The 115,343-nt window shown below is 38.6% G+C and carries 103 protein-coding genes and 1 rRNA gene (1 of these 104 running past the window's edge); 54 read left to right on the top strand and 50 right to left on the bottom strand.

Annotated elements, in window-relative coordinates:
* From yhdP to mreB, 6 genes are all read right to left on the bottom strand, one after another.
* A protein-coding gene (yhdP, locus tag ABN099_RS03610; RefSeq protein WP_349462333.1) for an AsmA2 domain-containing protein YhdP crosses the window boundary here: on the bottom strand, nucleotides 1–1,199 show its start. Its footprint begins 2,602 nt before the window's first position; the window shows 1,199 of its 3,801 coding nt (coding positions 1–1,199); the start codon lies at nucleotides 1,197–1,199; its stop codon lies beyond the left edge, outside the window.
* A 45-nt stretch (nucleotides 1,200–1,244) separates the two neighbouring features.
* The gene (rng, locus tag ABN099_RS03605; RefSeq protein WP_349462332.1) at nucleotides 1,245–2,714 is read right to left on the bottom strand and encodes a ribonuclease G; all 1,470 of its coding nucleotides are present in this window, start codon (nucleotides 2,712–2,714) and stop codon (nucleotides 1,245–1,247) included.
* The gene (locus ABN099_RS03600; protein ID WP_349462331.1) at nucleotides 2,711–3,298 is read right to left on the bottom strand and encodes a Maf family protein; all 588 of its coding nucleotides are present in this window, start codon (nucleotides 3,296–3,298) and stop codon (nucleotides 2,711–2,713) included. Before ABN099_RS03600 ends, rng begins: the two co-directional genes overlap by 4 nt.
* A 53-nt stretch (nucleotides 3,299–3,351) precedes the next feature.
* Nucleotides 3,352–3,840, bottom strand: a complete 489-nt coding sequence (mreD, locus tag ABN099_RS03595; RefSeq protein ID WP_349462330.1) for a rod shape-determining protein MreD — start codon at nucleotides 3,838–3,840, stop codon at nucleotides 3,352–3,354.
* A gap of 5 nt (nucleotides 3,841–3,845) precedes the next feature.
* Complete coding sequence (gene mreC / locus ABN099_RS03590) at nucleotides 3,846–4,892, bottom strand: rod shape-determining protein MreC (protein ID WP_349462329.1); 1,047 nt, start codon at nucleotides 4,890–4,892, stop codon at nucleotides 3,846–3,848.
* A 91-nt stretch (nucleotides 4,893–4,983) separates the two neighbouring features.
* A complete protein-coding gene (mreB, locus tag ABN099_RS03585) occupies nucleotides 4,984–6,027 on the bottom strand; it encodes a rod shape-determining protein MreB (protein ID WP_023582893.1) in 1,044 nt (347 codons plus the stop codon).
* 709 nt (nucleotides 6,028–6,736) lie between these two features.
* Here mreB and acuI point away from each other — a divergent pair.
* The 4 genes from acuI to accC all read left to right on the top strand — a co-directional run bounded on the left by acuI (nucleotide 6,737) and on the right by accC (nucleotide 10,454).
* Nucleotides 6,737–7,714: an acrylyl-CoA reductase (NADPH) gene (gene acuI / locus ABN099_RS03580; protein WP_349462328.1), complete on the top strand. Its 978-nt coding sequence runs from the start codon at nucleotides 6,737–6,739 to the stop codon at nucleotides 7,712–7,714.
* 430 nt (nucleotides 7,715–8,144) lie between these two features.
* Complete coding sequence (aroQ, locus tag ABN099_RS03575; RefSeq protein ID WP_349462327.1) at nucleotides 8,145–8,588, top strand: type II 3-dehydroquinate dehydratase; 444 nt, start codon at nucleotides 8,145–8,147, stop codon at nucleotides 8,586–8,588.
* 33 nt (nucleotides 8,589–8,621) lie between these two features.
* The gene (accB, locus tag ABN099_RS03570) at nucleotides 8,622–9,092 is read left to right on the top strand and encodes an acetyl-CoA carboxylase biotin carboxyl carrier protein (protein WP_349462326.1); all 471 of its coding nucleotides are present in this window, start codon (nucleotides 8,622–8,624) and stop codon (nucleotides 9,090–9,092) included.
* Nucleotides 9,093–9,104: 12 nt separating this feature from the next.
* A complete protein-coding gene (gene accC / locus ABN099_RS03565) occupies nucleotides 9,105–10,454 on the top strand; it encodes an acetyl-CoA carboxylase biotin carboxylase subunit (protein ID WP_349462325.1) in 1,350 nt (449 codons plus the stop codon).
* Between the two features lie 54 nt (nucleotides 10,455–10,508).
* Here accC and ABN099_RS03560 read toward each other — a convergent pair whose 3' ends face one another.
* The gene (locus ABN099_RS03560; protein WP_349462324.1) at nucleotides 10,509–10,970 is read right to left on the bottom strand and encodes an Lrp/AsnC family transcriptional regulator; all 462 of its coding nucleotides are present in this window, start codon (nucleotides 10,968–10,970) and stop codon (nucleotides 10,509–10,511) included.
* A gap of 253 nt (nucleotides 10,971–11,223) precedes the next feature.
* Here ABN099_RS03560 and ABN099_RS03555 point away from each other — a divergent pair, with 253 nt between their 5' ends.
* The 11 genes from ABN099_RS03555 to ABN099_RS03505 all read left to right on the top strand — a co-directional run bounded on the left by ABN099_RS03555 (nucleotide 11,224) and on the right by ABN099_RS03505 (nucleotide 23,708).
* On the top strand, nucleotides 11,224–12,531 hold the full coding sequence (locus tag ABN099_RS03555; protein WP_349462323.1) for a hypothetical protein: 1,308 nt from the start codon (nucleotides 11,224–11,226) through the stop codon (nucleotides 12,529–12,531).
* Between the two features lie 28 nt (nucleotides 12,532–12,559).
* A complete protein-coding gene (locus tag ABN099_RS03550; RefSeq protein ID WP_349462322.1) occupies nucleotides 12,560–13,762 on the top strand; it encodes a MalY/PatB family protein in 1,203 nt (400 codons plus the stop codon).
* A gap of 371 nt (nucleotides 13,763–14,133) precedes the next feature.
* The gene (locus ABN099_RS03545; protein WP_349462321.1) at nucleotides 14,134–14,382 is read left to right on the top strand and encodes a YhdT family protein; all 249 of its coding nucleotides are present in this window, start codon (nucleotides 14,134–14,136) and stop codon (nucleotides 14,380–14,382) included.
* A complete protein-coding gene (panF, locus tag ABN099_RS03540; protein WP_349462716.1) occupies nucleotides 14,372–15,817 on the top strand; it encodes a sodium/pantothenate symporter in 1,446 nt (481 codons plus the stop codon). The genes ABN099_RS03545 and panF overlap by 11 nt, the downstream gene beginning before the upstream one ends.
* 27 nt (nucleotides 15,818–15,844) lie before the next feature.
* Nucleotides 15,845–16,726: a 50S ribosomal protein L11 methyltransferase gene (gene prmA, locus ABN099_RS03535; RefSeq protein ID WP_349462320.1), complete on the top strand. Its 882-nt coding sequence runs from the start codon at nucleotides 15,845–15,847 to the stop codon at nucleotides 16,724–16,726.
* 321 nt (nucleotides 16,727–17,047) lie between these two features.
* Nucleotides 17,048–18,019 carry a tRNA dihydrouridine synthase DusB gene (gene dusB, locus ABN099_RS03530; protein ID WP_349462319.1) on the top strand — a complete coding sequence of 324 codons (972 nt, stop codon included), beginning with the start codon at nucleotides 17,048–17,050 and terminating at the stop codon, nucleotides 18,017–18,019.
* 20 nt (nucleotides 18,020–18,039) lie between these two features.
* Nucleotides 18,040–18,336 carry a DNA-binding transcriptional regulator Fis gene (gene fis / locus ABN099_RS03525; RefSeq protein WP_004245342.1) on the top strand — a complete coding sequence of 99 codons (297 nt, stop codon included), beginning with the start codon at nucleotides 18,040–18,042 and terminating at the stop codon, nucleotides 18,334–18,336.
* Nucleotides 18,337–18,919: 583 nt separating this feature from the next.
* Complete coding sequence (locus ABN099_RS03520; RefSeq protein ID WP_349462318.1) at nucleotides 18,920–20,065, top strand: trans-sulfuration enzyme family protein; 1,146 nt, start codon at nucleotides 18,920–18,922, stop codon at nucleotides 20,063–20,065.
* A gap of 38 nt (nucleotides 20,066–20,103) precedes the next feature.
* The gene (locus ABN099_RS03515) at nucleotides 20,104–21,528 is read left to right on the top strand and encodes a Na+/H+ antiporter NhaC family protein (RefSeq protein ID WP_349462317.1); all 1,425 of its coding nucleotides are present in this window, start codon (nucleotides 20,104–20,106) and stop codon (nucleotides 21,526–21,528) included.
* An 18-nt stretch (nucleotides 21,529–21,546) separates the two neighbouring features.
* Nucleotides 21,547–22,545, top strand: a complete 999-nt coding sequence (locus tag ABN099_RS03510; RefSeq protein WP_349462316.1) for a D-cysteine desulfhydrase — start codon at nucleotides 21,547–21,549, stop codon at nucleotides 22,543–22,545.
* A 20-nt stretch (nucleotides 22,546–22,565) separates the two neighbouring features.
* Nucleotides 22,566–23,708 (top strand): trans-sulfuration enzyme family protein, encoded by a 1,143-nt coding sequence (locus tag ABN099_RS03505; RefSeq protein WP_349462315.1) that lies wholly within the window; start codon nucleotides 22,566–22,568, stop codon nucleotides 23,706–23,708.
* A 79-nt stretch (nucleotides 23,709–23,787) separates the two neighbouring features.
* Here ABN099_RS03505 and ABN099_RS03500 read toward each other — a convergent pair whose 3' ends face one another.
* Genes ABN099_RS03500 through ABN099_RS03490 form a run of 3 tightly spaced genes read right to left on the bottom strand, consistent with a single transcriptional unit; the run spans nucleotide 23,788 to nucleotide 27,710 of the window.
* Nucleotides 23,788–24,645: a DmsC/YnfH family molybdoenzyme membrane anchor subunit gene (locus ABN099_RS03500; protein ID WP_349462314.1), complete on the bottom strand. Its 858-nt coding sequence runs from the start codon at nucleotides 24,643–24,645 to the stop codon at nucleotides 23,788–23,790.
* Between the two features lies 1 nt (nucleotide 24,646).
* Nucleotides 24,647–25,264 carry a DMSO/selenate family reductase complex B subunit gene (locus ABN099_RS03495; RefSeq protein ID WP_349462313.1) on the bottom strand — a complete coding sequence of 206 codons (618 nt, stop codon included), beginning with the start codon at nucleotides 25,262–25,264 and terminating at the stop codon, nucleotides 24,647–24,649.
* Nucleotides 25,265–25,274: 10 nt separating this feature from the next.
* Nucleotides 25,275–27,710 (bottom strand): DmsA/YnfE/YnfF family dimethyl sulfoxide reductase, encoded by a 2,436-nt coding sequence (locus ABN099_RS03490; protein ID WP_349462312.1) that lies wholly within the window; start codon nucleotides 27,708–27,710, stop codon nucleotides 25,275–25,277.
* Nucleotides 27,711–28,840: 1,130 nt separating this feature from the next.
* On the opposite strand from ABN099_RS03490, the gene ABN099_RS03480 reads away from it, so the two are divergent.
* Nucleotides 28,841–29,473, top strand: coding sequence for a hypothetical protein (locus tag ABN099_RS03480; RefSeq protein WP_349462311.1), 633 nt, complete (start codon nucleotides 28,841–28,843; stop codon nucleotides 29,471–29,473).
* Between the two features lies 1 nt (nucleotide 29,474).
* Nucleotides 29,475–30,227, top strand: a complete 753-nt coding sequence (locus ABN099_RS03475; RefSeq protein WP_349462310.1) for a DUF3307 domain-containing protein — start codon at nucleotides 29,475–29,477, stop codon at nucleotides 30,225–30,227.
* A gap of 4 nt (nucleotides 30,228–30,231) precedes the next feature.
* On the opposite strand, the gene ABN099_RS03470 is transcribed toward ABN099_RS03475, so the two are convergent.
* The gene (locus ABN099_RS03470) at nucleotides 30,232–30,759 is read right to left on the bottom strand and encodes an SMI1/KNR4 family protein (protein ID WP_349462309.1); all 528 of its coding nucleotides are present in this window, start codon (nucleotides 30,757–30,759) and stop codon (nucleotides 30,232–30,234) included.
* Between the two features lie 140 nt (nucleotides 30,760–30,899).
* On the opposite strand from ABN099_RS03470, the gene ABN099_RS03465 reads away from it, so the two are divergent.
* Together ABN099_RS03465 and ABN099_RS03460 are read left to right on the top strand one after the other, a co-directional pair.
* Nucleotides 30,900–31,646: a hypothetical protein gene (locus tag ABN099_RS03465; protein WP_349462308.1), complete on the top strand. Its 747-nt coding sequence runs from the start codon at nucleotides 30,900–30,902 to the stop codon at nucleotides 31,644–31,646.
* Nucleotides 31,647–31,786: 140 nt separating this feature from the next.
* Complete coding sequence (locus ABN099_RS03460) at nucleotides 31,787–32,986, top strand: cyanate transporter (protein ID WP_349462307.1); 1,200 nt, start codon at nucleotides 31,787–31,789, stop codon at nucleotides 32,984–32,986.
* Between the two features lie 85 nt (nucleotides 32,987–33,071).
* On the opposite strand, the gene ABN099_RS03455 is transcribed toward ABN099_RS03460, so the two are convergent.
* Together ABN099_RS03455 and ABN099_RS03450 are read right to left on the bottom strand one after the other, a co-directional pair.
* Complete coding sequence (locus ABN099_RS03455) at nucleotides 33,072–34,019, bottom strand: carbamate kinase family protein (RefSeq protein ID WP_349462306.1); 948 nt, start codon at nucleotides 34,017–34,019, stop codon at nucleotides 33,072–33,074.
* A gap of 323 nt (nucleotides 34,020–34,342) precedes the next feature.
* Nucleotides 34,343–35,083 carry a glycerophosphodiester phosphodiesterase family protein gene (locus tag ABN099_RS03450; protein ID WP_349462305.1) on the bottom strand — a complete coding sequence of 247 codons (741 nt, stop codon included), beginning with the start codon at nucleotides 35,081–35,083 and terminating at the stop codon, nucleotides 34,343–34,345.
* A gap of 177 nt (nucleotides 35,084–35,260) precedes the next feature.
* Here ABN099_RS03450 and ugpB point away from each other — a divergent pair, with 177 nt between their 5' ends.
* The 5 genes from ugpB to ABN099_RS03425 all read left to right on the top strand — a co-directional run bounded on the left by ugpB (nucleotide 35,261) and on the right by ABN099_RS03425 (nucleotide 40,705).
* The gene (ugpB, locus tag ABN099_RS03445) at nucleotides 35,261–36,565 is read left to right on the top strand and encodes a sn-glycerol-3-phosphate ABC transporter substrate-binding protein UgpB (RefSeq protein ID WP_349462304.1); all 1,305 of its coding nucleotides are present in this window, start codon (nucleotides 35,261–35,263) and stop codon (nucleotides 36,563–36,565) included.
* A gap of 61 nt (nucleotides 36,566–36,626) precedes the next feature.
* Nucleotides 36,627–37,511: a sn-glycerol-3-phosphate ABC transporter permease UgpA gene (gene ugpA, locus ABN099_RS03440; RefSeq protein ID WP_349462303.1), complete on the top strand. Its 885-nt coding sequence runs from the start codon at nucleotides 36,627–36,629 to the stop codon at nucleotides 37,509–37,511.
* Nucleotides 37,511–38,359, top strand: a complete 849-nt coding sequence (gene ugpE, locus ABN099_RS03435; RefSeq protein WP_349462302.1) for a sn-glycerol-3-phosphate ABC transporter permease UgpE — start codon at nucleotides 37,511–37,513, stop codon at nucleotides 38,357–38,359. Before ugpA ends, ugpE begins: the two co-directional genes overlap by 1 nt.
* A gap of 1 nt (nucleotide 38,360) precedes the next feature.
* Nucleotides 38,361–39,458, top strand: coding sequence for a sn-glycerol-3-phosphate ABC transporter ATP-binding protein UgpC (gene ugpC / locus ABN099_RS03430; protein ID WP_349462301.1), 1,098 nt, complete (start codon nucleotides 38,361–38,363; stop codon nucleotides 39,456–39,458).
* A 494-nt stretch (nucleotides 39,459–39,952) separates the two neighbouring features.
* Nucleotides 39,953–40,705 (top strand): M48 family metallopeptidase, encoded by a 753-nt coding sequence (locus ABN099_RS03425; protein ID WP_349462715.1) that lies wholly within the window; start codon nucleotides 39,953–39,955, stop codon nucleotides 40,703–40,705.
* Nucleotides 40,706–40,755: 50 nt separating this feature from the next.
* Here the strand turns inward: ABN099_RS03425 and ABN099_RS03420 are convergent, their stop codons facing one another.
* Nucleotides 40,756–41,220, bottom strand: coding sequence for a MarR family transcriptional regulator (locus ABN099_RS03420; RefSeq protein WP_349462300.1), 465 nt, complete (start codon nucleotides 41,218–41,220; stop codon nucleotides 40,756–40,758).
* 116 nt (nucleotides 41,221–41,336) lie between these two features.
* Between ABN099_RS03420 and ABN099_RS03415 the strand changes: the two genes are divergently transcribed.
* Both ABN099_RS03415 and panM read left to right on the top strand, forming a co-directional pair.
* Entirely contained in the window at nucleotides 41,337–42,524 is a 1,188-nt protein-coding gene (locus tag ABN099_RS03415) for an MFS transporter (protein WP_349462299.1), read from the top strand.
* 11 nt (nucleotides 42,525–42,535) lie between these two features.
* On the top strand, nucleotides 42,536–42,958 hold the full coding sequence (panM, locus tag ABN099_RS03410; protein ID WP_349462298.1) for an aspartate 1-decarboxylase autocleavage activator PanM: 423 nt from the start codon (nucleotides 42,536–42,538) through the stop codon (nucleotides 42,956–42,958).
* On the opposite strand, the gene ABN099_RS03405 is transcribed toward panM, so the two are convergent.
* The 6 genes from ABN099_RS03405 to ftsY all read right to left on the bottom strand — a co-directional run bounded on the left by ABN099_RS03405 (nucleotide 42,934) and on the right by ftsY (nucleotide 49,367).
* Nucleotides 42,934–44,073 (bottom strand): glycerate kinase, encoded by a 1,140-nt coding sequence (locus tag ABN099_RS03405; protein WP_349462297.1) that lies wholly within the window; start codon nucleotides 44,071–44,073, stop codon nucleotides 42,934–42,936. The genes panM and ABN099_RS03405 overlap by 25 nt on opposite strands.
* Before the next feature lie 120 nt (nucleotides 44,074–44,193).
* Nucleotides 44,194–44,349 carry a hypothetical protein gene (locus tag ABN099_RS03400; RefSeq protein ID WP_349462296.1) on the bottom strand — a complete coding sequence of 52 codons (156 nt, stop codon included), beginning with the start codon at nucleotides 44,347–44,349 and terminating at the stop codon, nucleotides 44,194–44,196.
* Between the two features lie 121 nt (nucleotides 44,350–44,470).
* Complete coding sequence (gene rpoH / locus ABN099_RS03395; RefSeq protein ID WP_349462295.1) at nucleotides 44,471–45,325, bottom strand: RNA polymerase sigma factor RpoH; 855 nt, start codon at nucleotides 45,323–45,325, stop codon at nucleotides 44,471–44,473.
* A gap of 337 nt (nucleotides 45,326–45,662) precedes the next feature.
* On the bottom strand, nucleotides 45,663–46,640 hold the full coding sequence (ftsX, locus tag ABN099_RS03390) for a permease-like cell division protein FtsX (protein ID WP_349462294.1): 978 nt from the start codon (nucleotides 46,638–46,640) through the stop codon (nucleotides 45,663–45,665).
* Complete coding sequence (ftsE, locus tag ABN099_RS03385; RefSeq protein WP_064718816.1) at nucleotides 46,633–47,298, bottom strand: cell division ATP-binding protein FtsE; 666 nt, start codon at nucleotides 47,296–47,298, stop codon at nucleotides 46,633–46,635. The genes ftsX and ftsE overlap by 8 nt, the downstream gene beginning before the upstream one ends.
* 5 nt (nucleotides 47,299–47,303) lie before the next feature.
* A complete protein-coding gene (ftsY, locus tag ABN099_RS03380) occupies nucleotides 47,304–49,367 on the bottom strand; it encodes a signal recognition particle-docking protein FtsY (RefSeq protein ID WP_349462293.1) in 2,064 nt (687 codons plus the stop codon).
* A gap of 227 nt (nucleotides 49,368–49,594) precedes the next feature.
* On the opposite strand from ftsY, the gene rsmD reads away from it, so the two are divergent.
* Entirely contained in the window at nucleotides 49,595–50,179 is a 585-nt protein-coding gene (gene rsmD, locus ABN099_RS03375; protein WP_349462292.1) for a 16S rRNA (guanine(966)-N(2))-methyltransferase, read from the top strand.
* A 17-nt stretch (nucleotides 50,180–50,196) separates the two neighbouring features.
* Entirely contained in the window at nucleotides 50,197–50,496 is a 300-nt protein-coding gene (locus tag ABN099_RS03370) for a DUF1145 family protein (protein WP_349462291.1), read from the top strand.
* Between the two features lie 79 nt (nucleotides 50,497–50,575).
* Here ABN099_RS03370 and ABN099_RS03365 read toward each other — a convergent pair whose 3' ends face one another.
* On the bottom strand, nucleotides 50,576–50,959 hold the full coding sequence (locus ABN099_RS03365; RefSeq protein WP_349462290.1) for a DUF2500 family protein: 384 nt from the start codon (nucleotides 50,957–50,959) through the stop codon (nucleotides 50,576–50,578).
* A gap of 148 nt (nucleotides 50,960–51,107) precedes the next feature.
* Between ABN099_RS03365 and ABN099_RS03360 the strand changes: the two genes are divergently transcribed.
* The 3 genes from ABN099_RS03360 to ABN099_RS03350 all read left to right on the top strand — a co-directional run bounded on the left by ABN099_RS03360 (nucleotide 51,108) and on the right by ABN099_RS03350 (nucleotide 55,520).
* Nucleotides 51,108–51,734 (top strand): lysoplasmalogenase, encoded by a 627-nt coding sequence (locus tag ABN099_RS03360; protein ID WP_349462289.1) that lies wholly within the window; start codon nucleotides 51,108–51,110, stop codon nucleotides 51,732–51,734.
* A gap of 182 nt (nucleotides 51,735–51,916) precedes the next feature.
* Nucleotides 51,917–54,289 carry a zinc/cadmium/mercury/lead-transporting ATPase gene (locus ABN099_RS03355; RefSeq protein WP_349462288.1) on the top strand — a complete coding sequence of 791 codons (2,373 nt, stop codon included), beginning with the start codon at nucleotides 51,917–51,919 and terminating at the stop codon, nucleotides 54,287–54,289.
* A gap of 226 nt (nucleotides 54,290–54,515) precedes the next feature.
* Nucleotides 54,516–55,520 (top strand): hypothetical protein, encoded by a 1,005-nt coding sequence (locus ABN099_RS03350; RefSeq protein ID WP_349462287.1) that lies wholly within the window; start codon nucleotides 54,516–54,518, stop codon nucleotides 55,518–55,520.
* 482 nt (nucleotides 55,521–56,002) lie between these two features.
* Here the strand turns inward: ABN099_RS03350 and tusA are convergent, their stop codons facing one another.
* On the bottom strand, nucleotides 56,003–56,257 hold the full coding sequence (tusA, locus tag ABN099_RS03345; protein WP_349462286.1) for a sulfurtransferase TusA: 255 nt from the start codon (nucleotides 56,255–56,257) through the stop codon (nucleotides 56,003–56,005).
* Between the two features lie 209 nt (nucleotides 56,258–56,466).
* Between tusA and ABN099_RS03340 the strand changes: the two genes are divergently transcribed.
* From ABN099_RS03340 to ABN099_RS03330, 3 genes are all read left to right on the top strand, one after another.
* Complete coding sequence (locus ABN099_RS03340; RefSeq protein ID WP_349462285.1) at nucleotides 56,467–57,141, top strand: 7-cyano-7-deazaguanine/7-aminomethyl-7-deazaguanine transporter; 675 nt, start codon at nucleotides 56,467–56,469, stop codon at nucleotides 57,139–57,141.
* Nucleotides 57,142–57,481: 340 nt separating this feature from the next.
* Nucleotides 57,482–58,585 (top strand): glycerol dehydrogenase, encoded by a 1,104-nt coding sequence (locus ABN099_RS03335; RefSeq protein WP_349462284.1) that lies wholly within the window; start codon nucleotides 57,482–57,484, stop codon nucleotides 58,583–58,585.
* 62 nt (nucleotides 58,586–58,647) lie between these two features.
* Entirely contained in the window at nucleotides 58,648–59,793 is a 1,146-nt protein-coding gene (locus tag ABN099_RS03330; RefSeq protein ID WP_349462283.1) for a phosphoenolpyruvate-utilizing N-terminal domain-containing protein, read from the top strand.
* A 214-nt stretch (nucleotides 59,794–60,007) separates the two neighbouring features.
* Here ABN099_RS03330 and glpC read toward each other — a convergent pair whose 3' ends face one another.
* The 3 genes from glpC to glpA are packed head-to-tail and all read right to left on the bottom strand — an operon-like array spanning nucleotide 60,008 to nucleotide 64,153.
* Nucleotides 60,008–61,201, bottom strand: coding sequence for an anaerobic glycerol-3-phosphate dehydrogenase subunit GlpC (gene glpC / locus ABN099_RS03325; RefSeq protein WP_349462282.1), 1,194 nt, complete (start codon nucleotides 61,199–61,201; stop codon nucleotides 60,008–60,010).
* Complete coding sequence (gene glpB, locus ABN099_RS03320; RefSeq protein ID WP_349462714.1) at nucleotides 61,198–62,505, bottom strand: glycerol-3-phosphate dehydrogenase subunit GlpB; 1,308 nt, start codon at nucleotides 62,503–62,505, stop codon at nucleotides 61,198–61,200. The genes glpC and glpB overlap by 4 nt, the downstream gene beginning before the upstream one ends.
* On the bottom strand, nucleotides 62,495–64,153 hold the full coding sequence (gene glpA, locus ABN099_RS03315; protein WP_349462281.1) for an anaerobic glycerol-3-phosphate dehydrogenase subunit A: 1,659 nt from the start codon (nucleotides 64,151–64,153) through the stop codon (nucleotides 62,495–62,497). The genes glpB and glpA overlap by 11 nt, the downstream gene beginning before the upstream one ends.
* Nucleotides 64,154–64,532: 379 nt before the next feature.
* Here glpA and glpT point away from each other — a divergent pair, with 379 nt between their 5' ends.
* The 6 genes from glpT to ABN099_RS03285 all read left to right on the top strand — a co-directional run bounded on the left by glpT (nucleotide 64,533) and on the right by ABN099_RS03285 (nucleotide 70,002).
* Entirely contained in the window at nucleotides 64,533–65,885 is a 1,353-nt protein-coding gene (gene glpT / locus ABN099_RS03310) for a glycerol-3-phosphate transporter (protein ID WP_349462280.1), read from the top strand.
* A 134-nt stretch (nucleotides 65,886–66,019) separates the two neighbouring features.
* A complete protein-coding gene (glpQ, locus tag ABN099_RS03305) occupies nucleotides 66,020–67,093 on the top strand; it encodes a glycerophosphodiester phosphodiesterase (protein ID WP_349462279.1) in 1,074 nt (357 codons plus the stop codon).
* A 266-nt stretch (nucleotides 67,094–67,359) separates the two neighbouring features.
* The gene (locus tag ABN099_RS03300; RefSeq protein WP_349462278.1) at nucleotides 67,360–67,917 is read left to right on the top strand and encodes a LemA family protein; all 558 of its coding nucleotides are present in this window, start codon (nucleotides 67,360–67,362) and stop codon (nucleotides 67,915–67,917) included.
* Nucleotides 67,918–67,966: 49 nt separating this feature from the next.
* Complete coding sequence (locus ABN099_RS03295) at nucleotides 67,967–69,040, top strand: hypothetical protein (protein WP_349462277.1); 1,074 nt, start codon at nucleotides 67,967–67,969, stop codon at nucleotides 69,038–69,040.
* Nucleotides 69,041–69,130: 90 nt separating this feature from the next.
* Complete coding sequence (locus ABN099_RS03290) at nucleotides 69,131–69,592, top strand: LemA family protein (protein WP_349462276.1); 462 nt, start codon at nucleotides 69,131–69,133, stop codon at nucleotides 69,590–69,592.
* Nucleotides 69,589–70,002 carry a hypothetical protein gene (locus tag ABN099_RS03285; RefSeq protein WP_349462275.1) on the top strand — a complete coding sequence of 138 codons (414 nt, stop codon included), beginning with the start codon at nucleotides 69,589–69,591 and terminating at the stop codon, nucleotides 70,000–70,002. Before ABN099_RS03290 ends, ABN099_RS03285 begins: the two co-directional genes overlap by 4 nt.
* 44 nt (nucleotides 70,003–70,046) lie before the next feature.
* Here the strand turns inward: ABN099_RS03285 and epmA are convergent, their stop codons facing one another.
* Nucleotides 70,047–71,024: an elongation factor P--(R)-beta-lysine ligase gene (gene epmA / locus ABN099_RS03280; RefSeq protein ID WP_349462274.1), complete on the bottom strand. Its 978-nt coding sequence runs from the start codon at nucleotides 71,022–71,024 to the stop codon at nucleotides 70,047–70,049.
* 954 nt (nucleotides 71,025–71,978) lie between these two features.
* Between epmA and frdA the strand changes: the two genes are divergently transcribed.
* From frdA to ABN099_RS03250, 6 genes are all read left to right on the top strand, one after another.
* Nucleotides 71,979–73,775 (top strand): fumarate reductase (quinol) flavoprotein subunit, encoded by a 1,797-nt coding sequence (gene frdA / locus ABN099_RS03275; protein ID WP_349462273.1) that lies wholly within the window; start codon nucleotides 71,979–71,981, stop codon nucleotides 73,773–73,775.
* The gene (locus ABN099_RS03270; protein ID WP_349462272.1) at nucleotides 73,768–74,505 is read left to right on the top strand and encodes a succinate dehydrogenase/fumarate reductase iron-sulfur subunit; all 738 of its coding nucleotides are present in this window, start codon (nucleotides 73,768–73,770) and stop codon (nucleotides 74,503–74,505) included. The genes frdA and ABN099_RS03270 overlap by 8 nt, the downstream gene beginning before the upstream one ends.
* 14 nt (nucleotides 74,506–74,519) lie before the next feature.
* Nucleotides 74,520–74,912, top strand: a complete 393-nt coding sequence (gene frdC / locus ABN099_RS03265; protein WP_349462271.1) for a fumarate reductase subunit FrdC — start codon at nucleotides 74,520–74,522, stop codon at nucleotides 74,910–74,912.
* A gap of 14 nt (nucleotides 74,913–74,926) precedes the next feature.
* Nucleotides 74,927–75,286: a fumarate reductase subunit FrdD gene (gene frdD, locus ABN099_RS03260; protein WP_349462270.1), complete on the top strand. Its 360-nt coding sequence runs from the start codon at nucleotides 74,927–74,929 to the stop codon at nucleotides 75,284–75,286.
* Between the two features lie 340 nt (nucleotides 75,287–75,626).
* Nucleotides 75,627–76,037 carry a DUF6088 family protein gene (locus ABN099_RS03255; protein ID WP_023583698.1) on the top strand — a complete coding sequence of 137 codons (411 nt, stop codon included), beginning with the start codon at nucleotides 75,627–75,629 and terminating at the stop codon, nucleotides 76,035–76,037.
* On the top strand, nucleotides 76,034–76,978 hold the full coding sequence (locus ABN099_RS03250) for a nucleotidyl transferase AbiEii/AbiGii toxin family protein (protein ID WP_349462269.1): 945 nt from the start codon (nucleotides 76,034–76,036) through the stop codon (nucleotides 76,976–76,978). Before ABN099_RS03255 ends, ABN099_RS03250 begins: the two co-directional genes overlap by 4 nt.
* A 74-nt stretch (nucleotides 76,979–77,052) precedes the next feature.
* Here the strand turns inward: ABN099_RS03250 and sugE are convergent, their stop codons facing one another.
* From sugE to hydN, 4 genes are all read right to left on the bottom strand, one after another.
* Entirely contained in the window at nucleotides 77,053–77,367 is a 315-nt protein-coding gene (gene sugE / locus ABN099_RS03245; RefSeq protein WP_349462268.1) for a quaternary ammonium compound efflux SMR transporter SugE, read from the bottom strand.
* Nucleotides 77,368–77,499: 132 nt separating this feature from the next.
* Nucleotides 77,500–77,790, bottom strand: a complete 291-nt coding sequence (gene hybG, locus ABN099_RS03240) for a hydrogenase maturation factor HybG (protein ID WP_349462267.1) — start codon at nucleotides 77,788–77,790, stop codon at nucleotides 77,500–77,502.
* 8 nt (nucleotides 77,791–77,798) lie between these two features.
* Nucleotides 77,799–78,140, bottom strand: a complete 342-nt coding sequence (gene hypA, locus ABN099_RS03235; RefSeq protein ID WP_349462266.1) for a hydrogenase maturation nickel metallochaperone HypA — start codon at nucleotides 78,138–78,140, stop codon at nucleotides 77,799–77,801.
* A gap of 72 nt (nucleotides 78,141–78,212) precedes the next feature.
* Nucleotides 78,213–78,770, bottom strand: coding sequence for an electron transport protein HydN (gene hydN, locus ABN099_RS03230; protein WP_349462265.1), 558 nt, complete (start codon nucleotides 78,768–78,770; stop codon nucleotides 78,213–78,215).
* Nucleotides 78,771–79,170: 400 nt separating this feature from the next.
* Here hydN and ABN099_RS03225 point away from each other — a divergent pair, with 400 nt between their 5' ends.
* Both ABN099_RS03225 and ABN099_RS03220 read left to right on the top strand, forming a co-directional pair.
* Nucleotides 79,171–80,784, top strand: a complete 1,614-nt coding sequence (locus ABN099_RS03225) for a sigma 54-interacting transcriptional regulator (protein ID WP_349462264.1) — start codon at nucleotides 79,171–79,173, stop codon at nucleotides 80,782–80,784.
* 177 nt (nucleotides 80,785–80,961) lie between these two features.
* Nucleotides 80,962–81,843: a 2OG-Fe dioxygenase family protein gene (locus tag ABN099_RS03220; RefSeq protein WP_349462263.1), complete on the top strand. Its 882-nt coding sequence runs from the start codon at nucleotides 80,962–80,964 to the stop codon at nucleotides 81,841–81,843.
* Nucleotides 81,844–81,884: 41 nt separating this feature from the next.
* Here ABN099_RS03220 and ABN099_RS03215 read toward each other — a convergent pair whose 3' ends face one another.
* The 4 genes from ABN099_RS03215 to fdhF form a co-directional block, all read right to left on the bottom strand.
* Nucleotides 81,885–82,661, bottom strand: a complete 777-nt coding sequence (locus ABN099_RS03215) for a MurR/RpiR family transcriptional regulator (RefSeq protein WP_349462262.1) — start codon at nucleotides 82,659–82,661, stop codon at nucleotides 81,885–81,887.
* Between the two features lie 101 nt (nucleotides 82,662–82,762).
* Nucleotides 82,763–84,124: a 6-phospho-alpha-glucosidase gene (locus ABN099_RS03210; RefSeq protein WP_349462261.1), complete on the bottom strand. Its 1,362-nt coding sequence runs from the start codon at nucleotides 84,122–84,124 to the stop codon at nucleotides 82,763–82,765.
* 14 nt (nucleotides 84,125–84,138) lie between these two features.
* The gene (locus ABN099_RS03205; RefSeq protein ID WP_349462260.1) at nucleotides 84,139–85,704 is read right to left on the bottom strand and encodes a PTS transporter subunit EIIC; all 1,566 of its coding nucleotides are present in this window, start codon (nucleotides 85,702–85,704) and stop codon (nucleotides 84,139–84,141) included.
* Nucleotides 85,705–86,025: 321 nt separating this feature from the next.
* On the bottom strand, nucleotides 86,026–88,170 hold the full coding sequence (gene fdhF / locus ABN099_RS03200; protein ID WP_349462259.1) for a formate dehydrogenase subunit alpha: 2,145 nt from the start codon (nucleotides 88,168–88,170) through the stop codon (nucleotides 86,026–86,028).
* A 543-nt stretch (nucleotides 88,171–88,713) separates the two neighbouring features.
* On the opposite strand from fdhF, the gene eptB reads away from it, so the two are divergent.
* Nucleotides 88,714–90,402, top strand: coding sequence for a kdo(2)-lipid A phosphoethanolamine 7''-transferase (eptB, locus tag ABN099_RS03195; RefSeq protein ID WP_349462258.1), 1,689 nt, complete (start codon nucleotides 88,714–88,716; stop codon nucleotides 90,400–90,402).
* A gap of 89 nt (nucleotides 90,403–90,491) precedes the next feature.
* On the opposite strand, the gene ABN099_RS03190 is transcribed toward eptB, so the two are convergent.
* The 7 genes from ABN099_RS03190 to ABN099_RS03160 form a co-directional block, all read right to left on the bottom strand.
* The gene (locus tag ABN099_RS03190) at nucleotides 90,492–91,688 is read right to left on the bottom strand and encodes a lactate oxidase (protein ID WP_349462257.1); all 1,197 of its coding nucleotides are present in this window, start codon (nucleotides 91,686–91,688) and stop codon (nucleotides 90,492–90,494) included.
* Between the two features lie 115 nt (nucleotides 91,689–91,803).
* Entirely contained in the window at nucleotides 91,804–92,427 is a 624-nt protein-coding gene (gene ycaC / locus ABN099_RS03185) for an isochorismate family cysteine hydrolase YcaC (RefSeq protein WP_349462256.1), read from the bottom strand.
* A gap of 387 nt (nucleotides 92,428–92,814) precedes the next feature.
* Nucleotides 92,815–93,492, bottom strand: a complete 678-nt coding sequence (gene narI / locus ABN099_RS03180; RefSeq protein ID WP_349462255.1) for a respiratory nitrate reductase subunit gamma — start codon at nucleotides 93,490–93,492, stop codon at nucleotides 92,815–92,817.
* Nucleotides 93,489–94,214, bottom strand: a complete 726-nt coding sequence (gene narJ / locus ABN099_RS03175) for a nitrate reductase molybdenum cofactor assembly chaperone (RefSeq protein WP_349462254.1) — start codon at nucleotides 94,212–94,214, stop codon at nucleotides 93,489–93,491. The genes narI and narJ overlap by 4 nt, the downstream gene beginning before the upstream one ends.
* On the bottom strand, nucleotides 94,214–95,767 hold the full coding sequence (gene narH, locus ABN099_RS03170; protein ID WP_349462253.1) for a nitrate reductase subunit beta: 1,554 nt from the start codon (nucleotides 95,765–95,767) through the stop codon (nucleotides 94,214–94,216). Before narH ends, narJ begins: the two co-directional genes overlap by 1 nt.
* Nucleotides 95,767–99,528, bottom strand: a complete 3,762-nt coding sequence (locus ABN099_RS03165) for a nitrate reductase subunit alpha (protein ID WP_349462252.1) — start codon at nucleotides 99,526–99,528, stop codon at nucleotides 95,767–95,769. The genes narH and ABN099_RS03165 overlap by 1 nt, the downstream gene beginning before the upstream one ends.
* A gap of 52 nt (nucleotides 99,529–99,580) precedes the next feature.
* Nucleotides 99,581–100,975 carry a NarK family nitrate/nitrite MFS transporter gene (locus tag ABN099_RS03160; protein WP_349462251.1) on the bottom strand — a complete coding sequence of 465 codons (1,395 nt, stop codon included), beginning with the start codon at nucleotides 100,973–100,975 and terminating at the stop codon, nucleotides 99,581–99,583.
* A 297-nt stretch (nucleotides 100,976–101,272) separates the two neighbouring features.
* On the opposite strand from ABN099_RS03160, the gene narX reads away from it, so the two are divergent.
* Nucleotides 101,273–103,102, top strand: a complete 1,830-nt coding sequence (narX, locus tag ABN099_RS03155; RefSeq protein ID WP_349462250.1) for a nitrate/nitrite two-component system sensor histidine kinase NarX — start codon at nucleotides 101,273–101,275, stop codon at nucleotides 103,100–103,102.
* A 1-nt stretch (nucleotide 103,103) separates the two neighbouring features.
* The gene (gene narL, locus ABN099_RS03150; RefSeq protein ID WP_349462713.1) at nucleotides 103,104–103,757 is read left to right on the top strand and encodes a two-component system response regulator NarL; all 654 of its coding nucleotides are present in this window, start codon (nucleotides 103,104–103,106) and stop codon (nucleotides 103,755–103,757) included.
* Here narL and ABN099_RS03145 read toward each other — a convergent pair.
* A complete protein-coding gene (locus ABN099_RS03145; RefSeq protein WP_349462249.1) occupies nucleotides 103,754–104,656 on the bottom strand; it encodes a LysR family transcriptional regulator in 903 nt (300 codons plus the stop codon). The genes narL and ABN099_RS03145 overlap by 4 nt on opposite strands.
* Before the next feature lie 110 nt (nucleotides 104,657–104,766).
* On the opposite strand from ABN099_RS03145, the gene ABN099_RS03140 reads away from it, so the two are divergent.
* Nucleotides 104,767–105,207 (top strand): PACE efflux transporter, encoded by a 441-nt coding sequence (locus ABN099_RS03140; protein WP_349462248.1) that lies wholly within the window; start codon nucleotides 104,767–104,769, stop codon nucleotides 105,205–105,207.
* A gap of 49 nt (nucleotides 105,208–105,256) precedes the next feature.
* Here ABN099_RS03140 and ABN099_RS03135 read toward each other — a convergent pair whose 3' ends face one another.
* Nucleotides 105,257–105,487, bottom strand: a complete 231-nt coding sequence (locus ABN099_RS03135; RefSeq protein ID WP_349462247.1) for a hypothetical protein — start codon at nucleotides 105,485–105,487, stop codon at nucleotides 105,257–105,259.
* Between the two features lie 280 nt (nucleotides 105,488–105,767).
* Here ABN099_RS03135 and ABN099_RS03130 point away from each other — a divergent pair, with 280 nt between their 5' ends.
* Nucleotides 105,768–106,067, top strand: coding sequence for a hypothetical protein (locus ABN099_RS03130; RefSeq protein ID WP_349462246.1), 300 nt, complete (start codon nucleotides 105,768–105,770; stop codon nucleotides 106,065–106,067).
* Nucleotides 106,068–106,565: 498 nt separating this feature from the next.
* Here ABN099_RS03130 and ABN099_RS03125 read toward each other — a convergent pair whose 3' ends face one another.
* The 6 genes from ABN099_RS03125 to ABN099_RS03100 all read right to left on the bottom strand — a co-directional run bounded on the left by ABN099_RS03125 (nucleotide 106,566) and on the right by ABN099_RS03100 (nucleotide 113,772).
* The gene (locus tag ABN099_RS03125) at nucleotides 106,566–107,360 is read right to left on the bottom strand and encodes a sulfite exporter TauE/SafE family protein (RefSeq protein WP_349462245.1); all 795 of its coding nucleotides are present in this window, start codon (nucleotides 107,358–107,360) and stop codon (nucleotides 106,566–106,568) included.
* A gap of 198 nt (nucleotides 107,361–107,558) precedes the next feature.
* Nucleotides 107,559–109,304: an acetyl/propionyl/methylcrotonyl-CoA carboxylase subunit alpha gene (locus tag ABN099_RS03120; protein ID WP_349462244.1), complete on the bottom strand. Its 1,746-nt coding sequence runs from the start codon at nucleotides 109,302–109,304 to the stop codon at nucleotides 107,559–107,561.
* Nucleotides 109,305–109,320: 16 nt separating this feature from the next.
* A complete protein-coding gene (locus ABN099_RS03115; protein WP_349462243.1) occupies nucleotides 109,321–110,898 on the bottom strand; it encodes a 5-oxoprolinase/urea amidolyase family protein in 1,578 nt (525 codons plus the stop codon).
* A gap of 14 nt (nucleotides 110,899–110,912) precedes the next feature.
* Nucleotides 110,913–111,719, bottom strand: a complete 807-nt coding sequence (locus tag ABN099_RS03110) for a putative hydro-lyase (RefSeq protein ID WP_349462242.1) — start codon at nucleotides 111,717–111,719, stop codon at nucleotides 110,913–110,915.
* A 3-nt stretch (nucleotides 111,720–111,722) separates the two neighbouring features.
* Nucleotides 111,723–112,508: a LamB/YcsF family protein gene (locus ABN099_RS03105; RefSeq protein WP_349462241.1), complete on the bottom strand. Its 786-nt coding sequence runs from the start codon at nucleotides 112,506–112,508 to the stop codon at nucleotides 111,723–111,725.
* Between the two features lie 13 nt (nucleotides 112,509–112,521).
* The gene (locus tag ABN099_RS03100; protein ID WP_349462240.1) at nucleotides 112,522–113,772 is read right to left on the bottom strand and encodes an NRAMP family divalent metal transporter; all 1,251 of its coding nucleotides are present in this window, start codon (nucleotides 113,770–113,772) and stop codon (nucleotides 112,522–112,524) included.
* Between the two features lie 469 nt (nucleotides 113,773–114,241).
* Here ABN099_RS03100 and ABN099_RS03095 point away from each other — a divergent pair, with 469 nt between their 5' ends.
* Nucleotides 114,242–114,901 carry a GntR family transcriptional regulator gene (locus ABN099_RS03095; RefSeq protein WP_349462239.1) on the top strand — a complete coding sequence of 220 codons (660 nt, stop codon included), beginning with the start codon at nucleotides 114,242–114,244 and terminating at the stop codon, nucleotides 114,899–114,901.
* Nucleotides 114,902–115,046: 145 nt separating this feature from the next.
* On the opposite strand, the gene rrf is transcribed toward ABN099_RS03095, so the two are convergent.
* Nucleotides 115,047–115,162 (bottom strand): 5S ribosomal RNA (gene rrf / locus ABN099_RS03090).
* Nucleotides 115,163–115,343 lie beyond the last annotated feature (181 nt).

Genomic DNA, 115,343 nt, shown 5'->3' with positions numbered 1-115,343 from the left:
TTCCAACTCACATTTTGCCAATCCATATCAATAGCACTTTGTTCAACATTACTTGGCGTTAAATCCAGAGCAAAATTGTTCACTATTCCTGTGAAATGACGATGTTGCCATCGCTGTGCCATATCTGGGGTTAAAAATGAAAATAGAGGTAAAACAGCATAGAGTCTTTCTAACTCAATATTTTTAGCGCGAATACGCCACTCTTCATTATTTTTATTGTCTTTGGGTTGATAAAGTACAGCCAAATAGCCATCAGGCCACTCTTTACCATCCATGGCTATTTTTCGGGTATACGGAATATCAGCAAGCCAACCATTTTCTTGTCGTCTCATTCGCAAAATAAGATCTTCCACATTTAATACATGTGAAACACCTTCACTTTGCCAATCCATTACGCCTTGATGGATCTGTAGCTGACTTCCTGTGATGCGTCCTTGTGTGATTTCAATCCAATTAGACAAGCTAGCTTTCGCCTCACCCAGACCACTATTACTTTTAACCCATTTGCTTAACCAAGGTGAGATATCAATATCATCAGCAGTAATAAATACATTTCCGTTATCTATTAAGCCATTATCTTTGGTGTAAAGATCAAGACGAACTTTTAGCCCACCATAGTGATTAAGCAATGTATCAAGCGTGACTTCGCCTTGAGCACGATGACGATTCTTTTGGTTTAACCATATTAATTCAGGCACATTTAAGGTGCTGGTATCACCAGAGGGCGTTAGAAAAGTAAATCGGCTATCGACTAAGTTAAAACGGTCAAATTGTTCGAGGAAAAGCGAAGAGATATTATCTGGTTCAGTTAAGGTAATATCACCACTTTGCCCAGTAAAAATAGGGCTATGATAATCCACATATAACTGTTCAAAGGTCAGTTCACGAAAGTGAAGACGAAGCGTTAATAATGAACGCCAAGCATCAAAAGAGAAAGTCACTTTTTCTGCGGTAACATCCACCTCTTGATTATCGATATGAAGTCCTTCGACTTGGATATCGGGACCAAAATTTTGCCATTCCCCATTGATTTTCGTCATTGAGACCGGGCTATTAAGTTGCTTTGTTAGATAAGCTTCTATTTCAGGGCGATAATTATCAAGACGCGGCAGAAAGTAGCGGAACCCACTTAAAATTAAAGCAAAAACGATGAGGCAAAAAACCGTTGTTAACAACAGATATTTAGGTAGCCGCTTCATTTTTGTCTCCTTTCTGCCGTCATTATCATGACAAAAGAGTATCCATTACATCATCACCACATCAAATTGCTCCTGACTATAGAGTAGCTCAGTTTGCACTTTAACCTGCTTACCAACAAAAATTTCCACTTCTGCCAAAGCATGTGATTCTTCACCACGCAACGCTTCTGAAACGGCTGAAGAAGCATAAACAAGAAAACGATCAGCATCTATCGTTTTATGAACTCGCACAATTTCACGTAAAATTTCATAGCATACTGTTTCTACTGACTTTACCGTTCCCCTACCTTGGCAAGATGGGCAATCGTCACAAAGTACATGTTCAAGGCTTTCACGCGTTCTTTTACGGGTCATTTCGACTAACCCTAACTGAGAAAAGCCATTAATAGTGGTTTTTACTCGGTCTTTACTTAATGCTTGTTCAAGAGAAGCTAATACTCTGCGTTTATGCTCATCATTATTCATATCAATGAAATCAATAATAATGATGCCACCTAAATTTCTTAATCTTAATTGGCGGGCAATAGCTTGGCTGGCTTCAATATTCGTATTAAAAATAGTTTCTTCTAAATTACGATGCCCCACAAATGCACCTGTATTGATATCTATTGTGGTCATTGCTTCTGTTTGGTCGATGATAAGATAACCACCAGATTTCAGCTCAACCTTACGTTCTAGTGCGCGTTGAATTTCATTTTCAACACCATAAAGGTCAAAAATAGGCTGATTACCTTGGTGCAGCTCAAGTTTGGCGGTTAATTCAGGAATATATTCACCAATAAATTCCTGTAATTGATTATAGGTAAGTTTTGAATCAACACGAATGCCATCAAGCTCAGAACTTGCAAAATCACGCAAAATACGTTGCGCTAATGCTAATTCACCATAAATTTGAATACGGGTTTTATTTCTTTTCTTACGTTCAATGATTTTATTCCATAAACGCTTAAGAAAAGCGGCATCTTGTTTTATCTCGTGCTCACCAATGCCTTCAGCAGCGGTACGAATAATAAAACCACCGTTTTCATCGCAATACTCTTCTACTAACTGCTTTAAACGCTCTCGCTCTTCTTCGCTTTCAATGCGCTGAGAAACGCCAACATGAGAAGCACCTGGCATAAAGACTAAATAGCGTGAAGGGAGTGTTATATCAGTAGTTAAGCGCGCGCCTTTAGTGCCAAGAGGATCTTTAACGACTTGTACAATTAAATCTTGCCCTTGATGAACCAACTGACCAATATCGCGGACATTAAATTTTTTCTGCTCTTCACCCGCAATACATTCGGTGTGAGGCATAATATCAGAAGCATGTAAAAAAGCGGCTTTATCTAGCCCGATGTCAATAAATGCAGCTTGCATCCCGGGTAAAACTCGACTTACCCGACCTTTGTAGATGTTTCCGACAATGCCACGTTTGGCTTCTCTTTCAACATGTATTTCTTGAAGTATGCCTCCGCTGATATAGGCAACACGGGTTTCAGATGGAGTGACATTCACTAATAGCTCTGCGGTCATGAAATCTCCTTCTCATTCGCTAGAGATAAAAATTGGTCTATCAACGCTTCGGTTTCAACAAGAGGCAATCCGACAACAGCGTGATAACTTCCCTCAATCCGTTGAACAAAACGGCCTCCTTTTCCTTGAATACCGTAAGCGCCGGCTTTATCCATCGGCTCTCCCGTTTCAATATACGCGTTAATTTCCTGATCTGTCATCTTTCTAAATGTGACTAGTGTGACAACCAATTGGCTTAATGTATGATTTTTATCAGAAATTGCAATTGCGGTGATCACTTGATGCGTTGAACCAGCAAGCGCGCGTAACATCTGTGCAGCATGATGAGCATCACGAGGTTTTTCGAGAATTTTCCCTTCGCAAACAACAATCGTATCTGAACCGAGAACGGGATAATGACAAGGTGCTTGTCGTACACCTTCTTGCGATTTTTCTTTCGCTAAACGAACAACATACTGTTCTGGTGTTTCACCTTGTTGCCAAATTTCATCAATGGCTGGCGTAATAATACTAAATTCAACATCCAATAGTGCGAGTAATTCGCGTCGTCTTGGTGAACTAGAAGCAAGGTAAAGCATTGTCACAGATAGAGTCCTCATGACGGTAACACAATAATACCGCCATGTTCAGTAAGCTGTTAGTGCACAGAAAACTGATGACGGACTTTGCGAAGTAAAAAATAGAGCCATGGCCAAAGAATACCACTGACTGGGCTATTCCAGAATACTTGAGGGTGAAAAGTAACAGGGGAAAGTAAAAATTCTGCCCAAAATACAGCCAGATCAACCACCACAACAGTGATCATAACAACCAAAGCTTGTTGCCATAACGCTAAATTACAAAAAAGTTGGTATTTAAATGCAACGACATAACTCACTAAAGTATAAGCGAGCGCATTAACACCTAATGTTGTGCCTTGGACTAAATCCATACTCATACCCAGCACAAATGCGGTTCCCACGCTTACGCGATGTGGAATAGCCGTTATCCAATAAATAAGAAATAGCACAGGCCAAATAGGACGATACATCTCTAATTGTTCAGGCCACGGCATAATTTGTAATACTAAGGCAATCAGAAAAGAGAGCCAGATAACCCAACGACCTCGGCTTTGATATGGATTCATCGCCACTATCTACCTCTGCTTGTATTAGGTTGTACACCCGAATTTGTTGCAGAAGGAGCCACCGCTGGCGTATTTGGCTCAGCACTGTTTTCTAACGGCTCTTGAGACATCGAACGTGGTAATGGCGGTCCTGCTTGCTCATAATTAGGCAGCACTTGCGGCATCAGTTGCATTAAACGTTCATTTGCTGCGTGATACACTTCAGAAGGCAATGGGGGTTCACCCTTTTTATCAGAAGCCCCCCACAATAGAAGCAGGTAACGTAAGCGTTGTAATTCGGCAGAAGGTCTTACATCAATCACAGAATAGGCTCGCTGGTTATCCACTTTAACCGAAGAAACCACGCCAACAGGGTAGCCTTCTGGGAAACGCCCACCTAAACCGGATGTGACTAATACATCCCCAACACGAATATCGATATTGGCTGGCAATGCTTCTAATAATAGATCATCAGCACATCCACCACCCGATGCGATGACACGAATATCATTTCGTAATACTTGCACAGGTAAAGCATGGCTGGTATCACAAATTAAAAGTACTCTGCTGGTTAACTCGCTTACGGCAATTACTTGTCCAACAACACCTTTATCGCTAATAACAGGCTGTCCTTCATAAACACCGTCATTGGTGCCTTTATCAATAACCACTTGATCACGATAAGGCGTGCTGTTGCCTGACAGGACTTGAGCCACTGTCATCTGCTCATTTCGGCGTAAAGGCGAACCGAGTAATTCTCGTAAACGGGCATTTTCTTGCTTAAATTGTTCAAGTAATTGGCTTTCACCACTACGAACTAGCAACTCTTTTCTCAATGCTTGATTTTCAAACTGAAGTCGTTCGCGGGTTGCAAATGTTTCGGAAATTTGATCAAGAAAACGACGAGGACCATTGGCAAGAAAATAGAAAGGGCTGACAGCCGTATCTAAATATTGGCGGACTTTAGAAAACGCACCTAAACGATTATCAGCAATTAATAAAGTAATAGCGATAATCACGGCGATTATTAATCTTAGCTGTAGGGATGGACCCCGACTAAAAATTGGCTTCATAAACTCAACGATCACTCACACGGAGAAGTAAAAGAACGGGTGTCGATATTCACACCAAGGGGGAATCCATTCTCCCTTGTTAGAATCAATCTTAATCTTCGCTAAACAGATCGCCACCGTGCATATCGATCATTTCTAATGCTTTACCGCCGCCGCGAGCCACACAAGTCAGAGGATCTTCAGCCACAATCACAGGAATACCTGTTTCTTCCATTAACAAACGGTCAAGGTTACGTAACAGAGCTCCACCGCCCGTTAATACCATACCGCGTTCTGAAATATCAGAAGCCAATTCTGGTGGGCACTGTTCTAATGCGACCATGACAGCACTCACGATACCCGTTAATGGTTCCTGTAATGCTTCGAGAATTTCATTAGAATTTAATGTAAAGCTACGAGGCACACCTTCTGCAAGGTTACGACCACGAACTTCGATTTCATTAACTTCGTCTGAAGGATAAGCTGAACCAATATCATGTTTAATACGTTCGGCGGTTGCTTCACCAATTAATGAACCATAGTTACGGCGAACATAGTTAATGATAGCTTCATCAAAGCGATCACCACCAATACGAACAGAAGAAGAGTAAACAACACCATTTAGAGAAATTACGGCAACTTCAGTTGTACCACCACCGATATCAACCACCATAGAGCCAGTAGCTTCTGAAACAGGCAAGCCAGCACCAATAGCCGCAGACATAGGTTCTTCAATCAAGAACACTTCTCGTGCACCTGCACTTAATGCAGATTCACGAATTGCTCTTCGCTCAACTTGCGTTGCACCAACAGGTACACAAACCAATACCCGAGGGCTTGGACGCATAAAGCTGTTGTTATGAACCTGTTTTATGAAGTGCTGAAGCATTTTTTCGGTTACATAAAAATCAGCGATCACACCATCTTTCATTGGACGGATAGCTGCGATATTACCTGGGGTACGCCCCAACATCTGCTTGGCTTCATGCCCTACGGCTGCAACACTTTTTGAGGTTCCCGCGCGATCTTGACGAATAGCGACAACGGAAGGTTCATCGAGAACAATACCCTGCCCTTTGACATATATGAGGGTATTGGCGGTACCCAAGTCAATAGACAAATCGTTGGAAAACATGCCACGAAATTTTTTAAACATACGAAAGGATAATCCTGCAAGCCGGGACGGAAAAATCCGTCTACTCTACCAACCACAATAAGCAGCGACAAGGCGCGATTCGCTACTTAGTTAAAAGTGGACACGTGAATAATCTTAAAGGCACAATATTCTACGTTACTTTTCCCAATTGGAGCAGAAAAAAACTGCATAAAAATGGGCTAATTAAAACGATTAACGCATAAATTCGATCTAACGCTGTTTATATTTGGGTTAATCACAATACAAACAACACTTGCATCAATAAAGAAAAAAACGCACTTAGTTGCCACTCTGTGACACAAAAGCACAGCTACAAGTTCAAATAAAATTTATTCATTTGATTATTCACATCAGTTATATCGAAATTTGATGATATTTCACTTGGTAACTTTTATTGAATTAACAATAGAGTACTCACCAAAAGCGTGTCAAAAACAAAACATTTTCTATTTTACTTACAATATAAATGCTTCATTCTTACAATATAAATGCTTTATTTATAACCAATCGTAAAACATTAAAGGCATCATCTATTAATCAAGATATAAACCCCAGAATAATCTCTACTCCAATTAACGCAGAACCCTGAGTTTATACACTAAAAAAGATCGATTTGTCTCATTATTACAATAGATATTGTGCACAATCACGACGCCATCTAAAAATTCACCTATTATGTCAGCAATAAAAAAGTCGATAAGGGGTCATCATGAAAGCATTATTACTTGAAGAACAAGGCGATAAAATATCAGCAAGTGTTCAAAACGTCGATGAAGCAAAGCTACCCACTCATGACGTTATCGTTGATATACACTACTCCACACTTAACTATAAAGATGGATTAGCTATCACGGGTAAAGGAAAAATCATTCGACAATTTCCGATGATCCCCGGCATCGATTTTTCTGGTGTGGTTCATCACAGTGAAGATCCTCGTTTTCATATCGGTCAACATGTTCTATTAACAGGTTGGGGTGTAGGCGAAAATCACTGGGGCGGATTAGCACAAAAAGCCGGCGTTAAAGGTGATTGGCTCACCGCCGTTCCTGAAGGTCTATCTTTAAAAAATGCCATGATTATTGGCACTGCAGGCTTTACTGCAATGCTGTGCGTAATGGCATTAGAGCAAGGTGGCATTACACCTGAGAGTGGAGAGATCTTAGTAACAGGCGCAAGTGGTGGCGTTGGAAGTACTGCGATTAGCCTATTAAGTACATTGGGTTATCGAGTTACAGCATTGAGTGGTAGAAGTAGTAATCACGAATATCTGAAAAAGCTAGGTGCAACCCATGTCATTACTCGTGAAGCGTTTGAGCAACCAGGAAGAGCACTAGATAAACAGCGCTGGGCAGGTGCTGTAGATACCGTTGGCGGACAAATTCTTGCCAATATTTTAGCCCAGACTAATTATAACGGAACGGTTGCCGCTTGTGGATTAGCCAGTGGTTTCTCATTACCAACCACTGTAATGCCATTTATTTTACGAAATATTCGCCTACAAGGTGTTGATTCTGTCTATTTCCCAGCGGAAAAACGTGCTCAAGTTTGGCAACGTTTGCTACAACTATTGCCAGAAACGTTCTACCAACAAGCAATGACCGAAATCACACTTGATGAAACACCTCGCTATGCTCAAATGATTATGGATAATCAAGTTACAGGCAGAACACTGGTAAAAATTGGTTAAATTTAAGACTTATTAAATAACTTTCTGGCATTGAAAACCCTCTTTTGGTGCCAGAATGCGATTATTTTTATTTCATAGCGCCTGATTAATGTGATCTAGATCGCACTTTAAATATATATTAATGATCATCGTCAAATAAGGTCATATTTCTAGTGACATCAATAAATAACGTGATGTTATGATTATTTTTTAAACATACATTTATTTTGCTTTATAACTACAACAACAACATAAAAACGCCCTCGATTTTACCGATATAAACCTCGTGCGCCCTGATTAGACCAGTATTTTGCTGCTATCTTCTGTGAAATGTCTATAATGTCGGACTTTGTGATATGCATCGTGACATTGAATACAATAAAAGATGACAAAACGAAAACCACGGGTTATTTTGTCATTTCGTTGACGTATTGACGGAGATAGAAGCATAATGTCGGAAAATTTTCATATTTTGCTCCTGAATGGTCCGAACCTAAACCTGCTTGGAACAAGAGAGCCGGAAACCTACGGACACCTAACTCTGGACGATATCGTTCACAGTTTGTCAGCAGATGCTCAAGCGTTAAATGTGAAACTTAGCCATTTTCAGTCTAATGCTGAATTTGAGCTAATAAATAAAATTCATGCGGCTCGTGGTAATGTCGATTATATATTAATCAATCCCGCGGCTTTCACGCATACCAGTGTCGCACTGCGTGATGCATTATTAGGGGTGAATATTCCATTTATTGAAATTCACCTTTCCAATGTCTACAGTCGGGAGCCTTTCCGCCACCACTCTTATCTCTCTGATATCGCCACTGGCGTCATCTGTGGATTAGGTGCAGAAGGTTATCGATTTGCTTTACAGGCAGCGGTTAACCGCTTGTCTTAATAAAAAACATCAAAAAGAGTACGGAATCAACTCATGGATATTCGTAAAATTAAAAAACTGATCGAGCTGGTCGAAGAGTCTGGCATTTCTGAACTGGAAATTTCTGAAGGTGAAGAGTCAGTACGTATTAGTCGTAACTCTGGTTTTCAGGGTCAAATGGCTCCTCAGCAATATTTTGCGGCACCAACAGCAGCGCCTCAACCTGCATTGGCAACTGCCGTTGCACCTGTAGCGCCTGAAACGACTGCAGTTGTGGCTCAAGAGATCAGTGGTCATGTTGTTCGCTCACCAATGGTAGGAACGTTCTATCGTTCGCCAAGCCCAGAAGCCAAAAAATTTGTTGAAGTCGGTCAACAAGTGAATGTCGGTGACACTCTGTGTATCGTCGAAGCAATGAAAATGATGAACCAGATAGAATCCGATAAAGCGGGCGTTGTTAAATCTATCCTTTGCCAAGATGGCGACACCGTTGAGTTTGACGATCCACTCTTTGTCATCGAATAACGAGGCAGGTCCATGCTAGAAAAAATCCTCATTGCCAACCGTGGTGAGATTGCACTGCGTATCCTAAGAGCTTGTAAAGAGCTTGGGATCAAAGCAGTTGCTGTTCACTCCACGGCAGACCGTGATTTAAAACACGTTCTGCTGGCAGACGAGACTATCTGTATTGGTCCCGCTGCTTCAGCAAAAAGTTATCTAAATATTCCTGCAATTATTGCAGCTGCAGAGATAAGTGGCGCACAAGCCATTCACCCAGGATATGGTTTCCTGTCTGAAAATGCTGATTTTGCAGAGCAAGTTGAACGTTCAGGCTTTATTTTTATCGGTCCAAAAGCTGAAACCATCCGCCTAATGGGTGATAAAGTTTCCGCCATTGAAGCGATGAAAAAAGCAGGTGTTCCTTGTGTTCCTGGATCTGATGGTCCTTTAGGTAATGACACTGCAAAAAATATCGAGATTGCTAAACGTATTGGCTATCCAGTCATTATTAAAGCATCTGGTGGTGGCGGCGGACGCGGTATGCGTGTTGTCCGTGCTGAAAAAGATTTAGAGCAATCCATCGTAATGACCCGTGCTGAAGCCAAAGCAGCATTTAGCAACGATATGGTCTATATGGAAAAATACCTTGAAAACCCTCGCCATATTGAAATTCAAGTCATGGCTGATGGTCAAGGTAATGCAATTTATTTGGCTGAACGTGATTGCTCTATGCAACGCCGTCACCAAAAAGTTGTAGAAGAAGCGCCAGCACCGGGTATTACTGCTGAAATCCGTAAAAACATCGGCGAACGTTGTGCGAACGCTTGTGTTGAAATCGGTTATCGTGGTGCAGGTACTTTTGAATTCCTATATGAAAACGGCGAATTCTACTTTATTGAGATGAACACCCGTATTCAGGTTGAGCATCCAGTAACAGAGATGATCACCGGCATCGACTTAATTAAAGAACAGTTACGTATTGCATCTGGTTTACCATTATCGGTAACACAAAAGCAGGTAAATGTTCATGGTCATGCTGTTGAGTGTCGTATTAACGCAGAAGATCCAAAAACGTTCATGCCAAGCCCAGGAACGATTACCCGTTTCCACTCTCCGGGTGGGTTTGGTGTACGTTGGGAATCGCATATTTACGCAGGTTATACAGTTCCACCTCATTATGATTCAATGATTGGTAAATTGATCACTTATGGTGAAACTCGCGAAATTGCAATTTCTCGTATGAAGAATGCGTTGGCAGAACTTATCATTGATGGTATTAAAACCAATATTGAACTGCATCAGTTCATTATGAATGATGAGAAATTCCAAAAGGGTGGTACGAATATTCACTACCTTGAAAAACGTTTAGGATTAGCTGAGAAATAATATTTCCTCATCGAATCAAAAAGCATAGTTAAATTAACTATGCTTTTTTTTGCTTTATTTAATCGGAAACCCTTTAAATGGTTTTATTTCACGAATACTAAAGCTAGTGTTCATCTCTTTGATATTACCTATTGCACGAACTTTCACCATAGAGACGGTATGAAAATCTTCCATATCCTTTACGACTAACTGCAAAATATAGTCATAACGCCCAGATATATTATGGCAAGAAATAACATTCTCAATCTTCATTATCTCTTGTTCAAAATGCGCCATATTATCTTCAGAGTGCAAATCCAGCGTAATATTCATAAAAGCATAAAAATTAAATCCCAAGTATTTAGGATCAATATTAGCCCGATAATTCTTTATCACACCCTTCTCTAACGCCTTAAGCCTTTTCCAACAAGCTGGAGGTGACAAAAATACACGCTTAGCTATTTCTGCATTATTTAATCGCCCATCTTCTTGTAACAGCTTAAGGATCCCCAGATCTATTTTGTCAAGACTCATCATATTCGAGACCCTGTGACGTTAATCAAAGTAACGTTTTTATCAAATATTATTAGTTTATAACCTAATTCTAACTAATTTTATTAATAAATAAGTGCGCATAGACTCCAAGATGAAAAAATAATTAACCAACCTAATTGCTAGAATAATTCGTGAAGTATCGTTATTCAGCTAATACAAAAATGATTAAAAATCGTGTTCTAAAGCTAGTTAATAAAACAAATACTATAAATTACTTACACATGGGATTACACGTATGACCTTATTAGAAAAAAATATCGATAGGGCCTCACTATCAAAAGAAGAATGGAAAAAATTAACCCGCTTTGATAATACTGATGTCGGTTGGATAATCATCAGTATTGGTATGGCAATTGGTGCTGGTATTGTCTTTTTACCTGTCCAAGTTGGCTTAATCGGATTGTGGGTATTTTTGCTCTCTTCTATTATTGGCTATCCTGCTATGTACCTTTTTCAACGCCTATTTATCAATACACTAGCCGATTCTAAAGAGTGTAAAGACTATCCTGGGGTTATCGAAGGTTATCTTGGTAAAAACTGGGGAATGTTTCTTGGTTTACTCTATTTTTTAATGCTGGTTATTTGGATATTTGCTTACCCTACTGCATTAACCAATGATACCGCTTCTTATCTACATACTTTTGGTGTTACTGATGGTCTTCTCTCTGATAATCCATTCTATGGCCTAATTCTTATTTCGTTTTTAGTATTAATTGCATCACGAAGTGAAGAGCTACTATTTAAAATCTCCAGCTTTATGGTGTTATCAAAACTACTGGTTGTGCTTATTCTTGGTTTAATGATGATAAGCATGTGGGATCTCTCGAAAAATATCGATTCTTTTCCACCTTTTAGTCTGCTTATTAAAAACGCCATTATTACTTTACCTTTTACTCTCACTTCAATTCTTTTTATTCAATCACTTAGCCCGATGGTTATCTCATATCGTGCTAAAAACCAATCTATTGAAGTTGCTCGTTATAAAGCACTAAGAGCAATGAATATCTCATTTGGCACACTGTTTTGCGTTGTTTTCTTCTATGCTATTTCTTTCACATTCGCGATAGGTCACGATGAAGCCGTAAAAGCTTATGAACAAAATATCTCTGCACTTGCTATTGCGGCTCAATTTATTGAGGGAGATGCGGCTAAATTTGTAACACCAGTAGGTGTTGCACTGAATATTTTTGCGTTAATGACCGCATTCTTTGGTGTTTATCTTGGGTTTAAAGAAGCCGTTCAAGGATTAGTCATGAATGCGCTAACTCGAATTATTCCAGCAGAGAAAATTAACCAGAAAATATTAAACCTAAGCATTGTTATTTTTACTGTGATTATTGCATGGGGTGCCATTGTACTTAATCTTCCTGTATTAATGTTCACCTCTATTTGTAGCCCTATATTCGGTATCGTAGGTTGTCTTATTCCTGCTTATTTAGTTTACAAAGTTCCTTCATTGCATCGTTATAAAGGGTTATCACTCTACTTAATTATCTTTACGGGCATCCTGCTTTGTATCTCTCCATTCTTGAAATTTATTTAATAAAATTAAACGTATTAAAGGCTAAATCATGAAATATAACTTTGATGAAATTATAGATAGAAAAAATACAGATGCGCTAAATTATGATGGCTGGCGTCAGTATATTTTCAAAGCAGATAAAGATGCAAAATTTGCATTTGCTGATGATGAATTCATCAGAATGTGGGTTGCTGATATGGATTTTTCTACTCCACCTGAAGTACTTGATGCTATCAGAGCCCGATTAGACAGAAAAATATTAGGTTATACCAAAGTGTATGACGATGAGTATTACCATATTTTCAAAGAGTGGTGTAAACGACATTATGATTGGGATATTGATACTCGTGAGATTGTCTTATCACCAGGCATTATTCCCGCATTAAATCGCTTAGTGCCATTATTAATTAAAGAAGATGAAAGCATTTTAATTCAGACACCATCTTATACTCCATTTAAACAAGCTGGTGACTATAATTCACGCCAAGTTATCTATTCTGACTTATTAGAAGAACAAGGTGAATATGCGCTTGATTTTGCTGATATGGAACGCAAAATTAAAGATAACTCATTGAATATTAAATTATTTATCCTATGTAACCCACAAAATCCAACGGGTAAAGTGTGGTCACAAGAAGATTTAATAAAAATGGGACAACTGTGTGTTGAAAATAATATTTGGCTGATATCGGATGAAATACACTGTGACCTATTACGCAACGGTGTTAACCATATTCCAATAGCAAAACTTTTCCCAGAATATGACAAAATCGTTACCTGCATGGCTCCGAGTAAAACATTTAACCTTGCTGGTAATTTAATGTCTCATATCTTTATTAAAAATGAAGGTGTGAAAAAAGAGTGGCTTCGTCTGTATGACGACTTTATTTCACCATTAAGTTTAGTCGCAACAAAAGCCGCGTATTCTGAGTGCGATGAATGGTTAAAACAACTTAAAAACTATCTTGATGATAACTTCAAATTAGTAGAGGAGTTTGTTCATACTCATTTTCCAAAAGCAAATTTTAAAGTACCTGATTCGACCTATTTAGCATGGATCAACCTTAAAGAATACTTACCTGAAAATATCGATAACCAACAGCTTTCGCTCTATTTCGCTAACAAAACAGGCATTCTACTAGAAGGTGGAAATATGTTCGTTAGTAATGGGGATAACTTTATTCGTATCAACCTTGCATGCCCTCGCACTATTATTCAACAAGGATTAGAAAGAATTAAAGCTGCTCTTTAGCGCTTTAAAGTTACCTTCATTTTAAAATGGTAAAAATAGCCACTTAATTTAACCGAGATGAGTTATATTTCAAAGAGTACGATAATAGTCAATCTATTGAAATCGTACTCTTTTTCTTTTTATTAGTAGAAAAATAGTGCATAAAAATAGATAGCTATTATTTTGATGGAAAAAACACCTTTAGTTTCTCTATGTTGATAATAATATCTATATTACCCTACCAACCAATCAAATATAATTGTTAAAAAACAATTAGATAATAAATACTTTAATCTAACTGCTTAGTTTATGATTAATTTTCACTGAATCACTATTCACTTTCCCGTACAATCCTCCCATTCGTTTTAACCCTATTAAGATTGGGAGAACAGATGGACAAGCGTTTTGTTCAGGCCCACAAAGAAGCCCTTTGGGCCCTAATTTTAACTTTTATGTATTTATTTGGCTGGTTAATTACCGCCTATTTACCTGATAACACACTCGGCATTATTGGTTTACCGCTTTGGTTTGAGCTTTCATGCGTATTTTTACCTATTTTGTTTTTTTTGTTGTGCTATCTGATGGTTCGCTATTTTTTCAAAGATATGCCGTTAGGAGATGAGCATGACGATGCAAACTGAGGTTGTTGTACCGCTGATTGGTTATCTGCTATTAGTCTTTATCTTGTCTGCTTACGCCTATCGAAAACGCGAAAAAGGGGAGTTTCTTAACGAATACTTCCTTGGTAATCGCTCGATGGGTGGCTTTGTGTTAGCCATGACCATCACGGCAACGTATGTTAGTGCAAGCTCCTTTATTGGTGGGCCTGGCGCTGCTTATAAATACGGTATTGGTTGGGTGCTGCTTTCAATGATCCAACTTCCCGCTATTTGGCTTTCTTTAGGTGTATTAGGGAAAAAATTTGCCATATTGGCACGTCGCTATAATGCAGTAACACTTAACGACATGCTATATGCACGCTATCAGAGCCGTTTTTTAGTCTGGTTTGCCAGCTTAAGTTTATTAGTCGCTTTTGTTGGCGCCATGACAGTACAATTTATTGGTGGCGCTCGCTTATTAGAAACAGCCGCAGGTATCCCCTATGAGTTAGGATTGCTGATATTTGGTGTCTCTATCGCGCTGTATACGGCAATTGGTGGATTCAGAGCTAGCGTGTTAAATGATGCATTACAAGGTCTTGTAATGCTGTTAGGTACCTTTATTTTACTCTTTGCCATCATTTATAAAATCGGTGGTTTAGATATTGCGATACAAAAACTCAATGAGATTGATCCTGCACTCACCTCACCACAAGGTGCTGATGGCATTTTAAGTGGACCCTTTATGGCTTCATTTTGGGTGCTGGTCTGTTTTGGCGTTATTGGTTTACCTCATACTGCAGTGCGCTGTATCTCGTATAAAGACAGCAAAGCAATGCACAAAGGGATTATTATTGGCACCATTGTGATGGCATTATTAATGTTTGGTATGCACTTTGCGGGCGCATTAGGTCGGGCAATTATTCCTGATTTAACGGTACCTGACCAAGTAATACCAACACTGATGGTTGATGTATTACCGCCTTTTGCCGCGGGGATTTTCTTAGCCGCACCAATGGCTGCAATTATGTCTACGATTAATGCGCAATTGCTGCAATCATCAGCCACTTTAGTAAAAGATCTCTATTTGAATTTTGCACCTCATGCCATTACTAATGAGAAACGTATTTCACGCTTATCAAGCCTCTCGACCTTAATTTTAGGTGTGCTTTTGCTCTTTGCAGCATGGAATCCACCTTCAATGATTATTTGGCTGAACTTACTGGCATTTGGTGGGTTACAAGCGGTTTTCTTATGGCCATTAGTGCTGGGTCTTTACTGGAGTAAAGCGAATCGTTATGGTGCGATAGCGGCGATGATAACTGGGGCAATACTCTATGCAACCCTTGCGACATTTAACATTCAGATTGCTGGTTTTCACCCTATTGTTCCTTCACTATTACTGAGTTTAGCGGCATTTATTGTGGCTAATCGGTTCGGAGAGCATACTTTGGTGCAATCCGCTCCATTACAGTGAACTTGTTTTTAAAGAGATAGATTAATTATGCCTTGGATACAATTAAGACTTAATGCAACTGCTGAAAATGCAGAAGCAATTGGTGATGAACTTGTCGAAAGTGGTGCAGTATCAGTCACTTTTCAAGATAGCCACGACACACCTATTTTTGAACCTCTGCCGGGTGAAACTCGTCTTTGGGGTGATACCGATGTTATTGGCTTATACGATGCTGAAACCGACATGAAAATTGTCGTGGCAATGCTAGAAAATAATCCTCTATTTGGTCAGCACTTTTTACATAAAATCGAACAAATTGAAGATAAAGATTGGGAACGTGAATGGATGGATAATTTCCACCCGATGCGTTTTGGTGAGCGTCTGTGGATTTGTCCTAGCTGGCGTGAAGTGCCCGATCCTAACGCTGTTAATGTCATGCTAGACCCAGGCTTAGCATTTGGTACAGGTACCCACCCTACAACCTCTTTATGCTTACAGTGGCTTGATGGTTTAGATTTAGCGGGTAAAACAGTTATCGACTTTGGTTGTGGCTCAGGAATTTTAGCTATTGCCGCACTTAAACTGGGTGCAGCAAAAGCAATAGGCATTGATATCGACCCACAAGCGATCCAAGCCAGCCGCGATAATGCACAACGCAACGGCGTTTCCGATGCACTAACGTTATATCTTGCTAAAGATAAGCCTGAGAACCTCTCTGCTGATGTGGTTGTCGCTAATATTCTTGCAGGTCCATTACGTGAACTTGCACCAGAGATTGGCACGCTTCCTCGCCAAGGTGGTCACCTTGGTCTTTCTGGCATATTAGCAACTCAAGCAGAAAGTGTTGCCGCTGCTTATGAAGAATTATTTACGCTAGATCCTGTTGCTGAAAAAGAAGAGTGGTGTCGTATTACCGGTGTGAAAAAGTAACATTGTGCAAATATTAATCAAACTGAGATAATCTCACTTTGTGAAAATTTCACTTAATTATTGTTTATCAGACATTAATCTCATTTTTGTCTGATAAACTTTAGTTTGTTGTAAGGGTTTATCAATTCTGTACCATCATTTTTCAAATTTAAAAATAATCATAACCAACTGTTTTTAATCACTAAATAATATAATCAAAAAAAATCAAGTGTAAAAAAGTAACTTTTTTTCGCAATTTGGTTAAACTTTGTCCTTTCATATCTGGTAAAAAATGCGTAATATACGCGCCCTTGCAGTCACAGTTTGGCCCTCTTTTCATCTATGCGAATCGGACAGTATCAGTTAAAAAATTGCCTTATCGCAGCTCCAATGGCTGGCGTTACAGACCGACCTTTTCGGTCACTTTGCTATGACATGGGTGCTGGTATGACAGTTTCTGAAATGCTTTCTTCTAACCCTCAGGTTTGGAAGACAGACAAGTCTCGGTTACGGATGGTACATAGCGATGAATTGGGGATCCGCTCCGTACAGATTGCTGGAAGTGACCCTGCCGATATGGCTGCTGCTGCGAAAATAAACGCAGAGAGTGGCGCTCAGATTATCGACATAAATATGGGTTGTCCGGCAAAAAAGGTGAATAAAAAGCTGGCGGGTTCAGCATTACTTCGTTATCCCGACCTTGTCGCAGAGATCCTCTCTGCTGTGGTTAACGCGGTTGATGTGCCTGTTACTCTGAAGATCCGTACTGGCTGGTCACCTGATGAACGTAACTGTGTAGAGATTGCCAAATTGGCTGAACGTTGTGGTATTCAGGCCCTCACTATTCATGGACGCACACGCGAGTGTTTGTTCAAAGGAGAAGCCGAATATGACAGTATTCGGACAGTTAAGCAGAGTGTTTCTATTCCCATTATTGCGAATGGAGACATAACTGACCCGCTAAAAGCCAGAGCAGTACTCGACTACACTGGAGCCGATGCTTTAATGATCGGTCGTGCTGCTCAGGGAAGACCCTGGATCTTTCGGGAAATCCAGCACTATCTGGACACAGGTGAACTGCTGCCACCAATGCCGATTGCAGAGGTACAGCAAATAATGCAAATGCATGTGCGTGAGTTGCACGACTTTTACGGTCAAGGCAAAGGAACTCGCATTGCTCGCAAGCATGTCTCTTGGTATCTCAAGGAACATGCCCCTGATGACCAGTTTCGGCGCTCCTTCAACGCCATAGAGGATGCCAGCGAACAGCTGGAGGCGTTGGAAGCATATTTCGAAAATTTTTTGCGTAAATAAATAAAAGAGCTGACAGAACTATGTTCGAACAACGCGTAAATTCAGACGTACTAACCGTTGCCACCGTAAATTCACAAGATCAGGTGACCCAAAAACCTTTACGTGACTCCGTTAAGCAAGCACTGAAAAACTATTTTGCTCAATTAAACGGTCAAGATGTGAATGACCTGTATGAGCTAGTATTGGCTGAAGTTGAACAGCCTTTGTTGGACATGGTAATGCAGTACACCCGTGGCAACCAAACGCGTGCAGCACAAATGATGGGCATTAACCGCGGCACACTGCGTAAGAAACTGAAAAAATACGGCATGAACTGATCCTAGTCAGTTAACAGTCTGTTTTAAAAGGCACTATAGTCATTGGCTATAGTGCCTTTTGTTTTTAAGTGGCAATATCAACATCTAATCAAAAAACAATAAGCAAAAAACTCATCGCGATTTCTGTTTTATTCAGTATTCAAAAATTTGTTAAAATAAACGACTAATCATTCAAAAAACTTCTTTGTACGCTTTTTTTTAGAATATTTTTCTAAATATTATCATTTTTAAAATATTTTAATGTCAATTCATATGCCAAATACCAATCATTAGCATAAACATAGGCATTACATAAAAAATAGATAATCAACTGTTTTAAAAAGAAAAAGGTTAATAAAAGTACTTTTTTAATCGAATATAAAGGATAGAAAAACAATCAATTCTTGATTATGTGATTTTCATCTCATTTCAGTATTCAGGTTAAGAGATTGAAATGATTAGAAATTTTATCAATATAGAATATATTTCTCCTTATTCGAATAAACGTGCTAATTTTTGGCAAATTTTTTCTATTTATATATGGCATATTTCTCATTATCAAAGAATATTACTTTCACTACTTTATTATTGTTAGGAATTAATTATGGCAAAGAACATTGCAACCGTTTTAATCCATGGTGGAAAACAAGCAGATACGGTTAATCACGCTATTTTTCCTGCTATCACCACTGCCAGTACATTTGTACAACAGAACTTAACTGAACATGGTGAATATTGTTATTCACGCTGTGGCAACCCTACGCGCTATGCATATGAAACACTATTAGCCGAAATTGAAGGCGGAACTTATGCCACTGCAACCGCTTCAGGCGTTGCTGCATCGGCTTTAGTACTTAGCCTTTTACCAAAAGAGTCTCATATTATTGCAATGAAAGGCGTTTATGGCGGCACATTTAGATTATTTGAACGTGTTGCGACTATTAATAGCGGACATGAGATTGATTACGTTGATTTAAATAATATCGACGAAGTTGCATCTAAAATTAAATCTAATACACGTCTAATTTGGATCGAAAGCCCAACGAATCCATTACTTGAATTAGTTGATATAAAACAGATTTGTCAGTTTGCTAAACAGCACAATATTCTTACTTGTGTCGATAATACATTTGCCACTGCATGGAATCAAAAACCATTAGAATTAGGCACTGACATTGTCATGCTTTCAGCAAGTAAATATATCGGTGGTCACTCTGATTTAATTGGTGGTGCGGTTATTACTCAAAGAGAAGATCTTGCGAGTAAACTAGATTTACTCAAAACAACATTGGGTGCAATCGCCTCTCCTTTTGATTCATATCTCGCCTTACGTGGATTAAAAACACTCGCATTACGTATGGCTGCACAATGTAGTAATGCATTAGAAGTGGCTAAATATTTATCTACACACCCTAAAATCGAAGAGATCTATTATCCTGGTTTACCAACGCATCCACAGCATCATATTTGTAAAGAACAAATGCGTACAGGTGGTGCTGTTGTAACAATTAAACTCAAAGGAGATATTGAAAATACCAAGGAATTCTTATCTAAAATCACCTACTTTGTGTTAGCCGAATCTTTAGGTGGTGTTGAAAGCATGGTCAATCACTCTGCAACGATGTCCCATGCTTCAATGACAAAAGAAGAGAGAGAAAGTATTCACGTTTACGACACAACATTACGTTTATCTGTTGGTATCGAAGATATTACAGACTTATTAAGTGACCTTGAAAAAGCATTATCTTAATTTAATAAAAATAATAAAATTATTAAAGAGAATACAGAATGGCTGATTACGGAATTTGGACTATTGTGACTCCACTTGTCACAATACTTTTAGCTATATTTACACGACAAGTTATTTTGTCATTGTTATTAGGGATCTTTGTAGGATTTACGGTTATTAATGACCATAATATTCTACGTGGTGTTAATGGTACTCTCGACGGTATTATTACAACCTTTGCTTCTCCTGGAAATACTAAAACCATTCTCTTTATGGTGCTTATTGGCGGTATTATGCGCCTTTCCGTTGTTACGGGCGGAGTAAGATCGCTTGTTCGCTTATTAACCAATAAAACCCGGCTAATTAAAAATAGAAAAGCCGTGCAATTAATGGCGATGATTATTACTTCATTAATCTTCATTGAAAGTTCTATTAACCAATTAATTGCTGGTACATCCACAAAATCATTAGCGAAAAAATACGGTGTATCACCTGAAAAAATGTCATATATCGTACAAACTTCCTGTGTTTCAGTCTGTTCTTCCGCCATGATAAATGGGTGGGGAGCGGCGATGATGGGTGTTATTGGGGTGCAAATTTCGAAAGGTTTTATTACTGGTGAACCTTTTGAAATTCTTGCAAGCTCCATGGTATTTAATGTAATGGCTTGGTTCTCTTTAATTTCAGTGCTTTTTTACATCCTCTCTAATTACTCTTGGGGACCGATGAAAAAAGCAGAATTACGTGCGCAAGAAGAGACCTTAACTATCTTAGCGACAGAAAATGAAGAGCCTGACAGTGATGATATTATCGACCATCCAAACTGCCATACGTCGCTCAATTTTTTCATCCCTATTTTATCGACCGTATTAATGGTGCCTGTTGCACTTTACATCACTGGTGATGGTGATTTCAGTAAAGGAAGCGGTTCTACATCGGTTTATTGGGGCGTGATGTTTGGTACCTTAGTATCCTTCGTTTGGTTCTTGGCTCGTCGTATTCTAACCATTGAGACTTTCTTTAAAGAGTTGTATATCGGCTATGCCAGTATGGTTAAAATTAGCTCGGTGATGATCCTTGCCTTCTTAATGGGTACCGTCTCCTCAGATCTAAATACAGGTGCCTATATCGCATCTGTCACTTCTGGCGTTATTTCACCTGCATTCTCTATCGGCTTTATCTTTATTATTAGTGCAATTATGTCACTTGCAACAGGCACATCATGGGGAACCTTTGCCATTATGATCCCAATTGGTGTTCAGTTAGGAATTTCTGTTGGCATGCCTATTGAATATATGATTGGTGCAGCGATTGCAGGTTCAATTTATGGCGATATGACATCCCCAATATCAAGTGATGCTATTGTCGCGTCGATGGCGACAGATTGTGACCATATTGAACATATTCGGACTCAAATGCCTTATGCAACTGTTACTGCTGTATTTGCATTAGCGGTTTATCTATATCTTGGCTTCAGCTATTAACAGGTAGATGAGAATATTATGAATTTAAAAGATAAATTATCTTCGATTGCTCGAATTGACTTACTGAGATCAGCGACACCATTACATAAACTAGCTAATTTATCCGAATATCTAGGTCGTGATATTTATATTAAACGAGATGATATGACCCCCCTCGCCATGGGGGGCAATAAATTACGTAAATTAGAATATTTATTTGCTGATGCATTACAAAAGAAAGCAAAAATCATTGTCACCGCGGGTGCTATTCAATCAAATCATGTTCGCCAAACAGCGGCAATTGCTGCGATGTACGGGTTGAAATGTGTCGCTTTATTAGAGAATCCATTGCAGAGTAATAATCCACTTTTTCTAAAAAATGGAAATAAATTACTCACTGATTTATTTAATACACAATGCTACTTTTGTGATGAACTCACAGACCCTAATGCACAAATGCAGGAGCTCATTAAAGCGCATCATTTGCAAGATGCCTATATTGTTCCTGTTGGAGGCTCAAATGCTTTAGGTTCACTAGGTTATGTCAATTGTGCACTTGAAATAGCACACCAAAAACCCGCTGATATTGATTTTGCTGCTGTTATCGTTGCTTCTGGCAGCGCAGGCACTCACGCAGGATTAGCTATCGGGTTGCAAGCTGTTCTGCCTGATACCCCCGTTATTGGTGTAACAGTCTCTCGATTTAAAGAAGATCAACAACCTAAAGTTGAAAAACTACAGCAAGAAATTAGCGAATTACTTAATATAAATTCTCTACCTAATGTTTTACTGTGGGATGACTATTTTTTACCTTCTTATGGAATGCCTAATAATAAAGGGCAACAAGCCATTGAGCTATTAGCGCAAAAAGAAGGCATCTTACTTGATCCTGTTTATACCGGTAAAGCAATGGCAGGATTAATTGAACATATAATAAAAGACAAAGTAAGCGGTAATAAACCATTACTCTTTATTCATACTGGTGGTTCACCAGCACTTTTCGCTTATTCTGAAATCGATGTAGCATATATTTCATAATCTTATTTGATGTAATTAATATGAAAATAAATACCAAAGTTATTCATGGATATCCGATGACGGATAAATACACCGGAAGCTCTTCGATTCCTATTTATCAATCATCCACTTATTCACAAACAAATATTGAAGAGAAATATAAATATATCTATTCTCGTTTTTCTAATCCATCAAGAGATTCATTAAGCGATGCTATTTGCGCTATTGAAAATGCCCAATATGCTGAAATGTTCTCTTCTGGAATGGCGGCAATTAGTGCAATTTTATTAAATTTTAGCCAAGGTGATCATATTGTCGCCTGTAAAAGTATTTATGGCGGCTCATTTCAATTAATGACGGAATTTTTACCTCGTTATGGTATTTCAGTTTCTTTTGTTGATGCCACTGATCCACTCAATTATGCGAATGCGATTAATGAGCATACCAAGGCTTTTTATATTGAAACGCCATCAAATCCGACACTGCAAATCACCGATTTAAAATCAGTTATTTCGATAGCCAAGAAAAATAACCTAATCACAATTTGTGATAATACTTTTATGACACCCTTGCTATCTGATGTCTTGTCGTTAGGTATCGATTTTTCTATTAATAGTGCGACAAAGTTCATTAATGGTCATAGTGACGTTATTTTAGGTACGGTAGCAACAAATAATGAACGCTATGCAGAGATGTTACATAAATCGGCTGTAGCGATTGGTAGTATTGCCGCGCCGTTTGATAGCTGGCTGACGATGCGTGGCTTAAAATCGATGGCAATGCGCGTTGAACGCTCTAGTGAAAATGCACAAAAGCTGGCAGAGCACCTAGAAAAACACAGTAAAGTGAAACACGTTTTCTATCCGGGATTAACCTCTCATCCGAATCATCAAATTCATATGAGCCAATCTAAAAATGGCGGAATGGTTGTTTCCTTTGATTTAGATAATTATGACAATGTAAAAACATTTTTAGATGCTGTTCGTATCCCACTCGTTGCCGTTAGTTTAGGTGGTATTGAATCGATTATCTCTTATCCAAGAATTATGTCTCACGCATGTCTATCAGAAGAAGAGCGTTTAGTTCAGGGTGTTACTGAAGGATTATTACGCTTTTCAGTAGGTTGTGAAGATATTGATGACATCATTGTCGATATTGATAATGCACTTGCACAGATAAAATAAAGATATAGTTAAATTAAGTTATAAAAAAGACCCGCATATATTATGGCGGGTCTTTTTTTATTCTAGGTTTATTAAATGATTAACCAGCGATAGCTAATCCAACAGTCATATGCAGACCGTAGAAAATACCTCGACCAATCAACTCACCAAATAAAATAAACACGAGTGATAAGATTAAAGTAAATACCGATGGATTACGGATTTTCACTAAAGGATAAATCCAGCACGCCAAACCCAATGATAAACAGACCGTACGCCATCCCATTAGCGATGCGTAGTCAGGTACAAGGTTTGATGCTTTTTGAATAGCGCTTTCTATCGAACCTAAATCAAATCCTTGCGCGGTAACTAGAATAACGCTGGCTATCGTAGCAACAACACTTATTAAGACAAAATAGCGAACTTTATAAGCATCAAATCCCGCTATTCTAAGAAGTAGCGTCGCTAAAATAGGACCGGCAATAAAGCTCGTCAAAATAAACTGTAAGCTACCATAATGGTTGAACCAAGTTGGTACAGTGTCAATTTGATAAACCCGCGAAATAGCATAGACAAATACCACCGCAGAAATCATAGTAACAACGAGCCATACACGACCTAGGCTTTGTGGCATTTTCTTTAAAAGCGAAAGCAGCCAATACAGACCGCCTAACGCAAAGAATGTAGAACCACTGACAATTTCATTACTTAATGCGGAAGATCCAAAACGTAACATAGAATTAAATGCACGTAATGGCGATCCCATATGTAACATTGACAATAAGAAGCCTAATCCCATTAAAGCCCATAAACCAAACATACTTATTACAATATTTCTATGCTGAGACTCTGCCGATTTCATCAGTAAAATAGATGCCATTAAAATAAAAGCACCTGCAACACTTTGACCGATCACAGTGAAAAATATTAATGGATATTCATGTAAGCCTGCGCCCATTTTAAACTTCCTCTGGATTAGCTAAAAAACCCGTAGTATCACCAACAGGACGGCAATTAGCGTTAAGGTTTAAGACAATATTAGGTTTGGTATAGTGAGCCGCAGGCAATGGGGCAATTTCATCAATTGTGCCATATTTTGCACGTAACTCTTCTATAGGACCAAAATCGAGTGCGCGTAATGGGCATGATTCAACACAAATTGGCTTCTTGCCTTGCGCAACACGCTCATAGCAACCATCGCATTTCGTCATATGACCTTTTACTGCATCAAATTGTGGCGCACTATAAGGACATGCCATATGGCAGTAACGACACCCAATACAAATTTCTTCATTAACAACAACAAAACCGTCTTCACGCTTATGCATTGCGCCACTTGGGCACACTTTTACACAGGCAGGATCATCGCAGTGGTTACATGAGATGGAGAGATAATAAGAGAATACATTTTGTTGCCATGCACCATCTTGTTCAGTCCAATCACCACCGGAATATTCATAAATTCGACGAAAATGCACATCTGTTGATAAATTTTTAAAGTCTTTACAGGCAAGCTCACACGTTTTACACCCTGTACAACGTTGAGTATCAATATAAAAACCATATTGTTGTGACATGATGCGTTCCTTATAGTTTTATAATTTCAACTAAATTAGTATGTTGTGGATTGCCTTTTGCTAATGGTGAAGGTCGTTGTGTGGTTAGCACATTGATACAACCACCTTGGTCAATTTTTTCACCAAACATATTGGCATCGAGCCACGCACCTTGTCCCATTGCTGTCACACCGGGCATAATTCTAGGCGTTACCTTTGCAGGAATATGCACTTCGCCACGGCCATTAAAAACTTTCACCATATCACCTTGCTTTATGCCACGGGCTTTGGCATCAATTGGATTGATCCAAATTTCTTGGCGACAAGCTTGTTTTAAGAGATCGATATTGCCGTAACTAGAGTGAGTTCTTGCTTTATAGTGAAAACCGGTCATTTGCAGTGGATATTTATCGCGTAATTTATCGCGATATCCCTCAAAACCTTCAGCATAAATAGGGAGTGGATCAATCACATCATCGGCTTCTAGCTGCCAATTTTGTGCAATTTCAGCTAAACGCTCAGAGTAGATCTCAATTTTGCCAGACGGTGTATTAAGTGGGTGATTAAGAGGATCCTCACGAAATGCATTAAAACCAATCACATGTTCTTCAGGACATTTGTGTTTAAAAATACCTACTTTTTTCATTTCTTCATAGGTAGGCATATCAGGAAAGCGTTCACGGCTTTTATCGCAGAGATATTTTACCCATTCATGCTGAGTTCTACCTTCAGTAAATTTCTGCTCAACATCAGGTCCTAAGCGTTTGGCGATTTCAGATAAAATTTCATAGATAGGTTTACGTTCAAATTTCGCACTTGTCGCTGGCTGTCCTAAAATCATATAGGACATATTTCCTGCCGACTCACTAGGAATGAGATCTTCTTGCTCTGTTGGCATTAAATCGGGTAGCAAAATGTCGCAATATTTGGCTGACGATGTCATAAAGTGATCAATGCCGACAATCATTTCACATTTACTGTCGTCTTGTAAGATTTCATGAGTACGCGCTATTTCACTATGTTGATTAATCAATGTGTTACTTGCATAGCACCATAAAAATTTAATTGGAACATCTAGCTTATCTTTGCCTTTGATGCCGTCACGAGTAGCTGTCATTTCAGTACCGCGCTCAATAGCATCAGTCCATGTAAAAACAGAAATTTGCGTTTTCACTGGATTATCTAACATCGGAAACCATTCAACACCAGAATCGTAAGTTCCTTCTCGACATCCAGTATTTCCGCCACTAATACCTACGTTACCCGTAATAATGGCTAACATCGCAATAGCGCGCACCGTTTGCTCACCATTTGCATGACGTTGAGGTCCCCAGCCTTGCACGATATAAGCAGGTTTAGCTTGTCCTATTTCTCTCGCTAATTTGATTATTTTATCGACAGGAATGCCAGTGATTTTAGATGCCCATTGGGGTGTTTTGGCTATGCCATCTGCACCGTCGCCAAGTATATACGCTTTATAATGACCATTTTTAGGGGCTGAAGCAGGTAATGTTTTTTCGTCATAACCAATGCAATATTTATCTACAAAAGCGCTATCAACCATATCCTCAGTAATAATAACGTAAGCCAGCGCTGCAGCTAATGCCCCGTCAGTTCCTGGACGAATAGGAAGCCATTCATCTTCGCGCCCTGCCGCAGTATCGTTATAGCGCGGATCGATTATTATCATACGAGCATTAGAACGCTCTCGTGCTTGCTCGACATAGTAAGTGACGCCACCACCACTCATACGAGTTTCAGCAGGATTATTACCAAACATAACAACTAGTTTTGTATTAGCTATATCGTCTGGGCTATTAGCTTCTTGTGAACCATATAGATAATTCATACCAGCGCGAATTTGTGCTGTGCTATAACTGCCGTAACGACTGAGAAAACCACCGCATGAATTCATTAAACGATAAGGGACATTTGAATTGGTAATATTACCGCCATCAACACCTGTTCCATACAAAACATGCACAGCTTCATTACCATAGTTTTTTAAAACATCCCCTAAACTATTGCTAATGGTATCAAATGCTTCTTCCCATGAAATACGTTCAAACTTACCTTCACCGCGTTTGCCCACTCGTTTCATTGGGTATTTTAATCTATCTGGATGATTCATTCGGCGGCGAATAGAACGTCCTCGCAAGCAAGCTCGAACTTGGTGATTACCATATTCATCGTTACCCGTATTATCTGATTCAACCCAATACACTTCATCATCACGAACATGTAAACGAAGTAAACAACGACTACCACAGTTTACAGTACATGAACTCCAAACAACTTTTTCTTCTAATACTGGCGATGTTGATGTTGTTTTATCGATTGCTTTTGCACTAAATGGAAGTGTCAGATTTCCTACTGCAGCAAATAACCCACCAGCGACACTGGATTTAACGACATTACGCCTAGAAATAGAATGTTCTAATAATTTATTTTTTGTATTCATATACATTACCCTCAGCTCTCCTATTAAATATAGGATCTTCGATAATGATATTATCATTAGGTTTATTTATTAAAAATTGAGTAATATCAATTAGATAGGACTAATTACCACAAAACGAAAAATCAACATCTTATTAACAATAAATATATTAAGGAAACGTAATCAATTGATTATTAAATAGAAAAAATAGAAACCATTATATTATTATTTACATAGCGATATTTTAAATATTAATTAAATGTTTAGTTACCGTTTCAAAAAAAATATTATCCTCTAGAGAGTTTAATATCTATATTCAATGAAAATTTTTTTCTAAATAGAATAGGAAAAAGAATATATTTTCCCTTATTAGTTTATATATTCTTTAAAGAAGACAATTCACTTATTTATAATTTTACAGTAATGATAAATTTATTTTTATATAACTAGAATTAAATCTTTTTACCCTATTTTCATCTTGTTAATTTCAAAGAAATAGTATAAGAATTACTCAATTCTAATTTTAGAGATATCAATTCTTATCGCCTTTACCTAGAGAAAAATGAAAATATCAGGTTATTAAACCTTTTCTTTTTTATACAGAACTTATCTATACAATAAACAATATTTTGGTTTATCAGGGAATTACAATGACTGTCTTACAACGAAAAAAATGTGACAGATTGTCCTTACTATTATTTTAGTAAGCATAAACTTACGCCCTTTTTTAACAGAACCAGGATCTGTTATTGACGAGATTATTCCCTTGTTTTTACATTGGCAGTTGTTGACCAAGTAGAAAAAGGCGAACTCACCGATAAATAAGTACAATATCAATATGGCATACAAGATCGTTCTACCGTTTTGACCTTCATCATAACAGATGGTTATGACTGTTATCAAAATGCACTGTCGGAAAGAATCAATACAGATTTATAACGAAAGACGGCCACACTTATCATTAAACTATAGAATGCCCGATGAGTTTCCCCGAGCGTTCTATGTCTGAAAAGTTGTCAACCTATATCAGGACGAGTCATTATTTTTCACTCTTTCTCTATAACATTAATAGATATGTTACTAAATATGGTAACGTGGTTATATGTTACCAAATATGGTAACATTATACTCTTTTCACAAAATATAAGAGCAAGCTGATGAATAAAAACATAGTAAGTGTGATTACAGGCGACATTATAGATTCTAGAAATATCACACCTGAAAACTATGATGCCATGCTCTATACCTTGGAGCAGACCGTTCAATTACTCTCAGAGCAATTACCGCTTAAATATGACAGATATCGCGGTGACTCTTTCCAGCTCGTTTGCTTACAGGCTTGTGATGCCATCAAAGTCGCTATTGTCATTCAATTAGCATTGAAAACGTCAACACTAGAAATTAGTGCTCGCCAAAGTATTGGTATTGGTAAAATTAATTCATTACGGAATGATGTTAGAACATCAATGGGCGAGGCCTTTATTTTATCGGGTGAAGGATTAGATAAAATAAAAGGCGAAATTTTGACAATATCAGTATCAGATAAAGAGTTTCAGCAAAATATTACTTTAGTTACCAAGTATTTAAATATACAACTTAAAGAAATCACTCGAGCACAAGCACAAGTTTTACTCAAATATATGGTGAATGAAGATAAATCTCATTATGCTATTGCTAATGAATTAAAAAAATCGAGAAGTAATATTACGCGATTATTAAATGCTAGCCACTACCAATTAATAGATGAATATATTCAATACTTTAATTATTTAATTAACAAGGCTTATTGATATGTATAATTTCACACTTCTGATTTCTCTTTATATTGCTCATATTATTTTTGATTTTTATTTGCAACCTAAAAGCTGGATAGAAGCGCGAAATACTCTACATTACAAATCTAAAGAGCTTTACTTACACTCACTACTGCAAGGTGGAATAACCTTTATTATTCTAGTTTTAATGACTGAGATAAGTTTCAGTTTTATTTTCATTTACAGTTTAGTTGTATTAATAACACATTATCTTTTTGATCTTGGCAAATCCTATACTAATAATTCTTTAAAATGGTTTGTTACTGATCAAGCTCTCCATTTTTTTGTTCTCACCATCTTATGGATAGGGCTTATTGATCAAAATACGCAAATACTCCATGATCTTAGCTTTAAAAGTATTAACTATAAATACATGGTCGTTATTCTGGCTTACGCAATTATTTTAAAGCCTATTTCTATTCTTATTTATATGTTACTAAAAAAATGGACACCCGTTGCAGAAGAGGGCTCAACACTCGTCTTTGCAGGCAAATCTATTGGCTATTTAGAAAGAACCCTAATTTTAACTTTCATTCTTTTAAACCAGTTTGCAGCCATTGGTTTTCTATTGGCGGCTAAATCAATATTTAGATTTGGTGAATTACAAAATGACCAAGATAAAAAGCTAACAGAATATGTTATGTTAGGCACACTCATTAGCTTTAGCATATCAATCTTCATTGGACTTACTACTGCTTATTTTGTGACTCAACTCCCTATAGGTAAATAACCTATCAATATCCTGAAATAAACGTAATCTTTTTTGGTGGAAACCCCTCAGGAAATGAGCTGCAATGTATTCGTTTTGATAAAATACCCTCTAAAAACCCTGTCAGATTTTCTGCTATAAATTCTACCTCTGATGATCGTGATGGGATAATGGCTATTGTCCAAAGATCGCTATTTTCTGATGAAACCACCCAAAAAAGAGTGTCCCCATTTTCAGTAATACCAATGGGTAAAAACCCATTATGTTTTGGATAAAGAACAAAAGTATAGTCATCAGGATCATCATTAATTAATGACTGAAAATCTTTAATGAGCCACTCTTTTTGTTGAAAAAAATTAATGTACTCATTTTCACTAAAGGGGTTAAATAACGTTATAAAATTAGCTATCAGACCTGAGCCATATTGTGTAATTAACGCGATATAGTCTTGTGGAAAAGTATATTTATTATCAATTAGTGGCCATCTCTCTTCTTTTCCATATTGATGCATTGTAGAGGGAATAGGTAATTGTTGATTTAATGCCGTTAACATCACTTTCTCACTTATTTGAATTCTATTACGCCATGTAAGTTATGGTATTTTAGAGTGAGTATCACTTTTATCATAACCAGGCTACTGTTTATTAGTTTATTACCCCTGTAAGCATGCCCACATTAAAAAGAATATAAACCATGACCACGCCATTACATACTATTACCTTTATTGATAGCGCTTATCCTAAACCTCATAGCATTAAAGAATTTGTCTGGTCTGGTCGATTAGATAAAAATGGACAACTTTGGTTTGATCTTCACCTTAAAAGTGCTGACTATTATTTAAGCGAGGGCGAAGATTATTGTGCAGATAGGGATGAAGATGACTCAGATGATGAGCAAGAATATACCAGTATTGCTCACTGGCAAGATCAGATTGTCTGGGACAATTATCACTGTTGCACACTCTCTTCCACTTATTGGTCTGACGATCAAGGTATTTTGCTGAGTACTGGCAAAGCCCCTTTTGATTTCGATCGTTTTATCTCTCACCAATTTAACGTTGATCATGCACCTCAAATCAACAGCGATGCAGATGAGGACGAAGAAAGAGCAGAAGTTCCAGCTTTTAGTATTTATCTTTTAGGGCATGATGAATGCAAAAATCACCAAATTCATTTTCAACGTCAAAAAGATAATACTTATAATATTGATTGGTCTGGTAAAATAGCGCTTTTTCACGCGGGATTTGATGAATTTATCCATCAATTTAACGCAAAACTTGAAAATATCCCTTTTGATGGATTTTATTTTCCTAAATCGTGGGATTTAGATAAAGCAACCACTGAATTTAAAAAGGTACTTTCTCATTTCGAGCATTATAAGTTCACATTAATTAACCCTAAAAGCCCGATCAAACAGTGGAAACTTAAATATAAGGCTTAAATAGAACAGTTATTCACCAAAACAGTCGATAATAATAAGATTATTCTCCAAACAATATTCTCTGGAGATAATATCTGCCATTTGTTTATACAGACTTTGTCTATACAATAAACAATATTTGGGTTTATCAAGGAATTACAATGACTGCCTTACCGAGAAAAAAAATGTGGCAGATTGTTCTGACAATTGTCTTAGTTGGTATAAACTTGCGCCCTTTTTTAACCGGACCGGGTCCGGTTATTGACGATATTATTGCTTCAACTGGCATGAGTTATAGCCAAGTCTCATTACTTACCTTATTACCCATGATCTTAATGGGTGTTGGTGCACTTATCGTTCCGTTTTTACAACCTTATATTCAAGCCCGTAAAGGGCTACAAATAGCAATGCTGATGCTGTTGTTGGGCTCTTTTTTGCGTGCTTTTGTTTCTGATGGTAATCAACTGCTTTTTACAGCTCTATTTTGTGGTTTAAGTGTGGCTTATATTCAAGCAATATTTCCTGGGATTATCAAAGCTTGGTTTGGTAACCGAACTCCTATTATGATGGGGCTTTATTCTGCCATGTTAATGGGTGGTGGTGCATTAGGTGCTCAGCTATCTCCTGTTCTTACTGCGCCTGATGGCAATTGGCAAAGTGCTTTGGCGTGGTTCGCATTACCTGCAAGTTTGGCATTTATCGCGATTACCGTTTCAATTAAAAAAAGTGCATCTCAAATCAATAAGGTGCCACTTAACACGCTTATCTGGCGACCAAGAACCGGGTTACTTATTTTAGGTTTTGGCTTTGTTAACGCGGGCTATGCATCCGTTATTACTTGGTTAGCACCGTTTTATCAATCATTAGGAATGCCTAGTGCACAAAGCGGCTCGTTGGTGGCGATCCTTTCACTTTTTCAAGCCTCTGCTGCACTCATCATCCCATTTTTGGCAGCAAAAAATCATGACCGACGCTTCTGGTTATTATTAACATTAGCAAGTCAAATGATTGGCTTTTTAGCCATTATGATTATGCCGATGAGTGCCCCTTATTTATGGAGTATCTTTTTAGGCTGTGGCTTAGGAGGATGTTTTGCCGTAATGATGATAGTGGCACTAGACCATATTCCACATCCTGCTCAAGCGGGTGCATTATCAGCATTAATGCAAGGTGGTGGTTTTATTATCGCCGCTTTTGGTCCTTTAATTGCCGTTTGGTTACGTCAATCCGATGGAAGTTTTACTTATGCATGGGCATTTCATGCCATTTTAGTTGTATTAACGATGGGGCTATTTTCACGATTAAATCCCAATGATTACGCTAAAGCTTATCCTGCAAATCATATTAATGTTGGTCAATAAAATAAAATCAGCGCCTACGCTAAGTTAATACATACCGCGTAAGGCGCTAATTTCTATTCTTATTGCAGATTAATCACTAAGATAATTAAGCGATAATATGCGTACCCGTTTCACCACGTAATGCCATCGCTAATTTTTCAGGTGTGGTGATAATCACTCGTTTTCCACCCGCGGCTAAAAACGATAAGCTGGCTTCAATTTTTGGCAACATACTTCCCGCAGGGAAATGCCCTTCTTGCATATAACGAGTCATTTCAGCAACCGTGGTTTCACCTAATGCTTGTTGCTCAGGTTTACCAAAATGAATACAGACTTTCTCGACACCCGTGGTGATAATAAGAATATCTGCATGTAATTCTTTTGCTAATAGTGTTGATGAAAGGTCTTTATCAATAACCGCATCTACACTGTGATAGCTTCCATCTGCATGTTTAATAACGGGAATACCACCACCACCGACAGCAATCACCACATAACCGTTGTCTGATAATGCACGAATAGCGCCAGACTCAACAACATGCTGAGGAATAGGAGACGCAACAACGCGGCGATATCCACGCCCCGAATCTTCAACAAAGTGCCAACTAGGATTTTCTTGTTTTAATTGCCCAGCCTCTTGTTGTGAAAAGAAGGCACCTATCGGTTTGGTCGGTGATAAGAAATTAGTATCTGCTTTATCAACTTCAACTTGGGTAATAATAGTAACGGCTTGCTTACCTTGTTGATGGCGTAATTTATTGGTTAGTGCTTGTTGAATAAGATAACCAATTCCACCTTGAGTATCTGCAACACAGTTAGCTAATGGAGTAAGAGGTAACCCTTCTTGCACATGTGCGATTTCAGCGCGACGTAAATCCAATCCTACTTGGGGACCATTGCCATGAGTTAGAACGATATTATAGCCATCAGCAATCATATCACTGATATGCGTAGCAACTTCTTGTACGGCCTGTTCTTGGTGAGAAATAGACTGGCTAGCATTGTCTTTAATAATACTGTTACCACCAATGGCAACAACAACGAGTTCTTTCATATTTCACTCTCAATTATATTATTGGCAATTAAAGTAGAAATAACGCACCTCTACTCTTAGAGGTTGGGTTAATAAGGTCGCCATATTCGCTAACCATTTTCCCCATTTTTATTTTTAATGAGATAAATATTATCGTGTTGAACAATATCTATTCATTAATTGCGCAGGATAATAGCAGAGAATGTAAAGAAAACATCTATTACTCAACGTTTCTCTTATTTAATTTCTGTAAATAGAATACGGAAGGAAGAGGATGAAAGACGTCATCAAACACATCAATAACGCCTTATTCAATACAAGTAAGAGGGATAGTTAGTACTTTTTCATTTTGCTATTTGATAAACCGCCGGTTGATAAACATCAGGCATATCAGTAATTAACATATCAACGCCCCACTGCTCAAAATGTGCGACTTTTTCAGGATCATTAGGGGTGTAGCAATAGATCTCATAGCCATGTTGCTTCAACATTTGCGCTTGTTGTTGAGTTAAAAATTGATAATTACAGTGCACACTAAACGCATCAATTGATTTTAATGTCGCCAGTGCATCAGCCTCGTCAGGGATCTCATCCCATAACTGACCGCGACGAATAGACGGTAAATATCGTTTCATCACCACTAATGCATGGGTATCAAAAGATGAAAAAAGAATTTGATTATCAGGAATATCCGCACTTTTTATCATATCGGATACGGCTAAACATAAGCGCTCAACATCATCGTCAGGCCATGTTTTTAGCTCAATATTAAGCTTAGTGCCTGAACGTTTAATCAGTTGTAACCCTTGTCTTAATGACGGTATTTTCTCACCTTGATAAAGCGAACTAAACCAACTACCTGCATCAAGTCGATGCAAATCATCTAATGTATGAAAACGAACGGCACCTTGCCCATTCGTGCAGCGGTTTACGGTTTTATCATGAATAAGCACAGGTACATAATCTGCGGTTAATTGCACATCAGTTTCAATCCATTCACAACCAAAATCGATTGCCATTTTAAAAGCAGCTAATGTGTTTTCAGGTGCTTTTCCAGAAAAACCTCGGTGAGCAGCTATTTTCATTTCTATCTCCTTTTTTATTCACGTCACCATCATGACAACCATTTATGACACTAATTTGACAATCACACCATCAATATATCTTCATTTAAATGTCACCTCTTTGTCATAAATAACACTTAGGGTAATTCCAACAAAAATGATTAAACATTTAACTTTCGATTAAAAAGGAAATACAGCATGTCGATAAAATCGCTGACAGGTCTTGCTGTTGCAATGGCATTATTTACCTCGCCAACCTATGCAAAAACAGAAATTGAGTGGTGGCATGCCATGGGCGGTGCATTAGGTCAGAAAGTGAATCAAATCGCTGCCGATTTTAATGCTAGCCAATCTGATTATGTTATCAAGCCTGTCTATAAAGGTACTTATGCTGAAACCATGACCAGTGCGGTTGCTTCATTTCGCGCCAAAAACCAACCTGCTATTGTGCAAGTTTTTGAAGTGGGTACAGCAAGTATGATGGGCGCTAAAAAAGCGGTTTTTCCGGTTTATCAGTTAATGGAAAAAACCAAAGAACCGTTTGATCCTAATAGTTATTTATCCACCGTAACGGGCTATTACACCACCAGCGATGGAAAAATGATGTCACTGCCGTTTAACAGTTCTACTCCGGTACTTTATTACAATAAAGCACTCTTTAAACAAGCGGGGATTGAACAACCACCAACAACATGGAAAGAGATGGAAGCGGTTGCTAAAAAGCTACTCGATTCTGGTGTGAAATGCGGTTTTACCACTACATGGCAATCTTGGACTCAAATCGAAAACTTTGGTGCTCGCAATAATTTACCTATTGCGACTAAAAATAATGGCTTCGATGGCACTGATGCCACATTCCTCTTTAATAAAACCCCTTTTGTAAACCATATTCAGCAAATGGCGGATTGGTCTAAATCAGGCATATTTAAATATGGTGGTCGCCAATCTGATGCGATGCCGCTGTTTTATACCCAAGAGTGCGCCATGGTTATGGAGTCTTCCGCAGGCTTTGCTGGTATTAAAGAGAATATGAAAGGAATTGAGATTGGTGTCAGTCAATTACCTTACGACGATACTCTGGTTAAAAAGCCTAACAATACCATTATTGGTGGTGCATCTTTATGGGTAATGTCTGGTCGTCCTGATGCAGAATATCAAGGCGTTGCTAAGTTTTTCACCTATCTCTCCAGCCCAAAAGTGCAAGCGGATTGGCACCAAGCCACAGGCTATTTACCTGTTACTAAAGCCGCTTATGCATTAACTCAGCAACAAGGCTTTTATCAACAGAACCCGGGGACTGAAACCGCTATTTTGCAGATGACGTCTTCAGAACCAACGGAAAATTCTAAGGGATTACGCTTTGGTAACTTCTTACAAACTCGTGAAATCCTTGATGAAGAATTAGAAAAAGTGTGGTCAGGAAAACAGAGTGCTCAAACTGCATTAGATAACGCAGTAACTCGTGGAAATGAGCAATTACGTCGATTTGAACGCACTCAATAGTTATTTATCTTTAGGCGAGCCTTTGGGCTCGCTGATTATTTTTAGATTTATTGGATAATTTATGGCTTCTCAATCTATCCACTTCAAACAAAAATGGTTACCTGCGGCACTTATTTTCCCTCAACTGGCGATCACCTTAATCTTCTTTATTTTGCCTGCTGGGCAAGCACTTTTTCAATCATTTCAATTGGAAGATGCTTTTGGTCTGAGTCGCGAATTTGTTGGATTTGAAAACTTTCAGCGTCTTTTTAGCAATTCTTATTACTTTGATAGCTTAATCACTACGTTAATTTTCAGTACCGGTGTGGTGTTTTTATCTCTATTTTCTGCCCTTATTCTTGCGGGCATTGCCGAGCAAATTTTGCGAGGTAAACTTTTTTATCGCACCATTTTAATTGCACCCTATGCCATAGCCCCTGTTATTGCCGGATTTCTTTGGCTATTTATGCTGGATCCTACCATTGGTGTACTAAGCCAATTATTAAAGAAAATAGGGATTAATTGGGATCCGGTTCTTAATACTCATCATGCAATGTGGATGGTAATTTTAACCGCAACGTGGAAACAGGTGAGCTATAACTTTTTATTCTTTCTTGCCGCATTACAATCTGTACCAAAATCACTGTTAGAAGCTGCTGCAATTGATGGTAGCGGTCCTATTAAGCGATTTATCACTATTAGCTTTCCGCTGATTTCACCCACAACCTTTTTCCTGTTAGTGGTAAATTTTGCTTACGCCTTTTTTGATACTTTTGCCATTATTCATGCCATGACACAAGGTGGTCCCGGAAGTAGCACCTCAACCTTAGTTTATAAGGTCTATAACGATGGGTTTGTCGGATTGGATTTAGGCTCTTCGGCAGCGCAATCTGTTATTTTGATGCTTATTGTTGCGGTACTAACAATAATTCAATTTCGCTATATCGAGAAAAAGGTGGCTTACTAATGGTTGAGCGCAGACCTTTATTTTACTTATTTTGCCACGTTATTTTAATTGCTGGCATTCTCTCTGTAGCATTCCCAATATGGATTGCTTTAGTTGCGACAACACACACTAATACTGAATTTGCTACAGGTTCTCCTATTTGGTTTGGTTCTCAAGGGTTTACTATCTTTAAACAGATTTTATCTCAGGCAGGTACAACACAAAATAGCGCAATATCCATTAATAGTATGTTGCTAAATTCTTTGGTAATGGCATTAATCATCACCATCGGAAAATTAACAATTTCTATTTTATCGGCATATGCCGTCGTTTTCTTTCGCTTTCCGGGTCGAATTCTCGCATTTTGGACTATCTTTTTTACCTTAATGCTACCGGTTGAAGTGCGCATTATGCCAACGTTTGAAGTGGTTACTAACCTCAATATGCTCAACTCTTATTCAGGTTTAACGATCCCTCTTATTGCAAGTGCAACGGCGACGTTCTTGTTTCGCCAGTTTTTTCTCACCATCACACCTGAATTAATTGAGGCTGCAAAAATTGATGGTGCCGGACCAATTAAATTCTTTTTCACTATCTTATTACCACTCTCACGCACCAATATTGCCGCCCTTTTTGTTATTACATTTATTTATGGCTGGAACCAATATCTCTGGCCATTACTGATAACCACAGACACAAGTTACTACACCATTGTGATGGGGATTAAACAGATGGTTGCAGTTTCTGATGGCGTCATTGAGTGGAATAAAATCATGGCAACCACCTTAATTGCGATGTTGCCACCAGTATTGATTGTCATTTTGATGCAAAGAGCCTTTGTAAAAGGCTTTATTGATACGGAGAAATAATATGACCACCGTGACACTTACTGATTTAGAAAAACGTTATCCCAATGGGCATCAAGCCATTTCAAGTTTAAGTCTTTCTATTGAACAAGGAGAGATGGTGGTTTTAGTCGGTCCTAGTGGATGTGGTAAATCAACACTATTACGCATGATTGCAGGGTTAGAAACCATAACCCAAGGTGATTTATTGATTGATAATCTGCGTGTTAATGAACATGAGCCAAGTGAGCGCGATATCGCCATGGTATTTCAGAACTATGCGCTCTATCCTCATATGTCGGTATATAACAATATGGCTTATGGCTTACGAAATCGTAAAACACCAAAAGCAAAAATTGAACAGTTGGTTAATAATGCGGCTGAAATGCTAGAAATCAGCCATCTATTAGAAAGAAAACCCAAAGAGCTTTCAGGTGGACAACGCCAACGCGTTGCAATGGGACGGGCTATTGTACGTAAACCCAAAGTGTTTCTTTTTGATGAGCCTTTATCAAATCTAGATGCAAAGTTACGGGTACAAATGCGTCTTGAGATAAAAAAATTACAGCGAAAACTCTCCACAACATCGATTTATGTTACTCATGACCAAGTTGAAGCCATGACATTAGCTGATAAATTAGTCGTTCTTAATCAGGGGCATATTGAGCAAGTTGGTACACCAATGGATATTTACCACACACCTGCATCTGTATTTGTAGCGACTTTTATGGGCTCACCTGCAATGAATATTTTAGAAACACCCATTAACCATGGTGTTATTGAAATTGCAGATGGCTTTATTGCCATGTCGCCTCAAAATTGGCATTACCCTACCGTCAAATTAGGATTACGCCCTGAGCATTTAATTATTGATAATCAACACCCTATTTTCCATGCTGAGGTAGATTTTATCGAAGCATTAGGTGCTGATGTGTTAATTTACGCCACAACATACGCTCAACAGCAAACCATCGTTATTCGAGCACCTAACGATCATGGTGTGGATATTGGGAATAAAATTGGTTTAACAATTCATCCTGAATATCTGCATTTTTTTGATGCACACACAGGAATTCGTATCGCTCGTCCTTTGCTCCTTATAAATGAATTAATGGTTTCTTAAATCACATTTTTAACTATTTAATTTATTTTCAGTTTAATCTTAATAACGGTGTATTTTGCATCGTTATCCTTTCTTGTTTAAGCAAAAAATACCGTCCATTGGAATATATTTAGACTTATATTACTAAAGCTATGATTATTAGAATGTGTTTTTTATATTAAATAGCGAAAAATAAAAAATGGTATTTTATAGCGAAATTAATCTAATAATGAGTATAAACTTGTAAATTCATAGAGTTAATATATTACTCGTTATCTTAGTTAATAAAAATAACCTTATTGTTTTCTTAATATTATAAAAACAAAACCGTCATTATCGAATAAACAATAATATCATTTCCATAAAATAATCTTTAGAGATATATAAGCAACAACCAATATGTACAATTAATGAATATATTGCACACATAGATAAGCACTGTTATTCTTTTGCACGAATTTAACCTGCAATTACATTAAACTGCTAGGCAGAAAAGGATTTAACTCACCATGAAAATGAAAATAAAACTACTTGCTACAGTGATAGTATCAACTGCATTACTCTCTGGTTGTAAAAACCTTGATACCGCGATGCTGACAAAATCAGGAACTCAACTTTTTGAAGCAGCAACATTGAGTGATGCCGATATTAAAGCGCTGACTAATGATGCTTGTAAAGAGATGGATGCTCAAAATAAAGTTGCGCCTGCAAACAGCACTTACACTAAACGCTTAAATAATATTTCAAAAGCATTAGGTAACGAAGTTAATGGTACGCCAGTAAACTACAAAGTTTACATGACAAAAGACGTTAACGCTTGGGCGATGGCAAATGGCTGCGTTCGTGTTTATAGCGGTTTAATGGATCTAATGACTGACAATGAAGTTGAAGGTGTATTAGGTCATGAGATGGGTCACGTTGCATTAGGTCATACTCGTAAAGCAATCCAAGTTGCTCACGCAACTGTTGCAGCACGTACCGCAGCGTCATCTGCAGGTGGTGTTGCAGCGAAACTAAGTAGCTCTCAGTTAGCTGAAATGGGAGAAAAACTGGTTAATGCACAATTCTCACAACACCAAGAATCAGAAGCGGATAACTTCTCTTATGACTTGCTGAAAAAACGTGGTGTTAGCCCAGCAGGTTTAGTGACTGGTTTTGATAAACTGGCTAAATTAGGCGGTGGTGATACAAGTATGTTTGATTCTCACCCACCATCAAAAGAGCGTGCTGATAATATCCGTAATCGTATCGCTGAAGATAAGAAATAATCACTTTGCCCCTGTATCCCACGATATGGGGGTATTTCTTTTTTCCTTATTCAACGACGCAAATTACTTATCACATCATCAAAAAAGCGCTGAATAATCTGTTTTTCCGACTCATTATATTTATCGAATAGAGCAACCCATCTTGTTTGTGACTGCTGATGCAAAACCGCATGAGTATCAAAAAGCCGCTGTCCTTCGGATGTCAGCACAAAAAAGATCTCTTTTTGGTTATCTGCCATCTTTATTTTTTCAATAGCCCCTTTTTTTTGTAATCGGTTACAGATTTTAGAGATAGCACCACGCGTCATTGTCATATATTCACTAATCGTCGTGAGGTTTCGCATACTCTCTTCACCAATACAGTGAATCACATGTAGCTCACTCAACGAATAGTTATCTAACCCTTTCTCTTCTAATACTTTTTTATGCTCATCGTCGTAGCGCTCATCTTTAAGCTCAAGTAACTGGCTTAATCCTTTAAGTAAGCTTTGTGTATCCGCTTTATCTTTTGCCATTTTGTTTCCTTGGAAAAAATATTATTCAAAATATTATCAAAAGTATTTACAACAATCAAAATATCGCTATTATCTTTATTGTTTCCACGGAAACAATAACCAAAAAAGGCGATACAATGAAACTCTCAATACATAATCTATTTTACTTAATCTGCTTTAGTGCCCTTTTAGGTTCTTTAGTACAAAATATTTACACACCTGTTATTCCATTGATTCAACAACAATTTAATACAACATTACCGCTGATTAACCTGACCGTTTCGGCATTTACTTTCACCATGGCAATTATGCAGCTTTTTTATGGTGTTTTAATTGATAAATGGGGAAGAAGACCTGTTTTATTGTGTGGTTTGTTGATTTCTATTATTGGTGCTTTAGGCTGTTTTTTCTCTCACTCTATTGGCTTATTAATTTTTTGGCGAGTGATCCAAGCTATCGGAATTGCGGCTATTCCCGTTGTTGCAGCAACTATTTTAGGTGATCTCTACCAAGGCAATGCTCGTGCTAAAGCGATGGGAAGCTACCAAATGTTATTAGCATTAGCACCAGCTTGTGGTCCGCTGTTAGGTGGATATTTAGCGCAACACTATCATTATCAAGGTATTTTTGCTTTTCTTGCTTTGACTGGTGTTCTTTTACTTATTATCCATTTGTTCTTTTTACCCGAAACTCGCCCTTTGCAGAGCGTTAAATTTCAAAGTTTAATGGCAATAAAGCAGGTTTTGTTATCCTCTAAGAGTCAATCTGTTTTCGCAATTAGCTTTATGGTGTTTTATAACTATTTTTGTTTGTTAGTCTTTTTACCATTAATTGCATTTTATCTTTATCAGTTAAATAGCACAGAAATAGGTGGATTATATGTTCCTATGTCTATCGCCCTTATTGCAGGTAGTTACTTATATCGTAAGGTTTGTCATCTATTTAACGTAGAGCAAGGTATTATCATAACCTCTTGTATAAATCTGATTACTCTTGTGTTATTTGCTCTTTTTTGGCAACTCTCATTGCCTATTATGCTGGTGTTAACCGTACTTTATGGTCTTTCTCTTGGATTCACGATGCCAACGCATACCACGTTATTAACCCGCTATTTTAGTGAAAACCGAGCAACGGCAATGGGAATGTATAATTTTATTCGTTATTGTGGAATGGCAGCAGGTCCAATGGTTTCGGCACTGTTTGTTATTAATGATAAATATGAGTATGTCTTTTATTCTTGTGTAATCTTTACCAGTTTGGCATTGTTTTTCACTATAAAAACCTTAAAGTCATCATTAATAGAAAAAAGACAAACTGCAAGCTAACGGAAAAATTGATGAAATTAACTATTGAAAAACTGACACAGCCTTCAGCACAAGACCAAATTGATTTAGCCAAAATTTGGCAAGATGAACGTTATCAAACCGCACTTACCACACCAATAACTAACGAAAAACCGTTATTTATTGCACGCTTTAATGAGCGACTATTAGCAGCCTGTCGGGTGGATTTATCCGGTGAATCAGCATTAATAACTGATTTTATGGTAAGAGAAGTGACGCGTCGTCGCGGTGTTGGGCATTATTTATTATCACAATGCCTTGCTGCCTATCCTGCTATTACTCACTGGCAAGCAATTAATTTATCTATCGAAGAACCTGATAACAGCATTGCAAATGCATTTTTAATTTATCATCAGTTTATAAAATCAGAACAACAACCGAATATTTATGACTATTTTGTAAAAGATAATCCATAAATAGCAGCGACATTATAAGCAGTTTCAGCAATATTTTGTTGCGCATGTGCTAACGCATCAGAAAGTGTAGAAACCCCTGGTACAACTGAAAATACAGCATCAATACCATGTTGGCGAACGACACCATAGTCAGGTAGATATCCCCCCACTAATGCGATAACAGGTAGCTGATATTCCTTAGCCAATTTTGCAACGCCAATCGGGGTTTTACCTTGTGCAGATTGGCTATCCATTCTGCCTTCACCAGTGATAACTAAATCAGCATTCATTAGCTGTTTCTCTAGCTCTACTGCCTTGGCAACAAGCTGAACACCGGGAGATAACGTTGCTGAGGTTAATGCCAGTAAAGGCAGTGCTAATCCACCAGCAGCACCACTTCCAGCAATATTAATAAGCGAACGTTGAGTGAAATTCTCAAGATAAGTACCAAAATGGTTTAATGCGCTATCGAGTAATTGAATATCATCTTCTGTTGCCCCTTTTTGGGATCCAAAAATAGCACTAGCACCATATTCACCACACAGTGGATTAGTAACATCACATGCAATTTCAATTTCGATATTTTTAAGTTTAGGGTTTAGCTGGTTGATATCGATAGAATAAAGTTGGGCTAAAGAGAGTCCACCAAAAGGTAAAGAGGTACCAAACTTATCTTTAAGATTTAGACCAAGTGCTTGCATCATACCCGCACCAGCGTCATTAGTGGCACTTCCCCCTAATCCTAAAATAATCTTTTTTACGCCTCGCGCTAACGCGGCATTAATCAGTTCACCAGTACCATAACTTGTCGTTAAAGTTGGATGACGTAAATTTATCGGCACAAGATGCAAGCCTGAAGCCTGCGCCATTTCGATTACCGCAGTTGTTCCATCGCCTAATATTCCCCAGTTTGCAGTAACTTGTTTTCCTAGTGGTCCACAGACATCAGTAAAAATAAATTCGCCTTTTGTCGCATCAACTAGTGAAGTTACCGTTCCCTCACCACCATCAGCCATCGGTACACAGCAATATTGCGCATCAGGAAAATAACGTAAAAAACCCTGTTTAATAGACTCAGCAACCTCTTTAGCACTTAAGCTCTCTTTAAATGAATCAGGGGCGATAACTATTTTCACGTTATATTCTCCAGATAACCAATCGTTTTTCAGTAGGTACGCGAATTCATAAAATAGACAATATATCGAGCATTTTATTTATCCATTTTTCGTAACAATTTTAAAGCGTGAGTAGAATAATTAGTTATCCAAGCCAAGAATTTTTCTCACATCTTCAGATGAATGAACAGACTCTTCACCACAACGAATTTTTGCCACGGTTTCAGCAGATAAATAATAGTTTTCTAAATATTCCAAGCATGCTTCAGTATCATCTAATAAACGAATAGCTAACATATCAGCCTCCTAATCTAGGATTTAGGTTCTACAGGCAAGTAAAAAGAAAAAAGCGATATTTTCATATCGCTTTTATAACATAATCTTATGCATTCTCAGGGAGATTTACGCTGAAGTGTGATTAATCTTCTATTGCTAGACGCAGTTTTTTCATGGCATTTTTTTCTAACTGACGAACACGCTCAGCAGAAACACCATATTTATCAGCAAGTTCTTGTAACGTAGATTTGTTATCATCGTCTAACCAACGAGCACGAATAATATCTTGGCTGCGTTCATCAAGCGTCTCTATTGCTGATGTAAGCTTATCTGTTGCATGGCTATCCCAGTTATCTTCTTCTATGCCATCGGCAAAGTCAGAAGATTTATCTTCTAAAAAGAGGACTGGAGCAACCGGATGTGAGTCGTCATTGTCATCATTACTCATATCGAATGCCATATCTTGTGCCGACATTCGCGATTCCATTTCACGGACATCACTTTCAGATACACCTAACTCTTTAGCAACTAATTCCACTTCATCTTGATTAAACCAACCTAAACGTTTTTTATTTTTTCTTAAATTAAAAAACAGTTTACGTTGTGATTTAGTCGTTGCTACTTTCACGATACGCCAATTACGCAGCACATATTCATGAATTTCAGCTTTGATCCAATGCACAGCAAAAGAGACCAGTCGAACACCCACTTCAGGGTTAAAGCGACGAACAGCTTTCATCAAGCCAATATTACCCTCTTGAATAAGGTCTGCCTGAGGTAAACCATATCCAGAGTAACTACGAGCAACATGAATAACGAAGCGTAAATGTGAAAGGATTAGCGTTCTTGCTGCATCCAAATCACCATCATAATGCAGCCGTTCAGCGAGTTCCTTTTCTTCCTCTGCAGTTAACATCGGATAGGAATTGGCTGCACGGATATAAGCTTCGATGCTGCCTTGCGGAACCAATGCTAAGGATTGCATTTCTTTTGTCATTCAAATCCTCATGAAAAATCAATTAAATACTATTACACCGTAAGGAGAGTAGATGAGCCTTATAAATATAGCTTATTAGATAAGTTTATTAGGCCATTTACGATATTTTTATCATAAACGAATATAACCAGCATAAAGACTAAAGGTTTATATGACATCTATGTTTACATTTCTTTGTACTTTACCAAGCTTGCATAACGGTGACATATCTATCACAGCCTATCGGCAAAGATTAAGTGTAATGCGCTATTATGCCAGAGACGAGGCTTCGATAAAATGGCGGGTTACCATAATAAAGCAACCCACCATAATAAAAAGAGATAAAGATGTTAAGTGGTTATTCTGGCGTAAATTGACGCAAATGTTGCATCGTAGTCAACCATGCAGCAAACCAACCAACAATCATGGAGACCAAGATAAGAATAATAGACTCATCAAAACCTAACCCTGAAATTGAGAACGTTGTTCCAAAAACAGTTGCGGCTTGCGTAACAACATCTGACAATTTCCAGACCAATAATGCGGAGAACACTAAGGCAAAAATAGCACCAATAAAACCGAGAATTAAACCCCAATTGAGGAATGGGCGCATAATAAAGCCATCCGTTGCACCAATCAGCTTCATCACATTAATCGTATCGCGGCGGCTAAAGATATTAAGTCGAACACTGTTACCAATCACCAATAATAGAGCCACTATCATTAAGGTGCCAATCACCAGAGCAATGTGTCCTACTAACGATGTTAGCGTTGAAAGCCGAGTAAACCAGCTATCATCCATTCTCACTTCATCGACTCCTGCAATCTGTGCAACATTATCACGCAGAGCTGTCATCAACTGTTTATCGTTAGGATCCATCTTTGGTGTCACTATCGCCACGGCAGGAAGTGGATTTTCTTCTAACATATCCAGCGCACTGCTAAACCCAGACCATGAACGAAATTCAACTAGAGAGTCTTGGCGTGAAAGGTAATTAACCTCTTCTACCTTTTCTAGCGCCTCAATCTTTTTAATAGTGGCTTGTGCAAGGCTATCATCTAAAGATTTATCGAGATACACCGTTAATTGAGGTGTGGGATACCACTGTTCAGCCGCGGTTGAGACATTCTTCCACACAATATAGCAAATGCTAGGTAGTGTTAATGAAATTGCCACCACCATCACGGTCAGAAAAGAAGAGAGAGGTTGGCGCAAAAAGTCAGCCATTGTATTACGCCAAGCATAACGCCACTGTTCGCGCCGTCCACCACGTAGGGCTTTCGTTTTTGCACCCGGCGTTGACATTGACTTACGGGAACTCTTTGCTTTAGCCATTTTGACCTCCCACCATTCTGCCTTGACCTAGTGTTAGAATGCGATAATTTCTACGCTCTATCAGTGCCATATCATGCGTTGCCATTAATACTGTCACCCCCACACGGTTAAACTCTTCAAACAGGCGCATAATGCCTTCAGAGAGCTCACCATCAAGGTTACCCGTTGGTTCATCCGCAAGAAGCACCGTCGGTTTATTAACGACCGCACGAGCAATACCAACGCGCTGCTGTTCACCACCAGACAGTTGGATTGGATAATTTTTAGCTTTATCCAACAATCCCACTTTATCTAATGCAGCTGAAACTCTTCGCCGGATATCTTCTTCGCTTGCGCCAGCAATAATTAATGGAAGTGAGACATTGTCATAAACCGTTCGGTCCATCAATAAATGGTGATCTTGAAAGATCATCCCAACTTGACGGCGCAGAAAAGGGATCTCACTATTTTTTAATCGACTGATATCATGACCAGCAAACCAAATAGCACCATCACTTGGACGCTCTATTCCACAAATTAACTTAAGCAATGTACTTTTACCGGCACCTGAGTGACCCGTTAAAAAAGCCATTTCACCAGGGTGAAGATGAAAATCAACTCCCTGTAGTGCTTGTCTTCCACCTAAATAAGCCTTGCTGACGTGTTCGAAGCGGATCATTACAGCTACTCCTCGCGGGCAAACAGAGCCTCAATAAAATCGTCGGCATTAAACGGACGTAGATCCTCAATACCTTCACCTACGCCGATATAACGGATAGGGATACCAAACTGATCAGCAATAGAGAAGATAACTCCCCCTTTCGCTGTACCATCCAGTTTAGTCAATGTTAATCCTGTTAGTCCAACGGTCTCATTAAAGAGTTTTGCTTGGCTAACAGCATTTTGCCCAGTACTTGCATCTAATGTTAGCATCACTTCATGTGGTGCCTCTTCGTCCAGCTTTTTCATAACACGGACAATTTTTTTCAGCTCTTCCATTAAATGGGATTTATTTTGCAGTCGTCCTGCGGTATCGGCAATAAGAACATCGACACCTTTTGCTTGCGCAGATTGAATTGCATCAAAAATAACAGAAGCAGGATCGGCACCTGTATGTTGAGCAACAACAGGAATTTTATTACGGTCACCCCAAACTTGTAGCTGTTCAACTGCGGCTGCACGGAATGTATCTCCAGCGGCTAACATGACAGATTTACCTTCAGCTTGATATTGACGTGCTAGCTTTCCGATAGTCGTCGTTTTACCTACACCGTTGACACCCACCATTAAAATAACAAATGGTTTTTTACCTTCAATTTTTAATGGTTGATCAACTTTACTTAAAATTTCACCCATCTCTTCACGCAATTTTCCATAAAGTGCTTCGGCATCTTTAAGATCTTTATGATTTGCATGTTTAGTTAAGCTGGTGATAATTTTTGTCGTGGTTTCCATGCCCACATCGGCAATCAATAACTGCTCTTCCAACTCTTCAAAAAGATCGTCATCGATTTTTTTACCACGAAATAAATTCAGGAACCCTGAGCCTAAATTTTGGCGAGTTTTCAGTAAGCCTTTTTTCAGTCGAGAAAAGAATCCCTCTTTTTTAGGTTTCTCTTGTTCTACAGGTTTATCGGCAAGCACTTCTTCACGTAGTGATTCGATATCTTCCGCTTCAGCTTGTGCTATCGCTAAACGCGCTTGTTCTTCTTTTTCAGCTTCTTGTGCTAAACGTTCATGCTCTGCACGCTCTGCTTCTAAACGCTCGTTTTCTACACGTTCAGCTTCTAAGCGTTGCTTTTCTGCAGCTTCAGCGGCTTGGCGTTCCGCTTCAATTTGCGCAAGACGTTGTTGCTCCGCTTCTTGTGCTAAACGCGCTTGCTCTGCACTTTCTGCCTCTAGACGTTGCTTTTCTGCAGCTTCAGCGGCTTGACGTTCCGCTTCAATTTGCGCAAGACGTTGCTGCTCTGCTTCTTGCGCTAAACGCGCTTGCTCTGCACGTTCTGCTTCTAAGCGTTGCTTTTCTGCGGCTTCAGTTGCTTGGCGTTCCGCTTCAATTTGCGCAAGACGTTGCTGCTCCGCTTCTTGTGCTAAACGCGCTTGCTCTGCACGTTCTGCTTCTAAGCGTTGCTTTTCTGCAGCAACAGCGGCTTGGCGTTCCGCTTCAATTTGCGCAAGACGTTGCTGCTCTGCTTCTTGCGCTAAACGCGCTTGCTCTGCACGTTCAGCTTCTAAGCGTTGCTTTTCTGCAGCAACAGCGGCTTGGCGTTCCGCTTCGATTTGCGCAAGACGTTGTTGCTCCGCTTCTTGTGCTAAACGCGCTTGCTCTACACGTTCAGTTTCTAAGCGTTGCTTTTCTGCGGCTTCAATGACTTGGCGTTGAGATTCAATTTGCGCAAGACGCTGTTGCTCCGCTTCTTGTGCTAAACGCGCTTGCTCTGCACGTTCTGCTTCTAAACACTCGTTTTCTAAACGCTCAGCCTCTAAGCGTTGCTTTTCTGCAACTTCAGCCGCTTGACGTTGTGCTGTTTCTTGTGCCAAACGTTCTTGTTCTATGCGCTCTTGGACTACACGCTCTGCTTCTAAACGCTCTTTTTCTAAACGTTGCTGTTGTGCGGCTTCATCAGCTTGGCGTTGTGCTTCTTCTTGCGCCAAACGTTGTTGTTCTGCTTTCTCTTGCTCAATATTCTCTTCTTTACTACGCCCAAAACCGAGCCACGAGAAAAAACCTTTTTTTTCTTTTGCCATTAGCTACTAAACTCCTCGCACTAAATCATGGCGCGATACATTGACGATATTGAAAATAATAATGAAGTCTATCATTTGATCATGGATAAACGCATCTTTTATACGAATTTTATGGTAAATTATTGGCGATTAAATCAAGGGAAGTTGCCAATATATCTGCAACAATACATTCCTTATTCAATAACACACCCCTAAAGTTACGTTTAAATTATATAAATCAGAAAAATATGGTCAAAAAACCGCAAAAATCGCCGATGGGACAAATCAGAATTATCGGGGGTAAATGGCGTGGTCGTAAACTTCCTGTTCTTGATAGCCAAGGGCTGCGACCCACAACTGACAGAGTTAAAGAGACGCTCTTTAATTGGCTAATGCCTGTTATTCAAGACGCCCGTTGCCTTGACTGTTTTGCTGGTAGTGGTGGGTTAGGAATAGAAGCACTTTCTCGTTATGCCAAAGAAACAACGTTTATAGAATATGAACGCACTGTTGCTCAACAAATAATAGCTAATCTTGCGCTGTTAAATGCTGAAAATTGTCAGGTTATTCAAGATAGTGCACTATCCTGGCTTGCTAAACAAGGCACAGCTTATAATGTTGTCTTTCTCGATCCGCCATTTCATAAAGGCATGTTATCAGAAACTATTCAGTTATTAGAAAATAACGGCTGGTTAGCTGAAGATTGCTATATTTATGTAGAAGAAGAGATAAAAGCAAATACGTACACTCTTCCAACTAATTGGACATTACATAGAGAAAAGATCGCAGGACAAGTTGCGTATCGCCTTTATATTCGTAGTTTATCTGCTTAATTTTTTATGGAGCTACTATGTTAATCTTTTTTGGTCGATTTTTAATGGTCGGCGTTTGGGGTTTTCTTTTGTTAAATATTATTTCCCCATTTCCTAAACCATTAAAATACTTTATGGATATCGCTTTAATTTTTATGGTAATAATGCATGGATTACAAATTATCATGTATAAAGCGGGTCAGCCGAAAGATCAAAAACCATCGGCAGCACTACAGTGCAAAATTTTCTTTTTTGGTATCTTTGAGCTATTAAAAATACAAAAACAGCTACGCCAAGAATACCAAGATAAACAGAAAAATAAAAACAAGCCGTCATAACAATATTGTGATTTCTGGGGTGTTATCGCCAAGATTTACCCCAGAAACAATCATGATAAACAATCACGAAAAACAAGCGCTATTTTTCACTATTTTCGTCAGGCATATCTGTTTCGAATTGCACAAACCGACTGCCTTGCATAAATAAACGCCCTTTTATTTCAGGCTCAATATTGTCATAAGTCGTTTTATCTACACGCAAAACTAAGTCGTTACGAGAGTCTGTGGTTAAACGAAACGTCACCTGATAGTAATAAACCGTTTCAGGGCCATTAACATCATTTTCTCTTGAACGACGATCATTTGCAGGCACTGTTTTTTTCTCAATCACTTCCACCATATAGAGTTTAACGGGCGCATTATCGTCACTCACCCTCTGTTTTCTTTGTTCAAGAAAACGGTATGTTGCTGACGCAATAATAATGATTAGCACCGCAATACCTATCATTCCTGCTTTATTCATTACACTAATTCCTATGGTCTACATTGGGTAAATGCGCTAAGCCTTTATATTATTTTAATTGATTAACCAGTTTCGTCATTAATCGCTATTCTTAAATAATACTTTCTGTTATGAATAATAAAACAGTTCTGAATATAAGGAAGATATTATGAGTTGGCCTTTTCTCGCCGTGTTATTCTCAGGGTGGCTTTATATTGATGCTGCATATCGAGGCCCTAATTGGCAACGCTGGTTATTCCGTCCTATTACCTTACTACTTTTATTACTTTGGGCATGGCAAGTACCAGAACATTCGCTTAATAGTTATCTTATCGTCGGCGCATTACTCGCCACGTTGATTTCTGATTTATTAAGAATGTTTGAAGGTAAGTATTTACTACCGTCTATCGCACTTGTTTTCCTAAGTTATATTCTTTATCTCGCCAGTTTTGCAATACCCTTACAGCTGTCGTTTTATCTTCCTTTACTCGGGTTTGTTATTATTATTGCTATTGTTATATTAGCAATAGTTTGGACTAAGCTCGATAAACTTGCTATTCCAGCCACACTGACACTATTAGCAGCGTTGGCAATGTTCTGGGTTGCCGGTGAGAAATTCTTCTTTTTAAGCAATGACTATAATTTGTCTATTATGGTTGGTTCATTTTTGTTAGTGATTGCTTACTCCATTTGGTTAATTAACCGCTTTCGTTTCTCTTTCTCGGCATCTAAAGGCTTAGTAAGCGCCTGCTATTTTATCGGTCACTTCTTTATTGTCAGAGCACTTTTTCTTTAATAAATATCCCTTTGTTTTCGCCAATAATGGAAACAAAGGGAACAATTTATCAGCATCATTAGCACTTTTTGCCAATTTATTCACTGTATTAGTCTTGACTCTGGACTCTACTCCAAGCTGTAAAGTGCTTATCAAATAGATGAATTTAGACTTTACTTCTCGTTGAACAAGGAGAGCCAGTTATGACTAAACACGCTCATCAACACGATAACCATAAACATACTGACGCTTGCTGCTCAAGTTCTCATTGCTCTGGTACTTCTGAGAATAGTGCACACTCACACACTGAAAATGCGCATTCTCATGCCAAGATCGATAAAAGCGATCCTGAATGCGAGGATGAGCATCAAGGTTCCACACATAACCACGACAATCATGATGAACATGACCATTCCCACGGCAGCTGCGACATCAATGCGCCTGTTTCAAATACAGAGCCAGAAAAAATAGGACAACAACGCTTTAGTTGGAAAGTTCAAGGAATGGATTGCCCAAGTTGTGCTCAGAAAATTGAAACTGCGGCACTTAAAGTTGCTGGTGTTAAACAAGCCAAAGTTCTTTTTGCGACTGAAAAACTGGTTGTTGATGCTGACAGTGATTTACGACCACAAGTGATTGCTGCAATAAATAGTGCGGGATTTGAGTTATTTGATCTCTCTTCTGCCAAGGCTAAAAACGCCCCACAACAGAGTCTACTCAAAGAGAGCTCATTCGTTATTATTCTGGCGTTGTTAATGGCGATAAGCTGGGGTGTCGAGTTTATTGATCCTCAAGCAGGTCGAATTGCCTTTATTACCACCACATTAATTGGTCTCTTCCCCATTGCGAAAAAGTCTTTACAACTTATTCGTAGTGGTACGCCGTTTGCCATCGAAACATTAATGAGTGTTGCGGCAATTGGAGCGCTATTTATTAATGCCACCGAAGAAGCAGCAATGGTTATTTTGCTGTTTATGATTGGTGAAATGCTTGAGTCTTACTCCGCTGGTCGTGCTCGTCGCGGTGTGAGTGCTTTAATGGCATTAGTACCAGAAGAAGCGACTCTGGTTAAAGACGGTAAGAAACAGACTGTTTCGGTCTCTGAATTACGCCCTGGCGATATTATTGAAATTGCACCTGGTTCACGTTTACCTACTGATGCTGAGTTAGTCAGTGCTTTTGCTAGTTTTGATGAAAGCGCATTAACGGGGGAATCCGTTCCCGTAGAACGTTTACAAGGCGAAAAAGTTGCCGCAGGTTGTTTATCCGTTGATCGCTCAGTACAGATGAAAGTGGTCTCTGAACAAGGGCAAAATGCCATTGACCGTATTTTGCAACTGATTGAAGAAGCAGAAGAGCGCAGAGCGCCTATCGAGCGCTTTATTGACCGCTTTAGCCGTTACTACACACCACTTATCATGTTGTTCGCGGCATTAGTGGTTGTCGTTCCACCACTGTTATTTGCTCAACCATGGGAAACATGGGTTTATCGTGGATTAACACTGTTACTGATTGGTTGCCCTTGTGCGTTAGTTATTTCAACGCCAGCCGCAATTACCTCCGCTTTAGCCGCAGCCACAAAACGTGGTGCGCTAATCAAAGGTGGCGCGGCATTAGAACAGTTAGGTACAGTAAATACGGTCGCTTTAGATAAAACGGGCACATTAACCGAAGGTAAACCACAAGTGACTGATGTGGTCGCTGAAAATGGTTTTGATGAAAAACAGCTGCTCACATTAGCATCTTCAGTTGAAGTTGGCTCGCATCACCCATTAGCAAAAGCCATTATCAATAAAGCGCAAGAAAAGGGTGTCACTGTTGTTGAAGCTGAAGATCGTAAAGCTTTGGCTGGTAAAGGTATTGAAGGTTATTTAAATAACCAACATATCTTAGTTAGTGCGCCTTCACAGCTAAAAGAAGCGTTGCTTACACCACAATGGCAACAACAGATTGAACGCCTTGAAGATGAAGGTAAAACCGTTGTTGTTGTGTTGAGAGATAATCAGCTAGTTGGTGTAATTGCAATGCAAGACACCTTACGTAGTGATGCTATCGAATCAATGAAATTATTGAAATCGATGAATATCAATGCAGTGATGTTAACGGGTGATAACCCAAGAGCCGCCGCAGCAATTGCGCAAAAACTGGGAATGGATTTCCGTGCTGGATTACTACCAGAAGATAAAGTCACAGCGGTAATGGAAATCAGTAAAACACACAATACCATGATGGTGGGTGATGGTATTAATGATGCGCCGGCAATGAAAGCAGCAACCATTGGTGTCGCAATGGGAAGCGGTACTGATGTTGCACTTGAAACAGCGGATGCGGCATTAACCCACAACCGTTTAACGGGATTACCAGAAATTATTAAGTTATCTCGTGCAACACGTAAAATTATTCGTGAGAACATTACTATCGCACTTGGATTGAAAGCCGTGTTCTTAGTAACCAGTTTATTCGGAATAACCGGTCTTTGGGTTGCGGTTCTTGCTGATTCCGGCGCAACAGCTCTGGTTACAGCAAACGCAGTAAGACTATTACGAGTAAAAATTAACGCCTCAAATAAAGAGTAAGTACGCTAATAATAGAATTAATAGTTTTGATGGTTTCATAAAGCACCCTGTAAAAAGAAAAAGTACAGGGTGCTTTAAATTGGCAGGAAATGCAGTGAAAAAGTGCTCTTTGGGGAGTCGTGATTTTATTAGCGTAAAGAAAGTAAGAAATAACCCTGCAAGCACATCGTATTAACACCTAGGATTAGGTAAAATTGTTCCTAAATGGAAATGTTAAGGAACTGTCATGCCCAATAACATGACTATAAACTATTTACTTGATAGTGATCAGTCCTTACTTGGTACTGAAATTTATCAAAATATCACGGAAATCACGTTACCTTTACTGCACGAAACGGGACATAAAATAACGTTAACCCGTTTTTTTGAAGGGCATACATCACATCGTTGGTTAATTGAACGAATTAATCACCAAACTCCAGAACAAACAAACTTATTTCTAACACCAAGAATAGAGTGTGAAAATGAAATATTTCTTGCTAAAACATACAGTTCAAAACGAACTGTAGCCTCTCGAATAACAAAAGGCACATTAGTTGAAGTTGAATATGGATTTATACAATCAACTAAACGTATAACAGGAAAAATTAGCTCAGTAAAACGCTACCCTGATTTTGTACAAAATGGAGAAATGCATAAACGCCGTTTAGCCATTGTTATAAATGCTTGTTTCCCCTCAACATTACAAGTTATTCCTATTACTTCTATTCATCAAAATGAAAATGATAAAAATATTTTTGAAATATCATTAAAATCATTAGATAAATTAGTCCATTACAATAGCAAAGACATAAGAAGTTTTGCCCTTGGTCATATGATCCAAACCGTTTCAATACGGCGCATTCTTCCACCTTTAGCAATACAAAAAGATAAACGATGTTATAGAGATATTGGTTATTCTCAGCGCCTAGAAAAAGAAGATATGAAATCATTAGAGTTAGCGCTTACAACCGCTATTGGTTATGGTGATTATCAAAATATAAGAACAGAGAGAAACCGTTTAAGGTTAGATGTTCAAGAGTTAACAAAGCAAAATACCCAGCTAATAAACGAGTTATCTATCAATCAAAACAACCAAGTAGCCTACGAACAATCATCTATCCGTTGTCATGCGTTAGAAGAAAAGATGATCGACTGGTATTGCTCAATGGACAGTAATCTTTCTCAAGAAGATGCTCGCAAGAAATTAGAACAAGAACTCACCCTTTATTTAGAAGTCTATGGCGGTTGACTAAAACTGGCTAACTTCCTAGAATGTACTCAACCGGCAGGGGTAATGGAACGGCTTCCATTCCTGCGACGCCTTAAGTGGCATAGCCGAAAATTAAAATTTATAAAAAAAGAACCCTCGCGGTTCTTTTTTTATATGTGCTGTAAATCATACTTTCTTCTATGCTATTACGCTTTACTTTCATATACCTCGTGCTCACCTAATGAGTAATACTTCCAGATTATTTCATTGGTATTACAAAAATAAGTAATTTATGGAGTATGAGAAACAGGGTATTGACGTTTATATTGGAATAACCAAACTTTAAGCTAGTATTGTTTAATCATTTATTTTTGAGATAGTTTATCACTCTTACACGTTTCTCCTGTTAAATGCCCTACAATAGGCAACAAGTGAATATACAAGGAGCGCATAGATAACTATGTGACTCGTCACCCCCTTCTGCAATTCAAAGTATGACGACTATAAATTACAGATTGAAATTACAGACCACTCTCTTTTTTGCGAATAAGATAACGATAAGGTGCTGATTCAATTTCTTGATTTAATAAATCATGTTCCATAAAACGGCAAAAGCCCGGAATATCACGCACAGTAGCAGGATCGTCTGCAATCACTAATAACGTCTCATCTAATGCCATATTCCTTATGGTTTTACGCACTAACATGACTGGCTCAGGACAGCGTAATCCTAGTGTATCAAGGGTTTTGGTTGCATCATCAAATTGGGCTTTCATTCTATTAACCATTTATTCTTTCACTTACAGATAGTGTTATTATATCTTGCTTTGGCGTTCACATCACGATGGTTTACGACAAAGGCATTTTGCCGTAAACTTTGCTTTTGTTGCGCAACGGGCGTACTATGCGCTCCCACTCGACTGAGAGTGGATAATTAAATGTCTTATTGGGTTCCCTCACCCCAATTTCTAAAAAGGTACAATTTATGTATTTGTTTACTCCCCGCCAAAAAGCGGTGGCGCTGTTATGGCTGTCTTTATTTCACATCCTGATAATTACCTCTAGTAACTATCTTGTGCAATTGCCTATCTCTATTTTTGGCTTTCACACCACTTGGGGCGCATTTACCTTTCCGTTTATTTTTCTGGCAACAGATTTAACGGTTCGTATTTATGGTGCACCACTCGCTCGTCGTATCATCACAGCTGTTATGCTGCCTGCATTAGCAATCTCTTATCTTATTTCTACACTCTTTTTTCAAGGAAGTTGGCAGGGATTTGCATCATTAGGTGACTTTAACTTAATGGTGGCAAGAATTGCGACAGCAAGCTTTATGGCTTATGTGTTAGGGCAAATAATGGATGTTTCTGTTTTTAATCGATTAAGACAGAAACAAAAATGGTGGGTAGCGCCAAGTGCCGCAATGTTTTTTGGTAATTTACTCGACACACTGGCATTTTTCTTTATTGCATTTTATCGCAGTACTGATGCTTTTATGGCCGCTAATTGGGTTGAAATTGCATTAGTTGATTATGTCTTTAAGCTCACTATTTGCATGTTCTTTTTCTTACCTGCTTATGGTGTGCTATTAAACTTTATTTTACGTTATTTTCTTTCCCAAAAAGATAATCCAGAAAGAAAATACGTCGAAATAAATTAATATTACTTTCCCTCATTTAAAGAAATTTAAATGAGGGAGGTATTTGGAAGCACTTTAACCATATTATCTCATGCTTTTTCATGTATTAATTCATTAAATCAATTGCTAGCCATTATCCCAACCCTAAAGTAAATTGATATGAAAAAAGAAATATTTCTCAATATTGATGATATGTTTAATCTACAGATAGCTAAAATCTAAAATAAAGCTCTAATACTTAATTAATATCACAACATATCAAGTACGATACAGAGAGAATAAGAGGTTGGTTATTCCTCATTCATGAGTACATTACATACAGATTTTCGCTCGTTTCACCAATAAACAGTAGGAGTCTATTATGTTGAAAGTCATTCAATCCCCAGCCAAGTATATTCAAGGCCCTGATGCGCTATACCATATTGGTAAATACGCAAAACCTTTTGGCGATAGAGCACTCATTATTGCCGATAAATTTGTGATGGAGCTTGTCGGTAGCACCGTAAAAGACAGTATGTCTCAATATGAAGTTAATGAGCACTTTGAGCTGTTTAATGGTGAATGTACGCACAAAGAAATTGATCGATTGGTTGAACTAGCAAAAAACCAAGCATCTCAAGTTATTATTGGAGTTGGTGGCGGTAAAACGCTTGATACTGCCAAAGCTGTTGCTTTTAAATGCCAACTTCCCGTTGTTATCTCTCCAACTATTGCATCAACGGATGCGCCAACCAGCGCACTGTCTGTTATCTATACTGAATTAGGCGCTTTTGATAGTTATCTGCTCTATCCTACTAATCCAGATGTTGTGGTAATGGATACCAATATTATTGCCGCTGCCCCGCCACGCTTACTGGTAGCAGGAATGGGCGATGCGTTAGCGACCTATTTTGAAGCAAGAGCCTGTAGTCATGCCCAAAAACCCACAATGGCAGGCGGAAAATCAACATTAGCCGCATTAGCACTGGCAGAACTTTGCTACAACACATTGTTAGAAGATGGCTATAAAGCAAAGCTCGCGGTTAGCCGAGGTGTTTGTACTACAGCAGTAGAAAATATCATTGAAGCCAATACGTTTTTAAGCGGTATTGGTTTTGAAAGTGCGGGCTTAGCCGCCGCTCATGCGATTCATAATGGATTTACAGCACTGGAAGAGTGCCATTCTATGTATCATGGCGAAAAAGTTGCTTTTGGTACATTAGTGCAATTGGTGTTGGAAAATAGTCCTCTCGAAGAGCTGGAAGAGTTCCTTGATTTCTGCATATTAGTGGGTCTACCTGTCACACTGGAAGAACTTGGTGTTACCGCTATCGGTGATGAGCTGAATGAAAAGATCATGGCTGTAGCTGAACTAAGCTGTGCTGAAGGCGAAACTATTTATAATATGCCGTTTGATATTGATTCAGATAAAGTTTATGCCGCAATTCTCACAGCAGACCAGCTAGGACGAGAGTGGCTTTATTAAGAAGTCAGAGTAAATAGGGAGCTTCACTCTCCCTATTTATGCTTACAATATATAGGTGCTTTATGGTCAGTATCGTATTAGTTTCAAAGAGTCTTACTCTCGCAAATGGTATCAAAGAACTCGTCAATCAGACTGTAGAACGCCAAGTTAAGTTAACTATTGCAACAAACCATCAAACACCCTTAGATTTAGTTAATGAGGTCTCGCCCGAGACCATATTGTATGCAATAAAAGAAGCCTATCATGATGATGGTGTCCTTATTTTGCTCGATACTTATCATTCTGCACAAAATGCAGCGCTCGCGATAGCTAACCTTGAATATGATATTGCCGCACACGTTTCGTTATGTTCAGCGCCAATAGTAGAAGGAACACTGGCTGCGGCAAGTTGCATCTCTTTAGGTGCTTCCCTTGAAGAAGCAAAAAAAGAAGCGCATAGAACGATCTCAGTAAAGAAGTTTCAATTAGGTGAAAATTTACCTGACTTCACTATTTACCCTAAAAATACCAACTATGAACCCGTTAGAGCAATAACGGCACCCGTTTGGCTTTATCCCTATAATCGCTTTGTTATCCCAAGAAAAAAACTTTATCCGCATCTATTATTGGAAGAACAGAAACGCCTGATTAATGCGATAGAGCAATCAAAGAGAGATATTGATTGGCTAACAGAAGAAGTCCATAGAAGATTAGGTGGGCAATATACCCATATTTTTTCAAGTCATCGCTTTTTACTTGAGAATACAGAGTTACAGCTAACGGTTTGTAGCATGATAAACAAACATCACTGTAATGCTGAGTTTGCCCTACAACAAACTTTCATCGATTTAATAGATACTTATGCACAAATGGATGATGATAACATGCGTGCTCGTGAAAGCGATTTAGATGATATTCTCTCTCGGATGCTGCGTTACTTAACCTCCTCACCACCTCCGTTAACACGACCGCCTTATCCAAATGCAATTTTAGTCACTAAACAACTTCACCCATCAACATTAATGACACTAGAACCAAATAGAATTAAAGGTATTGTATTAAGTCACGGCAATCCATTATCCAATACCACAGTATTAGCCAATGCATTAGATATTCCTATTATTAATGAAGCAGGGAAATTAGCACTTTCACTGATAGATGGGCAGAATATTACACTGAAAAAAATACAGAATATGTGGCTATATCAGAATAGTTATATTTCCCATTAGAATAACTACTATTAAAATAGCTAGTTATTAAAAATGGCTGGCTGTTAATTCAATAATCTCGAAAAATACCGATTATTTACCATCAACAATTTCATATCAGCTTTTATGTATTAATTTATTAAAAAATAAAAAAGGGAATAAAAGTTCCTCTTTTATTCCCAGCTGCTTGTTATCTTCGTAATCAACAACTTTATTATTATATAATCGGCGCTCTTTATAGTGCTCTTGCTAATAAACTAATTGGGTGCTCACATTTTTTCGTCGTAGACATCTCAATTTGCCATTTACAGGTTTCGCAGTCTGTTATCACTAAATCACAACCACTCTCTTCGATTTGGCGGAATAAACCTGCACCAATACCTTGGGCGACATCGTAGTTTTCAGATTTGAAACCATAGGTTCCTGCAATACCACAGCACTGAGAATCTAGTACTATCACCTCAACACCTGGAATACGCTTAATCAAATCAATGGAGTAAGCTGTCCAACCCATTTTTTCCATATGACAAGGTGTATGGTAAGCCACTTTTAATGGGGTATATTTCAGTGGTAGCTCACGACCTTGTTCTAATAGACGATAAATATAGCGTGTTGCTAGTTCAATATTTTCACGTACTTTTGATGTGTCAATATCAAGAATATGCTCATATTCATCACGAATGGTGAAAGTACAAGTTGAGGATGTTGCAACAACAGGAATATTGTTCTCAACAATTTTCTCAGTGAGTGATTCTAAGTTAACTGTTGCTTGTTTTTTTGCTTGTTTAACAAAACCATTGGCGATTAACGCAACACCACAACATTTTTCGCGTTTTAATAACTGAACACCAATCTCCATCTTGTTAAACACTTTAACCAAGTCTTTGCCTAATTGAGGATGGTTGTAGTTAGCATAACAGCCATGGAAAAAGGCAACCTGTTCTTTAAAACGTTCTTGTTCTTTGGCTTGCTTTTTCATCCATGTTCTAAAGGTACCAAAAGAGTATTTCGGTAATTCACGACGATGGTCAATTTTAAGCGCTTTATCCAAGATATGACGAACAGGTTTTAGCCCCGTAATAGTATTCACTATCGGCGCCAAAGGCGTTGAAAGCGTTCCCATTAAATCAGTATGACTTAAAATCGCATCACGCAGCTTGGGGGTTTTGGTATTATAATTCAGCTTAGCCCGTGAGATAATATCACCAATTTTTACATCAGACGGACAAGCCACTTCACAACGTTTACAGTTGGTACAATATTTTAATGCTTCATCATAAAGCATCGGATCTTTTAAGCGTAAACGCTCACCATCTGGACCCGCTTGTTTTGGACCAGGATAAAGTGGATTAACTTTAGCAACAGGGCAATACGTTGTACAAACCGTACACTTAATGCAATCTTCAAAACTGGTATCGTGTAAACTCATTGTGCTGCCTCCACAACCGCAGATGTGGTCTGTTCTGCCTTATCATGCTGTAAAATTTGTTGTGCTGCATAAAGCGCGCTTATCATCGAAACACCCGCACCACAACCTTCATTTAATGGATCAAATCCACCTAACACTGCACCAACAGCATAGACATTATCGAGAACGTCGCCATATTTCATCGGTCTTAATTGGCTATCGGTATCAACACCAAATCGCATATAGGGTTGTTTTGCAAAAACATTTACCTGAGTCCATTCATTACGAGGTAATGTTTCTAGCATATCCAGTTCCATTAAAGGCTCATAAACGCGGTCAAATTCTGCGATCAAACCGTTGTTAAAGAAACTGCCTGTTGCCAATACAACATGCTCGCTGCGAATAGGAATATCCGTATGATTGCGAGTATGAATGCCAACGACTTTATTACCCACCAGATCCACTTCTTGAGCTCGATCTCCTGGCATAATTAAGCCACCTGCTTTTTGAAAACGTAGTTTTAATGCTTGATGTAAACGAATACCTAATAGTGATGGTGGCAATGTCGGTAATAAACTAATCGGTTTCCCCACCAGCTCTTGTAATAAATTTACGGGTTCTTCAGCATCTAACCCAATACAAGCCGGTAGAATAATGGCTTCAACACTATCATCAATATGCTTAATCAGCTCTTGCGCTAGCAATTTCGTATTTTCAGGTTTATCTAAATAACGCGCAATATTGACTGCTCTAAATTCACTTGGGTTATCGCGTAATGTATCTAATAACGGTAAATGAATATGATAAGGAATAGCTTCAACACCTTGCTCATTTAAAGTGCTGCTCGCAAATTGTGGTTGGAAATCTAAAAAACCTTCGATACCAACAACAGCAACTTTTTTCCATGCTAATGGTTGAGTGACACTATGTGTTGGTACTCGTTCTGGGCTTAACCAACTCATACGTGAACGCCCAACAGGGGTAATACGATAATGGTTTTCGTCACCATTACCTTTATAAGCAAGACCATTGGTACTCGCTAATAGTGCTTGTGCTTGTTCAATAAAAGTCTCAACATTGGATTCACCAATGCGGCTATAGGGGTGCTTTGGTGCTAATTGGGCGAGTGTTGCCAATGCTTTTTTAGGCTGAGTGACTTCTGTACCATCAGGAAGATGGGTTAATAAATCAAGTGAACCTGATGAAAAATGAAGCGCACTTTGACCATTGCTAATAATGGCGCAAGATTTACCAGCTTCAGCGAGACGAATACCTGCGGTTAATCCAGCAAGCCCGCTACCTATAATGATTACATCAAATTTCATCATCTGCCTCCGCTGATACTGTATTTTCAATCATATCGGCATCTAAACCGCATAATCCTTGATAAACCCAACTCGTAAATTCGCTTTCACGCAGTGCATTTCCCCATGCAATTGGTCGGATCCCCTTCCAACGCTCATTTAAGAAATGCGCTAATTGTTGTTCTGATTGATGCGGCGTTGTGACTTCTAAGCGATTAAGTAATCCCGCGGCACGACAAGCACAAAGTTCACCTTGGCAAGTTCCCATACCAACACGGGTACGACGACGAAGATCGAGTAAATTATTGACCGTTAATGAATTAACCGCATAACGTACTTCACCCGCAGTTACCGCTTCACATTCACACACTAAGCTTTTATCGATACGCTCACTGCTGAGTAATTTGTTCGCTAAATCACCATGACGATATACCGCAGAACCACGAATAGGCGCAGGTAAAGAAACCACACTACGTAGAGCTTGTTCAGCTGATTGACGAGAACCCGGTAATGCGTCTTCGGCAGTAGTACATTTTGCCGAAATATTTAATTTCTCACAGATTTTATCTGTTGCCCACTCAGCCATTAAGCGGTAAGTCATTAATTTACCACCCGTAATGGTGATAAAGCCTTCTAAACCATCGCGCTTAGCGTGATCAAGCAACACAATACCACGACTGACATTACGACCCGATGGATCATCATCACTCGCCACGAGAGGACGAACCCCCGCATAAGCGCGCAAAATACGCGTTTGCGCTAATTTTGGTGCTAACATCGAGCCTTCGCGGATCAAGATATCAACTTCTTCTGGTGTCACGTACATATTGTCGATTTCATCATAAGGTACACGGGTTGATGTTGTACCGATTAATGAAATGGTGTCACCAGGTACTAGAATGTCAGCATCTGCAGGTTTACGACAACGGTTGATAACCATATTGTTGATACGATGACCTAAAATTAATAGCGCCCCTTTTGCAGGGAACATCCGCACTTTTAAATCACCATATTCTGCTATTTTTTGTCCCCAAATACCGCCAGCGTTAGCGACAATTTGAGCACGAATTTCATACATATTTTTAGCTTGATGGTCGTAAACGCGTACACCTTTAACTCTGTCACCTTCACGAATCAGTCCCATGACTTCATGATAAGTCAGAACTTTAGCACCGTGTTCACGGGCATCAAGCATATTAGCGGCGGTTAAACGAAATGGGTCAACCGTGCCATCAGGAACACGAACCGCCCCAATTAAGTTAGGGTTTACTGATGGTTCTAAACGAATAGCTTCTTCGGGTGAAATCGCTTGAGCATCAATTCCCGCAGCTTGGCAAGATTGAATAAAGGTTTGCTGAAATTCTAATGAATCTTCAGGTAAGGTGATAAACAGGCCATCCGTTTTTTCAACGCAGTGACGAGCAACCCGTTTTAAGATCATGTTTTCTTCTATGCACTCTCGTGCAGATTCAGGATCAGTCACAGCATAACGCGCTCCGCTGTGTAACAACCCATGGTTTCGGCCGGTTGCACCGGTTGCGATATCGTGTCTTTCCAGTAGGATACAGCGTAATCCACGGCGAGCACAGTCTCTTGCCATGCCAGCGCCCGTAGCTCCACCACCTATAATAATGACATCAGTCTCTGTTACTGGTGAACCGCTCATCATAGAGATGCCCTCTCACATTACATTCAGCAAACGCTTAATTATTCTTTAGCGTTAATTATAGTGTATAAGATACACAAAAAATGTGGTTAATGTTTGATAATGAGCAAAAACGAAAGAGAAACGCTCACGAGAGAAAAATTAAAGCCACAAGTGTGATACTAATCACAAATAATTTAACAAAAGCTATTTCATAAAGTTAACATATCACTCAAAATCATCCATCTTGAAAATTCTTTCGACAACTGAGCAATACCTCACAGTAAATTTGATTGTATAAGTTTACTATTAAGTTCGTTAAAGAAAATTTTTTGATAACTTCGCTGTTCGTTTTGTCATTATTTAATATCAACATATTAAAATAAAGCCATCGGAGGCTAATATGTTAAGTCTGTTTAGACCTGCGCCACATAAAGCGCGTTTGCCAGAAGAACAGATAGATCCTGTCTATCGTCGTTTACGTTGGCAGATCTTTATGGGGATTTTCTTTGGTTACGCTGCTTATTATTTAGTAAGAAAAAACTTTGCATTAGCAATGCCTTATCTCGTAGAAGAAGGGTTCTCTAAAGGGGATCTGGGTTTCGCTCTATCGGGGATCTCCATTGCTTATGGCTTCTCCAAATTTATCATGGGGTCGTTTTCTGACCGAGCTAACCCTCGTTACTTCTTACCAGCAGGTCTTATTTTAGCATCATTAGTTATGCTATTTATGGGCTTTGTTCCATGGGCAACTTCGAGCATTATGGTTATGTTCGTTCTGTTGTTCCTTTGTGGTTGGTTCCAAGGTATGGGTTGGCCTCCTTGCGGACGTACCATGGTTCACTGGTGGTCACAAAAAGAACGTGGTGGTATCGTCTCTATCTGGAACTGTGCGCATAACGTCGGTGGTGGCTTACCGCCATTACTGTTCTTGTTAGGTATGGCATGGTTTAACGACTGGAAAGCGGCATTATATATGCCAGCTATCGCTGCTATCTTAGTTGCAATGGTTGCTTTCGCATTAATGCGTGACACTCCGCAATCTTGTGGCTTACCGTCTATCGAAGAATACAAAAACGACTACCCACCAGATTACAAAGAAACTGACGAACAAGAACTGACTGCAAAAGAAATCTTCATGAAGTATGTTTTCCCTAACAAACTTTTATGGATGATTGCTATCGCTAACGTGTTCGTTTACTTACTGCGTTACGGTGTACTTGACTGGTCGCCAACTTACCTGCGTGAAGTAAAACACTTCGCAATGGATAAATCTTCATGGGCATACTTCTTATATGAATACGCGGGTATTCCAGGCACATTACTGTGTGGTTGGATGTCAGATAAAGTGTTCAGAGGTAACCGCGGAGCAACTGGCGTATTCTTTATGACCTTAGTCACTATCGCAACTATCGTATTCTGGATGAACCCAGCGGGTAACCCAAATATTGATATGGCGTGTATGCTAATCATCGGTTTCTTAATCTACGGTCCTGTCATGTTGATTGGTCTGCATGCCCTTGAGCTTGCACCGAAAAAAGCAGCAGGTACAGCGGCAGGCTTTACGGGTCTATTCGGCTACTTAGGTGGTTCTGTTGCGGCAAGTGCTATCGTAGGTTACACCGTTGACTACTTCGGCTGGGATGGCGGCTTTATGGTCATGATCGGCGGTAGTGCACTCTCTGTTGTGTTATTACTTGTTGTGATGGTTACAGAAACCAAGCACAAGCGTGAAATGCTTCAGAAGTACGAATAATCACTAACTGATTATTTATGAAATTGATTAAATCTCATCTCTGAAAATCAAGCCACATCAGTTCGTTGATGTGGCTTTTTTATTATCAACTGTACATAACATCACTGTACCTAGAATTAAAATGGAGCAGCTTTATGAGTACATCTTTGAAACCCGTAGTTGCAGGCATTCTTTTAACTCTATCTTTAAGTGCTATTGCACAAGCGGCAAGTGATAAAGTGGTTATCGCTCACCGTGGCGCTAGTGGTTATTTACCTGAGCATACGTTACCCGCTAAAGCGCTAGCCTATGCACAAGGCGCTGACTATCTTGAACAAGATTTAGTGATGACAAAAGATAACGAACTGGTTGTCTTACATGATCACTACCTAGACCGTGTGACTGATGTTGCTGAACGTTACCCCGATCGTGCAAGAAAAGATGGTCGTTATTATGCTATCGACTTTACCCTTGAAGAGATCAAAGGGCTTAAATTTACTGAAGGTTTTGATATTGTTGATGGTAAAAAAGTCCAAAGTTATCCAAATCGTTTCCCTATGGGAAAATCTGACTTCCGCGTACATACCTTCCAAGAAGAAATTGAATTTATTCAAGGTTTAAACAAATCTACTGGTCAAGATATTGGTATTTATCCTGAAATTAAAGCGCCATGGTTCCATGAGCAAGAAGGGAAAGATATCACCACTAAAGTACTCGAAGTCCTTAAAGAGTATGGCTATACCCAAAAGAGCGATAACGTCTATTTACAATCTTTTGATACCAACGATCTTAAACGCATCAAAAACGATTTGATGCCTAAAATGGGGATGGATTTAAAACTCGTTCAGTTAATTGCTTACACAGACTGGAATGAGACCTATGAGAAACAGCCTGATGGCACATGGACAAATTATAGCTATGAGTGGATGTTTAAGCCTGGTGCAATGAAAGAAATTGCCACTTATGCTGATGGTATTGGTCCTGACTATCATATGTTAGTAGAAACAAATTCAACGCCAGAAAAAATCACCTTAACAGGTATGGCGGCAGATGCTCATGCTAACAAACTCACCATCCACCCTTTCACTGTGCGTATTGATAAGCTACCTAATTATGCTAAAGATGGTAATCAGCTTTACGACATCATTTATAACCAAGCGGGTGCTGAAGGTGTGTTTACAGACTTCCCTGATTTAGGGGTGAAGTTCTTACAAAAACAAGCTAAATAATTCAAAGTGTAGCTAGGAGCATACATTAGTATGTGACTCGTGCGAATAAACGCGGTCAACAACGCTGCAACTTGAGTATGACGAGTATCCTACTCTTATTTATAAAGGGTAGGATCTTTGCGCTCATTCCGATTGTATATTTCTTCATCTTTGTCTAATTTAATCCCTGTTGTTATTCAAAATAAAAATAATTTTGATTTATTGGTAATTTATACCATTGTTATCGTTACTATTTTATTTATTTTCTAGAAAGGAAAGGGATCACTATGACAATAACCATAATTGTTTTAGCTATTCTGGCAATCATTATTGTTGGCTGGGGTATCTCAATTTACAACCGTCTTATTACAACGCGTAATCAAGTCAATAATCAATTTGCCAATATTGATGTGATATTAAAACAGCGAGCAGACCAAATCCCACAATTAATGGCAGTTGCTGAAAAAGCGATGGAGCACGAAAAAAGTGTTTTTATTGCATTAAGTGATGCAAGACAGCGCTATTTTAAAGCGCAAAATATTAATGAAAAAATCAGTGCATCAAATGAAATGAACACGGCATTGCGTGGCATGATCGCCCTTGCTGAAAACTATCCCACACTGATTTCAGGTGAACAATTAGCGCTACTTCAAACCGCATTAAGTGATGTCGAAAATAAAATAGCGCAGCGTCGTGAAGGTTTTAACGATGCGACAACGAATTACAACACCGCAATAGAGATGTTTCCTGACAGTCTCATTGCTGGTTTTTTCCGCTTTGAGCGCATGCAATTGCTGGAAATTCCGCAAGAAGAGATGAAATTTGAAGGGATTGTTTTTAAATAAAAAAGTTAAATAACAGCAAGTTAAATAAAAGCATTAAGGATAACCAGCGGTGTTAATCTATTTTTTTATCGGCTGTACTGTAGGTGCATTTATCTATTTTTTGCGCTCAAAACGTACCAAAAAGAAGGAAAATAGCCTTAGTATCATTCCTTTTTTAGGAATAGCTTTTGCTACAGGGAATTACCTTTTTTTCTCACGAGAAACTGATTTTTACCCTATTGGTAAAGACTCTACTGTTGATTTTATTTCCTGTATTGCATTTGCTGTTATTTTGCTATTTGCATATGGTATTTCAAATCATATTGCGAATATTGGTGAGAAGGCGATTAAAAACTATCACCAATTACAAAGTGAAGGTGAATCTAAATTTACGGCACTGATCAACACCGTATTTATTAGCCTATTGCTGCTGTGTTTAAGCTTTGGTTTTTTTATTGACCAAAGATTGTTCTTTTTAAGTTTCGTTTTAATGTTCGTTTACCAATTTGTCAAACGAACACCTGAAAAACGTTTTTTACGTTTTCAAAAAATCTTGGCGACATCTAAAATCCGCTCTTTAGCCATTGGGCTTGTCGAAATTGAAGGCAAGATAACCGCAGGTAAAATATTAACCAGCCGCTTAGGTAAAAAAGAGTGTTATGGCTATTTTTATTATGAATATAATATTTCTAAAGACAAAGAAGGCAAAAAAAGCTATCACCAAACTCACTGTGAAAAAAAGATCAATAATTTCACGATGACGGATGATACAGGATCAATTCAAGTACTCGCCGCTGATACGCCTTTTGTGCACCTTGGTATTGAGCCTCATCAAGATTTGGAATACAACAATAAACGTTTTAAAGAGTATATCTTAGAATCAAAAACGACTTATTTATTGATAGGTCACGCTGAGGCTATCAATGATGAAGTCGTTATCACTCGCAAAGAGCCTCACTACCTGTTAGGGCTATCGCCACAAGATTATGTTGTTCGTTGGAACAATGCGCGTCCTTTGCGTCGTAACTTAAGTATCACCGTTATCATTGCCCTTTTCTTTATCTTTTCCATTCTCGTTATACCAATGGATTATCAAAACGGCATACTAACGCTTGATTTTAATAACACCTCTTTTCCTTGGTAATTGATTAATATGGAATGGCTTATTTTCATCATTTTTATTCTTGCTTTGATTTATTTTCTAATACGTCAGTTAGTGGTGATTTATAACAATATGGTGATGCTAAAAAATAACTGCTATAAAGCATTTGCAAATATTGACGTGTTATTAAAAAAACAAGTTGATCTCTTACCGATGCTAACTGTCATTGCACAAAAGGCAATGGAACATGAAAAAAGTATATTTGAATCACTTGCTAAAAGCCGAGATAGTTATATTAATGCTGGATCATTAAATACAAAAATAGACTCTGCTAATTCGCTTTTTCCACAAATAAAACAGTCGATATTAATTGCAGAGCGTTATCCTGAATTAATCAGTGGCAAGACTTTAATAACATTACAAAATCAAGCGAAAGCATTAGAAGATTGCATAGCAGATAGGCGTGAATTTTTTAATCAATCCGTTACTCTCTACAATACTGAAATACATATTTTTCCTAACCTCTTGTTTACCTTGGCTTTTAACTTTAAAGATATCCCTCTTTTTTATCCTAATAGGGAGCCAACTTTATGATAGAAATTCCTTTTTCTTTTTTGGGTATCACTGATTGGATTTTAAGCTTTGATGAACCAATAATGATTATTATGTTTGCGACTTTTGGTGTGATGTTTTCAATGGCGATCATTTTGCCTTTAATGAGCGTGACGCCATTAAAAAAATATCTAAAACAAGTTGCCGGCGGATTATTTAGCTCCGTTTTTATCAGCTTAATGGTCTTAATTAGTTTTCATTTGATGCTAGGCGTTAATTCCGCATTAAAACTATTATTAATTTGGTGGGTTATCTTATTTTCGTGTATCACTTTTTGGCTTGTTAATTATGATTATATAAAAGAGATGACGGGCGATAAATTTACCAAATTACAAGAAAAAGCAATTGAAGAAGAAGAAAAAAGAAAACAAAAAAGAAAGGCTAAAAAGTAAAAAGAGAGCCTAGGCTCTCTTTTTTAATTTCATCAGTAGACAACTTATGCTCTGTAAACAGGAAAGGCAATCACGTCACTAATGCGCTCAACGCCTAACGCTAACATAATTAAGCGATCTACCCCCAAAGCGACACCAGAACATTCTGGCAAGCCGGCTTCAAGTGCGGCTAAAAAGCGCTCATCTATAGGTTGCTCAGGTAATCCCATTGCAGCACGCTTACGATTATCACGCTCAAAACGGTGACGTTGCTCTTGTGCATCTGTTAATTCACGAAATCCGTTCGCAAGCTCAACACCTTTAAAGTAGACCTCAAAACGTTCTGCAACTCGGTGATCTTCAGAACTGATTTCAGCTAATGAAGCTTGTGTCGCGGGAAAGTGATAAATAAAGGTCGGTTTTTCGATACCAATATGCGGTTCAACGCCAGAAACAAACAGAAGTTGAAGCAATGTGTCTTTATCTTCTTCTGTATCTGCAATATTTGATAAATCAAGTTTCGCCGCCACTTCACGCAGTTTTTCTTTATCTGCGGATAATGGGTCAATATCAAGATAACGCAAAAAAGCTTGTTGATAAGAGAGCGACTCAGAGGCTTCGCAATCTAATACTTCCTGTAACAGATCATCAACTTCATTTATCAACCGGTACATATCAAAACAAGGACGATACCACTCTAGCATCGTAAATTCCGGATTGTGATATCTACCGGCTTCCTCGTTACGGAAGCAACGTCCCATTTGATAAATAGGACCACTATTTGCAGCAAGCAAACGTTTCATATGATATTCAGGGCTTGTCATCAGATAAAGCTTTAATCCCTGAGAAGCACCAGGACCGACAAAGGTTGTTTCAAAGGGGTAAAGATGAATATCGGTAACGGTAGCCTGACTCATCATGGGTGTTTCAACTTCTAATACCCCACGATCAGCAAAAAAGCGCCTAATATTACTGACTATTTTTGCCTTTTTCAGCAAGTTGGCGATTGAGGCGCTTGGCTGCCAATCCGCTATTTCACTCATGAACAGAAAACTCCAAAAGAAAACGAAGCCTGCAGTTTACTCGCATCTGATCCAACAGACAAATTTCTAACCAAAAAGGACGTGTTCATTTTTTATATTTAGCAGCAAACTAAAGAGGCGAATACGTGAAAACACATAAGATTAATAAATGTAACTCTACAAAACATCTACTTTTTTGTGTCACTTAATCACTTATTTAAGAAAAAACACCGCTTTAAAGCCCCCTATTCTCCGCTGATTTTTTATATTGTTTATAACTAAAGTAAATTGTAATAATTCTTTTTCTCAATTAGAGATAACAATAAACTAACACTATTCTTATATTTAAATAGATGTTTTTTTCTAGACTTTAAACTTAACTTAATATTTAAAATGACACATTTTGATTAGTATTATAAATCTTAAGAAATATTATTAATATTTTATTAACAATTAACAAGACAAATCGATTTGTTTTAGATAAATAGTAAAAAATTTATTTTAACTTTAAGCCTAAATTTTTATTTCATTATATTAAACATCGATTTGGTGTAAAAGTTTTCGCTTTAAAATCAACAAATAATAAAAAAAGATTGTCAATTACAATTAAACTTATCTATACTTTAAAAACAGACTTTTCATTACAATTAATTTTTTCATTTTAGAAAAATATATTTTATTTTATCCCCAAGTTTATTTGGCTTCTTATTATCTAAACCCAGAATTCTTGGCATGGATCACACTTTTTTTGCGAAATACGGGAAAACCATCATTCATATCAAATTTCGGTGCCCAACATTTCGTTATACTAAAATTACAGTCAATGATAATAAAGATGTTATCAAGCGTAGTCACAAGGCAGTGAAACAATTTAGTTACGGATAGCTTAAAAAAATAGCATTACAAATTAATAATGTCAGTGAATTGAATTCTAGACAATTATTCCAATTTTCACTTGAACAATGGAGAAGCGCAGTGCAAACCTTTAATGCCGATATAGCGATAATCGGAGCCGGGGGCGCAGGCTTACGTGCAGCAATAGCTGCTGCGGAAGCGAATCCTCAACTGAAAATTGCTCTGATCTCAAAAGTATACCCAATGCGTAGCCATACCGTGGCAGCAGAAGGCGGATCAGCAGCAGTGACTCAGGCTCACGACTCCTATGACTTCCACTTCAATGATACCGTTTCTGGCGGTGACTGGTTGTGCGAACAGGATGTCGTCGATTACTTCGTTGAGCATTGTCCAACAGAGATGACTCAACTAGAACTCTGGGGCTGTCCTTGGAGCCGTAAAGAAGACGGGTCAGTTAACGTCCGACGTTTTGGTGGGATGAAAATCGAACGGACTTGGTTCGCAGCCGATAAAACCGGCTTCCACATGCTACACACTCTCTTCCAAACGTCTCTAAAATACCCACAAATCCAACGTTTTGATGAACACTTTGTTCTCGATATTCTCGTAGACGAAGGTCATGCACGCGGCGTTGTTGCTATTAATATGATGGAAGGTACGAAAGTTCAAATTCGTGCTAATTCAATCATTATGGCAACAGGTGGTGCAGGACGTGTTTACCGCTTCAATACCAATGGTGGTATTGTAACGGGTGATGGTATGGGGATTGCTTTACGTCATGGTATTCCACTGCGTGATATGGAATTTGTTCAATATCACCCAACAGGCTTACCAGGCTCTGGTATCCTGATGACAGAAGGTTGTCGTGGTGAAGGTGGTATTCTGGTCAATAAAGATGGCTATCGCTATCTGCAAGACTACGGTCTAGGACCAGAAACACCATTAGGCAAACCTGAAAACAAATATATGGAATTAGGTCCACGCGATAAAGTTTCTCAAGCTTTCTGGCATGAGTGGCGCGCAGGCCGTACCATTAAAACTCACCGTGGTGATGTTGTTTATCTGGACTTACGTCATTTAGGTGCGAAAAAACTGAATGAACGTCTACCGTTTATCTGTGAATTAGCAAAAGCGTATGTCGGTGTTGACCCAGTTAACGAACCAATTCCTGTTCGTCCTACTGCGCACTACACCATGGGTGGTATCGAAACCAACCAACGCACTGAGACTCGCATTAAAGGTCTGTTTGCTGTGGGTGAATGTTCATCTGTCGGCTTACATGGTGCAAACCGTTTAGGTTCTAACTCACTGGCTGAACTGGTTGTATTTGGTCGCCTTGCGGGTGAAGAAGCTGTACGTTGTGCTCAAGAAGCAACACCAGCAAATGCATCTGCACTTGATGCACAAACTCGTGACATCGAAGAAAACCTCAAAAAGCTGATGAACCAAAAAGGAACAGAAAGCTGGTCACAAATTCGCGATGAAATGGGTGAATCAATGGAAGAAGGTTGCGGTATTTACCGTACACCAGAATTGATGCAAAAAACCGTTGATAAGCTGGCTGAATTAAAAGAACGTTTCAAACGTGTTGAAATTAAAGACACCAGTAGCGTCTTTAATACTGATTTACTTTACAAAATCGAACTTGGCTTTGGTTTAGATGTCGCTGAATGTATGGCTCACTCAGCAATCAATCGTAAAGAATCCCGTGGTGCACACCAACGTTTAGACGAAGGTTGTACCGAGCGTGATGATGTGAACTTCTTGAAACATACTCTGGCATTCTATAACCCAGAAGGTGCACCTCGCTTAGAATATAGCGATGTGAAGATCACTAAATCCGCCCCTGCGAAACGTGTCTATGGTGGTGAAGCTACTGCTCAAGACAAGCAGAATAAGGAGAAAGCGAATGGCTGATGACATGAAGCACATTAAAATGGAAGTCATGCGCTATAACCCTGAAGTTGATGATGCTCCCTATTTCGTCACTTATGATGTGCCTTATGATGAGCAAACCTCATTACTTGATGCACTGGGTTATATTAAAGACAATTTAGCGCCTGATCTCTCTTACCGTTGGTCTTGCCGTATGGCGATTTGTGGCTCTTGCGGCATGATGGTAAATAAAGTGCCTAAACTGGCGTGTAAAACGTTTGTGCGTGAATACCCAGAAGGCGTGAGAATTGAAGCACTTGGTAACTTCCCTGTCGAACGTGACCTTGTTGTTGATATGACTCACTTTATTGAGAGCTTAGAAGCGATTAAACCTTATATTTTAGGTAATGATCGTAAGCCTTCAGAAGGTCCAAATAAACAGACTCCTGCGCAAATGGCGAAATACCACCAGTTCTCTGGTTGTATTAACTGCGGTCTTTGCTATGCAGCTTGTCCTCAGTTTGGTTTAAACCCTGAGTTTATTGGTCCAGCCGCGATTACTTTGGCACAACGTTACAATACAGATAGTCGCGACCATGGGGCAAAAGAACGTATGCCTCAGTTAAATGGTGAGAACGGTGTCTGGTCTTGTACCTTTGTTGGCTACTGTTCTGAAGTCTGTCCAAAACATGTGGATCCTGCCGCTGCTATTCAGCAGGGTAAAGCAGCCAGTGCGCAAGACTTTGTCATTGCAATGCTGAAACCACGTTAAGGAGGAAACAAGACATGACAACAAAACGTAAGCCTTATGTTCGTGGTATGCAGCCAAGCTGGTGGACGAAACTGGGATTCTATCGTTTCTATATCACCCGTGAAGGCACTTGTCTTCCACAACTTTGGTTCAGTCTGGTTGTACTGTTCGGTGTATTCGCACTGAAAAATGGACCAGAAAGTTGGGCAGGATTCGTTGGATTCCTGAGTAACCCAATTGTAATGCTGATTAACATTGTGACTCTTATTGCAACCGTATTTCACACTGCAACTTGGTTTAAACTTGCACCAAAAGCAGTGGTTATTGTTGTAAAAGATGAAAAAATGCCACAAGAACCTATCGTACGTGGTTTTTGGGCTGTCGCTATCGTTGTTACTGCCGCTATTCTGGCAGTGGCGTTAATTTAACCCAGGAGGAAATAATGAATCAGAATCAACTTCCTAAGCGCTCTGATGAACCTATTTTCTGGGGATTATTTGGTGCAGGTGGTATGTGGAGCGCAATTGTTTCTCCAGCAATCATCATCCTGCTCGGTATCCTAATCCCTATGGGTATTGCGCCAGAAGCATTTACTTATGACCGTATTATGGCATTTAGCCAAAGCATCATTGGTCGTCTTTTCTTACTGCTAATGATCATTCTGCCAGTTTGGTGTGCATTACACCGTATTCACCATACTTTGCACGATTTTAAAGTGCATGTACCTGCAAGCAAATGGGTATTCTATGGTGGTGCAGCGATTATCAGTGTTCTTGCTATTATTGGCGTATTTACACTGTAATTGATTAATACGTAAGATAAAAAGCCACTCGATGAGTGGCTTTTTTTATTAAAATTTTTTTTAATTACGTTTAGCTTATTAAAATACGCTTTAATAAAACAGAATTCGGAATCACTTATCCTAAGCATAGGATGAATATTAACAGGCTCCATTCTCAAAATAGGTCATTGCATTTATATTAATAAGCTCATAATCAAACAATGAAATAATAATTATTTATTATCAATATATTACAGTAAGTTATATTATTTTTATGCCGTATTTCTTATTTTAAAAATGTCGTATTTCTTCCTATATACCTTTCCCTCGTGTATGCTTTCTATACATAAAAGGAGGTTCTATGACAGCAGCAAGTCAAATTAACCAAAAATTAAAACGTTCAAGACGTTATGTCTTTGAACGTAAAGATTTTGAAAATATTGCCAGTTATGATCAAATTGGTCGTGCTCTTAATCAATTGATCAAGCAAGGTAATCTGATGAAAATTGGGTATGGTCTTTATACAAAAGCGCGGAAAAACAGCCTCACGGGTCGCTTAATGCCAACTAACCCTGGTGGCACAGATGCTATTTTACGTGAAATTCTTAAGATGAAAGGCGTCAACTTTGAAATAGATACTCTATCTTGGCAAAGTCTTTCTGGTAATAGCACTCAAATTCCTTCATCTATACAGTACTCATGGGATCCAAAACGGTTCAATCGAAAGCTAGTGATTGGTGATCGATTGCTTAACTCACCAAGTGGCAAATGACAAAATTAAAAAATCAATTTTTAGAGGTTTCTGATGCGTTAGCGCTCGGAAACCCAGCCATCCCTGAAAAGGATTACTGGGTAGTCGCTTTACTTGCGCAATTAGCTACACTTGCGTTTGATACACACCAAATGGTCTTTTCTGGGGGAACCGCACTAGCTAAATCTCATGTAAGAATATTCAGAATGTCAGAAGATGTTGACATCAAACTCATTCCAACCGCTGTATTTCATTCCTTCTCTCGAGATAAACGCAAAGAAAAACGTAAAGCCTTATTAAAAGAAATCGAGGATCTTCTTACTCTTCAATCAAGCCATTTTTCTATTGAAAAAAAAATAGTTCGTGATGAATACCGCTACGTTGAATATCAGCTAAAATACCCTCAACAATTTAGTCAAGCTCCTTGTTTACGTCCAATCATCAAACTAGAGTTAATAGAAACAATTCCTTTACTCCAAGTAGAACAACGTAGTATTCAATCGTTAGTTGCGCAGTTATATCACCAATCTCAAGAAGTCGGTAAATTTGCCTGTGTCACGGTACAATCGACATTAGTTGAAAAAGTCATTTCTATGCTACGACGTACCATGTTAGTTAAACGAGATCCTAAACGTAAAGATGATCCTACGCTAGTACGCCATATCTATGATATATACTGTATTAATATAGACCAGCGGCTTGATTATGAAGTCCTTATACCTCTTTTTCGAATTGTATTACAAGAAGATGTGAGGCGTTTTGGGAAACAACATTTAGACTTTGCCCTTAATCCAATTCAAGAATTACAACTAGGCTTGGCAGAATTGGAACTTAATCCATTGTATTATCAAAGGTTTATAGACTTCGTTACCCCAATGGTATTTACTACCGAAACACCTAATTTCGATACCTGTTTTGCCTCATTTAAGCGTATTGCTCAGTCATTAATGGTTAATAACTAGAAGAGAGAGTACCAACTAAATTCCCCCAAAGTTCATCATAACTTTGGGGCTTTTTTATGCCAAATATTCGGGTTTTAACTCGCTAATTTTAGTCCAATAATACCAAAAACAATCATCGCTAAACTCAGTAAACGATAAATATTAGCTGACTCACCAAATACCAAAATACCAAAGATTGCTGTACCGACGGCACCAATACCAGTCCAAATCGCATAAGCCGTACCTGCTGGTAATCCTTTCATCGCGTAAGATAACATGCCCATACTCACAATCATGGCGGTTATCGTGATAATGCTGGGTGTTAATCGCGTAAATCCATGAGTGTATTTCAAGCCAACAGCCCAAACTATCTCAAGTAGACCCGCAATAAATAGAATGATCCAAGACATAAACTACCCCTTTATACATCGGTGGGGTCGTCCCCTGAATAAAAACGCAGAAAGCTGGGTCGTCCCAGCTTCAAAGAAATGAGATTGGATTATAAGAAAAAGCTATCAGCCATGCAATAGTTCGATATTTATTCAAGCAAGCTTAGGTGCGCCCTCTTCGCCATAAAGAAAAGCAGAAACATCTTCTTCGACTTCACCCATTGCCATCAGTGCATCAAGTGTCTCTTTGGCTTCTTCCTCATTAACGATGCTCATTGCAAAGCCTACATGCACTAATACCCATTTCCCAATCATGGAATCAGGCTCACCTTCACAAACAAGGGCAATATTAACTTCTCGCTTAACGCCACAAACATCGACCATTGCGTTTTCAGTGATTGTTTTTCCTACCTCAACAACTTGACCGGGAATACCAAGACACATAACAACCTCTATTCGATCTCTATTTGCTTGATACGCATTGCATCATCATTTTCAACACGTAAGTTTTGGCTGCCACAAGAAGGACACCCCGCATTAAATGTCGAGACCGTAACAACTTGATGACAATCCCAACACCACGCTTTAGCCGGAATAATTTCAATATGAAGCTCGCACCCTTGTGCGATAGTGTCACGGCAGACAATATCAAAACAAAACTCAAGCGCACTTACTTCAATACATGAAAGTGCGCTAATTTCCATCCACACACTTTTTATCTTTTGCGCATTATTCTGTTTTGCTTGTGAATCAATAATTTCAAATGCGCTTTGGCAAAGTGTTATTTCGTGCATGTCAGTACCTTATTGATGCCAGATAAATAATAGCAACTATAGTATCAGTACATAGTTGCCCTATTATTGATCTTAGAACAATAAATCAGCACCACTTTCAAAAGCAGCACGACGACGACGTTCTTTCACCATATCTTCAAGTGCATCTCTATCAATGCACACTAATGCATGAGTAGGACATACCTCAACGCAAGCAGGACCTTCTTCACGGTGATGGCATAAATCACACTTATTCGCCTCTGCTTTAAAAGCATCGATAGTATTAAGTGCTGTTGATTTACGCATTACAGGACGAGATACCACTTCCATGGTGCCATAAGGACAGGCAATCACACAGGTTTTACAACCAATGCATTTTTCCTGATCCACATAATAATAATCTTTATTATGGACAATTGCGCCATTAGGACAAACTTTGGCACAAGGTGCATCTTCACATTGGTGGCAAACAACGGCGGTACTAATAGTGAGCCCTTTTACAACATAAATGCGTGGCTGGAAATTTTGCTCAGTGATTTGATCAATGGCTAAGTTATCCTGTTCTGCTTGTTGATGCGACACAACACAAGCAACTTCACAAGTGTGGCAACCAATGCATTTTTTAGGGTCTGCAATGATGAAACGGTTCATCATATTCTCCTGCTATCTGTTATATGGTCGTTATATATGGCGATAAACGTATTTAATTATCTAATTAAGAATAATAATTATGATATCTATGCACTTTATCTAGCATTGTTCATGCCAATATATTTACCAAGTAACTATTCCTTATTTTTCAATTAAATAATTTACAAATAAAAATGATTATTAATTATCATTTGGTCATATCGTCAATTTATTCGACATTTTTGACGACATAACAAATAGTTATATAAGTAGATATATAACGATTTGATAAATTTAAATTTTCATATCTGATGACAAACACGAAAATAGCGTACTGGATCAAAAATGATTCAGTCATTCATATAAATTTATTATAAACCTACTACAATATAGCTAATTTTTTAGGGCAATCGGTGGTGTCATGAAATTAAGCAGTAATAATGCTGAAACTATGGAGAGCCTTCGTAATGAGCGTAATCAGTATCGCATTCTCGTCGATATCACAAATTCCGTATTAGCTCATTTGGACATGGATGGTCTTATTTCTGAAGTCTCTAAAGAAATACATCGTTTTTTTGGACTTAACCATATTAGTCTTATGTTATGTCGCACTTCATCGCAAAATAGCAATGAGGTTAGTCTTTATTCTAGTCGCTATCAGACTGGAAAATCAGTCATTCGCCAACAAAGAAAGTTTAGTAGCGCGAATAACAAAGCAGATGAAATTATTAATCAAAATAAACCCGTCTTAATCGATATTAATAGCGAAGATCAAGACGATATATTGATTAAACGTCTCGTTAAACAAGATATGAAGACGGCTTTGTTATTGCCACTGGCTTTTAATCATAAACCTGTAGGGCTATTAATTCTGGCACATGAAATAGAGGGTGTCTTTACTGAAGATACTTGCCAATTATTGCAACAAATTGCAGCTCGTATTGGTATCGCTATTGAAAATGCCGCAGCTTATGAAGAAATAACACACCTTAAAGACAGTTTAAAAAATGAAAATATCTGGCTTAATGAGCAAATAGATAAAAATGCCTGCTTTAGTGAAATTATTTATCAAAGCGATGCCATGCATAATGTGCTGGAACAAATTGAATTAGTCGCTAAAAGTGATAGTACTGTACTTATTTTGGGTGAAACGGGAACAGGTAAAGAACTTATTGCCCGAGCAATACATCGATTAAGTCTGCGTAAAGATAAATCGATGATAAAAATGAATTGTGCAGCAGTACCTTCAGGATTACTTGAAAGTGATCTTTTCGGTCATGATAAAGGCGCATTTACAGGAGCGACCAGTACACACATTGGTCGCTTTGAAATGGCAGACCGAAGCACCTTATTTCTTGATGAAATTGGTGATATGCCTATTGAATTACAACCAAAACTATTACGTGTATTACAAGAAAGAGAAATAGAAAGACTGGGTGGTAATAAAGTGATTCCCGTTGATGTCAGATTAATAGCCGCTACAAATAAAGATTTATGTGAGCTTACTGATGAGGGTGAATTTAGAGAAGACCTCTATTATCGGCTAAATGTTTTTCCTATTATTATTCCACCCTTAAGAGAGCGCCCAGAAGATATTCCATTATTAGCGAAACATTTTACACAAAAAATAGCGCGTAGAATGGATCGCAATATTGAATGTATTCCAGCCAATGCACTAGAACAGCTAACACATTATCCTTGGCCTGGAAATGTGCGTGAACTTGAGAATATTATTGAGCGAGCGGTAATATTAACAAGAGGTTCTACATTAAACCTTCAATTAAAAGAGCTGCATATCAATAAGCCCTCTCGTTTAAAGCAAGTATTAACTCAACCCTCATCAATTGAAAAACGGATGCAAACCAATGCACCAGAAAGCGATGATGAAGAGCGAGAGCGGATTATTCAAGCATTAAGAGAAACCAATGGTGTTGTTGCTGGTGCAAGAGGTGCTGCATTAAAATTAGGCTTAAAGCGCACTACGTTATTATCACGAATGCAACGTTTAGGTATCTCAATTCCAGAAATACTTTAACCGATACAAAATACTCAATCCAATGATGTAAAGAGGGTGTAATAATTTAATTACACCCTCTTTTTAATCTATTTGAAACTTATTTTTCTCTATCTATACTCTAATTTATTATATTTCACCAGTTAATTACCAATAACAATTATTAATAATACAAACCATCAATGGAGCATATTATATATGAAAAACCTGCTTACAAGTGAAATCAGTAAAATAAAAAGAGAGTACCAACAAAGTAAATATGTATTTATTCCTCAATCCTCGATTATTAATTTAATAAAACAACTCGGTGCTGAAGATAAAGATATTAAGGCATTAATTGAGTATGGCGATTATTTATCGCCCGATCCCACACTCTCATTTCGTCATACTCGTACAGGTCGCTACCTTTTTGATAATGATATAAAGACAATCTCTCGTTTAGAATATCAACCCTTTGTTCTCACCGAAGAAGATGGTTTTATCAGAGAGGATAGTGGTGCACAAAGGCACTTTAGAGCAATAGATGATCGCTGGCAAAGTAATAGCGCCTATCAAGCGTTATTAAAACTCAAAATGCTATTAATCCACGGTAATACATTTACACCCCGTGATTTGACTGACCAATTATCGTCTAAATTGATATCAACGGTTTTTCATTTAAGATTAATTGCCCAACCCGATTCTTTAAGTGAACTTTCAATTGAAGGCGTTCATAAAGACGGTGTTGATCATACGATGATAATTATGATGAAGAAGAAAAATGTTAAAAATAATTCAGGCGCTTTACGGGTTCACTCACCTAAAGAAGCGATAGGAACCCCTTGGCAAAACATTAATCACTCTCATCTTCTTTATGAACATAATAACGCACAAAATCTTGACGTATTATTAATTGCAGATAATGAATTAAATCATAGTGGTACACCTATTTTCACTGAGGATAATAAAAATCAGGCTTACCATGATTTTATGGTTTTATTATCGCGCTACCCTACCGTTAAAGCACATCCATCGCATCAATTTGATTCGATAAATTTGCATCCAGATTTACCATTAACACTGCATTTAAGTGAGTATTAAATCACTTAATCGTGAAACAGTTATAGTAGGGTGAGAATAAATTAAAACCGTTGAGCTCGGCTTAATAACAGATCAATCATCAAAACAAGATTTGATTCAAAAGACGAGCTCTCAATAGTATCGCATTGAAAACTGATTGCATCGTCATAAATAGGGAAATGAATATCGGCAAGCTCAGCTAGCGGATTAGCACTGGCTCGGGTAAATGCAACTATTTTCATGCCAATACTTTTGGCTATTTTTACTTTTTCTACCACTTGTGCCGTTTCACCACTACGCGAAATTGCGATAAATACCGTATAGCGCGAAGCATTATTAATAAAAATATTCTTACTGTCGCTCAGCCCCGAAAGAAAAGCATCTTTACCAATAAGCTGTAAACGCTTACTAATATATTCTGAGAAAATATGTGAAAAGCCCGTACCATAAATAAAGAAAGAGTTTTTACTGTTAATTAAATCAACAAAGTATTTTTTACGTTCATCGGGAATTAATGTAAATGTTCTCAGGTAATTTGCTAAAAACTGTTCAAAAAGAGGCTCAGTTATTGTGCTCTCATCTGTGACGAGGGCTTTCGATGTAGATGCTGTTGATAACAGCTGCTTGCAATAATAGATCAACTCGCTATAACCGGAAAAACCTAATTTTTGGCACAACCGCATAATCGTTGTTGTTGAAACAAAATTAGTTTCAGCTAGCTGTCGAATAGTTAACTTTCCTATTTGAGATGGATTATCAATAAGATAAGAAAGAATACGATATTCAGCGCGAGTTAATTCTGTGGCTTTTGATAGTAAAGATGATAATCGAGCTGACATAACTATGACCTAGTTGATACATCATCCTCATCAAAGGAAAATGCTGTTCCTATTATAGAACAGCATTCTATTCGATTATGCTTTAACCGCAAGTTTTGCGATCAAACACGCTTGCCTTTTACATAAGCTTTGCGTAATTCTGGCCAGTACCCTTGGTTGGCTTCAATCATATCATCCAAGATTTTCTTCGCATGAATAACACTTGGCACGGTTTTATTTAGTGTAAAAGCTTCAAGCGCTTTTTCATAACTGCCTTCGAGTGTTGCTTCTACCAGCAATTGTTCTGATGCTAATTGTTGCTCAAGCAAAGTGCGATGAAAACGAGGAATATCACCAATACGAATAGGCTCAGGACCATGAGAGGTAATATAAGCAGGCACTTCGACCATCGCATCATAAGGTAAATCAGCAATTGCCCCTTTGTTTTCAACAATGACCAAATGGCGCTGACGTAAATCAAATGCTAAAGAACATGCGACATCAACAATAAATGCACCATGTACGCCCACATGGAAAGCGTCAGGTAAGATACCCGTTTGTTTGTATTCGCGTGCTGCTTCAAATAGGCGTTTTTCTCGACCATCCATCACTTCATTAGCGCGAGTATAATCAGGATCTTGATGTTCAACGATATAATTTGGCATCAAATAATACTGTAAATATGGATTTGGAATATACTCTGGAAACGCATCCATTAATGGCTGAATATGACGCCATGTTTTTACCCATGAAGGATCTGAGTGTTGCGGATCGGTTTGTGCTGCATCTTCAGTTAAAAGCCCAAATTTAGCGATATGTTCACGCAACTCAGGCAGCTTTTCTTCGCCTTTTACACGCACTGAAGTAAACCAACCAAAGTGATTTAAACCAAAATAATCCACATCAAGATCATGACGATCCACATTCAATACTGCCGCCATATTACGCATTGCCGCAACGGGCATATCGCAGATATTTAATACCCGTGCATTAGGACGTAAACGGCGAACACCTTCGGCAACAATCGCAGCTGGATTTGAGTAGTTCACTATCCACGCTTTTTTATCTGCGTACTGCTCTACTAAATCAATTAGCTCAACCATAGGTAAAATAGTACGCAAACCATAAGCTAACCCACCAGGTCCGCAAGTTTCTTGTCCAACAACACCATAGCGTAGAGGAATTTTTTCATCTTGTTCACGCATTTTATATTGACCAACGCGCATTTGAGCAAAAACAAAATGAGCACCATCAAACGCCGTTTTTGCATCCGTTGTCACTGTGAATTTAATCGTATCACTATGGTCACGAATAACTTTTTCAACGACAGGGGCAATAGTGTCTTGGCGTTCTTTATCGATATCGTATAAACGGATTTCACTTAATGGAAAATCATCTAAACGAACCATCAGGCTTTTTACAATTCCTGGAGTATAAGTACTTCCACCGCCTGCAATGCTTAAGATAAAAGGTGATTTATTCATTTGTTTTTCTCCAATCAAAGTGCGGCTTCAACCGCTTCACGCATTTTTTTCACATGTAATCCATAAACGACTTGAACATTATTGCCGTGGCGTACAACACCTTTAGCACCAGTTTTCTTCAGTAGCTCTTCATGGATTGCATCGATATTTTTAACAATGACTCTTAAGCGGGTGTAACAATTATCAATAACCTCAATATTGTCACGACCACCTAGCCCTTCAATAATTTCTTCACCTAAACTATTGATGGTTGATTCAGATGTAACGCTATCGCCTTTCTTTTGGTAATCTTCTTTGCTGTATAAACGAGTTTCTTCATCGTCATCTTCACGCCCAGGTGTTTTAAGATTAAGTTTTAAAATCAAGCTTCTAAAGATAACAAAGTAGAGCACCGACATAATCAGACCTACCACGATATACATAGGCCAATTCGATTTTTCAGTTCCCAACGGTAAGTTATATAAGATGAAATCAATCACACCGTTTGCACCTATGGCATGAACACCCAACAGGTAAAACAGCATCATGCCAATGCCGGTTAATATGGCATGCACAAAAAATAAAATAGGCGCAACAAATAAGAAGGAGAACTCAAGTGGCTCAGTAACACCAAGTAACAAAGAGGTTGCAGCAGCAGGGATTAAAATCGCCTTTGCCATCTGCTTTTTCTCTTTTTTAGCCACCGAGATCATTGCCGCGGCGGCTGCCGTTAAACCAAACATTTTGGCAATACCGCGAGCGTCCCAAATAACCGTATTACTTAGTTGTTTCACTTCAGGGCACGCCATTTCAGCAAAATAGATATTTCTCGCACCTTGATACGTTGTGCCGCAAACATCGGCAACACCACCTAACTCTGTATATAAGAACGGTGTATAAACTAAATGGTGTAAACCTGTTGGGATAAGAATGCGTTCTAAGAAACCATAAATAAGCGCGCCAAATGCACCAGAATCATGAATAATAAGTGCCATTTTAGTGATACCTGCCTGAGCAAATGGCCAGATTTCACACATTAAAACAGCAAGAGCAATCGTGAATGGAATCGCAATAATGGCGACAAAACAGTGACCAGAATAAATCGCCATAATGCCGTTAAATTGACGACCTGAATAACGGTTATAAAGCCATCCTGATATTGCTCCGGTTAAGATACCAGCAAAAACACCCATTTCGAGCACTTGAACACCAAGTACCATACCTTGCCCTGCGGCCCGCATCTCTTCAGCACTAACCAGTTTTCCCTGTAATGTCAGCGTAATATTCATGGCATTAGTAAAAATAACAAAAGTGACTAAGCCAATTAATCCAGCGTAACCTTTATCTTTTTTCGCTAAACCAACGGGAATACCCACAGCGAAAATTAGAGCAAGATTAACCAAGATAGCTACTGAAGATTTTGCGAGTAATTGCCCAATACTCTGTATTATCGGGTGATTTAGAAAAGGGACATACTCTGCAAGATTGCCATTACCAAAAACATTACCCAGTGCAATATATAAACCGACTATTGGCAATATCAGTACCGGGCCGTATAACGATTTTCCAAACGCTTGTAGGGCATTAATGAGTTTTTTCATACTGTATCTCGTTGTTGTTTTCTTACACTCATTTCCATAACAGCATCCTGCGCTGGCATTAAATAAAAAGCAATTTATCCACTTGATTTAGAAACAGATTACTTTAAAAGTAACATGTTACTTTTTTAACTGTGAACTAACTCAAGCTTGAAAATCAAACTAAAAATAGGGCGTTTTTAATGTATTAATAGAGAGAAAAAAGAGAGCGTCAGACTGCAGAGAAATAAAATAAGGTTTAATCGCGACAACAAAAAAACCGACCTTAATGATATCCTATTCACTAAGGTCGGTTTCACTAGAACAGTGACAATATTGACAAGATTAGCCTTCAGCTGCTTCTCTTAAACGTCGTTTAATATTGTTGTATTCTGTTTTTACAAAGTGTTCTGCTTGAGTCTGTTCTTTGATTGGCTCAATACAAACTGCACAATACTTATACTCTGGCGTTTTAGTAATTGGGCTTAAGTTTTCTGCAACCAACTCATTACAAGCACCAATCCACCATTGGTAAGTCATATAAATCGCACCTTTATTAGGGCGATCACTCACTGCAGCACGAGTAATAACTTTACCTTGGCGTGAACGTATCCAGACTAACTCTTGGTCTTTAATACCCAATTGTTTAGCATCTTCAGTATTTAACTGAACATAACCTGGTTCATCAGCCAATGCAGCCAGTGCTTTACAGTTACCAGTCATTGAACGACAAGAGTAGTGTCCGACTTCACGAACAGTCGCTAGCACCATTGGGAACTCATCAGAGAGTTTATCAATAGGTGGCGCCCACTCGCAGGTAAAGAACTGACCTTTTCCATTAGGTGTGTCGAACTCACCGCCTTCATACAAATACTGTGTACCTGGGCTATCTTCAGTTGGGCAAGGCCATTGAATATAAGCTAAATCCGCCATTTTCTCGTAAGTTGCACCATAATAAATCGGGCATAACTCACGCAACTCATCCCAAATTTCTTTGGTATTGTTGTAATGCATTGGATAACCCATCGCAGTTGCCATCAAACTGATTATCTGCCAGTCTGTTTTCACATCACCGACAGGTTCAACTGCTTTATAGAAGCGTTGGAAACCACGGTCTGCTGCGGTATAAACACCTTCATGTTCACCCCATGATGTTGCAGGGAAAATAACATCAGCTATCGCTGCTGTTTTGGTCATAAAGATATCTTGTACTATCAGAAGATCGAGTTTTTCAAACGTTCTACGAATGGTTGCTAAATCAGGCTCAGTCTGTAATGGATCTTCACCCATAACATAGTGTGCTTTTAACAAACCATGGTCGATATTATGAGGTACTTCACTTAGCGCATAACCCACTTCTTCAGGCATTGATTCAATGCCCCAAAATTTAGCAAATTTCTCACGCGCTTTTTCATCAGTAACGTATTGATAACCTGGTAATGTGTTTGGTAATGCCCCCATATCACAAGCACCCTGTACGTTATTTTGACCACGAACAGGACCAACACCGACATATTTCTTACCAAGATTACCCGTTAATAACGCTAAACTGGTTAGTGAACGTACCGTTTCAACACCTTGGTAAAATTGGGTTACACCCATTCCCCAAAGGATTGTTGCTGTTTCCGCTTTTGCATACATACGCGCAGCTTCACGTATCATTTGTGCACCTAAGCCTGTTGTTTCTTCAACAGATTCTGGTGTGTATTTTTCAACCAGCTGGCAATACTCTTCAAATTGTTCAGTATGATTTTCAACAAAGGATTTATCGTATAAACCCTCTTCAATAATCACATGAGCAATAGCATTTAATAACGCAATATTTGAACCGTTTTTCAATGCTAAGTGTAAATCAGCTAAACGAGCTGTTTCGATGTAACGTGGGTCACATACGATAATTTTTGCACCCTTTTCTTTCGCCTTAACAATACGGCGAGCAACAATAGGATGCGAGTCTGCGGCGTTATAACCGAAGACAAATAGACATTTGGTATCCTCAATCTCAACGATTGAGTTGCTCATAGCACCATTACCGACCGAACGCTGCAGACCTGCAACCGAAGGGCCGTGTCAGACACGAGCACAGCAGTCTATATTATTATTTCCGATAACCGCACGCGCGAACTTCTGCATAACGAAGTTAGCTTCGTTACCAGGTCCACGAGAAGAACCGGTTGTCATAATAGATTTAGCACCGTATTTCTCTTTGATAGCGAGTAGTTTGCTACTAGCAAACTCGATAGCTTCTTCCCAAGAAACCGATTCTAATTTTCCGCCTCTTTCACGACGGATCATCGGTGTTTTAAGGCGTGGAGTCAGTATCTTAGTATCATGGATAAAATCCCATCCATAATACCCTTTCAGACACAGCTCACCTTGGTTTGTTAAACCATTAGCCCCTTCAGCGCCAATGATTTTACCGTTTTCCACCTTCAGGTAGATTTTGCATCCTGAGGCGCAATACGGACAGACCGTGATGACTTTTTTCATCAACATTGCTCCTGTGTTCATCAACTTTCAGGTTAATACCTGATTCTCTCCTTTATCTATGCAGAGAGTGTGCCAAATAAGCAGTTATTTTTTATAACAACTCAATTTATTGATATATAAGATAAAATAATGCATCTTTGAGATATCAGTAAAAGATATAGTTAAAAAAACACAGGAGATAATCGACACTAATGACGATCCTTATGTCGATATCCTTTGGTGACAAAAGCGCCATTTTTTTGTCAACAACAACTCGTAATAGCTTGCTATGTCAATAACCTTTTGAGCTATCGTTATTTTTAGGCTAATACGCCTGTTTATACGCCCTTACCTCACTATCAGCGTTATTATCTGATGATAAAGCATTAATATTTCTATTTATCTTCTTACTTATTGTAACTATTGAAAATTAATAATTTCAAAATTAATAGATTTGAAACAAAAATTTTTAAATTCTAATAAAAAAAAGCACATAATACTGAACCAGAAAACAGCCTTGTGGTCTTAAAGACCTCTACACAATAAATTTTGATAATAATTAATATGCAAAAATTAACGTTTTTAAGATTTTCTAAAGAAAACATTGCCCTTTTTTTAGCTATTTATATCGGTTTTTTCCTTAATCTTTCCGTTTACATTGGACGTTTCGGCACTCAAAACTCACACAACATCATCATTGATTCCTTATACTTACTTGGTGAAATTGCCGTTAATATTGCCTTTACTTTCTTTTTACTCCGATTACTTTCATTCTTTGGTACGCTATTTTTTAAAATAATCGCCTCTTTTATCTTAATTGTGAGTGTCTGTGCTAGCTATTACATCTCATTTTTTGATGTTGTCATTGGCTATGGCATTATTATTTCGACACTAACAACAGATATTGATTTATCAAAAGAAGTGATCAGCCTAAATACCATGCTCTGGATCTCGGGTTTATCTATTTTACCTTTAGCCCTTATTTGGTTGTGTAAGAAGCCCGATCCTAATTTAACTAGAGAGCAAAAGAAGAGAATATGGATAAAAAATACAACCAAAATGGTTATTATTGCTCTGGTTGTTTTTGCTTATTTAAAAACGCTCGATTCAAAACAGAAAGCTTATGAAATTCGCAATAATCTTGATTTACCGAGTTATAGTGGCGGTTTAAGTTATGCATTTTTACCAACAAATTGGATTATTCCATTATTTCAATATGGAATAACTCGTTACGATGACACCTTTAATAATCAGTCACTATTTAACCCAGCAGACCATTTCACTTATTTGCCATCAAAAGCAAATGATGATGTGTATGTTGTGTTTATCATTGGTGAGACAGCAAGATGGGATCATATGGGGTTACTGGGGTATGAAAGAGATACCAACCCACTATTAACACAAGAAAAAAATCTCGTCGCATTTCGTGGCATCTCTTGTGATACCGCAACTAAGCTCTCATTAAAATGTATGTTTGTTCGCGAAAATGGTACTGACGATAACGATCAACGTACATTAAAAGAGAACAATATTTTCTCTATTCTTAGACAACTTGGTATGACATCTGAACTTTACTCGATGCAAAGTGAGCTTTGGTTCTATAACAAACTCGATTTAAATAACTACGCAATGAAAGAGATGATGACCGCCAAGAATAGTAATTTTGGTAAAGAGTTAGATGACACATTACTGATAGCTGAAACGGCAAACTCGGTTGCTCATTATCCTAAAGGAAACCATTTAGTTATCTTACACACTAAGGGTTCTCACTTTATGTATTCACAACGTTACCCTGAATCATTTAAAAAGTATCAACCAGAGTGCTTAAATGTTGATGACGAATGTACTAAAGATCAACTCGTCAATGCTTATGATAACTCGATTCTCTATACCGACTATTTTATTAAAGGTGTGTTAGATACATTGCGCGATAAAAAAGCGATCGTGTTCTATACATCAGATCACGGTGAGTCTATTTCTGATAATGGTGGCTTACATGGCACACCAAAAGAGATTGCACCACCAGAGCAATTTAAAGTGCCATTCTTAGTGTGGATGTCAGATAGCTATTTAGCAGAACCTGAAAACAAGAAGCTATTTGATAATTTAAAACAGAACCAAGAACAACAACGCACGTTCTATCACCACAATATTTTTGATTCAATGTTAGGTTGCTTAGGTTATACCTCTACTGATGGCGGTATTAACAATCAAAATAATCTCTGTTTTGGTGAACAAACAGTAGCGCCATAATGAGTTATCGTTAAAACGTGATAAACAAAAAAACCACGCTATCTTATCTATCGTTAGCGTGGTTTTTTTAATGATTTAAACTTATCTAATTATTTATTAAAACTCGCATCGGTATAAAGTGGAGTAGCTTGAATGTCTTTCACTGTTTTTGCACCACCCAACATCATATTAATTCTCAGCTCTTTATTTAAATGTTGAATAACTGAATTCACACCTTCAGATCCACCTAAATTTAAGCCATAAAGAATCGGGCGACCTACCGCAACCACATCCGCACCACTTGCCAATGCTTTAAATACGTGAGAACCACGACGAACACCACTGTCAAAGACGATAGGTACGCGTTTGTTCACCACTTTTGCAATAGAAGGCAAAACATCAATGGTTGCAGGTGCGCTGTCTAATTGACGACCACCATGGTTAGAGACCCAAATCGCATCAGCGCCTGCTTTAATTGCAGTATCAGCATCTTCTGGTGATTCAATACCTTTTACAATAACAGGTAAACCTGACATTTTTTTCACATATTGAATATCTGCCGGTGTAAATGCTTGTTTTGCCTGAGCATAAATTTCACTAATCCCCGCACCTTTACCTGTCTTAGATTTATCGTCGCTGATTTTTGCAAACGCTTCTAAGTTGGCAAAGCCTAAAGGAAATTGGAAATTATTTTTCACATCATCTTCACGGTAACCACCAACAGAAGAGTCGATAGTCATAATGATACCTTTTGCACCATACTGTTTTGCTTGAGATAAAATATACTCATTAAAAGCATCATTTTTACTCATATACAGTTGAAAGAAGAATGGATAACCGGGTTGAGCATTAGCCACTTCTTTAATGGTCTTATTACCATAAGTACTTAATGAAAAAATAGAGCCCGCTTTCGCCATACCTTTTGCTGTGGCAACTTCGCCTTGTTGATGAGCAAGCCCTTGAGCTGCCATCGGTGCCTGAATAATAGGCGTATCTAATTTAATACCTAGAAATTCTGTTTTTAGATTTATGTCAGAAAATTCGATGCCTTGTAATGAACGTGGCATAATATATTTTTTATCAAATGCGCTTGTATTCGCACGTAAATTATTTTCGTCTTCAGCACCACCACGAATATAACCAAAAGCGCCTTTTTCCATATTCGCTTTAACTTGATTTTCCATGGCATTAAGATTAACTATTTTCACAGGACCTTCAGCAGTACTTGCTTTATATTCTGCGGCTTGTGCAACACCAACGCTTAATGCCATAGCAATAGCGGTTGCTTTTAATACTTTGCTTTTCATTTCCAATCCAATTATTTAGATGCAGGGCTTATATTTATTATTTAATAAACCTATTAAATAATAATCCGAGAAGAAAATATAAGCCCTATTTTTAGAATAAACTTAAACTAATCGATTACTTTTTTGTTAATGCATCATAGCTTGTCATTAAATTACGGTAATCTGGAATATGGTTAGATAATAATGTTGCCAAGCCTTCAACATCATTACGCCAATCACGGTGTAATTCACATGCTAAGCCAAACCAGTTAATTAATTGAGCACCTGCTTTTGACATTCTATCCCATGCTGAATGACGAGCAATAGGGTCAAATGTACCAGAAGCATCGGTGACTACAAACACTTCAAAACCTTCTTCAAGTGCTGATAGCGCGGGGAATGCGACACAAACCTCAGTAACAACACCTGCGATAATCAGTTGCTTTTTGCCTGTTGCTTTTACTGCTTTAACAAAGTCTTCATTATCCCATGCGTTAATTTGACCAGGGCGGGCAATATAAGGGGCATCAGGGAACATGGCTTTAAGCTGAGGCATTAATGGACCATTAGGACCATTTTCAAAAGAAGTGGTTAGGATGGTAGGTAAATTAAAGTATTTAGCGGCATCAGCTAATGCTAAAACATTATTATTGAATTTATCAGGCTCGATATCTCTTACTAAAGAGAGTAATCCAGCTTGATGGTCCACCAAAAGAACTGCGGCATTATCTTTATCAATACGATGATATTTAAAATTCATAATAATCTCCGATAGTTTAATAGGGTAAGACTCAATTAAATCATAGCAGAAAATCCATATTAAAATACCATTCAAATACTAAGATTAATTTAAATTTATGTGTAAATTTACTTTCTCATTAATTAATAAGAGATTTATCAATCTTTAATTTTAATTAAATATCACGATATTTAATTAACTATTTGTTTGGTTTATATAAATCTTCTTGTTTCGTTGAAAATAATTATAGTGCAACCATTCTTAAATGAATCTAAAGATTATTGTTTTAACTCTTCAAATTTTTTGTTCAAGATTTTGAGAGAAAAAACATAAAAAACCCCCGCGGGCGGGGGTGAGATAAGTACGGTTAAAAGGTCTCTAAATTACTATCAGGAGATGGACTATTAATTAATGACGATTACGCACAATTTGATAGCGGCGAGTTAAATATTCTATCGGCACACTCCAGATATGAACCAGTCTACAGAATGGGAATAGTAAGAAAATCGTCATCCCTAAGAAGATGTGCAACTTAAACACTAACGCGACACCTTCAAGATTTGCAGCAGCACCACCATGGAAAGTCACAATAGATTGTGCCCAAGCCACCAGCTTCATCATTTCACTACCATCCATATGTTGCGCTGAGAATGGGATAGTGAGTAAACCTAGCGCAACTTGAACAACAAGTAGCGTTAAGATCATGATGTCACCAAATGAGGATGTCGCGCGCACTCGTGAATTGGTTAGGCGACGCTTAAGTAACATTACACCGCCCACCAGCATTAACACACCACAAGTTCCGCCACCCACCATTGCCATTATCTGTTTGTATTCTATTGGTAAAAATGATTCATACATCCAATGAGGCGTTAACATGCCAAGGAAATGACCAGCAAAAATACCGATAATACCAATATGAAATAGGTTAGATGCTAAACGCATATTTTTCTTATCTAACATCTGACTAGAGCCAGCTCGCCATGTATATTGACCATAGTCATAGCGTAACCAACTACCAATAATAAACACTGCACCAGCAATATAAGGATAGATATCAAACAATATCATATTGATGTAATTCATTTTTGTGCTCCCGTATCCAATGAACGCCCAAGATTGAGATATTGCACTGCCGTCTCTTTCGCAAAACGACGTTGGTGTTGGCTAATATCACTACTGCCACACTGAGCGCCCTCACCAAGGAAGGTGACTTGTTCTTCTTCCCAAACTGCATCTAAAGCGGCTGGCGTGTCATCTTGCGGCTCATTTTCTACCTGACTAGACAGTTGAGATGCCTCTAATCCACTTTCGGATAAACACAGCAGCACATCAAACAGCACATGATAATCACTGCCTCGCTGTGTTAAACGCTCTCCTAACAGAGCCAAAATAGGGGCAATATTATTTAAACCTTCAATACACTCTTTTGCTGGCAACAATGTTAAGTATTCAAGGTAAGTTGGTAAGTAATCAGGTAATTCACGGCTATTTAAGGTGATCCCTGCTTGTTGATATTGATTTAATAGATCAACCATTGCCTGACCACGGGAGCGAGATTCACCATGAACGTGTTCAAATAACAGCAACGATCTGGCTCTGCCTCTATCAAATAATTCGCTGTAATTAGATTGCGCATCTAATAACTCTTGTTGCATTAAAATACGAATAAACGCCATTAGTTTTGCAACCTGAGTAACAGGAAGCTCATCTGCTTCCTCTAGTGCATCAATCATTTCATTACGATTTTCCCATAACTCTTCAGTGGGATAATCCAATAGATGAGAGATAACTTTCAAAGAGATCATTATATTTTCTCCTCTGAACGACGCTCATCTTGCGGTGTTTTCGACGTGATATCGATAGCATCAATACGGTGGCTATTAAATAGGTTAAATTTGCTATCACTACCATGACAACCATCACCAAAGCTAAAGCCACAACCATTGCGCTCAGGGAATGCTTCTCTTGCTAATTCACGATGGCTTGATGGAATAACAAAGCGATCTTCGTAATTAGCTATCGCTAGATAACGATACATCTCTTGAGCTTGAGCTTCGGTTAATCCTACTTGCTCTAAGGCACTGAGATCTGTAATACCTTCAACGGTTTCAGCTCGTTTGAAATGGCGCATTGCTAACATACGTTTTAGCGCTAATAAAACAGGCGCTGTATCACCCGCTGTAAGTAAGTTTGCTAAGTATTGAACTGGAATACGTAAGCTTTCAACATCAGGTAATACCCCCGTATGAGGCAGCACACCCGCATCAGCCGCAGATTGAATCGGTGACAAAGGTGGCACATACCACACCATTGGAAGTGTGCGATATTCGGGGTGTAGTGGTAACGCTAATTTCCAATCAACCGCCATTTTATAAACAGGCGAGCGTTGTGCAGCATCAATCACACTTAAAGGGATCCCTTGCTCTTCAGCCGCAGCAATAACTTCAGGATCAAAGGGATCTAAGAAGATATCTAATTGGCTTTGATACAGATCTTTCTCGTTATCCGCACTTGCCGCTTCAGAGATCTTATCTGCATCGTAAAGCATGACACCAAGATAACGAATACGACCAACACAGGTTTCAGAGCAGAGCGTTGGCTGACCGGCTTCAATACGTGGATAACAGAAGATACATTTTTCTGATTTACCGCTTTTCCAGTTGAAGTAGATTTTTTTGTATGGGCATCCAGTTAAGCACATGCGCCATCCGCGGCATTTATCTTGGTCGATAAGCACAATGCCATCTTCGGCACGTTTATAGATCGCGCCACTTGGGCAAGTTGCAACACAAGCAGGGTTAAGACAGTGTTCACATAAACGTGGTAAATACATCATAAATGTATTTTCAAACTGCCCGTACATCTCTTTTTGCATGTTAGCAAAGTTAGTATCCGCGGCACGTTTACTAAATTCGCCACCTAAATCGTCTTCCCAGTTAGGGCCTCTTTCGATTTTAGTCATACGCTGACCGGTTATCAGTGAACGTGGGCGAGCAGTTGGCAACGAGCCTTCTGGTGCATTTTTTAGATGCTCATAGTCATAGTCAAAGGGTTCATAATAGTCATCTAATGCTGGCACATCTGGGTTAGCAAAAATTTTAGATAGTAAGCCAACACGGTTACCCATACGAGGAACTAGCTTACCTTTGATATTTTTTATCCAGCCGCCTTTCCACTTCTCTTGGTCTTCCCAATTTTGGGGATACCCTATACCCGGTTTGGTTTCAACGTTATTAAACCACGCATATTCAACACCTTCGCGACTAGTCCAAACGTTTTTACAGGTAACTGAACAGGTATGGCAACCGATACATTTGTCGAGGTTCAGTACCATGCCGACTTGTGAACGAATTTTCATTATGCCTTCTCCTGTCCATTCAGGGTTTGTTGATAAGCATCACCTTCACCATCTAGCCAATCAATCTGTTTCATCTTACGTACCACAACAAACTCGTCGCGGTTAGAACCCACAGTGCCATAGTAGTTAAAGCTATAAGAGAGCTGAGCATATCCACCAATCATATGAGTAGGCTTTGGACATACTCGTGTTACCGAGTTATGGATACCACCACGCATTCCGGTTATTTCAGAACCTGGTAAGTTAATCTGGCGCTCTTGTGCGTGATACATATAGATCATGCCATCAGGGATACGTTGGCTAACTATCGCTCTTGCTGTTAATGCACCATTACTGTTGTAAGCTTCAACCCAGTCGTTATCACGAATTCCCATCTCTTTAGCGTCGTCTTCACTCAACCAAACCACAGGACCACCACGACCGAGCGTTAACATTAATAAGTTGTCGCTATACGTAGAGTGGATCCCCCATTTTTGGTGTGGAGTCAGGAAGTTCAGCGCTTTTTCAGGGAAACCATTTGGTTTTTTACCTTTTACTGAATCTATCGCTTTAGTATCAATAGGGGGACGATAAACCACGAGGCTCTCGCCATAAGCACGCATCCACTCATGATCTTGATACAACTGTTGTCGCCCACTAATGGTGCGCCAAGGGATCATTTCATGAACGTTGGTATAACAGGCGTTATAAGAGACGTGCTCATCTTCAAGACCAGACCATGTAGGGCTAGAGATAATTTTACGTGGCTGAGCAACGATATCGCGAAAACGAATTTTTTCGTCTTCTTTCACCGTTGCTAAATGGGTATGATCACGCCCTGTTACTTTGCTCAGTGCATCCCATGCTTTTACTGCAACTTGTCCGTTAGTTTCTGGCGCTAAAGAGAGAATAACTTCAGCCGCATCAATTGCCGTTTCAATTGCAGGGCGTCCTTTAGCAACACCATCGTGACGTACACGATTGAGTTTTTTCAAGAAATCGACTTCAGTTTGTGTATTCCAGATAATCCCTTTACCACCGTTACCTAATTTATCCATTAATGGACCTAATGAGGTAAAACGCGCATAAGTATTAGGATAATCACGCTCTACAGGAATAAGGTGTGGCGCAGTTTTACCTGGAATAAGGTCACATTCGCCTTTTTTCCAATCTTTCACATCAAAAGGCTGTGCCATTTCAGCGGCAGAGTCGTGTTGAATAGGTAGAGTGACTAAGTCGGTTTCAACCCCTAAATGACCAACACATAATTCAGAAAAGGTTTTTGCAATACCTTTATAGATTTCCCAGTCTGTTTTAGATTCCCAAGCTGGATCAACGGCGGCAGTTAATGGATGAATAAATGGATGCATATCCGAGGTATTCATATCATCTTTTTCATACCATGTTGCGGTTGGTAAAACGATATCAGAGAACAAGCAAGTGCTCGACATACGAAAGTCTAACGTCACCACTAAATCGACTTTACCCTCACCACCTTTGTCTAACCACTCCACTTCTTCGGGTTTTACGTTGCCTTGTTCGCCTAAATCTTTACCTTGTAAGCCATTTTCAGTACCTAGCAGATACTTGAGTAAATATTCATGCCCTTTACCGGCTGATCCTAATAAATTAGAACGCCAAATAAATAAGTTACGTGGGAAGTTTTGTGGATTGTCAGGTTGTTCAGAAGCAAAACGAATTTCACCGGTTTTTAAAGCATTAACGGTATAATCTGCCGCACTCACACCCGCTTGTTGCGCTTTTTTCGCAATAGAGAGTGGATTAAGGTTTAACTGAGGCGCAGAAGGTAACCAGCCCATGCGTTCTGAGCGCACATTCATATCCACCAAACTGCCACTAAAGCGTGATTTATCCGCTAATGGTGATAACAGCTCTGTTGGTGATACCGTTTCATAACGCCACTGGCTTGAGTGGTTATAAAAAAATGATGTACTGTTCATATGACGCGGTGGACGCTGCCAATCAAGTCCAAAGGCTAGTGGCAACCAACCTGTTTGTGGGCGCAGTTTTTCTTGTCCAACATAGTGTGCCCAACCACCACCACTTTGACCGACACAACCACAGAAAATCAGCATATTAATAATGCCGCGATAGGTCATATCCATGTGATACCAGTGGTTAATGCCCGCACCCACTATCACCATAGAGCGCCCATGCGTTTTCTCTGCATTATCTGCAAATTCACGTGCAATACGGGTGATATCTTGACGACTTACACCGGTGACTTTTTCAGCCCATGCTGGGGAGTAGGCTTTTACTTCATCGTAAGTTGCCGCGCAGTTTTCATCATTTAAACCGCGATCCACACCATAGTTTGCTAACAGCAAATCATAGACTGTTGTAACGTATTTCTCTTCACCATTAGCAAGCGTAATACGTTTGGCGGGTAGTTTATGAACTAAGACATCATCAAGTGCAACGCCTTCAAAGTATTCACTTTTAATACCACCAAAATAAGGAAAAGCAACATCGACAACATCGTCATGATTATCTAACAGACCTAATTGGAAAGTAATCTCTTCGCCCGTTTTGCTATCTTTAGGTTCGAGATTCCATTTAGCGGCACCTTCCCAACGAAATCCCATAGAACCTTGAGGTACAACTAATTGCTGAGTTTGCTCATCAATAGCAATAGTTTTCCACTCTGGGTTTTTCTCTTGGTCAAGATTGTTGACTAAATCAGACGCACGTAACATACGACCCGCGACTAAATTGCCAGAGTCATGTTTATCTAACATTACCAACATTGGCATGTCGGTATAGGTACGCACATAGTTACGGAAATACTCTGCTTGGCGCTTAACGTGGAATTCATTAAGAATAACGTGTCCCATCGCCATCGCCATTGCGCTATCAGTACCTTGTTTTGGATTTAACCATTGATCACAAAGTTTAGCGATTTCAGCGTAATCAGGTGTTACCGCAACGGTTTTGGTGCCTTTATAACGAACTTCTGTGAAGAAATGCGCGTCAGGGGTACGTGTTTGCGGAACGTTAGAACCCCAAGCTATCAAGTAAGATGAGTTATACCAGTCAGCTGATTCAGGAACGTCCGTTTGCTCACCCCAAGTCATTGGTGATGCTGGCGGTAAGTCGCAATACCAATCATAAAAACTTAGGCAAGCGCCACCAATCAATGATAAATAACGTGCGCCTGCGGCATATGACACCATCGACATTGCAGGAATTGGCGAGAAACCGATAATACGGTCAGGACCAAACTCTTTTGCCGTAACAATATTTGCCGCTGCAATTAACTCATTAACTTCAGACCATGAAGAACGAACAAAACCGCCACGACCACGAGCTTGTTTATAGCTTTTAGTTTTTTCTGGTGAGTGAATAATTGAAGACCATGCATCAACAGGATCACGATGCTCAGCTTTGGCTTCACGCCATAATTTAATCAAACGTTTACGTACCATTGGGTATTTAACGCGATTCGCACTGTATAAATACCAAGAATAACTTGCACCACGAGGACAACCACGAGGCTCATGATCTGGTAGATCAGGACGTGTACGTGGATAATCCGTTTGCTGGGTTTCCCATGTCACCAACCCATTTTTGACATAGATTTTCCAACTACATGATCCTGTGCAGTTTACACCATGTGTAGAACGCACAACTTTGTCATGTTGCCAACGACTACGGTAACCATCTTCCCAATCGCGATTAACGGTTAACTCTTGCCCGTGATCTTTAGAAAAAGTATCACCAAGCTGTTTAAAATAGCGGAATCTATCGAGAAACTTACTCATCAGATGCTCTCCCAATGCGCACGATAGCGCTCACATTGCATATAATTTGTCATTATTGTTTGTTGTGATTGCGTCCGTAGACCAACCAAGTAATCAGAACGCAGGCGATATAAAACAGAACAAAAATTTTCATTGCCCCGGCAGGTGAACCTGTCATTGCTAATGAAGTACCAAACGCTTTTGGAATAAAGAAGCCACCTATCGCACCAATGGCAGAGATAAAACCTAATGCCGCGGCACTTTCAGTGACTGCTTCTTTTTGAGCCGCTTCATCTGTTGCCCCTTGTGCTTTCATGCGATCAACCGTGATTTTGCGAAACACGACGGCAATCATTTGGAAGGTAGATCCACTACCTAAACCAGCAGTTAAAAACAGCACCATAAAGACGCCATAAAAGGCGATAAAAGAGCCACCAGCACCTTGTTCAGGAAGCGTTAGGAAAAGGAGTGCAGAGAAAATTGCCATAATGATAAAGTTGATTAGCGTGACGTTAATACCACCAAACTTATCTGATAACGCACCGCCAACTGGGCGTGCTAACGCACCTAATAACGGACCAAAAAAGGCATAGTGTAAAATCACCACATCGGGAAACTGGGTTTTTGATAGCATGGCAAAACCCGCAGAAAATCCGATAAACGAGCCAAATGAACATAAATATAAAATGCTCAATAACCAGAGGTGACCACGTTTAAGTACAGGTAACTGTTGGCTTAGTGAGGCTTTATTTGCTGCTAAATCATTCATACCAAACCAAGCAGCAAAAGTGAGAATTAATAAAAATGGTACCCAAATCCACGCTGCATTTTCTAGCCATATGCGAGAACCATCGGGCTGAACAACACCGGGACCACTAAACAGAGTAAAGACACCCACACCAATCACTAATGGTGCAATTAGCTGCATGACGCTAACACCCAGATTACCTAAGCCGCCATTTAAGCCTAATGCGCCACCTTGTCGTGCTTTTGGAAAGAAAAAGCTGATATTTGCCATACTTGATGCAAAGTTTGCACCAGCAAAACCACACAATAGAGAGATAACAATAAAGGTAGAATAAGATGTGTTGGTGTCTTGAACTGCCATACCCAACCACAAACAAGGGATAATCAAGAAAACAGTACTAATTGCAGTCCAACGACGACCACCAAAAATAGGGATCACAAATGAGTAAGGAACACGTAAAATTGCCCCTGAAACAGAAGGTAGGGCTGTCAGCATAAATAACTGATCAGTGGTAAAATTAAAGCCAACCTTGTTTAAATTCACTGCAACAGCACTAAAAAGCATCCATACACAGAATGATAAAAGTAAACAAGGAACTGAAATCCATAAATTACGTGAAGCGATTTTTTGACCTGTCTTCTCCCAAAAAGCGTTATCTTCAGGATGCCAGTCTTCTATCACCCCTTTTTTCATTTTTTCCGGGTGTTGAGTGAGTGCCATAACGACCTCTATTAACAGTAAGATTGGCACCTTTTTACGATTAGAATTGTTAACGAGTTATGATCTGAATCAAGCAAACATTTGTTTAATTTTTAAGCTAAAATACCAATTTACACCTAAGTATTAATAGGGTTATGTAAATATTTAATTTTACAATCAATTAATTAAGACAAAAAACTCATAATTTACCTATGAAATTATTCACCTTATCTATTAGGGGGTAATACTTTAGTAGTATGTGACTTTTGATGAGTTTTTAAGGCAAGATAGCCGCAGAATAAAGATGGGAAAATAGAGATGACTGTAAACCGAATTCGATGGAATTACCGTTTTTCAATTATTAATCAGATTGCAATATTAATGCTGCTATTTACCTTATTAGGTGTTGTCGGCATGGCTATCTCTAACCATATTGTTCTGAGTGTGCAAGGAAATGCTCATGCGATTAATAAATCAGGCTCTTTGCGTATGCAGAGCTATCGCTTATTAGCCACTTTGCCTTTAGACAATACTCATTACTATTATATTGATGAACTAGAGCGCGATTTAGATAGTGAAGAATTACTGCAAGTTATCAGTACATCATCGTTAAAATCACAATACAGCGAACTCACTCAATATTGGAAAGAGAAGCTAAAACCAACACTATTATTAGCAAAACAGCCTCAAGCAGCGCAGCAAGAGGTGATTAGTTTTGTCGAACAACTTGATAAATTAGTGCTCAGTATTGATCAACTCACAGAGCAAAAAATTAGGCTGGTGGCTTACACTCAACTTATTTTTACCGCTCTTACTCTGTTGTTGCTTTTCGGCTCTGTTTGGCATTTTCGTCGGCGATTATTCCACCCTTGGCAACAATTAATGGCAATGGCTAATTCTATTGGTCATGGTAATTTCTCTGCTCGCTTTAATCAGAGAACACACCATGACGAGATAGCCACATTAGGTATCGCATTTAATACAATGTCTGAAGAGCTTTCTACCCTTTATAGTGAATTAGAAAAAAGAGTGGTAGAGAAAACCCATGATTTACAACAGAAAAATCAAGTACTCTCTTATTTGTATCACTCTAGTCAACAATTACACTCCCAAGCCCCACTTTGTGCCCGTTTACGACAAATCTTGCATGAACTACAGTTAATTATTCCTGATGCTTATTTGCAAATTCGACTCTATGAAGATAATCATCACACACTCTTTAATGAGATAAATTTGGCACCTCAGTCGCGACCCGATCACTGTCCAGATCAACAATGTGATCGCTGTGAAGAAAATCTACCTATAGAGACGTCGCCACATAGTGAGTTATTACATTGGGAATTAGCAGATCAAATCCATCGCTATGGATTATTTGTAATGCAATTACCTGAAACTAGGCAACTTACTGATGAGCAAGATAATCTGATGTTACTGCTCACTAAACAAATTTCAGCCATGCTGGCAATGGAACAGCAAAATGAGCAGCAACAGCAGTTGCTATTAATGGATGAGCGTTCAGCTATCGCCCGCGAATTACACGACTCTATCGCACAATCACTTTCATGTTTAAAAATGCAAGTAAGCTATTTGCAGATGCAGTCTGAAACCTTGCCAGATAATTGCCAAAAACTCTTAAAAGAGATGCGTGAAGAACTTAATGTGGCTTATCGTCAACTGAGAGAGTTACTAACCACATTTCGTTTAAAACTGACAGAACCAGGGCTTTTAGCCGCATTAGAGAGCACACTTAATGAATTTAACCAACGACTCGGTTTTTCTGTAAGCTTTGACTATCAGTTACCCGCTAAATGTGTCAATTCACACCAAAGTATTCATGTGGTACAAATTGTTCGTGAGGCATTAAACAATATTTTACAACACGCCAATGCCAATTGGGCTGAAGTGGCTTTAAGCCTGCATGAAGGGTTTGTTGAGCTAAAAATTAATGATAATGGTGAAGGCATAACCCCTAATCCTGAAAAGCTTAATCACTACGGTCTTATTATTATGCGTGAACGCGCAAATAGCCTAAATGGCTCTTATACTATAAAGGTACGTGAACAGGGCGGTACCCAAGTATTTGTTAAATTTCCATTGATAACTACTCATAAAGATCCTGTCGAAAATGGAGCAAGTCATAATGAATAATATGGAGTCTATCGCAGAGAAAGCGACGATTTTATTGATTGATGATCACCCGATGTTACGTAATGGCGTAAAACAGTTATTAAGCCTTGATACTACGCTCACTGTTGTTGGTGAAGCAGGTGATGGCATTCAAGGTGTAAAATTAGCTGAAGAACTCGATCCTGATCTAATTCTACTTGATCTCAATATGCCGGGAATGAATGGCTTCGAAACGCTTGATCAACTTAGATTACGATCATTATCGGGTCGGATCGTGGTTTTTAGTGTCTCTAACTATAGTGACGATCTTGTTACTGCATTAAAACGCGGCGCAGATGGCTATTTGCTAAAAGATATGGAGCCTGAAGAGCTGCTCTCTTCACTTAAACAAGCCGCCGCAGGAAAAATGGTATTAAGCCCAGCGCTGACACCTATTTTGGCAGAATCATTACGCGAAGACCGATCTGAAGGTGAGCGAGATATCGAACAACTCACGCCACGTGAACGTGATATTTTAAAATTAATCGCTCAAGGACTATCTAATAAGATGATTGCCCGTAAGCTCGATATCACCGAAAGTACCGTTAAAGTACACGTTAAACATTTGCTGAAAAAAATGAAATTAAAATCACGTGTTGAAGTCGCCGTTTGGGTTCATCAACAGCGGGTTGATTAATTAATATTAGGCGTAGTGGGCTGATGAATATTCATTAGCTCGACCAACTCTTTTGCCCCTTTTTGCAATGATTCCCCTTTTAACCACATTGCATGAATGGGCAAACGTAATTCATTTTTTGTATTCTTAAATTGAAGCTGTTTGAGTTTACCTTTTTGAAGCTGAGTATAAATCAGCGAATAAGGTAAATTACCCCATCCCATTCCGGCTTCAACCATACCTAACGCCATTTGAAAACTATCTGTTTGCCAATAGTTTGTCGCCACTAAAGAGCGTACATCACGTAATTCTTGAGTATGACTCGCAATAATTATTTGGCGAACATTAACTAAATCTTCAATAAATACACCAGCTGGATGTGCAAGTGCGATATGGCTTGCTGAAATTGTCGCAACCAGCGATTCAGAGCCTAAATATTGGAATTGCTCATCACCATTAACGTACATTCCACCATAAACTAAACAGAGTTGTATTTTGCGCAAATGGAGCATTTCAATAATGTCATCTTGCGCTGCGGTTATTACATTCACATTAAGTAATGGGTAACGTTGGGTCAGTTCTGATAATGCGGGCAATAAATAATCTGGGTTAATATCCGCTGCAACACCAATATTTAATACACTCTCAAGATCCATTGATAGTTCCTGAGCATGTGCCTGTAATAATTTTAGTTGCTCAGCGATCATTCTGGCATGAGGCTCAAGTGCTTTGGCTTTTTCTGTGGGTTGAGGCTCACGTGATGTTCGCTCAAAAAGAGCATAACCCAACTCCGCTTCCATATTGGCAATTGCCATACTTACTGCTGATGGAACGCGTTTTAATGAACGTGCAGCCGCAGAGAAAGAGCCTTTATCCATCACGGCTAAAAATAACGCAATATGTTCACTAGAGAACTGCATGTTCACTCCTGATGTTTCAGTTAAATTGATACTAGCTGACTTTTTCTGTCATTCTTGCTGATTTATCTTACGATGCTTAACGACACTTATCCACAGAAAAAGAGAACAAGATGCAAGGAATTAAACGAAAAATTATCTACGTTACCGCTTATGAAATTTTTGGCTGGGTGATTTCTTCGGTGGGATTAGCCTTGCTAGCAGATAGCTCAACCGCAGTAACAGGACCACTTGCATTAGTGATAACCACAATCGCTGTGAGTTGGAATTTTATTTATAACTGCTTATTTGAATTTTGGGAAAGCCGCCAAGTTTCAAGAATTCGCACGTTTAGGCGTCGGTTTATTCATGCTATCGGATTTCAATTAACACTGGTGGTCTATTTAATCCCATTAATAGCATGGTGGTTAAATGTTTCATTATGGCAAGCATTAGTGATGGATTTTGCGCTAATTATTATTATTCCTTGCTATACCTTTGTTTATAATTGGCTGTTTGACAAAGTCTTTGGTTTACCAAAATCTGCATTGCCAGAAAAGGCACCCATAGCCTAAAGCGTTGGATAACGAATTAAATAAAAAATAGAGTGATCCTTTATTAGGATCACTTCTCAACAGCATAGATATCTTCTAATGCAAATTGCTCAATTCCACCTTCTAATTCACAGCGACCTAAACCAATATTTTTATCATCTGCCGTTGTTCTTTTTAGCAATTTTCCTGTTACTTGCCCTAAGTCTTTATCGAGTTCAATCACACGATAATACTCTTTCATATAACTCTCTTCGCCTAATGCCATATAAACTAAAAATTCATCACCGATCTTAATGTTCATTATCATTCTCTCACTATTAATGGTATTCAAGAAATCGTAATAAGCTCGCTTTCTATTGCTGAAACTAAATTGCGAATCTCTATATTAGCAATGTATGTGCAAGATTTAGAGTATCAAAGTCACTAAAGCTTCAATATTGACACTTATTGGCATGATCTTTTTGCTTTATCTGATTGGTGTATTTCCTTTTTTAAACATCACCGCCCTGTTTCCCGATATCGCTTAATGACTACTTTAAACTCTGACTATTATTAATGTCTTAAAATCATTTTAAGGAGCTTTGGTTAAGCGAGTCAATAAAGCATTTTTATCATTAGAAATATTCGGGAATTTAATTAATATAACTAAAATAAAAGGGGATATTAAAAATGCTTTTGTATTTGATAAAGAGTCGGGAAAATTAATGTTAAGCCTTTCTGAACCGGAAAAAATCACTAATGTAGAATATATTGTTGAACATTGTGAGTCAGTTATCCTAGTTACAGGTAATCCAAGCTCTCCTCCTTATTATTACCGATGTTTAGATGAAAATGGAAATCCTTACAAGGTAAGTATTGATGGTCGACTTATGGATGAATAAAATGAAATTATATATATTTTTTATCTTAACTATAATTAATGTTATTATTTTTTTTAAAATGAATAATAACAAAAATAAAAGTATTAAGTATAGAATTGGTATTTTATACTTTTATTTAATGTTTTTTATCTGCGGTGATATACTTCTTTCTATAAAATATGGAGAGCTGTCTGCTAATTTATTATTAATAATATTTATATTATTGGTAATAATTGCTAATGCATTTTTCTTAACCGTAAAGGAATAGTGGTTATAAAACTGATACAGATAAGACCCATTATATTAAACGGGCGAGTTTGCTACTCAAAACAGCCCGTTAAACACCATCAGAACACTTCAGCACGATTTTAAGAGCCAAACACACCCAATTTTAGAACGATTTCTGTAGCGTTTAAGCTCATTTTAACCTTTCTTTTTTGGCAAAAGAATGCCGTAAACCCTCGCCAAATGTGAATCTCACCCCAAAAGTTAAATCTATTCACTCGCTATTACATTACGCTAATTTATCAATTTCCAACTCATCATAACGATGCTAATCACAATAAAGGATAGCGTCAAATATTGAAAAAAACGTTCAGATAGATAGATCAAAAGATATCGCGCTAAAGGAATAGAAAACAGAGAGCCTAAGCAGAGGATCACCGCAGTATGAACATCGGTATATCCACCAGCGCTATATGCAATAGCAGATCCACCAGAAAGGATCGTGGTAACGAAAATAGAAGTTCCTATTGCTTCTTTAATGCCCATTTGAGCAAAACGCATTAATACTGGTAATACAACTAATCCACCACCCACACCTGTCGCACCTAAAACAAAGCCCGCACTCATTCCCGGAACTAACAGCGAAGAGAGCGTAATCGAATTAGGTGGCGTTAATAATGTTAATGGATCAACCGTCGATTTTTTTACCATGCGTTGTAAAAAAAGTATTAGCGAAAAAACTATCGCGACGATCATTAAGATATTTATGCCTAATTCTACACGCTGGTAATATTCTGGCTGATTGCCTAACCACGTTACACCATAGCTCGCTAAAAAAGTGGCTGGAAACATAATGCCAAGAATAAGCAATGCAGGCTTTAAAGGAATATTACCTAAGCGAAAATGAATATAAGAAGAGGAAAGCTTCATCAGCATCGAGAGCAGATTTGCTGTCGCCACCGCGGCTAATGCATTCATACCAAAAAGATAAATCAGCACGGGTAATAAAATAACACCGCCACCCACACCAGTTGTGGTAATAACTAAACCAATCACAGAACCAATGAGTAGTTGTGTTACTAACAGCATCTTATTCCCTTTTCGTCATCCTCTAAATATGGATGGATTATAAGCAATATAACTTATAACCAAAAGGAATTAGATATAACAAATAGGAATATGAATTACGTTATTATAAAAAAGCACCTTAGCTTACTGAAATTCAGGACTAAGATGCTTTTTATTTGAAAAAAATATTAATATTAATCAATTGATTATAAATAAAAATCAATTAATCTCCGCCAAAATGGCTTCAGCTGAAAAATATTCACCTGTTTTTGCTTTTTGCTGTAATACACCATCACGAGAAGCAACAACTTGTACTTCCATTTTCATGGCTTCCATAATTGCAATAACATCACCTTCATTGACGCTCTCGCCATCAGATAAGATCCAACTATGTAATACGCCAGAAATTGGTGCAGTTACTGCTTTTTCATTCTCTTCTTTCACATTACTTACACTCATTGCTGTTGGTATGACAGCCGATAAAGACAAGAGTTGTGCCGGTAATGCGAGCTCATGGCGACGACCATCAATTTCAATAAAGGTGCGCACTAGCTCTTCTGTTTTTGCTGGTGTACTACGAGGAAAATGAGTTTCAGTGTGAGTAAAATCGGTTTCAATCCAACGAGTGTGCACCTTAAATTCATGAGTGAAATCATTCTGTTCCATCATTGCTTGATGAAAAGGTAATACACTAGCAACGCCTTCTATTTTAAATTCAGACAATGCACGACGAGCACGAGAAATTGCCTGCTCACGGGTTGCCCCTGTTACGATCAGTTTCGCCATCATAGAATCAAATTGGCGCGATACTTGGTTATTTTCAGCCACGCCACTATCAACTCGGACACCAGGACCTGACGGTTGGGTAAAATGAGTAATTAATCCCGGTGTAGGTAAGAAACCTTTCGTTGGATCCTCAGCATTTATTCTAAATTCAAATGAATGACCACGCGGCACAGGTGTTTTATCAATACTTAAAGGCAGTCCTTCGGCAATACGAAGCTGTTCTATAACTAAATCAATACCTGCTGTTTCTTCAGTGACAGGATGCTCTACCTGTAGACGTGTATTGACTTCAAGAAAAGAGATAGTGCCATTAGCACTTAATAAAAACTCAACGGTTCCTGCGCCGACATAATTTGCTTTCGCACAGATATCTTTTGCAGATTGATGAATACGTTGACGTTGTTCATCACTTAAATAAGGTGCTGGCGCTTCTTCTATTAATTTTTGATTACGACGTTGTAGCGAACAATCTCGAGTCCCAACCACCACCACATGACCTAATTTATCAGCGATAATTTGTGCTTCGATATGGCGAGGTTTATCCAAAAATTGCTCAACATAACATTCACCACGACCAAATGCGGTCACCGCTTCTCGCACTGCTGAGTGATAAAGCTCTTCAATTTCATCCATTTTATGGGCGATTTTTAAACCTCGACCACCACCACCAAATGCAGCTTTAATTGCGACAGGTAAACCATATTGTTGAGCAAAAGCTAAAACTTCTTTCGCATCATTAACAGGATCAGCCGTACCATTGACTAATGGCGCACCAACAGATTGCGCAATTTTTCGCGCTTGTACTTTATCACCAAGCACTTCTATCGTTTCAGGATCAGGACCCACCCAAATAAACCCAGCATCTTGTACCGCTTTGGCAAAATCAGCGCGTTCTGACAAAAAGCCATAACCGGGATGGATCATGGTTGCTTTGTTTTTACGGGCAATCGAGATAATTTTATCAATATCTAAATAGCTCTCTTTAGGTAAATTGCCATTTAATCCATAAGCTTCATCAGCAAGGCGAACATGCAGTGAATCAATATCATCATTAGCATAAATCGCTATTGAAGTGGCACCGTAGTCCTGACAAGCACGAATAATACGAACAGCGATTTCACCTCTGTTAGCAATAAGTACTCGATGCTTCACTCTACTTTTTTGGTTGGTTGTTGTCATGAGTGGCATGCTCCTATCAATATTCCTGAAATGGGGTGATGGGGTTAAAACGGATTTTGGCGTTAATGGGTATTTGTCCTGCCAGCGGCAAGTGATATTCAGCAACCGCACCAATAACGGGATAGCCACCTGTTAATGGGTGGTCATTAAGAAAAAGAACTGGTTGCCCATTAATCGGTACTTGAATTGCACCAATGCAAGTGCCTTCACTTGAAAGCTCTTGTTTTTGTTCACGTTCTAAAGGCGTGTTACCTAATAAACGTAACCCTATACGATTAGATTGCGGTGTTACTTGCCATAATTGAGAGGTTAAGGTGTTTATTGCCGCCTTGGTAAACCAATCGGTGCGAGGTCCCAAAATAACATCAAGTGTAACGGTATCCCCTTGTTTAGGTAATTCAGCTAACGGCTGCTCTTCAACAATAATGCCGCTTTGCACGGTTTCGTTATTAAGATGGAGCACATCACCTTCACACAATGCATTAGGACCAATTTGCGCTAAGGTGTCAAAAGCATGACTACCTAATATTTTAGGCAGTGAAAATCCACCTCTAACGGCTAAATAACTGCGTACACCAGCAATAGGTGCACCAATAGCAAGCTCATCACCACAACGAATATCTAATGGTTGATATCCACTAAAATACTCAATATCACCCGTTTTATGTCTTAAGGTGATAGAACAAGCAGCGCCTGTTAACGCCATGACGCAATCTTGTCGCGCTTTTAATGTCAATCCACCTTGAGTGATTTCAAGAGCCGCTAACGTTGGCATATTACCCACTAAGCGATTAGCAGCATGTAACGCTGGTTTATCTAATGCGCCCGATGCTGAAACCCCCATTGATGCTGAACCAATACGCCCTTCATCTTGGAATAACGTTTGTAGCCCTGCTGAAATGACATATAACCCTTTATCATTTAATAAAAGAGGTGATTTAGTCGTCTGTTTTTTCTCAGGTAATGAAATCGTTATCGGTCTCTTTTTTGCATCAATAAAATGGACGTTATTTCCTGGTAATAAAAATGCTGGCTGTTGACGTGAAAGATCCCACATTTTAATGTCTGTAGTGCCAATTAGCTGCCAACCGCCGGGACTTTGTTGTGGATAAACGCCACTAAACTCTCCGGCTAATCCCACTGATCCAGCGGGTATTCTTGTGCGTGGTGTTTTTCGACGAGGAACATATAACGACGTTTCATCAGCAATAAGATAAGCAAATCCCGGTGCAAATCCAGTAAAGGCAACTTGATACTCTTGATCGGTATGTCTGCGGATCACTTCAGTTGTGCTGATCCCCAATAATTCAGCTACTTCATTAAGATCTTCACCTTGATAATGAACAGGGATCGTCAGTAATTGCGTTTGACGCGCCAATACTGATTTCACTTCTAATTGTCGGATCTGAAAAGTAAGTTCTTCAGCAGTAATTGACCATGGTTTATAGTGAATTAATAGCGTTTTTGCAGCGGGTACAATATCTTGTATTGCTGAAATATCAGCTTGTTTTATCGATTCATAAAGTGCCAATGTCTCTTTTAAAGATGAGAGCTCAACAAGTAAGTGAGATAAATTAACGGGTAAAAAACGCATAATATATCTCCTTTTTATACATGATAAGCAGCATCAGGTACGTCAGTAATAAACATATACCCCGGTGCATGGCTTAATGCGAAAGGAACACCGGAACGCATCACTGCAGCTTGAGGTGTAACACCACACGCCCAAAATACTGGTATTTCGCCTTTTTCTATTCTGACGGGTGAGCCAAAATCAGGTGACATAATATCAAAGATCCCCAATGCAGTAGGATCGCCAATATGCACAGGCGCACCATGTACAGAAGGGAAACGTCCACTGATCATCACCGCATCAGCAACACGATCTGCGGGAATTGGTCGCATTGAAACCACTAATTCCCCCTCTAATCGCCCTGCTGAACGGCATAAGCGATTAGTTTTATACATAGGAACATTGCAATTATCAGTAATATGACGAATTTCAATACCGGCTTCTAACATAGGCGTTTCAAAAGTAAAGCTACAACCAATTAAGAATGTGACTAGATCTGGATGTTGTGCCCAAATTTCAGTGGCATCTGTTATTTCATCAACTAACTTACCATTTTCCCAAACGCGATAAAGTGGGATATCTGTACGTAAATCAGCATCTTCCGCCAAAATAGTGTGATAACTACCTGATTCACATACATCTAAAATCGGGCAACTTTTAGGATTACGTTGCGCGTAGAGTAGAAAATCAAATGCCCAATCACGAGGTAGACTTATCATATTGGCTTGCGTCATACCTTTAGCCATTCCAGCTGTTGGTATGGATAAACCATTGCGAATAGCCAATCTTGCTTCTTGTGCTTTAATCATCGCATCCGATGTGGCTTTCATTAATTTAGTCATTATTTACACCTCTTTTTCTATTAAAGAAGGTGCAAAAGGTTTAATTTCAACACCATGTTGAATAAGGATTTCTTTTACGCTTTTCGCTAAATTAACCGCATCTGGACTATCGCCATGAACACAAATTGAGTCTGCTTGTATTAGGGTAAATATGCCTTCAATTGATTCAATCCCCCCCTCTTGTACCAGTCGTAACATTCTTTGCGCAACAAGTTGAGGATCATGTAAAACAGCCCCCACGTCTTTACGTGAAACTAATGTACCATCAGAGTGATACGCTCTATCAGCAAAAGCTTCGGCAATAACCCGTAGCCCTTTTTCTTTTGCTAAAGCGATCAGAGGCGATCCGGCTAATGCAACCAAGACTAGCTGTGGATCTATCGCTAAAATTGCATCAATCACAGCCAATGCTTGGCGTTTATCATGGGCAATGGTGTTATAAAGTGCACCATGAGGTTTAACATAAGTAACCGTTAAACCAACCGTTTTTGCCAATCCTTGTAAAGCGCCAATTTGGTAAATTACATCAGCGGTTAACTCATCGCTGGCAATATCCATATTACGACGCCCAAAACCGACTAAATCAGGATAAGCAACATGTGCTCCAATTGCCGTGTTATGAGGCTTTGCCGCCTTTAACGTTTTTAAAATTCCATCAGGAGAGCCGGCATGAAAACCACACGCAATATTGGCACTGCTGACAATTTCTAAAACCTTAGCATCATTACCCATTGTCCATTGACCAAAGCTTTCACCTAGATCACTGTTTAAATCTATCGCCTTTATCATCGTTTTTATTCTCTTAAGCAATATTGAGGTAATTGAAAATAGCACCTACTGACATAACACCCATATACCAGGTTAATGCACACACAATAATGCCTGACCATAACAGCCATGCTGGGTATTTATAGCCATTCATTAAATCTTGACGACGCCATGCAACAAAAATAAATAACGTCATACCGATAGGTAAAATTAAGCCATTAAAACCGCCAGCAAAAACCAATAGAGCAGCGGGTGCAGTGCCCATAACCATATAAATAACTAATGAAACGGCGATAAAAATAATGGTAGCGATATTACGTTGGCGTTCTGTAATACCATTTTTAAATACCGTGATAAATGACATGGAGGTATAAGCAGCACCAATCACACTTGTTAATGCAGCAGCCCATAAGATCAATCCAAAGATACGTAATCCCGTTAATCCGGCAGCATGTTGAAATGCCTGTGAAGCAGGGTTTGCTGCATGGCTAGAGATATCAAGTGTAACACCACTGGCAACAACACCAAGGATGGCAAGAAATAAGATATAGCGCATCAAACCAACCACTAAAATACCTTTGGTTGCTGCACTTGAAACGGCTTCAATGTTCTCAATGCCTGTTGTACCTTTATCAAGCAGACGATGAGCACCGGCATAACAGATATAACCGCCAACCGTACCACCAACAATAGTTGTAATAGTGGCAAAGTTAATTGTATCCGGTAAAACGCTCTGTTTTAGTGCTTCACCAATAGGAGGATTTGAGGCAATCATGACAAACAGTGTTAATAAAATCATCACCAGACCAAGAATAATTATCATTCGATCAATAAAATTACTCGCTTTACGTGATGAGAAAATATAAATAGCTAACAGGGCGCTTAAAATACCACCCCATTTAGGATCAAGCCCTACCATGGCGTTTAATCCCAACCCCGCACCAGCAATATTACCAACGTTAAAAACTAATCCACCAAAGATAACTAATACAGCTAATAGATAGCCGCTACCTGGAATTGCTTTATTGGCAATATCGGAAGCGCGCATATTAGTAACCGTAATTACACGCCAAATACTTTGTTGAACAACAAAATCAATAACAATAGAAGCTAAGATACCAAAGGCAAAAGCAGCCCCCATTGTTGCTGTAAAGGTTGCTGTTTGAGTAATAAAACCGGGACCTATCGCCGATGTCGCCATCAGAAAAATGGCAGCAATTAACGACGAGCGCCTATTTTTTATAAACGAAGTTGGAGCTGTATTTGCAGTATCTTGTGTAGCCATGAGCTACCCCCTTTATCATCATTATTGTAATTATTATTACTTAGGCAATTAACGTGCCATTGTTGAGCACCACATCCAGATTGTTAATCACCTGATACTGAATTGTTGAACAATTAATAATTGTTGATGAATAAATAAGCAAATAGATTTAAATATGGCGTTCTAAAAATGCAAACAAGATCACTTTTTTAACATTATTTTGACATTTAACAGTATTTAATAAGAGGAATAAATGCACTTAAATAAAGCATTAAAATGTAGCATGCTCAATAATGGTGCATTATATTGAAGGGGAATTAAGCCTAGCGATTAAACGCTGCTAATAAGGGCGTTAACTCTATTTATAAAAATAGAAATAAATCGATACCTCAGTCAGTGAGAGGTTCGACATACTGACACAATAGAGGTTATATATTATAGAACTCACTGATAGAATAGATTCTTCTATTGGGGTCTATAGCAGAAGATAATGCAAAAAAAAATCACACCACAAATTCTTTCCCAAAAAGTTGCTGATATTATTCGGCAAAAAATCACTATTGGAGAATTACCTCCTGGTGAGAAACTTTCTGAAACTGCCTTAAGTGAAACTTTAGAAATTTCTCGTAATACATTAAGAGAAGTGTTTCGTATTCTTACACAAGAAGGGCTTCTTACTTATAAACCTAATCGTGGTGTGTTTGTTTCCGTGCCAGATATGGCAACTATTATGGATATTTATCGTGTAAGACGATTAATTGAATGTGATGCTTTACGCCACTCTTATTCAATGCATCCCGCGATAAATAAGATGATAAATAAAGTCAACGAAGCTAAAGTTTTTCAAAATCAACAAGATTGGAATGGTGTTGGTACATGCAATATGCATTTTCATACCGCTATTGTTGAGCTCTCTGATAGCCCTAGATTATTTAAACAATATCAATTAATTTCTGCTGAATTACGGTTAGCTTTCGGTTTATTAAACGATCCTCAGCTTCTTCATGCGCCTTATATTGAGAAGAATGAACATATATTGAGATTATTAATGGATGGAAAAGCACAAGAAGCTGCAATAGCAATGGATGAATATTTAGAAATTTCAGAACGAACTGTTCTTGCGGCGTTTTCTCGCCAAAATCTTTGCTAATCGCATGCCCTAAATTAGGGCAATTTTAATAATTGACGACTACTTTATAGTTTACCGCAACAGGCGTTAAACCTATTTTTAAAAACACTAAATTCCAAACGCAAAAAAGCCAACCCAGTGGGTTGGCTTTCTCGTCTTATTTAATGCCTGGCAGTTCCCTACTCTCACATGGGGAGACCCCACACTACCATCGGCGCTACAACGTTTCACTTCTGAGTTCGGCATGGGATCAGGTGGGACCGCTGCGCTATGGCCGCCAAGCAAATTCTGTTATTACCCGTTCCTCACCCTTTTATCGGTTCGCAACCAGTAATTCAATCTTAAACAAGCCTACTTCATCTACTTTTTGTCTCTCAGACAAAACACCTTCGGTGTTGTCAGGTTAAGCCTCACGGTTCATTAGTACTGGTTAGCTCAACGTATCGCTACGCTTACACACCCA

The sequence above is a fragment of the Proteus hauseri genome (assembly GCF_040139125.1).
Classification (GTDB): Bacteria; Pseudomonadota; Gammaproteobacteria; order Enterobacterales; family Enterobacteriaceae; genus Proteus; species Proteus hauseri_B.
This window is presented reverse-complemented; position numbering and strand designations above follow the sequence as displayed.

What these genes read in the sequence shown, in the direction of transcription:
- frdD (WP_349462270.1), top strand. Translation starts at nt 74,927, where the DNA reads ATGAATCAGAATCAACTTCCTAAGCGCTCTGATGAACCTATTTTCTGG.
- ABN099_RS03465 (WP_349462308.1), top strand. Translation starts at nt 30,900, where the DNA reads ATGACCACGCCATTACATACTATTACCTTTATTGATAGCGCTTATCCT.
- hypA (WP_349462266.1), bottom strand. Translation starts at nt 78,140, where the DNA reads ATGCACGAAATAACACTTTGCCAAAGCGCATTTGAAATTATTGATTCA.
- acuI (WP_349462328.1), top strand. Translation starts at nt 6,737, where the DNA reads ATGAAAGCATTATTACTTGAAGAACAAGGCGATAAAATATCAGCAAGT.
- ABN099_RS03115 (WP_349462243.1), bottom strand. Translation starts at nt 110,898, where the DNA reads ATGCGTTTTTTACCCGTTAATTTATCTCACTTACTTGTTGAGCTCTCA.
- mreD (WP_349462330.1), bottom strand. Translation starts at nt 3,840, where the DNA reads ATGAATCCATATCAAAGCCGAGGTCGTTGGGTTATCTGGCTCTCTTTT.
- ABN099_RS03220 (WP_349462263.1), top strand. Translation starts at nt 80,962, where the DNA reads ATGAAAAACCTGCTTACAAGTGAAATCAGTAAAATAAAAAGAGAGTAC.
- ABN099_RS03400 (WP_349462296.1), bottom strand. Translation starts at nt 44,349, where the DNA reads ATGTTAGCTATTCGTTTATTAGATGATACTGAAGCATGCTTGGAATAT.
- narJ (WP_349462254.1), bottom strand. Translation starts at nt 94,214, where the DNA reads ATGATCTCTTTGAAAGTTATCTCTCATCTATTGGATTATCCCACTGAA.
- ABN099_RS03105 (WP_349462241.1), bottom strand. Translation starts at nt 112,508, where the DNA reads ATGATAAAGGCGATAGATTTAAACAGTGATCTAGGTGAAAGCTTTGGT.
- ABN099_RS03330 (WP_349462283.1), top strand. Translation starts at nt 58,648, where the DNA reads ATGGTCAGTATCGTATTAGTTTCAAAGAGTCTTACTCTCGCAAATGGT.
- ABN099_RS03355 (WP_349462288.1), top strand. Translation starts at nt 51,917, where the DNA reads ATGACTAAACACGCTCATCAACACGATAACCATAAACATACTGACGCT.
- ABN099_RS03415 (WP_349462299.1), top strand. Translation starts at nt 41,337, where the DNA reads ATGAAACTCTCAATACATAATCTATTTTACTTAATCTGCTTTAGTGCC.
- ugpA (WP_349462303.1), top strand. Translation starts at nt 36,627, where the DNA reads ATGGCTTCTCAATCTATCCACTTCAAACAAAAATGGTTACCTGCGGCA.
- ABN099_RS03340 (WP_349462285.1), top strand. Translation starts at nt 56,467, where the DNA reads ATGTATTTGTTTACTCCCCGCCAAAAAGCGGTGGCGCTGTTATGGCTG.
- ABN099_RS03370 (WP_349462291.1), top strand. Translation starts at nt 50,197, where the DNA reads ATGTTAATCTTTTTTGGTCGATTTTTAATGGTCGGCGTTTGGGGTTTT.
- panF (WP_349462716.1), top strand. Translation starts at nt 14,372, where the DNA reads ATGCAAACTGAGGTTGTTGTACCGCTGATTGGTTATCTGCTATTAGTC.
- ABN099_RS03335 (WP_349462284.1), top strand. Translation starts at nt 57,482, where the DNA reads ATGTTGAAAGTCATTCAATCCCCAGCCAAGTATATTCAAGGCCCTGAT.
- ABN099_RS03205 (WP_349462260.1), bottom strand. Translation starts at nt 85,704, where the DNA reads ATGAAAAAACTCATTAATGCCCTACAAGCGTTTGGAAAATCGTTATAC.
- ugpB (WP_349462304.1), top strand. Translation starts at nt 35,261, where the DNA reads ATGTCGATAAAATCGCTGACAGGTCTTGCTGTTGCAATGGCATTATTT.
- ABN099_RS03505 (WP_349462315.1), top strand. Translation starts at nt 22,566, where the DNA reads ATGAAAATAAATACCAAAGTTATTCATGGATATCCGATGACGGATAAA.
- prmA (WP_349462320.1), top strand. Translation starts at nt 15,845, where the DNA reads ATGCCTTGGATACAATTAAGACTTAATGCAACTGCTGAAAATGCAGAA.
- glpA (WP_349462281.1), bottom strand. Translation starts at nt 64,153, where the DNA reads ATGATGAGCGGTTCACCAGTAACAGAGACTGATGTCATTATTATAGGT.
- narH (WP_349462253.1), bottom strand. Translation starts at nt 95,767, where the DNA reads ATGAAAATTCGTTCACAAGTCGGCATGGTACTGAACCTCGACAAATGT.
- ABN099_RS03360 (WP_349462289.1), top strand. Translation starts at nt 51,108, where the DNA reads ATGAGTTGGCCTTTTCTCGCCGTGTTATTCTCAGGGTGGCTTTATATT.
- ABN099_RS03495 (WP_349462313.1), bottom strand. Translation starts at nt 25,264, where the DNA reads ATGTCACAACAATATGGTTTTTATATTGATACTCAACGTTGTACAGGG.
- ABN099_RS03510 (WP_349462316.1), top strand. Translation starts at nt 21,547, where the DNA reads ATGAATTTAAAAGATAAATTATCTTCGATTGCTCGAATTGACTTACTG.
- ABN099_RS03095 (WP_349462239.1), top strand. Translation starts at nt 114,242, where the DNA reads ATGCAAAAAAAAATCACACCACAAATTCTTTCCCAAAAAGTTGCTGAT.
- ABN099_RS03215 (WP_349462262.1), bottom strand. Translation starts at nt 82,661, where the DNA reads ATGTCAGCTCGATTATCATCTTTACTATCAAAAGCCACAGAATTAACT.
- ABN099_RS03455 (WP_349462306.1), bottom strand. Translation starts at nt 34,019, where the DNA reads ATGAAAGAACTCGTTGTTGTTGCCATTGGTGGTAACAGTATTATTAAA.
- ABN099_RS03125 (WP_349462245.1), bottom strand. Translation starts at nt 107,360, where the DNA reads ATGCTGTTAGTAACACAACTACTCATTGGTTCTGTGATTGGTTTAGTT.
- epmA (WP_349462274.1), bottom strand. Translation starts at nt 71,024, where the DNA reads ATGAGTGAAATAGCGGATTGGCAGCCAAGCGCCTCAATCGCCAACTTG.
- tusA (WP_349462286.1), bottom strand. Translation starts at nt 56,257, where the DNA reads ATGAAAGCCCAATTTGATGATGCAACCAAAACCCTTGATACACTAGGA.
- glpB (WP_349462714.1), bottom strand. Translation starts at nt 62,505, where the DNA reads ATGAAATTTGATGTAATCATTATAGGTAGCGGGCTTGCTGGATTAACC.
- ABN099_RS03515 (WP_349462317.1), top strand. Translation starts at nt 20,104, where the DNA reads ATGGCTGATTACGGAATTTGGACTATTGTGACTCCACTTGTCACAATA.
- ABN099_RS03425 (WP_349462715.1), top strand. Translation starts at nt 39,953, where the DNA reads ATGAAAATAAAACTACTTGCTACAGTGATAGTATCAACTGCATTACTC.
- ABN099_RS03300 (WP_349462278.1), top strand. Translation starts at nt 67,360, where the DNA reads ATGACAATAACCATAATTGTTTTAGCTATTCTGGCAATCATTATTGTT.
- rsmD (WP_349462292.1), top strand. Translation starts at nt 49,595, where the DNA reads ATGGTCAAAAAACCGCAAAAATCGCCGATGGGACAAATCAGAATTATC.
- ABN099_RS03470 (WP_349462309.1), bottom strand. Translation starts at nt 30,759, where the DNA reads ATGTTAACGGCATTAAATCAACAATTACCTATTCCCTCTACAATGCAT.
- rpoH (WP_349462295.1), bottom strand. Translation starts at nt 45,325, where the DNA reads ATGACAAAAGAAATGCAATCCTTAGCATTGGTTCCGCAAGGCAGCATC.
- accB (WP_349462326.1), top strand. Translation starts at nt 8,622, where the DNA reads ATGGATATTCGTAAAATTAAAAAACTGATCGAGCTGGTCGAAGAGTCT.
- accC (WP_349462325.1), top strand. Translation starts at nt 9,105, where the DNA reads ATGCTAGAAAAAATCCTCATTGCCAACCGTGGTGAGATTGCACTGCGT.
- narX (WP_349462250.1), top strand. Translation starts at nt 101,273, where the DNA reads ATGACTGTAAACCGAATTCGATGGAATTACCGTTTTTCAATTATTAAT.
- ABN099_RS03460 (WP_349462307.1), top strand. Translation starts at nt 31,787, where the DNA reads ATGACTGCCTTACCGAGAAAAAAAATGTGGCAGATTGTTCTGACAATT.
- ABN099_RS03500 (WP_349462314.1), bottom strand. Translation starts at nt 24,645, where the DNA reads ATGGGCGCAGGCTTACATGAATATCCATTAATATTTTTCACTGTGATC.
- ugpE (WP_349462302.1), top strand. Translation starts at nt 37,511, where the DNA reads ATGGTTGAGCGCAGACCTTTATTTTACTTATTTTGCCACGTTATTTTA.
- hydN (WP_349462265.1), bottom strand. Translation starts at nt 78,770, where the DNA reads ATGAACCGTTTCATCATTGCAGACCCTAAAAAATGCATTGGTTGCCAC.
- mreB (WP_023582893.1), bottom strand. Translation starts at nt 6,027, where the DNA reads ATGTTTAAAAAATTTCGTGGCATGTTTTCCAACGATTTGTCTATTGAC.
- panM (WP_349462298.1), top strand. Translation starts at nt 42,536, where the DNA reads ATGAAATTAACTATTGAAAAACTGACACAGCCTTCAGCACAAGACCAA.
- ABN099_RS03270 (WP_349462272.1), top strand. Translation starts at nt 73,768, where the DNA reads ATGGCTGATGACATGAAGCACATTAAAATGGAAGTCATGCGCTATAAC.
- ABN099_RS03365 (WP_349462290.1), bottom strand. Translation starts at nt 50,959, where the DNA reads ATGAATAAAGCAGGAATGATAGGTATTGCGGTGCTAATCATTATTATT.
- ugpC (WP_349462301.1), top strand. Translation starts at nt 38,361, where the DNA reads ATGACCACCGTGACACTTACTGATTTAGAAAAACGTTATCCCAATGGG.
- ftsX (WP_349462294.1), bottom strand. Translation starts at nt 46,640, where the DNA reads ATGGCTAAAGCAAAGAGTTCCCGTAAGTCAATGTCAACGCCGGGTGCA.
- ABN099_RS03120 (WP_349462244.1), bottom strand. Translation starts at nt 109,304, where the DNA reads ATGACAACAACCAACCAAAAAAGTAGAGTGAAGCATCGAGTACTTATT.
- ABN099_RS03160 (WP_349462251.1), bottom strand. Translation starts at nt 100,975, where the DNA reads ATGGCACTCACTCAACACCCGGAAAAAATGAAAAAAGGGGTGATAGAA.
- ABN099_RS03255 (WP_023583698.1), top strand. Translation starts at nt 75,627, where the DNA reads ATGACAGCAGCAAGTCAAATTAACCAAAAATTAAAACGTTCAAGACGT.
- ABN099_RS03190 (WP_349462257.1), bottom strand. Translation starts at nt 91,688, where the DNA reads ATGAAAAGCAAAGTATTAAAAGCAACCGCTATTGCTATGGCATTAAGC.
- hybG (WP_349462267.1), bottom strand. Translation starts at nt 77,790, where the DNA reads ATGTGTCTTGGTATTCCCGGTCAAGTTGTTGAGGTAGGAAAAACAATC.
- ftsY (WP_349462293.1), bottom strand. Translation starts at nt 49,367, where the DNA reads ATGGCAAAAGAAAAAAAAGGTTTTTTCTCGTGGCTCGGTTTTGGGCGT.
- ABN099_RS03165 (WP_349462252.1), bottom strand. Translation starts at nt 99,528, where the DNA reads ATGAGTAAGTTTCTCGATAGATTCCGCTATTTTAAACAGCTTGGTGAT.
- ABN099_RS03250 (WP_349462269.1), top strand. Translation starts at nt 76,034, where the DNA reads ATGACAAAATTAAAAAATCAATTTTTAGAGGTTTCTGATGCGTTAGCG.
- ABN099_RS03290 (WP_349462276.1), top strand. Translation starts at nt 69,131, where the DNA reads ATGGTGATGCTAAAAAATAACTGCTATAAAGCATTTGCAAATATTGAC.
- ABN099_RS03145 (WP_349462249.1), bottom strand. Translation starts at nt 104,656, where the DNA reads ATGCAGTTCTCTAGTGAACATATTGCGTTATTTTTAGCCGTGATGGAT.
- ABN099_RS03285 (WP_349462275.1), top strand. Translation starts at nt 69,589, where the DNA reads ATGATAGAAATTCCTTTTTCTTTTTTGGGTATCACTGATTGGATTTTA.
- ftsE (WP_064718816.1), bottom strand. Translation starts at nt 47,298, where the DNA reads ATGATCCGCTTCGAACACGTCAGCAAGGCTTATTTAGGTGGAAGACAA.
- ycaC (WP_349462256.1), bottom strand. Translation starts at nt 92,427, where the DNA reads ATGAATTTTAAATATCATCGTATTGATAAAGATAATGCCGCAGTTCTT.
- aroQ (WP_349462327.1), top strand. Translation starts at nt 8,145, where the DNA reads ATGTCGGAAAATTTTCATATTTTGCTCCTGAATGGTCCGAACCTAAAC.
- ABN099_RS03490 (WP_349462312.1), bottom strand. Translation starts at nt 27,710, where the DNA reads ATGTATATGAATACAAAAAATAAATTATTAGAACATTCTATTTCTAGG.
- ABN099_RS03110 (WP_349462242.1), bottom strand. Translation starts at nt 111,719, where the DNA reads ATGACTAAATTAATGAAAGCCACATCGGATGCGATGATTAAAGCACAA.
- ABN099_RS03475 (WP_349462310.1), top strand. Translation starts at nt 29,475, where the DNA reads ATGTATAATTTCACACTTCTGATTTCTCTTTATATTGCTCATATTATT.
- ABN099_RS03555 (WP_349462323.1), top strand. Translation starts at nt 11,224, where the DNA reads ATGACCTTATTAGAAAAAAATATCGATAGGGCCTCACTATCAAAAGAA.
- ABN099_RS03140 (WP_349462248.1), top strand. Translation starts at nt 104,767, where the DNA reads ATGCAAGGAATTAAACGAAAAATTATCTACGTTACCGCTTATGAAATT.
- ABN099_RS03480 (WP_349462311.1), top strand. Translation starts at nt 28,841, where the DNA reads ATGAATAAAAACATAGTAAGTGTGATTACAGGCGACATTATAGATTCT.
- ABN099_RS03100 (WP_349462240.1), bottom strand. Translation starts at nt 113,772, where the DNA reads ATGGCTACACAAGATACTGCAAATACAGCTCCAACTTCGTTTATAAAA.
- mreC (WP_349462329.1), bottom strand. Translation starts at nt 4,892, where the DNA reads ATGAAGCCAATTTTTAGTCGGGGTCCATCCCTACAGCTAAGATTAATA.
- sugE (WP_349462268.1), bottom strand. Translation starts at nt 77,367, where the DNA reads ATGTCTTGGATCATTCTATTTATTGCGGGTCTACTTGAGATAGTTTGG.
- narI (WP_349462255.1), bottom strand. Translation starts at nt 93,492, where the DNA reads ATGAATTACATCAATATGATATTGTTTGATATCTATCCTTATATTGCT.
- ABN099_RS03225 (WP_349462264.1), top strand. Translation starts at nt 79,171, where the DNA reads ATGAAATTAAGCAGTAATAATGCTGAAACTATGGAGAGCCTTCGTAAT.
- ABN099_RS03450 (WP_349462305.1), bottom strand. Translation starts at nt 35,083, where the DNA reads ATGAAAATAGCTGCTCACCGAGGTTTTTCTGGAAAAGCACCTGAAAAC.
- ABN099_RS03420 (WP_349462300.1), bottom strand. Translation starts at nt 41,220, where the DNA reads ATGGCAAAAGATAAAGCGGATACACAAAGCTTACTTAAAGGATTAAGC.
- dusB (WP_349462319.1), top strand. Translation starts at nt 17,048, where the DNA reads ATGCGAATCGGACAGTATCAGTTAAAAAATTGCCTTATCGCAGCTCCA.
- fis (WP_004245342.1), top strand. Translation starts at nt 18,040, where the DNA reads ATGTTCGAACAACGCGTAAATTCAGACGTACTAACCGTTGCCACCGTA.
- ABN099_RS03350 (WP_349462287.1), top strand. Translation starts at nt 54,516, where the DNA reads ATGCCCAATAACATGACTATAAACTATTTACTTGATAGTGATCAGTCC.
- ABN099_RS03210 (WP_349462261.1), bottom strand. Translation starts at nt 84,124, where the DNA reads ATGAATAAATCACCTTTTATCTTAAGCATTGCAGGCGGTGGAAGTACT.
- ABN099_RS03560 (WP_349462324.1), bottom strand. Translation starts at nt 10,970, where the DNA reads ATGATGAGTCTTGACAAAATAGATCTGGGGATCCTTAAGCTGTTACAA.
- eptB (WP_349462258.1), top strand. Translation starts at nt 88,714, where the DNA reads ATGCAAAAATTAACGTTTTTAAGATTTTCTAAAGAAAACATTGCCCTT.
- ABN099_RS03520 (WP_349462318.1), top strand. Translation starts at nt 18,920, where the DNA reads ATGGCAAAGAACATTGCAACCGTTTTAATCCATGGTGGAAAACAAGCA.
- ABN099_RS03545 (WP_349462321.1), top strand. Translation starts at nt 14,134, where the DNA reads ATGGACAAGCGTTTTGTTCAGGCCCACAAAGAAGCCCTTTGGGCCCTA.
- glpC (WP_349462282.1), bottom strand. Translation starts at nt 61,201, where the DNA reads ATGAGTTTACACGATACCAGTTTTGAAGATTGCATTAAGTGTACGGTT.
- ABN099_RS03135 (WP_349462247.1), bottom strand. Translation starts at nt 105,487, where the DNA reads ATGAACATTAAGATCGGTGATGAATTTTTAGTTTATATGGCATTAGGC.
- frdC (WP_349462271.1), top strand. Translation starts at nt 74,520, where the DNA reads ATGACAACAAAACGTAAGCCTTATGTTCGTGGTATGCAGCCAAGCTGG.
- glpQ (WP_349462279.1), top strand. Translation starts at nt 66,020, where the DNA reads ATGAGTACATCTTTGAAACCCGTAGTTGCAGGCATTCTTTTAACTCTA.
- rng (WP_349462332.1), bottom strand. Translation starts at nt 2,714, where the DNA reads ATGACCGCAGAGCTATTAGTGAATGTCACTCCATCTGAAACCCGTGTT.
- narL (WP_349462713.1), top strand. Translation starts at nt 103,104, where the DNA reads ATGGAGTCTATCGCAGAGAAAGCGACGATTTTATTGATTGATGATCAC.
- ABN099_RS03550 (WP_349462322.1), top strand. Translation starts at nt 12,560, where the DNA reads ATGAAATATAACTTTGATGAAATTATAGATAGAAAAAATACAGATGCG.
- glpT (WP_349462280.1), top strand. Translation starts at nt 64,533, where the DNA reads ATGTTAAGTCTGTTTAGACCTGCGCCACATAAAGCGCGTTTGCCAGAA.